95 protein-coding genes (2 of these 95 running past the window's edge) are annotated in these 115,343 nt (G+C 56.4%); 45 read left to right on the top strand and 50 right to left on the bottom strand.

Going from position 1 to position 115,343, the window contains the following annotated elements:
- The 3 genes from glsB to sad all read right to left on the bottom strand — a co-directional run.
- On the bottom strand, positions 1 to 686 hold the 5' portion of the coding sequence (gene glsB, locus ACQG19_RS12550) for a glutaminase B (protein WP_013096610.1). Its footprint begins 241 nt before the window's first position; 686 of the gene's 927 nt are visible here — the first part of the coding sequence; it begins with the start codon at positions 684 to 686; its stop codon lies off the left edge, out of view.
- 64 nt (positions 687 to 750) lie between these two features.
- Positions 751 to 2,340, bottom strand: coding sequence for a methyl-accepting chemotaxis protein (locus ACQG19_RS12545; RefSeq protein WP_048972133.1), 1,590 nt, complete (start codon positions 2,338 to 2,340; stop codon positions 751 to 753).
- 116 nt (positions 2,341 to 2,456) lie between these two features.
- The gene (gene sad / locus ACQG19_RS12540; protein WP_246931781.1) at positions 2,457 to 3,845 is read right to left on the bottom strand and encodes a succinate-semialdehyde dehydrogenase; all 1,389 of its coding nucleotides are present in this window, start codon (positions 3,843 to 3,845) and stop codon (positions 2,457 to 2,459) included.
- Between the two features lie 99 nt (positions 3,846 to 3,944).
- Between sad and ptrR the strand changes: the two genes are divergently transcribed.
- Positions 3,945 to 4,823 (top strand): putrescine utilization regulator PtrR, encoded by an 879-nt coding sequence (gene ptrR, locus ACQG19_RS12535; protein ID WP_246931782.1) that lies wholly within the window; start codon positions 3,945 to 3,947, stop codon positions 4,821 to 4,823.
- Here the strand turns inward: ptrR and ACQG19_RS12530 are convergent.
- From ACQG19_RS12530 to dtnK, 4 genes are all read right to left on the bottom strand, one after another.
- Complete coding sequence (locus ACQG19_RS12530) at positions 4,777 to 5,259, bottom strand: GNAT family N-acetyltransferase (RefSeq protein WP_013096614.1); 483 nt, start codon at positions 5,257 to 5,259, stop codon at positions 4,777 to 4,779. The two genes, ptrR and ACQG19_RS12530, sit on opposite strands and share 47 nt — an antisense overlap.
- Positions 5,260 to 5,342: 83 nt before the next feature.
- Positions 5,343 to 6,104 carry a DeoR/GlpR family DNA-binding transcription regulator gene (locus ACQG19_RS12525; RefSeq protein WP_029883777.1) on the bottom strand — a complete coding sequence of 254 codons (762 nt, stop codon included), beginning with the start codon at positions 6,102 to 6,104 and terminating at the stop codon, positions 5,343 to 5,345.
- Between the two features lies 1 nt (position 6,105).
- Positions 6,106 to 7,092, bottom strand: a complete 987-nt coding sequence (locus ACQG19_RS12520; RefSeq protein ID WP_246931784.1) for a D-threonate 4-phosphate dehydrogenase — start codon at positions 7,090 to 7,092, stop codon at positions 6,106 to 6,108.
- Positions 7,085 to 8,302, bottom strand: coding sequence for a D-threonate kinase (gene dtnK, locus ACQG19_RS12515; RefSeq protein WP_246931786.1), 1,218 nt, complete (start codon positions 8,300 to 8,302; stop codon positions 7,085 to 7,087). The genes ACQG19_RS12520 and dtnK overlap by 8 nt, the downstream gene beginning before the upstream one ends.
- A 173-nt stretch (positions 8,303 to 8,475) precedes the next feature.
- Here dtnK and ACQG19_RS12510 point away from each other — a divergent pair, with 173 nt between their 5' ends.
- The 6 genes from ACQG19_RS12510 to ACQG19_RS12485 all read left to right on the top strand — a co-directional run bounded on the left by ACQG19_RS12510 (position 8,476) and on the right by ACQG19_RS12485 (position 14,323).
- Complete coding sequence (locus ACQG19_RS12510) at positions 8,476 to 9,624, top strand: iron-containing alcohol dehydrogenase (RefSeq protein WP_246931788.1); 1,149 nt, start codon at positions 8,476 to 8,478, stop codon at positions 9,622 to 9,624.
- 14 nt (positions 9,625 to 9,638) lie between these two features.
- A complete protein-coding gene (locus ACQG19_RS12505; protein WP_426725917.1) occupies positions 9,639 to 10,523 on the top strand; it encodes a dihydrodipicolinate synthase family protein in 885 nt (294 codons plus the stop codon).
- 76 nt (positions 10,524 to 10,599) lie between these two features.
- Positions 10,600 to 12,012, top strand: a complete 1,413-nt coding sequence (locus ACQG19_RS12500) for a sodium:solute symporter family protein (protein ID WP_013096620.1) — start codon at positions 10,600 to 10,602, stop codon at positions 12,010 to 12,012.
- A 1-nt stretch (position 12,013) separates the two neighbouring features.
- Complete coding sequence (locus tag ACQG19_RS12495; RefSeq protein ID WP_038980672.1) at positions 12,014 to 13,177, top strand: sialidase family protein; 1,164 nt, start codon at positions 12,014 to 12,016, stop codon at positions 13,175 to 13,177.
- On the top strand, positions 13,174 to 13,644 hold the full coding sequence (locus ACQG19_RS12490) for a YhcH/YjgK/YiaL family protein (protein WP_020688620.1): 471 nt from the start codon (positions 13,174 to 13,176) through the stop codon (positions 13,642 to 13,644). The genes ACQG19_RS12495 and ACQG19_RS12490 overlap by 4 nt, the downstream gene beginning before the upstream one ends.
- 1 nt (position 13,645) lies before the next feature.
- Positions 13,646 to 14,323 carry an SDR family NAD(P)-dependent oxidoreductase gene (locus ACQG19_RS12485; protein ID WP_246931790.1) on the top strand — a complete coding sequence of 226 codons (678 nt, stop codon included), beginning with the start codon at positions 13,646 to 13,648 and terminating at the stop codon, positions 14,321 to 14,323.
- Here ACQG19_RS12485 and ACQG19_RS12480 read toward each other — a convergent pair.
- Positions 14,320 to 15,111, bottom strand: coding sequence for a PhzF family phenazine biosynthesis protein (locus ACQG19_RS12480; protein WP_045294029.1), 792 nt, complete (start codon positions 15,109 to 15,111; stop codon positions 14,320 to 14,322). The genes ACQG19_RS12485 and ACQG19_RS12480 overlap by 4 nt on opposite strands.
- Positions 15,112 to 15,138: 27 nt before the next feature.
- Positions 15,139 to 15,927 carry a PhzF family phenazine biosynthesis protein gene (locus tag ACQG19_RS12475; protein WP_246931792.1) on the bottom strand — a complete coding sequence of 263 codons (789 nt, stop codon included), beginning with the start codon at positions 15,925 to 15,927 and terminating at the stop codon, positions 15,139 to 15,141.
- Between the two features lie 175 nt (positions 15,928 to 16,102).
- Here ACQG19_RS12475 and ACQG19_RS12470 point away from each other — a divergent pair, with 175 nt between their 5' ends.
- Positions 16,103 to 17,299 (top strand): sugar transporter, encoded by a 1,197-nt coding sequence (locus tag ACQG19_RS12470; protein WP_029883786.1) that lies wholly within the window; start codon positions 16,103 to 16,105, stop codon positions 17,297 to 17,299.
- 83 nt (positions 17,300 to 17,382) lie between these two features.
- Here ACQG19_RS12470 and ACQG19_RS12465 read toward each other — a convergent pair whose 3' ends face one another.
- Positions 17,383 to 18,048, bottom strand: coding sequence for a MarC family NAAT transporter (locus ACQG19_RS12465; RefSeq protein ID WP_013096626.1), 666 nt, complete (start codon positions 18,046 to 18,048; stop codon positions 17,383 to 17,385).
- A gap of 256 nt (positions 18,049 to 18,304) precedes the next feature.
- On the opposite strand from ACQG19_RS12465, the gene marR reads away from it, so the two are divergent.
- Genes marR through marB form a run of 3 tightly spaced genes read left to right on the top strand, consistent with a single transcriptional unit; the run spans position 18,305 to position 19,391 of the window.
- Positions 18,305 to 18,739, top strand: coding sequence for a multiple antibiotic resistance transcriptional regulator MarR (gene marR / locus ACQG19_RS12460; protein WP_013096627.1), 435 nt, complete (start codon positions 18,305 to 18,307; stop codon positions 18,737 to 18,739).
- Between the two features lie 20 nt (positions 18,740 to 18,759).
- Positions 18,760 to 19,140 carry an MDR efflux pump AcrAB transcriptional activator MarA gene (gene marA / locus ACQG19_RS12455; RefSeq protein WP_008502237.1) on the top strand — a complete coding sequence of 127 codons (381 nt, stop codon included), beginning with the start codon at positions 18,760 to 18,762 and terminating at the stop codon, positions 19,138 to 19,140.
- A gap of 32 nt (positions 19,141 to 19,172) precedes the next feature.
- The gene (gene marB, locus ACQG19_RS12450; RefSeq protein ID WP_013096628.1) at positions 19,173 to 19,391 is read left to right on the top strand and encodes a multiple antibiotic resistance protein MarB; all 219 of its coding nucleotides are present in this window, start codon (positions 19,173 to 19,175) and stop codon (positions 19,389 to 19,391) included.
- A 37-nt stretch (positions 19,392 to 19,428) separates the two neighbouring features.
- Here the strand turns inward: marB and eamA are convergent, their stop codons facing one another.
- A complete protein-coding gene (eamA, locus tag ACQG19_RS12445) occupies positions 19,429 to 20,328 on the bottom strand; it encodes an O-acetylserine/cysteine exporter (RefSeq protein WP_013096629.1) in 900 nt (299 codons plus the stop codon).
- Between the two features lie 194 nt (positions 20,329 to 20,522).
- On the opposite strand from eamA, the gene ydeE reads away from it, so the two are divergent.
- Complete coding sequence (gene ydeE / locus ACQG19_RS12440; RefSeq protein ID WP_048972147.1) at positions 20,523 to 21,740, top strand: efflux MFS transporter YdeE; 1,218 nt, start codon at positions 20,523 to 20,525, stop codon at positions 21,738 to 21,740.
- Positions 21,741 to 21,786: 46 nt separating this feature from the next.
- Here ydeE and zinT read toward each other — a convergent pair whose 3' ends face one another.
- The 8 genes from zinT to ACQG19_RS12400 all read right to left on the bottom strand — a co-directional run bounded on the left by zinT (position 21,787) and on the right by ACQG19_RS12400 (position 29,801).
- Complete coding sequence (gene zinT / locus ACQG19_RS12435) at positions 21,787 to 22,425, bottom strand: metal-binding protein ZinT (RefSeq protein ID WP_246931794.1); 639 nt, start codon at positions 22,423 to 22,425, stop codon at positions 21,787 to 21,789.
- 53 nt (positions 22,426 to 22,478) lie between these two features.
- A complete protein-coding gene (gene urtE / locus ACQG19_RS12430; protein ID WP_020688612.1) occupies positions 22,479 to 23,177 on the bottom strand; it encodes an urea ABC transporter ATP-binding subunit UrtE in 699 nt (232 codons plus the stop codon).
- Positions 23,178 to 23,186: 9 nt separating this feature from the next.
- Positions 23,187 to 23,984: an urea ABC transporter ATP-binding protein UrtD gene (urtD, locus tag ACQG19_RS12425; protein ID WP_013096633.1), complete on the bottom strand. Its 798-nt coding sequence runs from the start codon at positions 23,982 to 23,984 to the stop codon at positions 23,187 to 23,189.
- On the bottom strand, positions 23,984 to 25,057 hold the full coding sequence (gene urtC / locus ACQG19_RS12420) for an urea ABC transporter permease subunit UrtC (protein ID WP_040020854.1): 1,074 nt from the start codon (positions 25,055 to 25,057) through the stop codon (positions 23,984 to 23,986). Before urtC ends, urtD begins: the two co-directional genes overlap by 1 nt.
- The gene (gene urtB, locus ACQG19_RS12415; RefSeq protein WP_013096635.1) at positions 25,057 to 26,631 is read right to left on the bottom strand and encodes an urea ABC transporter permease subunit UrtB; all 1,575 of its coding nucleotides are present in this window, start codon (positions 26,629 to 26,631) and stop codon (positions 25,057 to 25,059) included. The genes urtC and urtB overlap by 1 nt, the downstream gene beginning before the upstream one ends.
- Before the next feature lie 24 nt (positions 26,632 to 26,655).
- Entirely contained in the window at positions 26,656 to 27,927 is a 1,272-nt protein-coding gene (gene urtA / locus ACQG19_RS12410) for an urea ABC transporter substrate-binding protein (protein WP_013096636.1), read from the bottom strand.
- Between the two features lie 200 nt (positions 27,928 to 28,127).
- Positions 28,128 to 29,231 carry a cobalamin-independent methionine synthase II family protein gene (locus ACQG19_RS12405; RefSeq protein ID WP_013096637.1) on the bottom strand — a complete coding sequence of 368 codons (1,104 nt, stop codon included), beginning with the start codon at positions 29,229 to 29,231 and terminating at the stop codon, positions 28,128 to 28,130.
- A gap of 156 nt (positions 29,232 to 29,387) precedes the next feature.
- The gene (locus ACQG19_RS12400) at positions 29,388 to 29,801 is read right to left on the bottom strand and encodes a rhodanese-like domain-containing protein (RefSeq protein WP_246931797.1); all 414 of its coding nucleotides are present in this window, start codon (positions 29,799 to 29,801) and stop codon (positions 29,388 to 29,390) included.
- A gap of 73 nt (positions 29,802 to 29,874) precedes the next feature.
- Here ACQG19_RS12400 and ftrA point away from each other — a divergent pair, with 73 nt between their 5' ends.
- Positions 29,875 to 30,876 (top strand): transcriptional regulator FtrA, encoded by a 1,002-nt coding sequence (gene ftrA / locus ACQG19_RS12395; protein ID WP_047024898.1) that lies wholly within the window; start codon positions 29,875 to 29,877, stop codon positions 30,874 to 30,876.
- 158 nt (positions 30,877 to 31,034) lie between these two features.
- Here the strand turns inward: ftrA and ACQG19_RS12390 are convergent, their stop codons facing one another.
- Complete coding sequence (locus ACQG19_RS12390; RefSeq protein ID WP_023619540.1) at positions 31,035 to 31,397, bottom strand: hypothetical protein; 363 nt, start codon at positions 31,395 to 31,397, stop codon at positions 31,035 to 31,037.
- 250 nt (positions 31,398 to 31,647) lie between these two features.
- Between ACQG19_RS12390 and ACQG19_RS12385 the strand changes: the two genes are divergently transcribed.
- Entirely contained in the window at positions 31,648 to 31,878 is a 231-nt protein-coding gene (locus ACQG19_RS12385) for a DUF2554 family protein (protein WP_095907808.1), read from the top strand.
- Here ACQG19_RS12385 and ACQG19_RS12380 read toward each other — a convergent pair whose 3' ends face one another.
- Both ACQG19_RS12380 and ACQG19_RS12375 read right to left on the bottom strand, forming a co-directional pair.
- Positions 31,879 to 33,843 (bottom strand): peptidase U32 family protein, encoded by a 1,965-nt coding sequence (locus ACQG19_RS12380; protein ID WP_038419401.1) that lies wholly within the window; start codon positions 33,841 to 33,843, stop codon positions 31,879 to 31,881.
- A gap of 80 nt (positions 33,844 to 33,923) precedes the next feature.
- Positions 33,924 to 34,451, bottom strand: a complete 528-nt coding sequence (locus ACQG19_RS12375) for a helix-turn-helix domain-containing protein (protein WP_013096643.1) — start codon at positions 34,449 to 34,451, stop codon at positions 33,924 to 33,926.
- Here ACQG19_RS12375 and ACQG19_RS12370 point away from each other — a divergent pair.
- Positions 34,348 to 35,709 (top strand): benzoate/H(+) symporter BenE family transporter, encoded by a 1,362-nt coding sequence (locus tag ACQG19_RS12370; RefSeq protein WP_308937182.1) that lies wholly within the window; start codon positions 34,348 to 34,350, stop codon positions 35,707 to 35,709. The genes ACQG19_RS12375 and ACQG19_RS12370 overlap by 104 nt on opposite strands.
- Here the strand turns inward: ACQG19_RS12370 and ACQG19_RS12365 are convergent.
- Complete coding sequence (locus ACQG19_RS12365; RefSeq protein ID WP_013096645.1) at positions 35,689 to 36,561, bottom strand: helix-turn-helix domain-containing protein; 873 nt, start codon at positions 36,559 to 36,561, stop codon at positions 35,689 to 35,691. The genes ACQG19_RS12370 and ACQG19_RS12365 overlap by 21 nt on opposite strands.
- A 175-nt stretch (positions 36,562 to 36,736) precedes the next feature.
- On the opposite strand from ACQG19_RS12365, the gene ACQG19_RS12360 reads away from it, so the two are divergent.
- Entirely contained in the window at positions 36,737 to 37,633 is an 897-nt protein-coding gene (locus tag ACQG19_RS12360) for a DMT family transporter (RefSeq protein WP_246931799.1), read from the top strand.
- Positions 37,634 to 37,665: 32 nt separating this feature from the next.
- Here the strand turns inward: ACQG19_RS12360 and ACQG19_RS12355 are convergent, their stop codons facing one another.
- Entirely contained in the window at positions 37,666 to 38,340 is a 675-nt protein-coding gene (locus ACQG19_RS12355) for a DUF3313 domain-containing protein (RefSeq protein ID WP_129251665.1), read from the bottom strand.
- A gap of 134 nt (positions 38,341 to 38,474) precedes the next feature.
- Positions 38,475 to 40,070 (bottom strand): ABC transporter substrate-binding protein, encoded by a 1,596-nt coding sequence (locus ACQG19_RS12350; RefSeq protein WP_246931910.1) that lies wholly within the window; start codon positions 40,068 to 40,070, stop codon positions 38,475 to 38,477.
- Between the two features lie 110 nt (positions 40,071 to 40,180).
- Between ACQG19_RS12350 and pepT the strand changes: the two genes are divergently transcribed.
- Positions 40,181 to 41,410 (top strand): peptidase T, encoded by a 1,230-nt coding sequence (gene pepT / locus ACQG19_RS12345; RefSeq protein WP_062934437.1) that lies wholly within the window; start codon positions 40,181 to 40,183, stop codon positions 41,408 to 41,410.
- On the opposite strand, the gene tehB is transcribed toward pepT, so the two are convergent.
- Together tehB and tehA are read right to left on the bottom strand one after the other, a co-directional pair.
- Entirely contained in the window at positions 41,407 to 42,000 is a 594-nt protein-coding gene (gene tehB / locus ACQG19_RS12340; protein ID WP_013096650.1) for a tellurite resistance methyltransferase TehB, read from the bottom strand. The two genes, pepT and tehB, sit on opposite strands and share 4 nt — an antisense overlap.
- Positions 42,000 to 43,001: a dicarboxylate transporter/tellurite-resistance protein TehA gene (gene tehA / locus ACQG19_RS12335; protein ID WP_246931801.1), complete on the bottom strand. Its 1,002-nt coding sequence runs from the start codon at positions 42,999 to 43,001 to the stop codon at positions 42,000 to 42,002. Before tehA ends, tehB begins: the two co-directional genes overlap by 1 nt.
- Positions 43,002 to 43,123: 122 nt before the next feature.
- Here tehA and ydcK point away from each other — a divergent pair, with 122 nt between their 5' ends.
- On the top strand, positions 43,124 to 44,104 hold the full coding sequence (gene ydcK, locus ACQG19_RS12330; RefSeq protein ID WP_246931803.1) for a YdcK family protein: 981 nt from the start codon (positions 43,124 to 43,126) through the stop codon (positions 44,102 to 44,104).
- Positions 44,105 to 44,242: 138 nt separating this feature from the next.
- On the opposite strand, the gene ACQG19_RS12325 is transcribed toward ydcK, so the two are convergent.
- The 3 genes from ACQG19_RS12325 to ACQG19_RS12315 all read right to left on the bottom strand — a co-directional run bounded on the left by ACQG19_RS12325 (position 44,243) and on the right by ACQG19_RS12315 (position 48,095).
- The gene (locus tag ACQG19_RS12325) at positions 44,243 to 45,898 is read right to left on the bottom strand and encodes a glucan biosynthesis protein D (protein ID WP_013096654.1); all 1,656 of its coding nucleotides are present in this window, start codon (positions 45,896 to 45,898) and stop codon (positions 44,243 to 44,245) included.
- Positions 45,899 to 46,141: 243 nt separating this feature from the next.
- Positions 46,142 to 46,915 (bottom strand): ABC transporter substrate-binding protein, encoded by a 774-nt coding sequence (locus ACQG19_RS12320; protein WP_014831878.1) that lies wholly within the window; start codon positions 46,913 to 46,915, stop codon positions 46,142 to 46,144.
- Positions 46,916 to 46,925: 10 nt separating this feature from the next.
- Positions 46,926 to 48,095, bottom strand: a complete 1,170-nt coding sequence (locus ACQG19_RS12315; RefSeq protein ID WP_038419387.1) for a pyridoxal phosphate-dependent aminotransferase — start codon at positions 48,093 to 48,095, stop codon at positions 46,926 to 46,928.
- A gap of 113 nt (positions 48,096 to 48,208) precedes the next feature.
- Here ACQG19_RS12315 and ACQG19_RS12310 point away from each other — a divergent pair, with 113 nt between their 5' ends.
- Positions 48,209 to 49,051 carry a LysR family transcriptional regulator gene (locus ACQG19_RS12310; RefSeq protein WP_222168382.1) on the top strand — a complete coding sequence of 281 codons (843 nt, stop codon included), beginning with the start codon at positions 48,209 to 48,211 and terminating at the stop codon, positions 49,049 to 49,051.
- On the opposite strand, the gene ACQG19_RS12305 is transcribed toward ACQG19_RS12310, so the two are convergent.
- Both ACQG19_RS12305 and hglS read right to left on the bottom strand, forming a co-directional pair.
- Positions 49,038 to 50,543, bottom strand: coding sequence for a carboxylesterase/lipase family protein (locus ACQG19_RS12305; RefSeq protein ID WP_246931806.1), 1,506 nt, complete (start codon positions 50,541 to 50,543; stop codon positions 49,038 to 49,040). The two genes, ACQG19_RS12310 and ACQG19_RS12305, sit on opposite strands and share 14 nt — an antisense overlap.
- Positions 50,544 to 50,585: 42 nt before the next feature.
- Positions 50,586 to 51,929, bottom strand: coding sequence for a 2-oxoadipate dioxygenase/decarboxylase HglS (hglS, locus tag ACQG19_RS12300; RefSeq protein WP_020688588.1), 1,344 nt, complete (start codon positions 51,927 to 51,929; stop codon positions 50,586 to 50,588).
- A 528-nt stretch (positions 51,930 to 52,457) separates the two neighbouring features.
- Between hglS and ACQG19_RS12295 the strand changes: the two genes are divergently transcribed.
- From ACQG19_RS12295 to ACQG19_RS12260, 8 genes are all read left to right on the top strand, one after another.
- Positions 52,458 to 52,643, top strand: coding sequence for a general stress protein (locus ACQG19_RS12295; RefSeq protein WP_004150795.1), 186 nt, complete (start codon positions 52,458 to 52,460; stop codon positions 52,641 to 52,643).
- Positions 52,644 to 52,732: 89 nt separating this feature from the next.
- Positions 52,733 to 53,227, top strand: coding sequence for a ferritin-like domain-containing protein (locus ACQG19_RS12290; protein WP_014831873.1), 495 nt, complete (start codon positions 52,733 to 52,735; stop codon positions 53,225 to 53,227).
- A gap of 23 nt (positions 53,228 to 53,250) precedes the next feature.
- The gene (locus ACQG19_RS12285) at positions 53,251 to 53,454 is read left to right on the top strand and encodes a hypothetical protein (RefSeq protein WP_013096662.1); all 204 of its coding nucleotides are present in this window, start codon (positions 53,251 to 53,253) and stop codon (positions 53,452 to 53,454) included.
- 25 nt (positions 53,455 to 53,479) lie between these two features.
- On the top strand, positions 53,480 to 53,986 hold the full coding sequence (locus ACQG19_RS12280; protein WP_020688585.1) for a ferritin-like domain-containing protein: 507 nt from the start codon (positions 53,480 to 53,482) through the stop codon (positions 53,984 to 53,986).
- Between the two features lie 15 nt (positions 53,987 to 54,001).
- On the top strand, positions 54,002 to 54,874 hold the full coding sequence (locus ACQG19_RS12275) for a manganese catalase family protein (RefSeq protein ID WP_246931807.1): 873 nt from the start codon (positions 54,002 to 54,004) through the stop codon (positions 54,872 to 54,874).
- 67 nt (positions 54,875 to 54,941) lie between these two features.
- On the top strand, positions 54,942 to 56,345 hold the full coding sequence (locus ACQG19_RS12270; RefSeq protein WP_013096665.1) for a cytochrome ubiquinol oxidase subunit I: 1,404 nt from the start codon (positions 54,942 to 54,944) through the stop codon (positions 56,343 to 56,345).
- Positions 56,345 to 57,355 (top strand): cytochrome d ubiquinol oxidase subunit II, encoded by a 1,011-nt coding sequence (cydB, locus tag ACQG19_RS12265; RefSeq protein WP_013096666.1) that lies wholly within the window; start codon positions 56,345 to 56,347, stop codon positions 57,353 to 57,355. Before ACQG19_RS12270 ends, cydB begins: the two co-directional genes overlap by 1 nt.
- 8 nt (positions 57,356 to 57,363) lie before the next feature.
- Positions 57,364 to 58,989: an alpha-amylase family protein gene (locus tag ACQG19_RS12260; RefSeq protein ID WP_246931810.1), complete on the top strand. Its 1,626-nt coding sequence runs from the start codon at positions 57,364 to 57,366 to the stop codon at positions 58,987 to 58,989.
- Here ACQG19_RS12260 and ACQG19_RS12255 read toward each other — a convergent pair whose 3' ends face one another.
- Genes ACQG19_RS12255 through ACQG19_RS12240 form a run of 4 tightly spaced genes read right to left on the bottom strand, consistent with a single transcriptional unit; the run spans position 58,990 to position 61,471 of the window.
- Positions 58,990 to 59,976 carry an SDR family oxidoreductase gene (locus ACQG19_RS12255; protein ID WP_020688581.1) on the bottom strand — a complete coding sequence of 329 codons (987 nt, stop codon included), beginning with the start codon at positions 59,974 to 59,976 and terminating at the stop codon, positions 58,990 to 58,992.
- Between the two features lie 17 nt (positions 59,977 to 59,993).
- Positions 59,994 to 60,500 carry a 2-oxo-tetronate isomerase gene (locus ACQG19_RS12250; RefSeq protein WP_029883805.1) on the bottom strand — a complete coding sequence of 169 codons (507 nt, stop codon included), beginning with the start codon at positions 60,498 to 60,500 and terminating at the stop codon, positions 59,994 to 59,996.
- An 11-nt stretch (positions 60,501 to 60,511) separates the two neighbouring features.
- Complete coding sequence (locus ACQG19_RS12245; RefSeq protein ID WP_013096670.1) at positions 60,512 to 60,958, bottom strand: DUF421 domain-containing protein; 447 nt, start codon at positions 60,956 to 60,958, stop codon at positions 60,512 to 60,514.
- 9 nt (positions 60,959 to 60,967) lie between these two features.
- A complete protein-coding gene (locus ACQG19_RS12240) occupies positions 60,968 to 61,471 on the bottom strand; it encodes a hypothetical protein (protein WP_246931912.1) in 504 nt (167 codons plus the stop codon).
- Between the two features lie 138 nt (positions 61,472 to 61,609).
- On the opposite strand from ACQG19_RS12240, the gene ACQG19_RS12235 reads away from it, so the two are divergent.
- The 4 genes from ACQG19_RS12235 to ACQG19_RS12220 all read left to right on the top strand — a co-directional run bounded on the left by ACQG19_RS12235 (position 61,610) and on the right by ACQG19_RS12220 (position 66,686).
- Positions 61,610 to 61,999: a YdeI family stress tolerance OB fold protein gene (locus tag ACQG19_RS12235; RefSeq protein WP_246931812.1), complete on the top strand. Its 390-nt coding sequence runs from the start codon at positions 61,610 to 61,612 to the stop codon at positions 61,997 to 61,999.
- A gap of 62 nt (positions 62,000 to 62,061) precedes the next feature.
- The gene (locus ACQG19_RS12230) at positions 62,062 to 62,946 is read left to right on the top strand and encodes an SDR family oxidoreductase (protein ID WP_013096673.1); all 885 of its coding nucleotides are present in this window, start codon (positions 62,062 to 62,064) and stop codon (positions 62,944 to 62,946) included.
- A gap of 165 nt (positions 62,947 to 63,111) precedes the next feature.
- On the top strand, positions 63,112 to 64,035 hold the full coding sequence (locus ACQG19_RS12225) for a LysR substrate-binding domain-containing protein (RefSeq protein WP_014831860.1): 924 nt from the start codon (positions 63,112 to 63,114) through the stop codon (positions 64,033 to 64,035).
- A 266-nt stretch (positions 64,036 to 64,301) separates the two neighbouring features.
- Complete coding sequence (locus ACQG19_RS12220; RefSeq protein WP_246931814.1) at positions 64,302 to 66,686, top strand: glucose/quinate/shikimate family membrane-bound PQQ-dependent dehydrogenase; 2,385 nt, start codon at positions 64,302 to 64,304, stop codon at positions 66,684 to 66,686.
- Between the two features lie 81 nt (positions 66,687 to 66,767).
- Here ACQG19_RS12220 and ACQG19_RS12215 read toward each other — a convergent pair whose 3' ends face one another.
- The 3 genes from ACQG19_RS12215 to ACQG19_RS12205 form a co-directional block, all read right to left on the bottom strand.
- Complete coding sequence (locus ACQG19_RS12215; RefSeq protein WP_246931817.1) at positions 66,768 to 68,459, bottom strand: methyl-accepting chemotaxis protein; 1,692 nt, start codon at positions 68,457 to 68,459, stop codon at positions 66,768 to 66,770.
- A gap of 160 nt (positions 68,460 to 68,619) precedes the next feature.
- On the bottom strand, positions 68,620 to 69,738 hold the full coding sequence (locus ACQG19_RS12210; RefSeq protein WP_013096677.1) for an S-(hydroxymethyl)glutathione dehydrogenase/class III alcohol dehydrogenase: 1,119 nt from the start codon (positions 69,736 to 69,738) through the stop codon (positions 68,620 to 68,622).
- A gap of 31 nt (positions 69,739 to 69,769) precedes the next feature.
- The gene (locus ACQG19_RS12205) at positions 69,770 to 70,045 is read right to left on the bottom strand and encodes a metal/formaldehyde-sensitive transcriptional repressor (protein WP_013096678.1); all 276 of its coding nucleotides are present in this window, start codon (positions 70,043 to 70,045) and stop codon (positions 69,770 to 69,772) included.
- A gap of 560 nt (positions 70,046 to 70,605) precedes the next feature.
- On the opposite strand from ACQG19_RS12205, the gene iraM reads away from it, so the two are divergent.
- Entirely contained in the window at positions 70,606 to 70,989 is a 384-nt protein-coding gene (gene iraM, locus ACQG19_RS12200) for an anti-adapter protein IraM (RefSeq protein ID WP_306295019.1), read from the top strand.
- A gap of 246 nt (positions 70,990 to 71,235) precedes the next feature.
- Here the strand turns inward: iraM and ACQG19_RS12195 are convergent, their stop codons facing one another.
- From ACQG19_RS12195 to ACQG19_RS12185, 3 genes are all read right to left on the bottom strand, one after another.
- Positions 71,236 to 71,523, bottom strand: coding sequence for a DUF6966 domain-containing protein (locus tag ACQG19_RS12195; protein WP_040020820.1), 288 nt, complete (start codon positions 71,521 to 71,523; stop codon positions 71,236 to 71,238).
- Entirely contained in the window at positions 71,520 to 72,584 is a 1,065-nt protein-coding gene (locus ACQG19_RS12190; protein WP_246931820.1) for a hypothetical protein, read from the bottom strand. The genes ACQG19_RS12195 and ACQG19_RS12190 overlap by 4 nt, the downstream gene beginning before the upstream one ends.
- 112 nt (positions 72,585 to 72,696) lie before the next feature.
- Positions 72,697 to 73,626, bottom strand: a complete 930-nt coding sequence (locus tag ACQG19_RS12185; protein WP_040020819.1) for a LysR family transcriptional regulator — start codon at positions 73,624 to 73,626, stop codon at positions 72,697 to 72,699.
- 82 nt (positions 73,627 to 73,708) lie between these two features.
- On the opposite strand from ACQG19_RS12185, the gene ACQG19_RS12180 reads away from it, so the two are divergent.
- The 3 genes from ACQG19_RS12180 (at position 73,709) to ACQG19_RS12170 (ending at position 75,316) form a co-directional block, all read left to right on the top strand.
- A complete protein-coding gene (locus tag ACQG19_RS12180; protein ID WP_040020818.1) occupies positions 73,709 to 74,185 on the top strand; it encodes a GNAT family N-acetyltransferase in 477 nt (158 codons plus the stop codon).
- Between the two features lie 83 nt (positions 74,186 to 74,268).
- Entirely contained in the window at positions 74,269 to 74,937 is a 669-nt protein-coding gene (locus ACQG19_RS12175) for an epoxyqueuosine reductase QueH (RefSeq protein WP_047351769.1), read from the top strand.
- A gap of 106 nt (positions 74,938 to 75,043) precedes the next feature.
- On the top strand, positions 75,044 to 75,316 hold the full coding sequence (locus ACQG19_RS12170) for a DUF883 family protein (RefSeq protein WP_013096686.1): 273 nt from the start codon (positions 75,044 to 75,046) through the stop codon (positions 75,314 to 75,316).
- A gap of 27 nt (positions 75,317 to 75,343) precedes the next feature.
- On the opposite strand, the gene ACQG19_RS12165 is transcribed toward ACQG19_RS12170, so the two are convergent.
- Positions 75,344 to 76,807, bottom strand: a complete 1,464-nt coding sequence (locus ACQG19_RS12165; RefSeq protein ID WP_058651354.1) for an EAL domain-containing protein — start codon at positions 76,805 to 76,807, stop codon at positions 75,344 to 75,346.
- Between the two features lie 327 nt (positions 76,808 to 77,134).
- Between ACQG19_RS12165 and ACQG19_RS12160 the strand changes: the two genes are divergently transcribed.
- Positions 77,135 to 78,019 carry a hypothetical protein gene (locus ACQG19_RS12160; RefSeq protein WP_038980595.1) on the top strand — a complete coding sequence of 295 codons (885 nt, stop codon included), beginning with the start codon at positions 77,135 to 77,137 and terminating at the stop codon, positions 78,017 to 78,019.
- 40 nt (positions 78,020 to 78,059) lie between these two features.
- Here the strand turns inward: ACQG19_RS12160 and ACQG19_RS12155 are convergent, their stop codons facing one another.
- The 4 genes from ACQG19_RS12155 to ACQG19_RS12140 form a co-directional block, all read right to left on the bottom strand.
- Entirely contained in the window at positions 78,060 to 79,235 is a 1,176-nt protein-coding gene (locus ACQG19_RS12155; RefSeq protein WP_028027873.1) for an HlyD family type I secretion periplasmic adaptor subunit, read from the bottom strand.
- Positions 79,232 to 81,412, bottom strand: coding sequence for a type I secretion system permease/ATPase (locus tag ACQG19_RS12150; RefSeq protein ID WP_246931822.1), 2,181 nt, complete (start codon positions 81,410 to 81,412; stop codon positions 79,232 to 79,234). The genes ACQG19_RS12155 and ACQG19_RS12150 overlap by 4 nt, the downstream gene beginning before the upstream one ends.
- 71 nt (positions 81,413 to 81,483) lie before the next feature.
- Complete coding sequence (locus ACQG19_RS12145; RefSeq protein ID WP_246931824.1) at positions 81,484 to 99,489, bottom strand: Ig-like domain-containing protein; 18,006 nt, start codon at positions 99,487 to 99,489, stop codon at positions 81,484 to 81,486.
- Positions 99,490 to 99,611: 122 nt separating this feature from the next.
- Entirely contained in the window at positions 99,612 to 100,949 is a 1,338-nt protein-coding gene (locus ACQG19_RS12140; protein ID WP_013096692.1) for a TolC family outer membrane protein, read from the bottom strand.
- A 716-nt stretch (positions 100,950 to 101,665) separates the two neighbouring features.
- On the opposite strand from ACQG19_RS12140, the gene ACQG19_RS12135 reads away from it, so the two are divergent.
- Positions 101,666 to 102,409, top strand: a complete 744-nt coding sequence (locus ACQG19_RS12135; protein WP_246931826.1) for a DeoR/GlpR family DNA-binding transcription regulator — start codon at positions 101,666 to 101,668, stop codon at positions 102,407 to 102,409.
- Between the two features lie 13 nt (positions 102,410 to 102,422).
- Entirely contained in the window at positions 102,423 to 103,490 is a 1,068-nt protein-coding gene (locus tag ACQG19_RS12130; protein ID WP_029882470.1) for an oxidoreductase, read from the top strand.
- 68 nt (positions 103,491 to 103,558) lie between these two features.
- Here the strand turns inward: ACQG19_RS12130 and cybB are convergent, their stop codons facing one another.
- Positions 103,559 to 104,089 (bottom strand): cytochrome b561, encoded by a 531-nt coding sequence (gene cybB, locus ACQG19_RS12125; RefSeq protein WP_013096695.1) that lies wholly within the window; start codon positions 104,087 to 104,089, stop codon positions 103,559 to 103,561.
- A 189-nt stretch (positions 104,090 to 104,278) separates the two neighbouring features.
- On the opposite strand from cybB, the gene gap reads away from it, so the two are divergent.
- The 3 genes from gap to ACQG19_RS12110 all read left to right on the top strand — a co-directional run bounded on the left by gap (position 104,279) and on the right by ACQG19_RS12110 (position 107,115).
- Positions 104,279 to 105,280, top strand: coding sequence for a type I glyceraldehyde-3-phosphate dehydrogenase (gene gap, locus ACQG19_RS12120; protein WP_013096696.1), 1,002 nt, complete (start codon positions 104,279 to 104,281; stop codon positions 105,278 to 105,280).
- 250 nt (positions 105,281 to 105,530) lie between these two features.
- Positions 105,531 to 106,193, top strand: coding sequence for a DUF1120 domain-containing protein (locus ACQG19_RS12115; RefSeq protein WP_013096697.1), 663 nt, complete (start codon positions 105,531 to 105,533; stop codon positions 106,191 to 106,193).
- Positions 106,194 to 106,452: 259 nt separating this feature from the next.
- Positions 106,453 to 107,115 (top strand): DUF1120 domain-containing protein, encoded by a 663-nt coding sequence (locus tag ACQG19_RS12110; RefSeq protein WP_013096699.1) that lies wholly within the window; start codon positions 106,453 to 106,455, stop codon positions 107,113 to 107,115.
- Between the two features lie 67 nt (positions 107,116 to 107,182).
- Here ACQG19_RS12110 and ACQG19_RS12105 read toward each other — a convergent pair whose 3' ends face one another.
- Positions 107,183 to 107,977: a YdcF family protein gene (locus ACQG19_RS12105; protein ID WP_040023884.1), complete on the bottom strand. Its 795-nt coding sequence runs from the start codon at positions 107,975 to 107,977 to the stop codon at positions 107,183 to 107,185.
- A gap of 221 nt (positions 107,978 to 108,198) precedes the next feature.
- Here ACQG19_RS12105 and ACQG19_RS12100 point away from each other — a divergent pair, with 221 nt between their 5' ends.
- The 4 genes from ACQG19_RS12100 (at position 108,199) to ACQG19_RS12085 (ending at position 113,076) form a co-directional block, all read left to right on the top strand.
- On the top strand, positions 108,199 to 109,851 hold the full coding sequence (locus tag ACQG19_RS12100; RefSeq protein ID WP_129251650.1) for an MFS transporter: 1,653 nt from the start codon (positions 108,199 to 108,201) through the stop codon (positions 109,849 to 109,851).
- Between the two features lie 22 nt (positions 109,852 to 109,873).
- Positions 109,874 to 110,956, top strand: coding sequence for an HlyD family secretion protein (locus ACQG19_RS12095; protein ID WP_013096702.1), 1,083 nt, complete (start codon positions 109,874 to 109,876; stop codon positions 110,954 to 110,956).
- Positions 110,953 to 112,332 carry an efflux transporter outer membrane subunit gene (locus ACQG19_RS12090; RefSeq protein ID WP_246931829.1) on the top strand — a complete coding sequence of 460 codons (1,380 nt, stop codon included), beginning with the start codon at positions 110,953 to 110,955 and terminating at the stop codon, positions 112,330 to 112,332. Before ACQG19_RS12095 ends, ACQG19_RS12090 begins: the two co-directional genes overlap by 4 nt.
- 84 nt (positions 112,333 to 112,416) lie before the next feature.
- Positions 112,417 to 113,076, top strand: a complete 660-nt coding sequence (locus ACQG19_RS12085; RefSeq protein ID WP_246931832.1) for an O-methyltransferase — start codon at positions 112,417 to 112,419, stop codon at positions 113,074 to 113,076.
- A 64-nt stretch (positions 113,077 to 113,140) separates the two neighbouring features.
- Here the strand turns inward: ACQG19_RS12085 and hrpA are convergent, their stop codons facing one another.
- Positions 113,141 to 115,343 carry the 3' portion of an ATP-dependent RNA helicase HrpA gene (hrpA, locus tag ACQG19_RS12080; protein ID WP_246931835.1) on the bottom strand. It continues 1,700 nt past the right edge of the window, so 2,203 of the gene's 3,903 nt are visible here — the last part of the coding sequence; the start codon falls outside the window, past its right edge; it ends in the stop codon at positions 113,141 to 113,143.

Raw genomic sequence — 115,343 nt, 5'->3', positions numbered from 1 at the left:
ATAGGTGAGACCACCTCCTGATCGAGATGCGGTGCGTGCCCCTGGTGAGCAAGGAACAGGAAGGTCTGCGCCAGCTCCACGCAGCTCATTTTCAGCGCGCAGTAGTGGAAATAGTTTTGCAGTACGGTCGCCACATCATTATGGAAATTGCCGAACGATTTCATCAACCAGGCAATGGCGGCGTTACGCGCAGAGTGCTCGAACTCCGAACGGGCGACCACTGAATCATAAGCAATATCGTCAACGCCTGAGAGCTGGCGAACAATTTCAAGCATGCGCTGGCGTGGCGCGCTAAGACGGCTTTGCAGCATATCGCAGACCACCAGCGCCCCGGCGTTGATAAAGGGGTTACGCGGTTTACCCTGTTCAATCTCAAGCTGAAGCAGAGAGTTAAACGGCTGCCCGGAGGGATCTTTACCCACCCGTTGCCAGATCTCCTCTTCCTCGTACTGTCGCATGGCCGCAACCAGACTCAGCACTTTCGAAATAGACTGGATGGAAAAACGTTCCGTGGCGTCACCGGCCTGGTAACGCTGACCGTCTATCGTACAAATTGCAATTCCCAGCTTATTCCCGCTGACCGAGGCAAGGGCCGGAATATAGTCGGCAACCTTTCCTTTTCCAAGTAACGGACGAACCTGCGCCAGAATCTCGTCCAGCATCTCATTATGGATGACCGCAGCCACTCTCTTTGCTCCTTGCCCTCAGGCTAAAACGGGCTGCGAGTATAACAGACGCTTATGTGTTGCGTCAGGCACTGAGACGAAAACGCGAAACCGCCTGCAATAAAAGATCCGACTGTTTGTGCAGGCGCTCAGAGGCATCAGACGCGTCAGAGACAAGGCTGTCGGTCTGTCGCGACACCTGATTGAGCGCCTGAAGCTGGCGCGTCATCTGATGAATACTCTCCCCCTGACTCAGCGTGGCCGCGGAGATCTCATTCAGCAAACTGCTTAATGTTCCCACCAGCCCCGTCACCTGCTGCAGGTTATCTTCCAGACGGTTAACGGCCCGTGACCCATCTTCGATCCCCTGAAGGGAACGGTTGATAAGCTCCTGGATGGTCTGCGTCGAATGGCTGCTCTTCCTCGCCAGCAGCCCCACTTCACGAGCGACAACGGCGAAGCCGCGCCCCTGGTTTCCCGCGTGAGCCGCTTCAATTGCCGCATTCAGCGCCAGAATGTTGGTCTGAAAGGCGACGCTGTCGATCATGGCCACGATCCCCCGCATCTCGGAGGATCGGTCGACGATCGCCTGCATCGACGCATTGACGGTCGACATCATCTGATCCCCTCCCGCCGCGGCCTGGCGCGCCTCATCCGCCCGCGAGCTGGCAAGCTTCGCATAGCCCGTGTTGCCTTCTACGTGAGTTTCCAGAGTCGCGATATGCGCCGTCACGTCTTCCAGCTCTTTGGCCTGACGTGCCGACTGGTGATACAGCTTTTGATTGCCCTGCGCCAGTGCGCCAATGTTTTCCACCATGGCGGTGGTCGCATCGCTGACCTGGGTCACCAGCTGCTGTAGCCCGTTCTGCATGGTGGCAATACTGTCGCTGAGCTGGGCAATTTCACGGTTAAAACGCGTCACGCCAGGAGGGGTACCGGAGAGATCGCCCGCGGCCAGCCGGTTGATATGCGCAATCAAGCGCCGCAACGGGGTAATTACCCACCGGGACATCCCGAACCAGACGGCAACCGCAATAGCGAGCAACAGAACAGGCGCAAGCAGGAACAGCGTTTGCAGACCGGAGAGCTGCGCAATCAACGACTGACGCCCTTTAAGCGCCTGCTTCTCGCTTGCTTGCTGATAGCGGGCATAGTTGTCATTAAAGTCGGTCTGAAACGCCTGCGCCGGCACGGCAAAAAACGCATCGATGGTGTTGGTTTTCACCAGCCCTTCCGCCTGCTCTTTTATCGCGCCGTAAAAAAGCTGATAGCTGTTAACCAGGGCGTCATCTTTTGGCGGATTAAGCGCCAGCCAGGCATTCCACGCCTGCTGCGAAACGGCCAGCGCCTTTTGCGCGTCGTCCATCAGGCTGTGCCAGCTGCCCTCGGAGCCGGTCTCTTTATCCTGCATAAACCAGACGCCGGAGCGGTTAAGCAGATCGCTTGCGGCCAGCAGGGAAACGCGAGCCAGATCCAGCTTGCTCTGCTGCTGATACGCCAGCAGGTTTTGCTGCTCGTTGCGTTGCGCTTCCTTAAGGGAGGCATTGAGCAGGAACGACGAGGAGAGTTGCAGGGCGGAAAAGAGGCCGATAATACAAAAGATACCGGTCAGCAGGCCAAACTGGCGGGGGATAATGCGCTGCGCAATACGACGATAAATTTGCGTTAGGTTCATAATTTTCTTCAGTAACAAGACGTTAGACGCGTGCGAGTCTACGAAACGAAAATGACAGAACCATTGCAGAGAAATGACAGAGGCCCTCGTCGTCAGGGCCTCTGTAAGGATGGCGGTTACACTCTGTTCTTCCACACCGTCTGCACGTTACAAAACTCGTGCAAACCAAAGTGGGAAAGCTCACGGCCAAAACCACTTTTCTTCACGCCGCCAAAGGCCACGCGCGCGTCACTGGCGCTAAAGCCATTGATAAACACCCCGCCGCACTCCAGCTCGCGAGAGAATCTCCCGGCCAGCGTCTCGTCGGCGGTAAACACCGTGGCAGAGAGACCAAAGTCGCTGTCGTTGGCAAGCTGCAGGGCATGTTCCGCATCCTTCGCCACCGTAATCGCCGCAACCGGACCAAACAGCTCCTGACGGAAGGCGGTCATTGTCGGGGTGACATGGCTCAGCACGGTTGGCGCGTAATAGTTGCCCTCCCCGCTGATTTTCTCGCCGCCCAGCAGCAGCGTGGCCCCTTCCGCGAGCGTGGCCTGCACCTGCTGATGCAGTTCGTCACGCAGATCGAAACGCGCCATCGGGCCAATATCATTCTCTTCCCGATCCGGTGCTCCCATCTTCAGCGCCGTAACCGCCGCAACAAAACGCCGGGTAAAGTCATCGGCAATACCCTCTTCGATAATAAAGCGCTTTGCCGCCGCGCAAACCTGCCCGGTGTTCTGATAACGTCCCGTGACGGCCGCGCGAACGGCCAGATCCAGATCGGCATCATTCAGCACGATAAACGGATCGGAGCCGCCCAGCTCCAGAACGCATTTTTTCAGCGCCGCTCCCGCCTGAGCCCCTATCGCCGCACCTGCACGCACGCTACCGGTGACGGTTACAGCTGCGATACGACGATCGTTGATCGCCTGGCTCACGCCATCATTGGTGGCATTCACCCAGCCAAAGACGCCTTGCGCAATACCGGCGTCAGCAAAGATTTGCCCAATCAGCGCAGCAGAACCAAGGACGTTCGGTGCGTGTTTGAGCAGATAGCTGTTACCTGCCAGCAGGATCGGCACCGCACCGCGCAGTACCTGCCAGAGCGGGAAGTTCCACGGCATCACCGCAAGAATCGGCCCCAGCGGACGGTATTCAATGACCGCGTTTTTGTTTTCCACCAGCGTGGGCTCCGCACGCAGCATCGCCGGGCCATGTTCCGCATACCAGTCGCACAGACCCGCAGATTTGGCCACTTCCGCCCGCGCCTGCACAATCGGCTTGCCCATTTCCCGGGAGATCATTTGCGCCATCTCTTCCCCACGCTGGCGCAGTGCTGCCCCCAGGTCGCGCAGCTTTTGTGCCCGGTGAGAGACGCTTTCTCCTCGCCACTGGCGAAAACCGGCATCAGCCAGGGTGATTGCCTGTTCGACCTCTTCGGATGTGGCCCAGGGATAGGCGGCCAGCGTCTCGCCTGTCGCCGGGTTAACAGAGAGGGCATGCGTAGCAGATGAATAAGTCATGATGTTCTCCACGTAATATCGGTTGATTGATTGTGGCCCACTCTGCTATTTCTTAAAAATGAATAATACTAACCACCTTATTCACAAATCGAGAATGCTATGGATTTAACTCAGCTTGAAATGTTTAACGCCGTTGCCCTGACCGGCAGCATTACCCAGGCGGCGCAGAAGGTGCATCGCGTTCCGTCTAACCTCACCACCCGCATCCGCCAGCTTGAGGCCGATCTCGGCGTTGAGTTGTTTATCCGGGAGAGCCAGCGTTTGCGCTTATCTCCCGCCGGGCACAACTTTCTGCGCTACAGCAAGCAGATCCTAGCGCTGGTTGACGAGGCGCGCATGGTCGTCGCCGGTGATGAGCCGCAGGGGTTATTTGCCCTTGGCGCCCTGGAGAGCACCGCCGCCGTGCGGATCCCGGAAAGTCTGGCGGCGTTTAACCAGCGCTATCCACGCATTCAGTTCGCGCTCTCTACCGGCCCGTCCGGAACGATGATTGACGGCGTTCTGGAAGGCACCTTAAGCGCGGCGTTTGTCGACGGGCCACTTTCACACCCGGAGCTGGAAGGCATGCCGGTCTACCGGGAAGAGATGATGCTGGTCACCCCCGCCGGACATGCGGAGGTGACGCGCGCCGCGCAGGTAAGCGGCAGCGACGTCTACGCGTTTCGCGCGAACTGTTCGTATCGACGTCATCTGGAAAGCTGGTTTCACGCAGACCGCGCCACGCCCGGGCGGATCCATGAGATGGAGTCGTATCACGGTATGCTCGCCTGCGTGATTGCAGGGGCGGGTATTGCGTTAATGCCCCGCTCAATGCTGGAGAGCATGCCGGGGCATCATCAGGTAGAGGCGTGGGCGCTGGCGGAGAACTGGCGCTGGCTGACCACCTGGCTGGTGTGGCGTCGCGGGGCGATGACCCGCCAGCTCGAAGCGTTTATAGCGCTGCTAAACGAACGTCGACAACCAGAGCCTTCTCCATAAACAGGCTCAGCGGATCGTCGACATACGGCGCAAACGCCGGACGGCGTTCATATCCGCACTGTTCATACAGGCGAATGGCGGCGTGTTGCTTGATCCCTGTCTCCAGGCGCACGGTGTGGCAGTGACGACTCAGGGCTTCATCCTCAAGGGCAGCAAGCAGCTTCTCGCCCAGATGTTGCCCGCGATGGGTCGGATCGATATAGACCCGTTTCATCTCCCCGGTACCGTCGCCATTAAGCACCACGGCGCCACATCCCACGGCCTGCAGCTGCGGGTCGCGAATGATCATCAGGATAAGCGAGGCTTCAGGCAGCGCAGCCAGATCGAGCAGATGATTGCTTTCAGCGGGATAGAGTTCGCTCTGATAGCGGTCAAGCGCCGCGATCAGCTTGAGGATGTCCGGATGACGGGCAGATTCAGAGGTAATGGAATACATGGCAGGCTCCTTGCTTTTTTTTGTGAGGCCAGGCTTCAACATAGCGTCTGCCATCTGTTCGGACTTCATAGTTTTAACTTATGTCATGACGCCAGCGTCAGGCGGGTCTCAAGCTGTTCCAGCTGGGTCCGGGCCGCTTCATCCAGCCTGCTGTCGGTGACGATATCCGTCAGGGTGTTCAGGTGCGCCACATTAAACAGCGACCAGGCACCGTACTTAGAGCTGTCTGCCAGCAGCACCCGGCGTTTTGCATTGGCTATTAAATCCCGCTTCAGCGCGGCCTTCTCTTCCGTAGGCGACGTGATCCCGCGGGTAATATCCCAGCCATTACAGCTGACGAACGCCACATCAGGCCAGACATTCTGCAACAGCCGACGCCCGTGCTCACCAATACAGGACTGGCTCGAATCATCGATACGGCCGCCAATGATCGTCACTTCAATCTGTTTAAACTCAGAGAGAAACAGCGCAATGTGCAGATCGCTGGTGATGACGCGAAGCGGCAAATGCGTGAGCTGACGCGCGAGTTCAATCATTGTGGTACCGGCGTCCAGCACAATGGCATCCCCCGCTTTCACAAAGCTCGCGGCCGCGCTGGCGATGGCATGTTTTTCTGCCAGGCTGCGCTGCATTTTTTCGGACGTGGTCGGCTGGGAAGGAATAAACCGGTTAAGAGTAACGCCACCGTGGGTTCGGCTGATGACGCCCTCCTGGTCAAGCTTAATCAGGTCGCGGCGGATCGTCGCCGGCGAGGCATCGGTGATCGCCACCAGCTGATCCACCGTGACCAGGTTGTGCCCTTTGAGGTAATCCATTATCTGCTCTAACCGGTTATATCCCTTCATATTATTCCCGTGTAATTTGCATAGCCAACTGAATAGACACCGTCATGCTCTCCGACCTGGCTTTACCGGTCCATGCAATATCGAACGCGGTTCCGTGGTCTGCAGAGGTGCGGATAAACGGCAATCCGGCGGTGATATTCACCCCGTCGTAAAAGCCGAGCAATTTTAGCGGAATATGCCCCTGATCGTGATACATCGCAACGACCATGTCATACATTCCTTCGTGGCATTGCATAAATACCGTATCCGGCGGGCACGGCCCGGTGACGTTGACCCCCTGCGCTTTCATCGCTGCAACGGCCGGGCCAACGATCGTGATCTCTTCATCGCCAAACAGGCCATTTTCTCCCGCATGCGGGTTCACGCCCGCGACCGCAATACGAGGTGTGCTAAAGCCCACCCGCTTCAGGAAGGTATCCGCAATGCCGATGACGGTTTTTACCCGATCCTGATTGAGCGTATCAAGGAATTTACGCAGCGCAATATGGGTCGTGATATGAATGACCTTCAGCCGATCGGTGTACAGCACCATAGCGTAGTCTTTGCTGTGCGTCAGATGGGCCAGCAGCTCGGTATGCCCGGGGTAGTGATGTCCGGCCAGATGCAGCGCTTCTTTATTCAGTGGCGCCGTGGCAACCGCTTTTACGTCCCCCGCCATCGCCAGTTCCGTCGCGCGCTTCACGCAGCGATAGGCTAAATCCCCCGCCTGAGCCTGGACTACGCCGGGCTTCAGGGCATCAGGCTCGGCCAGCGGTTCGTCCAGCACGTTAATCACGTTGGGTGCGAAACGGGCCTCGCTGACCTGCCTGATGATGTGGATGTCAGCCTGCCCCACGATCCCATCATCCAGCACCCGCCTGAGCGTGCGGGCACAGCCCACCACGACAACCGGGGCTCCCGTTAATTCGCTCCCGGTGAGGGATTTGATAATGATCTCCGGGCCAATGCCCGCCGGGTCACCCATGGTTACAGCAATAATGTTAGTCACTCAGTCTCTCCTCGATAAAATGCAACACCTCAAGCAGCGTCTCTTCTTTTCCGAAGCCCCCTGCTTTGGTCATTACCGGCTGGTGCCAGGCACAACCCAGAAATTTGCCGTAAGGGACGCATCCTGCGACGCGCCCTGTAATTTCAAATCCTTGCGCATCAAGCGCACTGGCGACGGCCATTGCCACATCGCCGCCTGAGACATACAACGCATCCGGCGGACATGCCGTCAGCGCCTCTCGGGTAATCTCTCCCAGGAAGGCGCAGATCGTTTCACCCAGTTCGGTCCGGGTCATTTGATACTGCGCGCAAAGCCGTTCAACCTGATGTCGCGCCTCATGGTCCGGGCAGGTATGAACGATGCAGTGACGGCCCGCCTTCAGGGCCTGCATGATGCGCATGAGCGCGTTCGCCGTCTCCCCCTTCAGCACATCATTAACATCAATAAATACCGACGAAACCGCAGGCTCTGCAGCGGCCAGCGCAATCTGACGCTGAGCGATCTCACTCATTGATCCCACCACCGCCAGCAGTTGCTGACGCTTCACGGGGGCGAGATGGCGTGCCAGCGCATCACATAACCCGGCCGACCCGACCAGCAGCGGTGTCTGCGGGCAGGTCAGCGCGGCGGCAATAATGGCATCCAGATCCTCGTCACACTGGGCATCGACGATGAGCCACTCCGTTCCCTGCGCCAGTTCGGCTGCCAGCGTGTTTACCGTTACGGATTGACAACTCACGTCGGTAAACAGGTCAGCAATCGTGGCAGACGGGACGGGCGTTTTCGGATCGCTGGCGAATTCGGTTTCATCCACCGGAATGCCGTTCACCAGACACCTGCCGTGGCGTGTGATCCGCCCTGCCGCGGGATACGCTGGCGCCACAATCACCTGCCGTTTGCCGCTTACTGCCTTAAGGACGCCTGTTTCTGCCCCTACATTGCCGCGCAGCGTGGAATCAATCTTTTTGATGAGCCAGCGCGCAGCCGCAATATCCGCCCCCAGTACGGCCACTTTTTCGGCCGCATCTGCTGCCCGCAGCGCACGGGAATCGGTATTAATAACCAGTGCATCCACCGGCTGGGTAAAGGGGGTGTGGAATGCCACGCTGACCTTCTTACCGCTCAGCGCCAGGCTGACACCCGCATCGTTTGCCCCGGTAAAGTCATCTGCAACGACAACGACGTCTCTGAACAGGTTGTTTTCTTTCATTCCCACTCCGGGCTCGTATTTCCTGTTAATGATTATATTCAATCATGATTGATTATATGTGAGCAAGATCAAGTTAATCAGTTTGCGAATAAATTATAAATTTAGCCACACGATGACCATGAAGCGTCTTAATTGAGCGAATTTAATCATGGACCCAAAGACAGGAGAAAAGCGTGGTTACCCTCAACAGCACCATTATTAGCGGCGCAAATGCGCTCGCCGCCATCAGGCCATTACTCACCGATAACGCGCAGCTCTTGCTGGTTACGGACGGCAACATTGCGCGTCTGGAGGCGGCAAAACAGATCCGTTCAATTCTTGAAGAGGGCAACCGCCGCGTCACGGTGATTGACACGGTGCCGCCTGAACCCTCCCACCACGATGTCAGTCAGTTGCTCGCGGGGTTAAACAGCGGATCATTTGATGTCGTGGTCGGGATCGGCGGCGGCAGCGTACTGGATGTGGCGAAACTGCTCTCCGTGCTTTGTCACCCGCTGTCACCGGGGCTGGCCAGCCTGCTGGCAGGGGTAAAACCGGTGGCACGTATCTCCTCGCTTCTGATCCCCGCCACCGCCGGAACCGGGTCGGAGGCCACGCCGAACGCTATTCTGGCGATACCGGAGCAAAACACGAAGGTCGGTATTATCTCTCCGGTCCTGCTGCCCGATTACGTCGCCCTGCTGCCGGAACTGACCACCAGCATGCCCGCGCATATTGCCTCCTCCACCGGCATCGATGCCCTGTGCCATCTGATTGAGTGCTTCACCGCCACGGTCGCCAACCCGGTCAGCGATAACGCGGCGTTGACCGGGCTCGCTAAGCTGCTGAAGAACATCGAAACGGCCTGCGCTGAGCCGGGCAACCTGCTGGCAAAGCTGGAAATGCTGTGGGCCTCTTATTACGGCGGGGTCGCGATTGCGCATGCCGGCACACACCTGGTTCACGCCCTGTCTTATCCGCTTGGCGGGAAATATCCCCTGCCGCACGGCGTGGCCAACGCCATTCTTCTGGCGCCCTGCATGAGGGTGGTTCGTCCCCACTGCGTGACAAAATTTGCGCAGGTCTGGGATCTCGTGCCAGGCGCGGACAGCAGCCTGTCCGATGACGAAAAATCTCACGCGCTGGTGGAGTACTTTGCCGCGCTGGTTCGTCGGCTCAACCTGCCGGACAACCTTGAGTCCCTGGGCGTGCCGCGCGAAGACATCGCTTCACTGAGCGATGCCGCCCTGAACGTTAAACGGTTAATGAACAATGCCCCCTGTCAGGTGAATCACGACGAGGTGCAGGCGATTTACCGGACACTGTTTCCTGAACATGCATAGTCAAGGAGTAAGAAATGCGTAACAACATCAAGGGCGTGCTGACGGCCATCGTCACCCCCTTTGACGCGGAAGGCAAACTCAACCTTCCCGGCTTAACGCGGCAGGTCGCCCGGCAGCTGGACGCCGGAAACGGCATTTTTTGCGGCGGAACCAACGGTGAGTTCTTTGTCCTGAACGAAGCGGAAAAAATCGCGATCACCCGGACCTGCGTGGAAACCGTCGCCGGACGCGCGCCCGTCGTGGCGCATATTGGCGAAATCTCCACCCGCGACACCATCCGGCTGGGAAAACAGATCGCCGCGCTGGGTGTCGATGCGGTTTCCGTCATCACCCCTTACTTCGTACCGCTGAAACAGTCTGAGCTCATCGCACACTACACCGCCGTCGCTGACGCGCTAACCGTACCAGTCTTTCTGTACAACATTCCGGCGCGGACCGGCAACACCCTTGAGCCCGCCACGGTACGGGCGCTGGCCGAACACCCCAACATTTCAGGTATTAAAGACAGTGCCGGGAGCTATGAAAGCCTGCGCGGTTTCCTCAACGCGGTAAGCGACATTGACGGGTTCGACGTGCTGAACGGACCAGATTCACTGATCCATCAGGGCTTCGTCGAGGGATGTTCAGCCTGTATTTCCGGGCTGGCAAACGTGGCGCCAGCGGCGATCAACGCCATCTGGTCACGCTTTAACGCGGGTGATGTTGAAGGTTCCCGGCAGGCGCAGGAGCGCGTCATCCGACTGCGTACCGAGCTGTACAGCGTGGCGTTTTCCCCTGCCGCTGTTAAAAAGGCCCTGCAAATCATGGGCGAGGATGTCGGAGAGAGTCGCTATGCCGTGGCGTTTAGCGAGCAGCAGTGCCAACAGATTCGCCAGATAGTGACAACGTCACTTAGCTAAACGGCGTTGGTTTCGTCAATAAGAATACCGGGTACCTGAGGTGCCCAGGATTCACTCGCCCTGAAGAGAGGCAAAGATGAATAATTTTACCGCTGAAGATACCCTGATCATTGTGGGCATAGTCATTGCCTACATCCTGTTCACCACCTGGCTGACCTTCCGGATCCGCAGTAAAAACTCCGGGGACTTTATGGAAGGCTCCCGCGCGATGCCGGCGTTTATTGTCGGGATCCTGCTGATGTCCGAGTATATCGGCGCTAAATCCACCATCGGCACCGCGCAGGCGGCGTTCGAGGACGGGTTTGCTGCGTCATGGTCCGTCATCGGGGCCGCAATTGGTTTCCCGCTTTTTGGCCTGTTGCTGGTAAAACGCATATACAACACCGGGAAAATCACCATCTCGGGTGCGATTGCTGAAAAGTACGGTAACAGCACCAAAAACATTATCTCCCTCATCATGATCTACGCCCTGCTGCTGGTGAATGTGGGGAATTACGTCAGCGGCGCAGCAGCCATTTCTACCGTACTGAAAGTCAATCTGCCCGTTGCCGCCTTTATTACGGCTATCGTCAGCACCTTCTATTTCGCCTTTGGCGGCATGAAGGGCGTGGCGTGGGTTACCGTGCTGCACAGTGCGCTGAAATACTTCGGCATTCTGGCCATCATGGGTTTTGCGTTATCCAAAACCGGCGGTTTCACGCCGATGATCGAAAACATGCCGGACTTCTACTGGACCTGGGATGGCAACATCGGCGCGTCGACCATTTTCGCGTGGCTTATCGGCACCATTGGCTCCATCTTCTGCACCCAGTTTGTGATCCAGGCCATCTCCTCCACTAAAGATGTTAAATCGGCTAAACGCTCCACCTGGGTCGCGTTCTTCTTCTGCCTGCCGATCGCGCTGGCCATTGCGGTGATTGGCGTGGCGGCAAAATACCTGCATCCGGAGATCGACAGCCTGTATGCGATGCCGATTTTCCTGCAGGATATGAACCCGTGGCTGGCCGGTCTGGTCACCACCTCTCTGGTGGCGTCCATCTTCGTCAGCGTCAGTACCGTGGCGCTCGCCATTGCCTCCCTGGTGGTCAAAGATTTCTACGTGCCGATGCGCAACCCGACGCCCGAGCAGGAGTTTAAAGCTACCCGCTGGATCTCCCTGCTGATTGGTTTCCTGCCGCTGATTTTTGTTCTGCTGGTGCCTGAAGTGCTGAAGCTGTCGTTCTTTACCCGTGCCATTCGTCTGTCGATTTCCGTCGTGGCGGTCATCGCATTCTACGCCCCGTTCTTCCGCAGTACCCGCGGAGCCAATGCTGGGCTGATCGGCGCCTGCGTCGTGACCTCTGTCTGGTATCTGCTGGGCGATCCGTTTGGCATTAACAATATGTACATCGCCCTGCTGACCCCTGCGGTCATCATGGTCATCGACCGTCTCATTCCGGGAAAGGCACAGGGTAAAGCGCCAACCCCCGTTGAAAACAATGGAGTCTGATATGTCTGTAACCGTAACCCGCGACGGGATTATTCGCCCACAACAGGATACGCGCGTGAAGGCGGCCATGCTGCCTTCCGCCTGCCCACAAAACCACGCGGCAAATCTGCTGCCGCTGCCGGATGGTTCGCTGATGTGCGTCTGGTTTGGCGGTACCCAGGAGGGTATTGCGGATATCTCCGTGTGGGGTTCGCGCCTGTCACCGGGAAGCCAGCAGTGGAGTGAGGCAGAAAAACTGTCGGATGATGCCACGCGCTCCGAACAGAACCCGGTTCTGTTCCTGGCACCCGATAACGTGCTGTGGCTGCTGTGGACCGCGCAAATGTCCGGCAACCAGGACACCGCTATTGTGCGCTATCGCCAGTCCCGGGATCTGGGTAAAACCTGGGGGGACATCGCGACCCTGCTCGATAAACCCGGCACCTTTATTCGTCAGCCGATTGTCGTGCTGGAGAACGGGAACTGGCTGCTGCCGGTGTTTTACTGCCGCACCCGGCCGGGTGAGAAATGGGTCGGTAACGATGACATCAGCGCGGTGAAAATCTCCGAAGACGGAGGCAAAACCTGGCGTGATGTTGAGGTGCCGGACAGCCTGGGCTGCGTCCATATGAATATCACCCCGCTGCGCAATGGCACCCTGGTTGCCCTGTTCCGCAGCCGCTGGGCGGATAACATTTATTACAGCCAGTCAACGGACAACGGCGAAAGCTGGTCCGTGCCGGAACCCACGGTATTACCTAACAACAATTCCTCTATCCAGGTGACAACGCTTGCCAGTGGCGAGCTGGCGCTGGTGTTTAACCTCATGAGCGCCGCCGGGGCGCAGGAGCGTCGCACCTCGCTGTACGATGAAATTGACGATGGCGATGGCCGTAAAGAGCCGGTTGTGACCCACGGTCGAACCGCCTTCTGGGGTGCCCCGCGTGCGCCAATGACCGTCGCCATTTCGCCGGACGGAGGCAAAAGCTGGCCGTGGCAACGGCATCTGGACGAGGGAGATGGCTACTGCATGACTAACAACTCTCTGGAGAAACTGAACCGTGAGTTTTCCTATCCAAGCATTAAACAGAGTCCGGATGGCAGCCTGCATATCGCCTACACCTACTTTCGTCAGGCCATAAAATACGTGCGGGTGACGCCCGAGTGGGTCAAGGAGTCAGCATGATTATTGGACATCTCGACGCCCTGCCGCTGGCAGGGTTACCGCCGGTGTTGTATGCCCTGCTGTCCCGCCCGGACTGCACGCTGCAGGCGCTTAGCGAACGCGATGACGGCCGCTGGCAGCCGGACAATGCCCCCTGGTTTTGCCAGATTGGTCCGGCGCAGACGCAGCCGCGCGCGGAGCGGCATACGGAGTACCATCACCAGTGGGCGGATATTCAGGTTGTGCTGGCGGGAGAAGAACTCATCTATGCCGGCGCGCGCCCTGTTGGCAAGCCGGATGACGAAGAGCGTAAAGCGGACCTGTTCATTGCCAGCTCATCGGCACATAGCGTCGGGATCCGCCTTGGCGCGGGTGACTTTGCGGTCTTTTCTCCCGGAGAACCACACCAGGCGCTGTGCGCCAGCGGCGCGCCGATGACCGTGCGCAAAGCGGTGTTTAAAGTTCCTCGTTCAATGCTGGAGGTCTGACATGCGTCACGCCGTCGTGACCGGAGCCAGCTCCGGAATTGGTGAGGCCATCGTTAAGCGTTTACTGGCGGAAGGCTGGCAGGTCACCGGACTCAGCCGCCGCGCCGTGATGCCGGATACCCCTGGCTTTACTGGGTTACGCGTGGATATCACCGACCCTGAGGCGCTGAACAGCGCCCTGCACGCCATCGCGACACCGCAGGCGGTGATCCACGCCGCCGGGATGATGGCCGCCGCCCCACTGGGGCAACTGGAAAGCAGGGTTGGCGCGTCACTGTGGCAACTGCACGTTCAGGCCTGCGAAGCCCTGTTTAACCATTTCGCGCCCGCTATGGCCGCCGGTGGACGATTTGTGGCGATTGGCAGCAGAACCTCCCGCGGGGCGGCAGGTCGTTCGCAGTATGTTGCCACCAAGGCGGCGATGACAGGGATGGTCAGAAGCTGGGCGGCGGAACTGGCCCCGCGTGGGATCACCGCGAACGTGGTCGCGCCGGGCGCCACCCAAACGCCGATGCTTAGCGCACCGGGGCGAGAAAGTTCACCGCCTACCTGTCCGCCCATCGGCCGTCTTATCACGCCAGAAGAGGTCGCAGGACTGGTGAATTTCTTGCTCAGCGATGAAGTCGCCGCCATCACCGGCCAGGAGATGGTGATATGCGGCGGCGCCTCGCTCAGTTAGCGCAGGAAGATACGCCCTTTCAGATAGAGCGTCGCCTGGCCGCCAATCAGCACACGGTCGCCCTTCAGTTCGCAGCGCAGATCCCCGCCACGGTATGAAACCTGGCGGGCGTTCATCGACGTTTTGCCCAGCTTCTCGCTCCAGTACGGTATCAGCATGCTGTGCGTCGATCCGGTGACCGGATCTTCCGGTACCCCTTCGCCCGGGCAGAAGAAGCGGCTGACGAAGTCATACTCCTCTCCTGGTGCCGTCACGCAGACCATTTTCCCGAGCGGCGCCATCGCTGCAATATCCGGGGTTAAGGCCTCTACCTGTTGCTGGCTCTCCAGTACCACCATGAAATCCCGTCCGACGCGGACCTCTTTAGCCTGGTCTATCCCCAGCGCGCTGAACAGGCCCGGCGGGGGATTGTCGACCACCTCGGTCGACCACGCAGGGAAATTGAGCGTCAGCCAGTCGCCGCTGCGTTTCACCGTCAACTCACCCACGAAGCGCGTGGTGAAGGTGATTTCGGTATGCGGATAATCGAGGTATTCGAAAATCACGTGGGAGGCTGCCAGCGTCGCGTGGCCGCAGAGGTTGATTTCATGCAGCGTGGTAAACCAGCGCAGCTCGAACCCGGTGTCGGTGCGTACGAAAAACGCCGTCTCAGACTGGTTATGCTGTTGCGCCATTTTGAGCAGCGTCTCATCCGAAAGCCACTCCTCCAGCGGGCATACCGCCGCTGCATTGCCGCCAAACGCCCTGTCGCTGAAGGCATCCACCAGATAAAAATCAATTTCCTGCATTGTCTTTTCCTCTGTTGTTATAGGTATCTAGCGCAGAAAAACTGTGCCTTTCAAATAGCATGACGCCTGTCCGCTCATCAGCACGCGCGAGCCTTTTAGCTCGCACCGCACGTCGCCGCCCCGCGCGGAAACCTGACGGGCATACATCGTCGTTTTACCCATTTTTTCGCTCCAGTAAGGAATGAGCATGGTATGTGCAGAGCCGGTCACCGGATCTTCCCAGACGGCAACGCCGGGGGAGAAAAAGCGGCTGACGAAATCGTAATCCCCGTCGCCCCGCGCCGTAACGGCAACCTTATGTTCGCCAGGCGTCATGGCTGAAATTGTCGGTGCGAGTGCTTCAACCTGCTGGCGATCTTCCAGCACCACCACCCATGCGCGGCCTTTGCGGGCTTCAACGTAGCGGCGGATACCGAGCGCCGCGAGCATCTCCGGCGGGGGCGTCTCTTCATGCGTGGGACATGCCGGGAAATCCAGCGTCAGCCACTCCCCCTCCCGGCTCACCGTCAGGCGGCCAGAGGCCGTTTCGAAGTGGATCCGCGAGTCAGGATAGCCCAGCTCATTGAACAGAACGTACGCCGCAGCAAGCGTGGCGTGACCGCAAAGATTAACTTCGGTCAGCGTGGTAAACCAGCGTAGCTCAATGCCCCCTTTCGTACAGACGAAAAATGCGGTTTCCGACTGATTATGCTGTTGCGCCATTTTCAGTAACGTTTCGTCCGGCAGCCACGCCTTGAGCGGGCAAACGGCAGCCGGATTTCCGCCAAATGACACATTGCTAAACGCATCGACCAGATAAAAATCAATCTCCTGCACTGTCTTACCGCCTGTTTTTGTTGGAGTGTTCTTTTATATTCAATGAAAACCCTGCCTCCGGCTACCGCTTTCATAAGGTAAATATTGAGATCTGCATCACATAATGGTTGAGTTTTCGCCGTGCAAGGCTTTAAGATCGTCTCCTCTTCTTTTGCAACGAATCTCCGACATCCCTATGACAACGAACACAGTTTCCCGCAGGGTTGCGTGGCTACGCGTGGTCACGCTGGCTATTGCCGCGTTTATTTTCAACACCACAGAATTTGTTCCGGTTGGGCTGTTGTCTGACATCGCAGAGAGTTTCCAGATGGAAACGGCGCAGGTGGGCATTATGTTGACCATTTACGCCTGGGTGGTGGCGTTGATGTCGCTGCCGTTTATGCTGCTTACCAGCCAGATGGAGCGGCGTAAGCTACTGATCGGGCTGTTTGCGTTGTTTATCGCCAGCCACGTGCTGTCGTTCCTGGCGTGGAATTTTACGGTGCTGGTGTTAAGCCGCGTCGGGATCGCCTTTGCGCATGCCGTTTTCTGGTCGATTACCGCGTCGCTGGCTATCCGGCTGGCACCGGCGGGTAAACGCGCCCAGGCGCTGAGCCTGATTGCCACCGGGACCGCGCTGGCGATGGTGCTGGGCCTGCCGATTGGCCGTATCGTGGGCCAGTACTTCGGCTGGCGTACCACGTTCTTCGCCATTGGCATGGGAGCGCTGGTTACCCTGGTGTGTCTGGTAAAACTGCTGCCGAAGCTGCCAAGCGAACATTCCGGCTCACTGAAAAGCCTGCCGCTGTTGATGCGTCGCCCGGCGCTGCTGAGCATTTATCTGCTTACCGTTATTGTGGTCACCGCCCACTATACGGCTTACAGCTATATCGAGCCGTTCGTTCAGGTGGTGGCCGGCTTTAGCGGCAATTTTGCCACCCTTCTCCTGCTGCTCCTTGGCGGGGCGGGCATTATTGGCAGTATTCTTTTCGGCAAGCTTGGCAATCAGCACGCTTCAGCGCTGGTGAGCAGCGCCATCGGTTTGCTGCTGGCGTGTCTGCTGCTGCTGATGCCCGCCGCGGGCAGTGAAAGCCAGCTGGCGATCCTCAGCCTGTTCTGGGGTGTGGCGATCATGATTATCGGTCTCGGGATGCAGGTGAAAGTGCTGGCCCTCGCGCCGGATGCCACAGACGTGGCGATGTCGCTGTTCTCGGGCATTTTTAACCTGGGCATTGGCGCGGGTGCGCTGGTGGGCAATCAGGTGATTCTGCACGTGTCCATGTCGGCGATTGGCTATCTGGGGGCCATTCCGGCACTGGTGGCGCTTATCTGGTCGGTGCTGATCTTCCGTAAATGGCCGGTGGCGCTGGAGGAACAGGGGCAGCACGGGTGACGTCTGTTTGTGCCGGGTGGCGGCTACGCCTTACCCGGCCTACAAACCCGTAATAACGTCAGCCCCGCCACCCGGCAATGACCTCAGTGGTAAGTCTTAATAATCTCCAGCACGCCGTTAATAATAAACTGCACGCCCATACATACCAGCAAGAACCCCATCAGACGGGAAATCGCCTCGATACCGCCTTTGCCGACCCAGCGCATAATTGCCCCGGAACTGCGCAACGATGCCCACACAATAATGCCGATCAGTGCAAATATCAGCGGTGGCGCTACGGTCACGACCCAGTCCGGAAACGTAGTGCCGTCACGTACCGTTGAGGCAGAACTGATGATCATCGCAATGGTCCCTGGCCCTGCCGTGCTCGGCATGGCTAGCGGTACAAAGGCGATATTCGCACTCGGTTCGGTCTCCAGCTCTTCGGATTTGCTCTTCGCTTCAGGCGATTCATGCGCTTTTTGCGCCGGAAACAGCATGCGGAAACCGATAAAGGCCACAATCAGCCCCCCGGCGATACGCAGGCCAGGGATGGAGATCCCGAAGGTATTCATCACCAGCTGACCGGCGTAGTAAGCCACCATCATGATGGCGAACACATACACTGAGGCCATCATCGACTGATGATTGCGCTCTGCGCTGTTCATATTCCCTGCCAGCCCGAGGAAAAGCGCTACCGTCGTTAACGGGTTGGCCAACGGCAGTAATACCACCAGCCCAAGACCAATTGCTTTTATCAAATCCAACATAGTGCGTCGTTGTCCTTATCCATGTTTATCACCGCAATTATAGGGTGAAAGTGTGACATTGAGCTATTCACGCAACGTAACGATTATTTTCATAAAGGAACGATAACCCTGCGTTATCTGTATGATTTGAAAGACCTCAACAAAAGTTCATGAAACGTTTTAGCAATTCGTGGCATCCGCAGATCCATTCAGTTGACTTATACTTGCCTGAGCAATAATATCTGCCGTGATTAAACTACTTGCCAGGGCAACCATTGTGAAAAGCACCAGTGATATCTTCAACGACGTTGTTCCGCTGGGTCGTCTTATTCATCTGGTTAATCAGAAAAAAGACCGCCTGCTGAATGACTATCTGTCGCCGCTGGATATCACCGCAACGCAGTTTAAAGTGCTGTGCTCCATTCGCTGCCAGGTGTGTATCACCCCGGTTGAGTTAAAAAAGGTGCTCTCTGTCGATCTGGGCGCGCTGACCCGCATGCTGGATCGTCTCGTCTGTAAAGGATGGATAGAACGAAGCCCTAACCCGAATGACAAGCGCGGCGTCCTGGTGACACTCACCAGCGACGGTGCGGATATGTGTGAACAATGTCATCAATTAGTAGGACAAACACTGCATCAGGAACTAACAAAAAACTTAACGGCAGAAGAAGTGGCAACGCTTGAGCTTTTGCTTAAGAAAATACTGCCGTAAACAGAAAAAGAGGTATGACGATGTCCAGACGCAATACTGACGCTATCACTATTCATAGCATTTTGGACTGGATCGAAGATAACCTGGAATCGCCGCTCTCCCTTGAAAAAGTGTCTGAGCGTTCAGGTTACTCCAAATGGCACCTGCAACGGATGTTTAAAAAAGAGACCGGTCATTCATTAGGTCAATATATTCGCAGCCGCAAGCTGACGGAAATTGCCCAAAAACTGAAAGAAAGCAATGAACCGATCCTTTATCTGGCGGAGCGATACGGGTTTGAATCGCAACAGACCCTGACGCGTACGTTTAAGAACTACTTCGACGTGCCGCCTCATAAGTATCGTATCACCAGCGTGCCGGGTGAATCCCGATACCTTTATCCGCTAAAACATTGTAGTTAATCATCGCCTGTAAAGACGTAACCGAGGAAATCATGAACGTTACCGCCTCCGCCGCCCTCGCCTTGCTGGTGCTCTTTTCCAGCCAGACCTTCGCGGAGCAACCCCCTCGTGCAACGCAGCAAAATAATCATGACACGATGATTTTGCCGTCAGCACATAGCCAGTCCCCTTATGATTTCAACCACATGGGGTCTGGTAGCGACAAATCCGACGAATTAGGCGTGCCTTATTATAATCAGCACGGCTTCTGATTCGTTTTGCCCCGCCGATGCGGGGCTTTTTTCTGCCCTAATTCCGCACTCGCGCCGCCCGACGTACGCGTAAGCCAAACACGTTGATATACAGCCCGGCCATGATCAGCACCGCGCCGAGCAGCTGTAATGCACTCAGCTTTTCGTCCAGCAAAATCGCAGCGCTCGCCAGCCCGACAACCGGCACCAGCAGTGATAACGGCGCCACGCGCCAGGTTTCGTAGCGCCCCAGCAGAGAACCCCAGATCCCGTACCCGATAATGGTGGCGACAAACGCCAGGTAGACCAGTGAAAGAATAGTGGTGAGATCGATTTCAACCAGACTCGTCAGCATCACCGCCGGGCCATCAAAAATCAGCGAGGCCACCATAAACGGCACAATCGGGATCAGCGCGCTCCAGACCACCAGCGACATGACCTGCGGGCGTGTTTCATGCTGCATGATCAGCTTGTTGAAAATATTGCCGCAGGCCCAGCTCAGCCCCGCTGCCAGCGTCAGCATAAAGCCCAGCAACGCCACGTGCTGGCCGTTCAGGCTGGCCTCAATCAGCACCAGCACGCCAAACACGGCCAGAGTGATCCCCGCCAGCTGTTTGCCCTGTAAACGCTCGCCAAAAACAAACGCACCGAGAATGATGGTGAAGAACGCCTGCGCCTGCAGCACCAGCGAAGCAAGACCGGCAGGCATACCGAACTTAATGGCGCAGAACAGAAATGCAAACTGGCCAAAGCTGATGGTCAGGCCATAACCCAGCAGGAGCGTTAGCGGGATTTTCGGGCGGGCAACAAAAAACAGTGCCGGGAAGGCGACCAGCATAAAGCGCAAACCGGCCAACATCAGCGGGGGCATGTTATGCAACCCCACTTTGATGACCACAAAATTAAGTCCCCATACGATGACCACCAGCAGTGCCAGCAATCCGTCTTTACGCGTCATACCCTGCCCCTGATTTATTAATAATTTGTTAACACTTCAAGGTAACAGAAAAAAGTGCGTCGCGAGAAGATCATTAATTCTGGCAGGCAGTTGAAGCACTTACGGATAAATTGGGCGCTATACAAGCTTCTTATGTCGTGATACTCCTTTTAGGACACACTATAAAAAAGCATAAGCATTTGTCGGGCAGGAATATGAAACCATCTCTCAGGCGCTCAACCGCAGCGCTGCTGGCATCGTCATTGTTATTAACCATCGGTCGTGGCGCTACGCTGCCGTTTATGACTATTTATCTCACGCGCGTGTTTAACATGAGCGTCGAGAATATTGGTTATGCCCTGACCATCGCCTTGACCATCGGCGTGGTATTCAGCCTGGGGTTTGGCATTCTGGCCGATAAGTTCGATAAAAAGCGCTACATGCTGATCGCGATTGTGGCGTTTATCGCCGGTTTTGTGGCGATCCCGCTGGTCAATAACGTCACGCTGGTGGTGCTGTTCTTTTCGTTAATCAACTGTGCCTATTCTGTTTTCTCGACGGTGCTGAAAGCCTGGTTCTCCGACGTGCTGACCTCCAGTGAAAAAGCCCGCGTTTTTTCGCTGAACTACAGTTTTTTGAACATCGGCTGGACGATCGGGCCGCCTCTTGGCACGTTTCTGGTGATGTACAGCCTGCAGCTGCCGTTCTGGCTGGCCGCGTTCTGTGCCGCTCTGCCGCTGGGGTTTATCCACTTCTTTGTGCAAAAAAGCATTGCGTTAGATGCCGCGGAGCAGAAGACAACGTGGCAGCCGTCGGTTTTGCTGAAAGACCGCGCGCTGTTCTGGTATACGCTCTCTGGCCTGCTCGCGTCATACGTCGGCGGGTCGTTCGCGAGCTGTATTTCGCAGTATGTTCTGGCTGCACATGCAGACAGTGATTTCGCCGAAAAGGTGGTCGCCGTGGTTCTGCCCGTCAATGCCGCAGTGGTGGTGACGCTGCAGTACGCACTCGGACGCAAAATCTCTGCCAGTAATATTCGCCCGTTGATGACAGCCGCCACCCTGTTTTTTATCGTGGGGTTGGGTGGCTTTATGATCTCCGGAGAAAACCTGATTTACTGGGGCATCGCCGCCGCCATCTTTACGCTGGGTGAGATTATTTATGCACCGGGTGAATATATGCTGATCGACAACATCGCCCCGCCGGGTATGAAAGCAAGCTACTTCTCCGCTCAGGCGCTGGGCTGGCTCGGCGCGGCGGCCAACCCGATGATCACCGGCATCATCCTGACCCATTTGCCGCACTGGTCGCTGTTTATGATTATGATGGCGGCTATCGTCATTGCCTGGCTGATGATCCTGCGTGGAATGAGCGTGAAGCGTGAAGATTGCGTGTCGGGTAGCGCTGCGCTTACCCGACCTACAAAACCCTGATCGCAGGCCGGGTAAGGCGTAGCCGCCACCCGGCAACAGCAACAGCCTAGTGGTGCAACATCTCCTCCACCACCTGCTCTTTGTACATCTCGTTTGGATAATAGGTCGGCCAGTTATCCATCTCTTTCAGCAGTGCCTCGTGGGAGGTATTGCCCATAAAGATGTGGAAGTGGGATGAGGCTTTTGGCGCAATGGTGTGGTCGCTGAACTGAACAAACTTCGGTGCCTTGCTGCCCGCGTCCTTACACTCAAACAGATAGCGAACACCTTTTTTGCCTGACGCGTAGGTCAGAATTTTGTAGCCGCTGTAATCATACTGACAGCGGCTGACCTCTTTACCTTTGTGGAATTCCATGACGTTATTTTCGATGCCGATAGCCTCCACATCGGTGGCGTACCCCGTGCGGTAATAGGCTTTGATCTCGTCGAACGTTTTATTGTCCTTCTGCGCCTTCTTTTTGAAAACCGGATCCAGCGAGCCATCCAGCAGGAAGGGATAAACGGACTGCCAGGTGCCGTCCCAGTCGGACAGTTTCCGGTCCTTAACGTCTTTGTCCGCAAACACGCCGTTTGCCGCCTTTTGCTCCGCTTCGGTCATCTGGTGACCGTGTGAGTGGGCAAACAGCTGGCCGCTGACCAGCAGCGCCCCCAGAGTCATCGCAAATTTTCCAATATGTGCAGCCACAACAGTATCCTCACTCCGTTTTTATAAGAATGAGAATGTTATATTATAACATTTCAGATCGCAACCTGTCCGCGAACGCCCTCCTGCTCCATGTTTTCTCCCCGTCCTCGCTGGATAATGGTGCCGCGAGACATGAGCAGATAGCTGTCTGCCAGCGCTGCCGCAAAGTCATAAAACTGCTCCACAAGCAGGATCGCCATGTCCCCCCGGTCTGCAAGCTGGCGGATCACGTGGCCAATCTCTTTGATTACCGAGGGCTGAATGCCTTCGGTAGGTTCATCAAGGATCAGCAGCTGCGGACGGCTCGCCAGGGCGCGACCTATCGCCAGCTGCTGCTGTTGTCCGCCAGATAGATCGCCTCCGCGTCGATGCTTCATCTCTTTTAATACCGGGAAAAGCTGCCAGATTTCCTCCGGGACATGTTTTGCTTCCCGGGCTGAGAAGCGCGAGAGCCCCATGAGCAGATTCTCTTCCACGGTTAAGCGCGGGAAAATCTCACGTCCCTGCGGTACATACGCCACGCCAGACTGCACCCGCTGGTGCGGCTTGCTGTGGGTGATCTTTTTCCCCTGCCAGATAACCTCACCCGTTTTCGCCGGGATCAGCCCCATCAGACACTTCAGCAGCGTGGTTTTACCCACGCCATTGCGCCCCAGCAGGCAGGTCACTTCGCCGGTGATGGCCTCAAAGCTCACGCCGCGCAGAATATGACTTCCACCGTAATATTGATTCAGTTCGTTAACCTGTAACATCAAGGCTCCTTAGCGTCCCAGATAGACTTCAATCACCTGCTCGTTGGCCTGTACCTCGCGCAGCGAGCCTTCTGCCAGCACCTGTCCCTGATGCAGTACGGTCACGCGATCGGCAATGGTTTCAACAAACCCCATGTCATGCTCAACCACCATCAATGAGTGTTTGCCTGCCAGGGTCCGGAAAAGCTCGGCGGTGTACTCGGTCTCCGCGTCCGTCATCCCGGCGGCGGGTTCGTCCAGCAACAGCAGATGCGGATCCTGGACCAGCAGCATTCCGATCTCGAGGAACTGTTTTTGTCCGTGCGAAAGCAGTCCGGCGCGGCGGTCGCGTTCACCGGCGAGCCGCAGCAGGACCAGCATCTCATCAATACGATCGCGCTGTTCGCCGTTAAGTTTGGCCCGCAGGCTTGCCCAGACGGACTTGTCGGTTTTCATGGCGATCTCAAGGTTTTCCCATACCGTCAGCGCCTCAAATACCGTCGGTTTCTGAAACTTGCGGCCAATCCCCTGGCGCGCAATGGCGGCTGGCTCAAGCTGGGTCAGATCTACCGACTGGTCATAAACGGCTTTACCGCTTTTTGGCCGCGTTTTGCCGGTGATCACGTCCATCAGCGTGGTTTTTCCCGCGCCGTTTGGGCCAATCACGCAGCGCAACTCGCCCACGCCGATGTTCAGCGTGAGATCCGTCAGCGCCTGAAACCCATCGAAGTTAACGTTGATCTTATCCAGCTGCAGCACCGGGTCCGTCTGCTCGCGATAGCGATCCCCGGGCAACTGGCGAGTGAATAATCCTTCGGCTGGCTGCATTATTTCTCTCCCTTACGAAACAGGCCGTAGACGCCGCGCGGTAAAAACAGCGTAACCGCGATAAAAATCAGCCCGAGAAACAGCTGCCAGTATTCCGGCATTGCGACGGTGAAGAAACTCTTCGCGCCGTTCACCAGCGCCGCGCCAATGACCGGGCCAACCAGCGTGCCGCGGCCGCCCAGCGCCACCCAGATGGCGGCCTCAATGGAGTTGGTCGGCGACATTTCACCGGGGTTAATAATCCCGACCTGCGGCACATAGAGCGCTCCCGCCAGGCCACACAGCATGGCGGAAAGCGTCCATACCAGCAGCTTAAATCCCTTCGGATCGTAGCCGCAAAACGTCAGGCGGTTTTCAGCGTCGCGCACGGCAGTCAGAATACGGCCAAACTTGCTTCTGGCGAGGGCAATGCCGATGCCAAGCGTGAGGAGCAGCAACATGACGGTCGCCAGAAACAGCGCGATACGTGTCGTGGTCGCGGTGATGGAGAACCCCAGCAACGTGGTAAAACCGGTAAAACCGTTATTGCCACCAAACCCGGTTTCGTTGCGAAAGAACAGCAACATTCCCGCGTACGTCAGGGCCTGCGTCATGATCGAGAAATAAACCCCTTTGATTTTTGAGCGAAAGGCAAACCAGCCAAACACCAGCGCCAGCAGCCCCGGCACCATCACAATCAGTACCAGCGTCCAGGCAAAGTGCTGGGTTCCCCACCAGAACCACGGCAGTTCACTCCAGGAGAGAAACGACATAAATGCGGGCAGCCCATCGCCCGCGGCCTCGCGCATCAGGTACATCCCCATGGCGTATCCGCCCAGGGCGAAGAAGATCCCGTGGCCCAGCGAGAGCATACCGGCATATCCCCATACCAGATCGAGCGCCACCGCAACGATGGCGTAGCACAGGATTTTGCCGAGCAGCGTCAGCATCCAGGTCGACAGCGCCAGCGGATGGGTGGCGGGCAACATCGCAAAGAACGGCAATATAAGCAAACACGCCACCAGCAGGCTGCCTGCAATCTGCGTTGTGCGTGGCGCTTTTCGCGCCAGTTTTAAGGTAAGTGGCTGGCTCATCAGTCAGTGACCCTCCCTTTCAGCGCAAACAATCCCTGCGGACGTTTCTGAATAAACAGAATAATGGCCACCAGAATGACGATTTTGCCCAGCACGGCCCCCATCTGCGGCTCAAGAATTTTGTTGAAGATCCCAAGGCCAAACGCCGCCGCCACGCTCCCTGCCAATTGTCCAACGCCACCAAGAACCACCACCAGGAAGGAGTCGATAATGTAACCCTGGCCCAGTTCCGGCCCGACGTTGCCCAGCTGGGAGAGCGCCACGCCGCCTAAACCGGCGATGCCGGAGCCCAGACCAAACGCCAGCATATCGACACGTCCGGTCGGCACCCCGCAACAGGCCGCCATGCTGCGGTTTTGCGTTACCGCACGCACGTTCAGGCCGAGACGGGTTTTATTCAGGACCAGCCAGGTGAAGAACAGCACCATCAGCACAAAGCCCAATACCACAATGCGGTTCCACGGTAGCGTCAGGTTGGCAAACACCTGCACCCCGCCTGACAGCCAGGCCGGGTTTGCCACCTCCAGGTTTTGTGCGCCAAACGTCATGCGTACCAGCTGAATCAGCATCAGGCTGATACCCCAGGTGGCGAGTAATGTCTCCAGCGGACGACCGTAGAGATGGCGGATCACGGTGCGTTCAAGGATCATCCCGATGCCTGCGGTCAGGCAGAAGGCGACAGGCAGCGCGACGACCGGATACAGCGCCAGCCACTGAGGCGTGACGCTGGCCATGATCTGCTGAACCATCCACGTGGCGTACGCCCCCAGCATCAGCATCTCGCCGTGCGCCATGTTGATGACACCCAGCAGCCCATAGGTAATTGCCAGTCCCAGCGCCGCCAGCAGCAGGACCGAGCCCAGCGACAGCCCCATAAACGCCTGCCCGAGGAGATCGCCCCACATCAGACGGTGCTGAATTTGGCTCAGGCTCTCCCCGGCGGCGGCACGTACGCGGGCATCCGGTTCGGTTTGCGTCTGGGTATATGGCATGAGTCGGGATGGCACGTCCGGGTCGTCAGATTGCCCGAGCCGTTCAATAGCCTGAAGACGCACGTCAGCCTGTGGGCTGGCGAGCTGGAGATTAGCCAGCGCCAGCAGCAGCGACTGGCGCGCCACATCGTCCGTTTCACTGCTTACCCGCGTTTGCAGTAGGCCGATCATTTCCGGCTGCGCATCCCGCTGTAACTGGCGCGCGGCGGCACGCCGCTGCGTGACGTTGTCACTGATAAGCTGATGCGTAGCGTTGGCCGTGGCGGCCAGCACCCGCAGACGGTTGGTCAGGCGTACGGCTTTGGTTTGCCCTTCTGCAGCAGGGGAATCTCCCAGCGCCACCATCTCGCCATTGCGTCGCGCAAAGGCATGTTTCTGGCTGTCGGCAAACAGATTTTCGTTTTGCAGCGCCTGCAGTAACGGCAGTCTTGCGGCATCCGGCGCGAGAGCCCAGCGGGTCAGCATATCCGCCTGCTGGCTGCGGCTGGCGGCAACAAATTGATCGGCATCCGATGCCTGCGCCATCCCTGGCAGCAGTCCGGTAAGCCATACAATAGCGATCATCATGCGCATGGCGTTCATGACTTTTCTCCCTGCAGTAATGGCTTAGTTGCTGGCGGTCTTCATCGGCTGATCGGGCTTTTTATCATTCCCGGCGATGAACGGGCTCCACGGCTGGGCGCGTACCGGCTCTTCCGTCTGCCAGACCACGTTAAACTGGCCGTTACCTTCGATTTCACCGATCATGACCGGCTTATGCAGGTGATGGTTGGTGGCATCCATGGTGAGCGTAAAACCGGAGGGTGCCTTAAAGGACTGTCCGGCCATGGCCGCGCGCACTTTATCCACGTCGGTGGTGCCTGCTTTCTCTACCGCCTGTGCCCACATGTGGATCCCAACATAGGTGGCTTCCATCGGGTCGTTGGTGACTACGGTATCGGCGTTAGGCAGCTTATGGGCTTTGGCATAGGCTTTATAGTCCGCCACGAAGGCCTGGTTGGTCGGATTATCCACGGACTCGAAGTAGTTCCACGCGGCCAGGTTGCCGACCAGCGGTTTGGTGTCAATCCCGCGCAGCTCCTCTTCGCCAACGGAAAACGCCACTACCGGGACATCGGTTGCTTTCAGCCCCTGGTTAGCCAGTTCTTTGTAGAACGGGACGTTAGAATCGCCGTTGATGGTGGAGACCACCGCGGTTTTACCGCCTGCGGAGAATTTCTTGATGTTGGCGACGATGGTCTGGTAGTCACTGTGTCCGAACGGGGTGTAGACCTCTTCGATATCTTTGTCTTCCACGCCTTTGGAGTGCAGGAAGGCGCGCAGGATCTTGTTGGTGGTTCGCGGGTAGACGTAATCCGTGCCCAACAGGAAGAAGCGTTTAGCGCTACCGCCGTCTTCGCTCATCAGGTATTCCACCGCCGGAATGGCCTGCTGGTTTGGCGCCGCACCGGTATAGAAGACGTTCGGCGACATCTCTTCGCCTTCGTATTGCACCGGATAGAACAGCAGACCGTTCAGTTCCTCAAATACCGGCAGTACGGATTTACGTGACACCGAGGTCCAGCAGCCAAACACCACGGCCACTTTATCCTGGCTCAGCAGCTGACGCGCTTTTTCGGCAAACAGCGGCCAGTTAGAGGCCGGATCAACCACCACTGGCTCCAGTTTTTTACCCAGCACCCCGCCTTTGGCGTTGATCTCGTCAATCGTCATCAGGGCGACATCTTTCAGCGGCGTTTCTGAGATCGCCATCGTGCCGGAGAGCGAATGCATAATCCCCACTTTGATGGTATCGGCCGCCTGTGCGCCAAAACTCATCCCCATAGCAACGACTGACGCAGACAACGCGAAGGCTTTTAATAATGTACGACGATGCATATTTTCACTCCTGAAAAAGAACGCTGTGCGAAGACGTCCGTTACGGCATGGACGCGGAAAAATGTCTCAGCGAAACAGGAGCAAAAAGGATGCCAGGATGAATAACGTGCTATTGCAGGATGTGTAACGCGGGATGTAAAGAGAACGACTCAGAATGGTACAGCGCTGCACTTTTATAATGCAGCGCTGTGACGACGGAATTACCAGACTTCGCTGGCGATCTGCGTGACCAGACGCACTTTGTCCCACTGCTGGGCTTCACTCAGGGTGTTGCCCTCTTCGGTGGAGGCAAAACCGCACTGCGGGCTGAGGCAGATCTGCTCTTTTGCCACGTATCTGGCCGCCTCCTCCAGGCGCGCCTTCACCCCTTCAGGGTTTTCCAGCTCGCCATTTTTGGTGGTGATCAGCCCAAGTACCACCTGCTGCTTGCCCGGGCGGACAAAGCGCAGCGGTGCGAAATCACCGCTACGGTCATTGTCGTACTCCAGGAAGAAGGCATCGACGTTCACCGTGCCGAACAGCACCTGGGCCACCGGCTCATAGCCGCCTTCGGAAATCCAGGTGGAGCGGAAGTTACCGCGACAGACATGCAGACCGATGGTCAAATCGTCTGGTTTTCCTTCCAGCGCCTTGTTCAGCACGCGGGCATAGGTACGCGCCAGCTCATCGGCATCTTCCCCGCGCTCGCGGATCTGACGACGCTGGTCATCCGAACAGAGGTAGGCCCAGACGGTATCATCCAGTTGCAGATAGCGACAGCCTGCATCATAAAATGCCCGGATGGCGTCGCGCCAGGTGGTGGCCAGATCGTCAAAATAGTCATTCAGATCAGGATAGACCGTCGCATCGATGTCTTTGCGACCGCCACGGAAGTGCAGCACGCTCGGGCTGGGAATGGTCATTTTTGGCTGCGCGTTGCCGCTGATGCTTTTCAGATAGCGGAAGTCTTCCAGCATCGGATGATCGCCAAAGCCCAGCTTGCCGGTGACGCGCACGCCGTGCGCTTTGGTCTGCACGCCGTTGAACTGAATGCCCTGCTGTGAATCGTAACGCTCAACCCCCTGCAGACCATCGAAGAAATCGAAGTGCCACCAGGCGCGACGGAACTCACCGTCGGTGACCACGTGCAGGCCGCAGGCGCACTGCTGTTCGACCACCTGGCGGATCGCGTCATCTTCCACCGCGCGAAGTTGCCCGGCATCAATCTCACCGCGGGCAAACTGCTGGCGAGCCTGTTTGATGGCATCCGGGCGTAAAAAACTGCCGACTACATCGGCGCGGTATGGTGCGTGCTGTCGCTGCATGGAAATCTCCTCTGTCTGCCGGCGATAATTGCCAGCAGTGATAATTCATCTCTTGAAGCTTTAGACTTCTGGATGTCTAAATGTCCAAAAAAGATGACATACCTGCTGTATCCCGGCAAACGAGAAAATTTCACGACAGTTGAAATTTATTCATGTTCACAGCACGGCAGCGGTTTCGCTACTGGCGAACGCGTACTGTTCGTCCTCCCAGCCGGTGATGCCGCCAATCATGATTTTCACCGGCAGTCCGAGACGCGCCAGCTTCAGCGCGGCTCTGTCCGCACCGTTACAGTGCGGCCCCGCGCAGTACACCACGAACAGCGTATCGGTCGGCCACTGCGCCATGCGCGCCTCGGTGATCTGGCTCCAGGGCATATGTATCGCACCGGGCACATGACGACGGGCAAACTGCTCAGGTTTCCCGACAACATGCAGCAACACAAAGTCCTGCTCGTTATTCGTCAGCGCATGGTGCACATCGGCACAGTCTGTTTCGACGCTCAGGCGACGCAGAAAATGGGTAACGGCTTCCTGCGGCTCGGCAGCCGGAAATTCAGTAACATAACTCATGATCCTTCCTCATCTTTGGCGTTTGTGTTAACACTACTCTATCCAGAAATTGATCACGTGAATGCGTCCGCTTATGCCAGAAAACAGCAAAAAGATGACAAACTTAAGACAGGTTTCCCGCCCGCAGGTGGTGGTACTGGCCTATGACGGTTTGTGTACCTTTGAATTTGGCGTGGCGGTGGAAATCTTCGGTTTGCCACGTCCCGAGCTGGGCGACGAATGGTATCGTTTTGCGGTGGCGGGCATTGATGACGGTGAGCTTCGGGCAACCGGTGGGATCCGCATCCTGACCGACGGGGGGCTTGATCTGCTGGAGTCGGCAGACCTGATCGTTGTGCCGGGCTGGCGAGGGATGGATGCGCCTGTTCCCGCGGCGCTCTGCGAGGCCTTACGCCGGGCCAATGCGCGCGGTTGCCAGCTGCTTTCTATCTGTTCCGGGGTGTTTGTTCTGGCCGCGTCGGGTTTGCTGAACGGGCGTAAAGCCACCACCCACTGGCGCTATATTGAGGCGCTGAAAGCCCGTTATCCGGCGATCGGCGTGGTCGAGGATGTGTTGTATCAGGATGAAGGCGATATTCTGACCTCTGCAGGAAGCGCGGCAGGCATCGATCTCTGTTTGCACGTGGTGCGACGGGATTACGGTATGGAAACCGCCAACAGCGTCGCGCGCCGTCTGGTGATCCCTCCCCACCGGGATGGCTCCCAGCCGCAGCAGCTGAGTCGCCCGGTGGCACAGCTGCGGGAGAGCCAGCGTCTGGGACAGTTGTTCGACTTCCTGCACAACCACCTGAGCATTTCTCACAGCGTGGATTCGCTGGCGCGTCGCGTCGGCATGAGCCAGCGCACCTTTCTGCGCCGCTTTCAGGCTGCCACAGGCACCACGCCTGCGCGCTGGCTGCTTAATGAACGACTCCTGCGGGCAAAAGATTATCTGGAGAGCAGCCGTCTCAGCATCGACAGCATTGCTGAACAAACCGGATTTGGACAGGCAGCGACCCTGCGTCACCATTTCCGCCAGCAGTTCGCGCTTTCCCCTGCCCAGTACCGTAAACAGTTTGCCCGCCCGCCACGCTGATGGCCGGTTCGCAGGCAAAAAAAAACCGCCATAATCTGGCGGTAAATGCTTGCATGGATAGATTTGTATTTTCATGTCTACGTCCCGACACTCCATGCCGGGCAGCGGATCAATAACAACCTAACATGCCTGAACTCAACAAAAGCTAAACAGAGCCATTAACCCGCTTTGGTATTAATTTGCAGGTAGCGCATCAGGCCCTGTTCCGCGCTCTGTTTTGCATCATCGTTAATCGCTTCCAGATAGAATGGACGCGAGACGCCATACGGTGCTTTATCTGCTGAGAAAACAGCAAACTGGAATGTTTTACTTTTCGACGGATTGGTACACCCTAATTCCCAACGCTCGTCATCAATTTGCTTGCTATTACACGCCACGCGTCCGTAGTCGCTGGTTAAATAAGAACCGACCCGAGCTTCCGCTGACTGAATATAATCCGGTTCGCCACTCCAGTTAACGTTCATACCTACAACAGCCCCAACGGCAACCACCAGAAGCGCTATTGACATGACTTTTTTCATTGAATCAGATCCATTCCTTTGTCAGAGAAATCTTATTATATAAGATTAATCCTTAAACCTCTGCCATATTTTGATACCAAATTTTAGGGTATGACAAAGATAATTCTTTTTTAGGAAAAATCTCACTACGCGCAAAATATATCCTGTTCGCGCAACATGACATATTCTTTGCGCTAATTTGAAAATGCCAATAATAACCCTACGAAACTACGTTCATGCTAGCGTGGCATTTTTATTGAAGGGGAAGTCCATGTTCAAAAAGGGGTTAACGCTTATGATGCTGGTCTGCGCCCTGTTTTCCGGCCAACTGATGGCAGGACACAAAGGCCATGAATATTTGTGGGTTAAGAATGTCGATCATCAACTCCGGCACGAGGCAGACAGTGATGAATTACGCAGCGCAGCGGAGAAATCAGCGGAGGGTTTGCGCGAACATCACCTGTGGCAAAAATCGCGCAAACCGGGTACTCACTTTCGTTAATTAATTACCCTTACGTTTCGGCAGGGTTTTCATCAGTTCGTCGGGGCTCACGGAGGCAACAATACTGCCCGGTGGCGGCATTTTGAAAATATGGTTTTTCATTTTACCAATAACGTGCATTTCACACGGACGACAATCAAATTTGAGGGTCAGCACCTCGTCGCCATTCACCAGCTGCATTGGCGTAGCTTTCCAGCTCTTAATATTGCCTTTCGCCTGTTTCGGGCAAAGATTAAAGGCAAAACGCAGACAATGTTTGGTGATCATCACCGGCACATCACCCTTCTCTTCGTGCGCCTCATAGGCAGCATCAATTAACTGCACGCCGTGGCGATGATAAAACTCGCGCGCTTTATGGTTATACACGTTCGCCAGGAACGATAAATGAGACTCGGGGTAAACGGGCGCTGGCACGGTTTCCGCCTTACGGCTGCCGCGGGGATAATTCGCCAGTCGCGCGTCATCCAGCATCTCTGCCGTTTCCCGGCGGAACTGGTTCAGCAGACTATTTGGCACGAACAGCGCATCCGGCAGATTTACCGCAATGTTGCGCGCATAGTAAATGGTCTGTCCCAGCTTCGCCACGCCATCCTTCAGGCTGTTGAGGGCTTTTTCTGCATTGTTCGCCACCTCAAACAGACCGTCGAGAGTATGCGTGACGCTGATGCCGTCTTCACAGGTCATGGTCAGGATCAACTGCTCTTCCCAGCCACCTAACTCGATATCCACCGCAATGCGACGCTCGCTGGAGGTTTTCAGCAGCGCCTGCTGCCAGTTGTGGTCAAGGTTACGGTTCAGCGCGGCGTTAGGACGTGCTTTATAGAGATCGGCAGGCATCTCGTTTGGCCAGACGCGATAGCGGTTTTCACCAGTCTTTTCCACCGTATTAGCACGGAAGCCCACGACTTCACGTTTGATCATCACGTTCAGACCATCCCCGTTCGCCAGCGGTTCGGTTACCGACACGTCGAGATAATCTTTGGCGACCTTCAGCACTTCACCCACCGGTAAACCGATAAACTTCGGTGAATCAAACGCGCCAATATCGCCTTTACGGGCATTGACGAAGTAGTCCGTGCTGCCGCGGTGGAAGGTTTTATCCGTCGACGGAATAAAGAAATGCTCGGTGCGACCGGCAGACGCGCGCGCCAGGTCACCGCGATCTTCAATAATGGCGTCCAGCATCTGACGATAATGGGCGGTAATGTTCTTCACGTAGCTCATGTCTTTGTAGCGCCCTTCAATCTTGAAGGAACGCACACCGGCATCAATCAGCGCGCCCAGGTTGGCGGTTTGATCGTTGTCCTTCATGGACAGCAGGTGTTTTTCGAACGCGACCACGCGGCCCTGATCGTCTTTCAGGGTATACGGCAGACGGCATGCCTGAGAGCAGTCACCGCGGTTGGCGCTGCGGCCAGTCTGCGCGTGGGAGATATTGCACTGCCCGGAATACGCCACGCACAGCGCACCGTGGATAAAGAACTCAATGGTGGCATCCGTCGCCTGGTGAATATCGCGGATTTGATTCAGGTTCAGCTCGCGCGCCAGCACGATCTGGGAAAAGCCCGCATCGGAGAGAAACTTCGCCTTCTCGACGGTGCGAATATCGCACTGGGTACTGGCGTGCAGTTCAATTGGCGGAATATCCAGCTCCAGTACGCCCATGTCCTGAACAATCAGGGCATCCACGCCGGTCTGGTAGAGATCGGTGATCAGACGTTGCGCAGGCTCCAGTTCATCATCATGCAGAATGGTGTTCAGGGTCACGAACACTTTCGCCCCAAAACGGTGGGCGAACGGCACCAGCTCGGCAATATCGCTCAGGCTGTTGCTGGCGTTATGGCGGGCACCGAAGCCAGGACCGCCAATGTAGACGGCATCAGCCCCATGAAGGATCGCTTCACGGGCGATGGCGGCATCGCGGGCCGGGCTTAATAGTTCAAGATGATGGGATTGCAGGCGCATACTTCGTCGTTATCCGTTATGGTCAAAATGGCGGCTATTGTAGTCAGAAGTATGCATCAGCGAAACAGTTTTGCGAGCCTTTAGCGGGGATAATGAATCAGGGAGTGAAAATGCACCGGTCGGCTGCTGCTGTTGCGGTAGGCATGCGGTTTATCCCCGGCAAAACGCACGCCCTGATCGGGGTAAAGGGTTCGCCATTCGCCGTCAATTTTCATCTCCAGTTCACCGCTTATCACCACCACGTGTTCAATCACCCCCGCCTCGTGCGGCGTGGATTCACTCAGTGCACCGGGCGCCAGGATGATGGAGAAATGATCGAACTTCAGCGTCTCATCCCACGGGAACAGCGGCTTCACCACCATCGCCTGCTGCTGCGGGTCGAACACCGCCTGCCGGTCTGCCTCCGGCGTGATAAACGCCGAGAACGGGACGTTTAGCCCCGTGGCAATTTTCCACAGCGTCGACACCGTTGGGCTGGATTCATTACGCTCGATCTGTCCCAGCATGGCTTTTGACACCCCCGTCTCTTCTGCCAGCTTTGACAGGCTCCAGCCGCGCGCCTGGCGCTGCGTCTTGAGTGTTGTAGCAAGATGTTGTGTGATTTCCATGTTTCCTCCCGAGGGGGTAAGCATACCACTTGTACGCTATAACGCACAGTGCTACCTTATTGCGGACGTTATAACGCACAACGGAGATATTATGCGCCAGTCAGCCCCTCTTTTTCCCGCCATTCTTGCCGGATTTGTTGCCGTTCTGGTCGGTTATGCCAGCTCGGCCGCCATCATCTGGCAGGCTGCTGCTGCCGCAGGTGCCAGCGCACAGCAGATCGCCGGCTGGATGACCGCACTGGGGTTCGGCATGGGGATCAGCACGCTCGCCCTGTCATGGTGGTATAAAGCCCCGGTGCTCACCGCCTGGTCAACCCCCGGCGCGGCGCTGCTGGCTACCAGTCTGCACGGGATAACGCTTGCAGAAACCATCGGCATTTTCATTTTCGCCAATGGGCTGATCTTACTGTGCGGCCTGACCGGACTCTTCGCCCGCCTGATGAAACTCATTCCCCATTCGCTTGCCGCCGCGATGCTGGCAGGCGTATTGCTGCGCTTTGGCCTGCAGACGTTCAGTCACCTCGACGGCCATTTTCTGCTGTGCGGCAGCATGATTGCGGCATGGCTGGTCGCCAAAGCGCTGGCGCCACGCTACGCCATTGTGGCGACTCTGATAACAGGGAGCGTGGTGGCCTGGGCGGGCGGTGACGTTGTCACAAACCGACTCACCCTTTCCCTCGTCATGCCCCAGTTCATTGCACCTGCGTTTAACCTCACCAGCCTGGTCAGTATCGGCTTGCCCTTTTTCCTCGTGACCATGGCGTCGCAAAATGCGCCCGGTGTCGCCACGATGAAAGCGTCGGGCTATCCACTGGCGGTATCTCCACTGATGATCGCGACCGGCGGGCTGGCGCTGCTGCTTTCGCCCTTCGGCGTCTACTCCATCTGCATTGCAGCCATTACCGCAGCCATTTGCCAGAGCCCGGATGCGCATCCGGATGCCAGTAAACGCTGGCTGGCAGCGATGGCGGCAGGCGGTTTTTATCTGCTGGCGGGCGTATTCGGGGGATCCCTTACCGGGCTGATGGCGGCCCTGCCGCCGAGCTGGATCCAGACGCTGGCAGGCCTGGCGCTGCTGGGCACCATCAGCGGGAGTTTGTATCAGGCATTGCATAACGAAACGGAGCGTGACGCGGCGATTGTCACGTTTTTGATGACCGCCAGCGGCGTGACGCTGCTCGGGATTGGCTCTGCATTCTGGGGGCTGGTGCTGGGAGGCGTGTGCTTCGCCGTTTTATCACGCTTTCGCCGCGCGTAGCTGTGAAGGCGTCATCCCCATCACGCTGCGAAAGCGGTTGCTGAAGTGGCTGGCAGAGTTAAATCCACAGGCGAGTGCAATATCCGTCAGCGGCGTCGCCGTATGCTGCACCAGCGTTTTGGCTTTCTCCATGCGGCGCTGCATCACGTACTGGTGCGGTGCCAGCCCCGTCGACTGACGGAACATGCGGGCAAAATGGTACTCACTGAGCGCGGCCTGCGCCGCCAGTTCAGCCAGCGTGAGCGGTTGAGCAAGGTTCTCTTCGATAAAGGCCAGCACGTTGCGCAGTACAAACGGCGATAGCCCGCCGGTGACCACCGGCAGTTTCCACTGCACATTCGAATAGTTCTGCAGCAGATGGGTCAGCAGCAGCGTCGAGGCCGTGCTGAGCGTCAGCTGGTTGGCTTTTTGCTGCCAGTCACAGCCGAGCAAAAACTGACGATAGAGCGCAGTGATTTTTGCATCGCTGCCAAAGATTTTTTCATCCAGCGTCAACGACAGCGGGCGTTTGTCCCAGATTTTTTCACCCACATCGCGCAGATGGTCATCGGTGCAGTAGAGGTGGACAAACGACAGGTCATCGCGAATATCCCACGTCGATTCACTCTCTTTCGGCATCAGACAAAAACGATCCGGCCCGCCGCCGTTTTTCCAGCCGCCCGGCGTTTTTTGATAGCTCTCATAACCGTCCGCCACGTACAGGCTCAGGGTGTGATGATTGCTTTTTACGGTGATCGTGTCGCGCTTGTTGTACCACGCCGCCAGCTGGATACCGGAATTAAGCGCAACGGTTTCCCGCAGCACGGCGTTCTGTTGGCGTAGCGTTTCAAAGGTATCGTAAGCGTGTGACATAACCGTTAGCGCGTCTGTGAATCAGAATGTCAGTCTAAGAATTGTTGCTTCACGTTGCCAGACCCCGGAACAGAAAAAAGCGCAAGATTTTGCAAGTCCGCCGCAGGACGGTGAAAGCCTGTCAACGCCCTCGTCGCCATACTGTGGGTTTCCGTGGTTTGAGAAGAGAGACAACATGAACGCATTGTTATACGGACTGGTGGTGGTTATCTGGGGAACCACCTGGATTGCAATTTTCCTGCAGCAGGGTTCTGTGGCGGCCCCGGTGTCCATTTTCTGGCGTTTTGCGCTGGCCAGCGCCACGATGATTGTGGTGCTCCTGGCGCTTGGTCGCCTGCGTAAACTGGCGCTGCGGGATCATCTGTTCTGCGTGCTGCAAGGATGCTGCGTGTTTTGCTTCAACTTCTGGTGCTTTTACACAGCAGCGGCGCATATTAACACTGGCCTGGAGTCGGTGATATTTTCCATGGCGGTGCTCTATAACGCCATCAACAGTTTTATTTTCTTCGGACAGCGTCCACCCGCGCGTTTCTGGACAGCCGCCGCCCTGGGTCTGGTGGGGATCATCACCCTCTTCTGGGACGATCTGCTGGCCAGCGGCTGGAGCGTATCGCTGCTGACGGGCATTGGCCTTTCCGCACTCGGGACCTACGGCTTCTCGCTGGGCAACATGATCAGCATGCGGCATCAGCGCAGAGGGCTAGAGACGATGACCACCAATGCGTGGGCGATGCTCTACGGCACGCTGGTGATGGGCTGCATCGCGCTGTTCAGAGGCGACAGCTTCGCGCCGCAATGGACGATGAGCTACATGGGAGCGCTGGTCTATCTGGCCCTGTTTGGTTCGGTGATTGCCTTTGGCGCCTACTTCACCCTGGTCGGACGCATTGGTCCGGGCAAAGCGGCCTACAGTACCCTGCTCTTCCCGCTGGTGGCGCTGTCCATCTCCACGGTGTATGAAGGCTACGTCTGGCACATTAACGGCATTATCGGGTTACTGCTGATTCTGGGCGGGAATATGGTGATGTTTACCAGACCGGAAACCTGGTTCAGACACCTGCGTACGGCATAAAAAAACGGCCTGCGCTTGCAGGCCGTATATGATTATTTCGCTGTTTTATGCACATCAAACATGGTGGCGTCCGTCGCCATGTCATCAACAACCTGCTTCAGCGTCGCGAAGGTCATTGGTGAATTTTCGTTGTTCAGCTCTTTACCTTCACCTTTACGAACAACCTTGATTACCGGTTTGTTCGTCGCCGCATCAATCAACTCACCCTCGAAATAGAGATGGGTATCCATGGTGCGATGGCCGGTTGCCATCTGCGTACCTGCCACCACCAGCGCAACAGGCACCACTTCATAGAACTGCAAACCTTCTTTCTGCGAGCTCACCCCAGTGATCGCCCCGCGGAAAATCAGGCTGTGTTTGCCCGGCGTCGTCACAATTGGCTTGCGTTGGCCAATCGCGGTTTTCATTTTGTTATTGGTGTAATTTAACAGCTCATCAAGCGTACGTTGACCAATCTGGGTGGTCGGTTTAGGTGCCGGATAATAGGTAATCGGCGTCCAGATGATACTGTCGTAATTTGCTTCGTTATAAGAAGGATCGACCCAACGCAGGGTTGGTTTACCCGTTGCGGATGTCGTTTGCTGCAAGCCTGAGTAATCTTTCAAAAAGCCGGAGTATTGTTCAGGCGCGGCGACCTTGGATGAACACCCCGCCAGCGCCAACAGACCAGAAAGCACTGCAACTTTAAAAAAAGTGTGAGTACGCATGATGGTTTTCCATGTTATCTGCAAGTATGCATTTGAAGTTATAGCAAAAGTCAGGCGGGTTTGTTGTGACAAAAAATGATGCCGGGAGCACAATTTGCGAAAAGTCTGCCCGCCATGCGACGGGCAGTGAAAAATCATGGTTTGATATCAACCTGCCAGAAGATATGTTTGCCAAACGGGTCGATTTCGTACCCCGTGACTTCCTTACGAACCGGTTCAAAAATCGTGGAATGCGCGATCATCACCGCGGGCATCTGATCGTGCATCATCTGCTGAGCCTGCTTATAAAGCGCCACGCGTTTGTCATGATCGGTTATCGATTTTGCCTCGGCGATGATGTCATCAAACGGCTTGTAGCACCATTTGGCCGAGTTTGAACCGCCGTTCGCCGAGGTGCAGGTAAAGAGCGGACCAAAGAAGTTGTCCGGATCGCCGGTCGCCGTGGTCCAGCCCATCAGCGCGGCCTGATGTTCGCCGCCCTTCACTCGCTTCAGGTACTCGCCCCATTCGTAGGTAACGATTTTGGTCTGTACGCCCACCTTCGCCCAGTCCGCCTGAATCATCTCCGCCATGCGTTTCGCATTCGGGTTATAGGGGCGCTGCACCGGCATCGCCCATAAATCGATGCTGATACCGTTGGCAAAACCGGCCTCTTTTAACAGCGCTTTGGCTTTTTCGGGATCGTATTCGTAATCCTTCAGCTCGCTGTCGGCCCCCCATACCCCCGGCGGCAGCAGGTTCTTCGCCGCCGTGCCAGTGCCGTGGAACACGGCGTCAATAATGGCCGGTTTGTTGATGGCCATCGCCAGCGCCTGGCGCACTTTCACATTATCCAGCGGAGGCTTCTGGGTATTGAACGCCAGGAAGCCGGTATTCAGCCCCGCCTTGCTCATGAGATTGATATCCTTGTTCGCCTTCATCCGCGGCAGATCGGCCGGGTTCGGGAACGGCATCACCTGACATTCGTTTTTCTCGATTTTGGCAAAACGGACCGACGCATCCGGCGTAATGGTAAACACCAGCCGATCCAGCTTCGATTTCCCCTGCCAGTAGTCCGGGAAGGGGGTGAACAGGATGCGGGAGTCTTTCTGGTATTGCGCCAGTTTAAAGGGGCCGGTGCCGATGGGCTCCATGTCCACCTTCTCCGGCGTGCCCGCCTTGAGCATCGCGTCGGCATATTCCGCCGAAAGAATGGAGGCAAAATACCACGCCAGATCGGCGACAAATGGCGCTTCCGGGTGCGCCAGGGTAAAGCGCACGGTATGGTCATCCACTTTATCAATCGCGGTGATTAAACTGCCAAACTCCAGGCTTTCGAAGTTGGAATAGCTGCCGTTAGAGACGTTATGGTAAGGATGATTCGCATCCTTCTGGCGCATAAACGAGAAAATCACATCATCGGCATTAAAGTCGCGCGTTGGCGTAAAGGACTTATTGCTCTGGAATTTCACCCCTTTGCGCAGATGGAAGGTATAGACCTTGCCGTCATCGCTCACCTCCCAGCGCTCCGCGAGGCTCGGCACCAGCTCCGTGGTGCCGGGTTTGAAATCGACCAGCCGGTTATAGACCGGCACCGCGCTGGCGTCCACGCTGGTACCCGAGGTATATAACTGAGGATTAAAATTTTCCGGAGACCCTTCGGAGCAATACACCAGCGTTTTCGCAGCTACGGTGGAACTGACCGTAAGCGCAGCGAGTGCCAGGGTTAACGTTGTGAGTTTGCTTTTCATCATTTATTCCTGTCTTTTAATTCGACGGCTAATTAATTCTTTTGCCATTTCATAAATAACATTAAAGTGAGGGAGCAAACACCCGAAAAATAAATAAGGAAGAAAACACTATGGGCTCGCCGCTTTCCAGACAATTAACGCAACGCTTTTTCCGTTATCTCGCCATCACCAGCCAGAGCGATGCAAAAGTCAGCACTCTCCCTTCCACTCCGGGCCAGCATGAGATGGCGCGGGAACTGGCGAAAGAGCTGACACAGCTGGGCTTAGACGACATTGTCATCGATGAATTTGCCACGGTCACCGCGGTAAAAAAAGGCAATGTGCCCGGCGCGCCGCGGATTGGATTTATTACCCATATTGATACCGTTGACGTGGGATTATCACCGGATATTCATCCACAAATATTAACCTTTAATGGTGAAGACCTCTGTCTGAATAAAGAGAAAGAGATCTGGCTTCGCGTCAATGAGCACCCGGAAATTCTGGCCTATCCCGGCGAAGAGATTATTTTCAGCGATGGAACCAGCGTATTAGGCGCAGATAATAAAGCCGCCGTGACCGTGGTGATGACCCTGCTGGAAAACCTGACGTCGGCGCATCAGCATGGGGATATCGTGGTTGCGTTTGTGCCGGATGAGGAGATTGGCCTGAAGGGGGCAAAAGCGCTGGATCTGAAGCGCTTCGACGTTGATTTTGCCTGGACGATTGACTGCTGCGAGCTGGGCGAAATTGTCTATGAAAACTTTAACGCGGCGGCGGCAGAAATCCGTTTTACCGGCGTCACCGCGCACCCCATGTCAGCCAAAGGCGTGCTGGTGAACCCGCTGCTGATGGCGACGGATTTCATTAACCATTTTGACCGCCAGCAAACCCCGGAGTGCACCGAGGGGCGTGAGGGCTATATCTGGTTTAACGGCATTCAGGCCGGGCAAAACGAGGCCGTACTGAGAGCGAATATCCGCGACTTCGATCAGGCAAGCTTTGCCGCCCGTAAGCGGCAGATTGCCGACGTCGCGGCGCTGATTGCCGCCCGACACCCCACCGCAAAGGTGGAGTACCAGATTGAGGATACCTACAGCAATATCAGCAATGCGATTGGGGAAGATCGCCGGGCCATAGACCTGATGTTTGCGGCAATGGAATCCCTTGGGATCACCCCCAAACCCACCCCGATGCGCGGCGGAACAGACGGCGCGGCGCTTTCAGCCAAAGGGTTGTTAACCCCGAACTTCTTCACCGGCGCGCACAATTTCCACTCACGGTTTGAGTTTCTGCCGCTGTCGTCGTTCGAGGCCTCTTACCACACAGCCCTGCAACTCTGTCTGCTGGCCGCCCGTTAAGCGGGTTTACGTGCCAGCAGGGTCGCGAAGCGCAATTTGATGCGGTTGCCGTTCTCGTCGGTGCGATGCAGTTCGCCGGGATCTTCGTTGTACTTAAGCAGATCCCAGCCTTCGTAATAGTGGCTCAGTTCGCCGGTTTTGAATGCAAACGGGAAGCCGACGGTACAAGGGTAATCCGCGGTATCCATGGCGGCCACAATCAGGTTGTAACCGCCCGGTTTCGTGCAGCGCTGCATATTGGCGATCAAACCAGGGATGGTTTTCGCTTCAAGGAACATCAGCACCACGGTGGAGAGAATGAAATCGTATTCCCCGTCAAAGCTCAGGCTGTTCAGGTCTTTGATCGCCGTCTGCAGATTCGCTATGCCTTCCGCCGCTTTAATGCGTTCGATGTTATCGATGCTCATGGGGTTTTTATCCCACGCCGTCACATCGTAACCGTTAGCGGCCAGATAGAGGCTGTTGCGGCCATTGCCGCAGCCGAGATCGAGCGTTTTACCGGGCTTAACGATCTCTGCGCTGTACAGCACCTCTGAATGGGTACGGGTGAGTCCATATTTCTCGGTGAAGTAGTTTTCGTCGACAGCCATTATTGTTCCTCAGATTGCATAAGCCGTGCTTTCTCAGTGCGCACCAGAAGTTTGCCCTGTATCAGCAGGATGAATGTACGAACCAACAGCATCCCAATGATGAAGTTAGTGAAGATAAAGAGCGGCACGGCAATGGCGTGGAAAAAGCCTGACGCGCTGCTGTGCCCCAGATGCAGACCGGTGGTTGCCAGTGCCGACACGCCAAACGAGAAGCTCCAGAACGATGCGTTAAACGGCTGAGACATATACCACGGCAACAGACGCAACATAAACAGCAGTTGCAACAGGCCATAACCGAACAGCATTTTGGCAAAGGTATCGGCTTCCCCGCCGTTGACGCTAATCCAGGCGCTGCAGGCCACCAGCGCCGGGGCCAGTTGAATACCCAGCGACGTACGCAGTGCGGTGGGCAGTTCACCCGCGCTGCGAAGGCGCTGGAGAATAACCGGTTCCAGGCTGAGCCAGGAAAAGACACCTGCGCCGAGGAAGACTAACCCTGCATCGTTAAACCCCAGCGCACCACACGCCATCGCGCTGATAAAATTGTTTGCCACCGTAGGCAGATATAACCCCGGCGTTGTCGCCTCCTGAGGATGGTTACCGCGCCATAGCCCGGCGCTTTGCCAGGCGGCATAGGCAAGCTGCACCACCACGCCCACGGCAAATAACACCAGCGAAACCGGGCGGTACCAGGGGACAAACCCAATGGCAACCAGCATCGTGGTGGCCGGAAAAAGGCTGACAAAGCTGCTCATTACCGGGTGTCGCATTTCCGCCAGCACGCTATGCGGGAAACGCACCGCGCGCGTAATAAACGCCACCGTCAGTAAAAACCAACATACCACCGCAAGGGCAACCAACCCCTCACCCGGCCAGCGCGTAACCGGCCAGAGGGTGCTGGCGTATCGCCAGGCGAACCCCATGCCGATAATGCCAAGGACCATGCCAAAATAACCTGCGGGCAGGTTAAGTACCTGCCGGGTTTCGTCATTTTTATTCATTAATTTTAAATTTTAAAATGTATTTGAAATGCCATTTTAAGGTGTTTCCGCCTCGGATGCCAGCACAACGCAAAGCTGAAAGTTTGCTACGTTTAGTGAAGACGCTCACCAGGGATAACACGATGAAAAAGTATCGGCTCAGCGATGAAACCCGGCTCTGGCACTGGAAAAACGGCGAAACGCCCCACTCGGCTACGTTAAAGCAGATTATCGCCACGACAGATTTTAATGACGTCGCCGCCGGGACGAAAGGCGGCTGGATTGAGGATGAACGCACCTTGTCTCAGGAGGGGAACTGCTGGATCTACGACGAAAACAGCGTGGTCTTCGCCGGTGCGACCGTCTCCGGTAATGCCCGTCTGACCCTGCCGTGCGTCGTCAGCGACCATGCCCATATTAGCGGCAACAGCTGGCTGGACGGGGCAAACGTGAGCCATGGGGCGCGAATAAGTGACAACGTCACCATCCAGAACTCCACCGTACGGGGGGAATGCCATATTTTTGGTGATGCCCGGGTGCTGCATAACAGCATGATTATCGCCGCCAAAGGCTTAACCCCAGACCAGGAGCAGATCCTTAAAATCTACGACAACGCGACCGTCAGCCAGTCGCGCGTGGTGCATCAGGCGCAAATCTACGGCGAGGCCATCGTCAATTATGCGTTTATCGAGCACCGTGCCGAGGTGTTCGACAAGGCCATTCTTGAAGGGAACGATATCAATAACGTCTGGGTCTGCGACTGCGCAAAAGTGTACGGCAACGCGCGCCTGATTGCCGGATTCGACGACGATGCCATCCCTACCGTGCGCTACAGCTCTCAGGTGGCTGAGAATGCGGTGGTGGAAGGCAACTGCGTAATTAAGCACCACGTGCTGATTGGCGGTCAGGCGTGGCTACGCGGGGGGCCGATCATGATTGATGATAAGGTCGTGATTCAGGGACGGGCGCGGATAAGCGGCGACGTACTGATTGAGCACCACGTTGAAATCACCGACGATGCCGTCATTGAGGCTTTCGACGGCGACAGCATTCATCTGCGCGGCGAAAAAGTAGTTAACGGCGAGAGTCGAATCACCCGCACGCCTCTGCTGGGCGCGCTATAGGGGGAAGATACCGGGATAATTTCGGATTTTGCTGCGGTTATTGCCCCTCACCCCAGCCCTCACCCAAAGGGAGAGGGGGCCGTCTGTGCAGGCATTATTTGTGGGGATCCCTCTCCCAAAGGGAGAGGGAATCGATCGTTAACGCATTACCCGGTCGTCAACGTAATTACGTTTGTCCGGCGCTGGCGGGAAATACTGATACAGCCAGGTTTCACTGATGGCATCGCCCTGACAGCGCAGGAACAGGCGCATGTCCACCGGCTCCGTCGAATCGGACGTTGGGTACCAGTCAAACAGAATGCGGTATCCGTCAAACGGCTCAACGTAGAGGATTTCCACCTGCTTCGCTTCACCGCTGGAGAGCGTAATCACCGGCTCAATCCCCTTCGGCGCGGCCGCTTTCAGATCGCCGCCGACAAAGTCGATGGCGAAGCGGCGGGCCCACACTTTCGGGTAGTGTTCACCTGGCGCCCAGCCTTCCGGGAAGCCACCCATACCGGTACGCGTCGCGAAGACGTTGGCCAGCGGGGAACGTACCGGCGGCATGGCACTCCAGTACAGGCGATATTTGAAGTCCAGCTCATCGCCCGCTTTGACCGCTTTTTCCGGCTGCCAGAAGCAAACCACGTTATCCAGCGTTTCACCCGTGGTCGGGATCTCCATCAGGCCAACCGCACCTTTACCCCAGTCGTTACGCGGCTCCACCCACAGGCTTGGGCGTTTGTTATACCAGCCCATCACGTCCTGATAGTGGGAGAAATCCCGGTCAAGCTGCAGCAAACCAAACCCTTTCGGGTTTTTATCGACAAAGGCATTGAACTGCAATTTCTGCGGGTTGTTCAGCGGACGGCAGATCCACTCGCCGTTACCGCGCCACATGGCCAGACGGTCAGAGTCATGGATCTGCGGATGAATGGTGTCGCACATACGGCGCTCGTTATTGCCGCAGCTGAACATACTGGTCATCGGCGCGATACCGAGCTGTTTGATGTCTTTACGCGCATAGAGATGGTTTTCCACCTCCATGATCACCTGGCTCTTCTCGCAGTGGATCACGAACTTATAGGCACCGGTAATGCTTGGGCTGTCCAGCAGCGTATAGACGGTAAAGGTGGTGTCGCCCGGTTTGACGGTTTCAAACCAGAAGGCCGTGAAATCAGGAAACTCTTCCGGCGTGTCGGTAAAGGTGTCCACCGCCAGACCACGCGCCGACAGGCCGTACTGGTAAGTGTCATCCACCGCACGGAAATAGCTCGCGCCGAGGAAAGAGACAATATCGCGACGCGCCAGCTCAGGTGCTTTGAAGGCGCGGAAGCCAGCAAAACCGAGGTCGCTCTGCCCTTCCAGCTGTTTGGTATCTACCCCGGTATCCCCGTAGCTGAACAGCTCCGGGCGGAAGTGGATCTCACGCGCCTGGGAGGTCGACTGGTCCAGGGAGAACATCCGCACGCGGCGGCGGAAGCCCATCCCCATGTGGAAGAACTGCACGTCAAGCTGACGGCCTTCAATGTTGTTCCACAGGGACTGCTTTTCATCGTACCGGATGGCGTTATAGGCCTGCGGCGTCATGGTTGCCAGCGTTTCCGGCAGCGGACGCGGCGCACCACCCCACGGGGTTTTCGCCAGGTCATGGGCCATGGATTGCAGTACGGAGAAGTCAAAACGACGGCTCTGGCCATCGGCGATGTCAGAGTCAGCGGCATAGGCCGCTCTGGAGAACAGTGAAGCAAGGCCAGAAGTGCCGCTCAGGGCTGCCATTGCCAGCGAACCTTGTAAAAAACGTCTGCGATTCATGCCTGGAAAAACGTCCTTATGGTCGTGTGAATGTGTTTCGCGCTCGGCGAAATGACGGCAAGAAAGAACGCACAGCCTAAACAAAAATGGTTAAGAATCCAATTGTTGGCCGGTGATTATATGAGCAAAGTGAGAAATATTTTCTGTCGACCAGAACGGCCCGAAAGTGGTGTAAAGAAAGCCTGGAAAGTGTGAAGAAAAATGCCCCGGTGCGACATCGACAACCGGGGCGAAATGAGGTGGTTATTTTACGCTGACATCGATACCCGGGAAGTACTTATCAGCGAGTTTTGCGATCGTGCCGTCGGCACGAACTTTATCAATCGCGGCATCAAGCTGCTTTTTGGTGGCCTCATCCCCTTTGCGCAGCCCAAAGCCGATTCCACTGCCGAGGATGGTGTCGTCAGACACCGGTTTGCCGATAAAGCCAAACCCTTTCCCCTGCGGCTTGCTCAGGAACCCTGCCTGCCCGGCCGCGGACATCACCAGCGAGGCGTCGATGCGGCCATTCAGCAAATCGCCCCACGCCATATTCTGATCTTTATACGACACTACGGTGACACCCTGCTTTTCCCAGTGCTCTTTGGCATAGGTTTCCTGAATGGAACCCTGCAACACGCCAATGGTTTTGCCCTTCAGCCCTTCAGGTGTCGCCTCTACTGCGGTTCCGGCCTTGCCCACTAACTGCGAGGGGATGCGGTAGATAGGTTGGGTAAAATCAATACTTTTGCGCCGCTGTTCGGTGATGTTCATCGCCGAGTTGATGGCATCAAATTTCTTCGCCACCAGTCCCGGAATCAACGCATCAAAGGATGTTTCCACCCAGGTGCATTTCAGCGCTGCGGCTTTGCAAATGGCATTCCCCAATTCAACGTCAAACCCTTCCAGCTCGCCGGAGGCATTGCGGCTCTCAAACGGTGGGTATTCCGCTTCCAGCCCGTACCGCAGTTCGGTGGCCGCGAATGACGAAAACGTACACAGCAGTCCCATGCCGACAACTAACGCGCGTAATTTCATCTCAAACTCCTTAGCGTGGTTTAACCCGACACAGGGCCTGGGCACCTGCCCGTAACGTCGCCTCATCTTTGGCAAAAGAGAGACGAATCAATTTATTGTCCGTACCATCCGTATAGAAAGCGGACAGCGGAATGGTCGCGACACCGCACTCAACGATCAGCCGTTTCACCATCTCGCTGTCGGACTCGTCGCTGAATGGGCTGTAATCTGCCAGCAGGAAGAACGAGCCCGCGCTCGGCAGCAGTTTAAACGGCGACTCAGCCAGCAGAGTTTGCAGCAGATCGCGCTTGCGCTGATAAAACGTCGCCAGCGACAGCCAGGTTTGCGGATCGGTCATATGTTCGGCAAACGCATGCTGCATTGGCGTATCGGCAGAAAACATCAAAAATTGATGCACTTTACAAATCTCTTCCATCAGTGCCGCCGGTGCAACACAGTACCCCACGCGCCATCCGGTAACGTGATAGGTTTTTCCGAAGGAAGAGATAATGACGCTACGCTCCGCCAACTGAGGGTGTGTGGCCATACCGTGGTGCGGCTCATCGTCAAAAACGACGTGCTCGTACACTTCGTCAGACAAAATAATGATATCGGTATTGCGCGTCACGGCCACCAGCTGCTGCAGGTCATTCGCGGAGAACACCTGCCCGCTTGGATTATGTGGCGTGTTGATGATGATCATACGCGTTTTGGGGGTGATGGCCGCGCGGACCTCATCCCAGTTCACGGCAAAATCCGGCACCGTGAGTTTGATGGCGACCGGGGTGGCGCCCTGAAGGCGAACAATCGGCGCGTAGCTATCAAATGACGGTTCGAAGTAGATCACCTCATCGCCCGGATGCACCAGCCCGCTGATGGCGGAATAGAGCCCCTGGCTGGCACTGGCGGTAACCAGCACCTCGCGCCCCGGGTCATACGTGGTGCCGTAAAGGGTGGCAATTTTCTCCGCGATACGCTCTTTCAAAGGCTGCAGGCCGGTCATCGCGGCATACTGGTTATGCCCTGCCTCCATTGCGCGGGTTACGCCCGCAATCAGTTTCGGGTCGCAGGAAAAATTCGGTGCGCCCTGAGAAAGATTGATGGCGTTGTGCTGAGCAGAAAGCTGGCCGATTACGGTAAAAATGGTGGTACCCACATCCGGTAATTTGGAACGGGTTTGTACCGCGGTCTTCAGGGTCATCATTTATCCTTCTCATAGGGATTGCATAACTATTCAAACAACAACGCCGTTGCCGGGACAATCGAATTGTTGTCATAATAGCCATGAGAAAAATGCATAGCTGAGGTGTTTTTATGTCGCGCCGTTCGCTCCCGCTCAATGCCATCGACGCCTTCCTGGTGACCGCGCGTCACCTGAATCTCACCCATGCCGCCAGAGAGCTTTGTCTGACTCAGGGGGCCGTGAGCCGTAAAATCGCCGCTCTGGAAGCGTGGTTTGGCTTTCCGCTGTTTGAGCGCCACGCGCGCGGGTTGCGCCTCTCTTCCCAGGGCAGCGCCCTGCTGCCGGAGCTACAATCCGCTTTCGAACAGATGCTGAACGTGGCCGATCGGGCCCGCGCCCAGCATACGGTGATCCGGCTTAAAGCGCCCACCTGCGCCATGCGCTGGCTGGTGCCGCGCCTGCTGGAGGTAGAGCGCGAACAGCCCGATCTGCAAATCGCGTTGACCACCACCACCGATCATAACGTCAACTTTAAAACCGAATCCTACGACGCCGCCATCGTGTTTGGCACGCACATGAGCGCGGGCGATCTGCTGTTCGAAGAGGCGTTAACTCCGGTGCTCAGCCCGCTGCGGGCGGGGACCGGACTGGGTTCATTGACCTTTCTTCACCCGACACGGGATAAAACCGACTGGTCACTGTGGCTGGCGAAACAGGAGGAGCCGGGCGTTGTTATGCACAAAAATCAACACTTCGACACGATGGATCTCGCCATTACGGCGGCCATTCAGGGGCTGGGCGTCGCCATCGCCGATGAAACGCTGGTGGAAGAGGACATCCGCGCAGGAAGGCTGGTGCGGCCTTTTGCGACCAGTATCAAAACCGGTGCGAGCTACCGGCTGGTGCTGCGCGAAGCGCCAGGCACGGAAAACGGCCTGGCCGCGTTTCGCGCCTGTTTGCTTAATCGAGGTTAACGTGGTGCTTCATCACCCGTTTGAAGAGGCTCATGCGGGCGCGCATAAAGCGGTTTTCAAGCTTAAAACCTGCATGCTTATTCACACCAATGCGTAACAGGACGTCGCGCCCTTTACGGCAGGCTGGCCAGTGCGTCGGCCCAGGCAGGCTGTCACGATGCCCCGCATCGCGGGCAAAACTCACCCAGTAGTCGGCCACGTGGGCGGCGAACTGTACATCACGCGCGTTCACATACTGCCGTGAAGGTTCCACCTCTCCGAGCGTATCAAACACATACGGCACCTCGTTGCCGTGCCAGGCACCGTTGATATAGGTGGCGTGCTCCGCTTCGGCCACATAGTCAAACCAGTAGCGCCAGCACGGCGCGCCGACGCGCTGCTGGGCCTGCATCACCACATAGCCCATGGTGGTGAACGCCATATCCCGGCACACCTGCCTTCCCAGCTCTTCATCGCCTTTCACGCCTGGATAGAGCAGCTTGATCAGCCCCAGACCAAAGCGCCGCTCCCGGCGGAGCTTCTGAATTTGTCCGGCGAGATCGATGCCAAACACCGCCATTACGCTCGCCTCGTCGCTGTTGGAGCCAATCATGATGGGGACAGGCTGCTGACGGGCGGCGAAGAAGACGTCCAGCATCGGCTCCGGGAGAACACAATCTCCGGCAACAGGGGCCGGGGCGATATTCAGCGGTGCCGTTAACGGCCAGAACGACTCAGGTGGAATAGCACGCAACTGCTCCGCTGTCGCGTTCTCCAGCCCAAAATGCGCGGCCAGCGCTTCCCCTTTTCGCAGGGCCTGCTCGCGCGGGGTATCCGGCAAGGTATAGCCACTTTGCACAATCGCTTTATGAAATAACCCTTTCGCCAGCGGCGAGGCCAGCAGCGACAACACGCTGCGTGCGCCAGCTGATTCACCAAACAGCGTGACGTTTTCGGGATTGCCCCCAAAGGCGGCGATATTGTCCCGCACCCATTCGAGGGCGGCGATCTGATCCAGCAGGGCAAAATTATGCACCACGCGATCTTCTTCCCCCTCCAGCGCAGGATGGGCGAAAAAGCCGAGATGACCAAGACGGTAATTGAGGGTGACCACCACCACGCCGCGTTCCGCCAGCGCCCTGCCGTTATAGGGCGGTAACCCACCCGCGCCGAGCGTGAACCCACCACCGTGCAGCCAGACCATCACCGGCAGCGGCTCAACGCGGTCAACGGGTGACCACACGTTTAGATAAAGACAATCCTCTGAAAACTGTCCGGGATCCCCGCCGCCCAGCTCCTGGCAATATTCGCTGCTTTGCCAGCTTGAGGCGGAAAACGCCGTTGCCGTGCGAACCCCATCCCAGCGTTCGGGCGGTCGCGGTGAGCGCCAGCGCCAGTTGCCAACGGGCGGTGCGGCGTAGGGAATGCCGTACCACGCCTGAACAGTATTATCCGTAAAACCAGCCAGTGCGCCGTAGCGCGTTTCAACCACAGGGGCGGAGGGATATTGCATAACTACCTTCTTTTTCCATCACACCCCTGAAGAGTAACGATTTCAGAGCAAACCGCAACGCTGTTTGCTGCGGGTTTCCGCCTCCTCGTACAGTGCGAACTCGTCATAGACCGGGCAGCCCAGCGCCGCTTCGAAGGCATCCCGGCTGGCGTTACCGTGGCTGCGCGCCTGGGTTTCATTCCCGAGATTGGACTGGAAAATCCCTGCGGCGCTGACCGGCAGGAAATCTTCGTAGGTGATCGGCTGGGCAACCACCCACCCGCGTTCAATTAACGGCTGCGGATCGTCGCCCGGACGAAACGCATGACGATGCGCTTCACCCGCTGGCGTCAGGCGATAGCGGAAATACGCCAGCTCCTGTCGGCGCATCATCAGCTCGCTGTCCGGGAAGGCGCTGAACACTTCACGCAGATGAAGCTGATGGGTCAGGTTGTCTTTACCGGTGCCGGACTCGGCGAGCAAACTGTCATAAAGCTCGCGACCTTTCGGCGTCAACGCCACCCCGCGCTGTTCAATTTCACCAAAGCGCGCGGTATGGGTGCCTTTATGTTCCCCGGCAAACAGCACCGGCTCTTCCAGCGCCTTGAAGCTGGTCTGACGCAATAACACCGGCACCTCGCGGCGCGGCGGCCCTTCAATCAGAATTTTGGGTTCAATGCCGTACTTCGGCATCAGCTCCTGCACCCGGTCAATATCCAGCGTGCGTGGCGTAAGGTGGTTGATGTGGCATCCCGGGAAACAGACCACATCCGCAATCAGGCGATGCTCATTATGCAGCGCCAGATAGGTCTCCTGATCGACCGTCGCATGACGGTGCCAGCGGAAGGTTTCTAACGCTTCCTGAACAAACTCCCGCGCCTGCGCCTCGGTGAACGCCCCTTCTTTTTCATGCAGTTCGATGAGCGCCAGGCAGCGCGGCGTAAAGATGTTGCGGTGAGAGAGGATCTCCGCCGCCCGCTCGCGCAGGGCAACGTTCTCAATCAACTCAAGGCGCAGCAGTGAGGTAAAGATACGAAACGGGTTACGGCACAGCGCCGCATCATCCACCGGGCGAAATGCCGTCGAGTGAACCGGAACGCCCGCCTGAGAGAGATCATAGTAGCTGACCGGGTACATGCCCATGATGGCAAACATACGACGCAGGGTAGAAAGCTCTTTTGCGGTGCCCACGCGGATAGCCCCGTGACGCTCCACATTCAGGCGCGCCAGCTCATCTGCATTCGCCAGTTGTTCATGTAAGAGTGGATTGTTTTCCAGAACCGCCAGGTTTACGTCCGCGACCAGCTCAAGCAAGGTGCCGTACTGCGGAACTTCCTGCTGGTACATCGCCGACATAGCCTGCGAAAAATGTTCCCGAATATCATCAGCCGTGATGGTGTTCGCCATGGTGTCATGCCTCCAGTGAATATTACCTGGAGTGTAGAGAAACCCGTTCCTTCCGGGGGGAAGAATTTACGATTTGTGATCTTACGACGACAGTGGTCAAACCGTGTGCTGCCCGAACCTGTCGCGGCCGTACCAGGCCCCCTTCCTTTCCCCCCGGCCCGTCGTCCAGGAGTTTCCTTATAATTAATGATTATTCTGTTTTCTAGCTATAAAGGAGTAATTTTGGAGGCCATCCAGGCTAAAAATTGAACGAAATTGTGGCGCTACAATTTTTATCCTCACCTTTCAGGTTTTTAGCGGCAACTTAGGATTAATCCGAGCATTTTTTTACAAGTCCTTCCCACTCATCCATATTTTTTCGCCAAACGAAGCGTAAACCCACCAATATTTTTAAATAACGCAACCGTGAATGGCGAAACGCATTTGACGCATGCCGCACAGCGTCTAAAGTTATTACTCGAACGACGAGTGATACGGAATATTTCTGTATCGTACTGACATAACCAATATATGACTATGAGGTTTAATATGGCAGAGCATCGTGGTGGTTCCGGTAATTTCGCTGAAGACCGTGAAAAAGCATCAGAAGCTGGACGTAAAGGCGGCCAGCACAGCGGCGGTAATTTCAAAAACGATCCGCAACGCGCATCTGAAGCAGGTAAGAAAGGGGGTCAGAATAGTCACGGCGGAGGCCGTAAATCTGATAACTCCTGATTTTATTAAGCTGTCTCAGTAATACCAGAGAGCATGCTGCGGGCCGAAAGGCTCGCAGTTCCCTTAACGTTTTAACCGGAGCAAAATATATGAATATGAAAAGTATCGAGGATGTTTTTATTCATCTACTGTCCGATACCTACAGCGCGGAAAAACAGCTCACCCGAGCCCTGAGCAAACTTGCCCGTGCCGCCTCCAGTGAAAAGCTCAGCGCGGCTTTCACCGCCCACCTTGAGGAGACGCAGGGTCAGATTGAGCGTATCGATCAGATTATCGAACAGGAAGACGGTATTAAGCTTAAGCGAATGAAATGTGTGGCAATGGAAGGCTTAATTGAAGAGGCCAATGAGGTCATCGAAAGCACAGAAAAAAATGAAGTCCGTGATGCAGCATTAATTGCCGCTGCGCAAAAAGTGGAACATTACGAAATTGCCAGTTACGGTACCCTTGCCACATTAGCAGAACAACTTGGCTATAAAAAAGCCGTTAAACTTCTTGCCGAAACACTGGAAGAAGAAAAAGAAACCGATCTTAAACTCACCGACCTGGCCGTAGGAAATATTAACCAAAAAGCGCAAAAATGACGCTATAACACAGGTTAAATATAATGAGCATCAGTCCCAGGACAATTAAACGGTGCCATTTAACGGCAGCTATAATATGGTTCATCCTTGCTATTCCTTCCGTAATATGGTGGAAGAATAGCGTACTATGGGTCATTATCATCAGTATTTACGCCAATATTGTCGGCCATTTATCTGGCTACAGTGCCGCACGTGCCGATCAGGCTGCTGAAAGTGAGACCAAATAAGCGAACCTATAATGAGGAACGAAATATGAATCACGTAGAACACTACCATGACTGGCTACGCGATGCCCATGCAATGGAAAAGCAAGCCGAATCAATGCTGGAATCGATGGCCAGCCGTATTGAAAATTATCCTGATGTTCGCGCCCGTATTGAGCAGCACATTAATGAGACAAAACGGCAAATCACATTGCTGGAGGAAATCCTCGATCGTAATGATATTTCTCGTTCGGTTTTAAAAGACTCGATGAGCAAAATGGCTGCGCTCGGCCAGTCCATCGGCGGCATGTTCCCGTCCGATGAGATTGTTAAAGGCTCCATCAGCGGCTATGTTTTCGAACAGTTCGAAATTGCCTGCTACACCTCCCTGCTGGCCGCGGCCAAAAAAGCGGGCGACACCGCCTCTGTACCCGCCATTGAAACCATTCTCGCCGAAGAGCGCGAGATGGCCGACTGGCTAATTCGTCACATTCCGCAAACGACGGAACAGTTCCTGCTGCGTTCTGATGCATCAGGTGTCGAAGCGAAAAAATAAACCACAGGAGAGTGTATGTTTCGACACGTCAAACAGCTGCAATACACGGTTCGCGTTGCTGAACCGAATCCCGGCCTCGCCAATCTTATGCTGGAACAATTTGGCGGGCCGCAGGGTGAACTGGCGGCCGCCTGCCGCTACTTCACCCAGGGCCTGAGTGATGACGATCCTGGCCGTAAAGATATGCTGATGGATATCGCGACCGAAGAGTTGAGCCACCTCGAAATCATCGGGACGCTGGTCGGCATGCTGAATAAAGGGGCCAAAGGCGCGCTGGCGGAAGGGGTAGAGAACGAAGCCGAGCTGTACCGGTCCATGACCGAAAACGGCAACGACAGCCATATCACCTCCCTGCTCTACGGCGGCGGTACCCCGCTCACTAACTCCGCGGGTGTGCCCTGGACGGCGGCCTATGTTGATACCATTGGTGAACCCACGGCGGATCTGCGCTCGAACGTGGCCGCAGAGGCGCGGGCAAAAATCATCTATGAGCGTCTGATCAACGTGACAGACGATCCCGGGGTGAAAGATGCACTGGCGTTTCTGATGACGCGAGAGGCGGCGCACCAGCTCTCCTTCGAGAAGGCGCTTCAGTCTATTCGCAATAATTTCCCGCCGGGGAAATTGCCGCCAATCGAGGAATTCACCAACAAGTACTACAATATGTCTGAAGGTGGCGAGGTCCGCGGAAGCTGGAACAGCGATAAGCATTTCGACTACGTTGAGGCCCCCCAACCTGCGGTTGACGGTGGAGACGGGAGTGCAAGCGTGACGCTTTCGACCGAACAGGCTACGCTCGTCAAGGCGATGTCTGCTCGCACAAAATCCGATCCGAACGCCGACCCGTTAACAGGTGCCGAGCTAGGCGCCGGTAAGAAAAAACCGTAACCGGTTTTGCCAGGCAGCTCCCGCTGCCTGGTAATTCTCGTGCCCCATCGTTCCAGAGGTACGGACCATGTTCGAACTCGACGCGTTTCATCTGGCGAGAATTCAGTTCGCTTTTACCGTCTCGTTTCATATTCTCTTCCCGGCGATCACCATCGGGCTTGCCAGCTATCTGGTGGTGCTCGAAGGGATGTGGCTGCGTACCAAAAACGACGTCTGGCGCTCCCTGTACCATTTCTGGCTCAAAATATTTGCCGTCAACTTTGGTATGGGCGTTGTGTCCGGGCTGGTCATGGCCTATCAGTTCGGCACCAACTGGAGCGGGTTCTCTCAGTTTGCAGGCAGCATTACCGGGCCATTGCTGACCTACGAGGTATTAACCGCTTTCTTCCTTGAGGCCGGTTTCCTCGGCGTAATGCTGTTCGGCTGGAACAAGGTTGGACCGGGACTGCACTTCTTCGCAACCTGCATGGTGGCGCTGGGTACGCTAATGTCCACCTTCTGGATCCTCGCCTCTAACAGCTGGATGCACACTCCGCAGGGCTTCACCATTGAGAACGGTCAGGTGATCCCTGAAGACTGGCTGGCCGTCATCTTCAACCCCTCTTTCCCGTACCGGCTGATCCATATGTCCATTGCCGCGTTCCTGTGCAGCGCGCTGTTTGTGGGCGCGTCGGGAGCCTGGCACCTGCTGCGCGGCAACGACACGCCCGCCATTCGCAAAATGTTCTCGATGGCTATGTGGATGGCCCTGCTGGTCGCCCCCATTCAGGCCGTAGTCGGGGATATGCATGGCCTGAACACGCTTGAACATCAGCCTGCCAAAATCGCCGCCATCGAGGGGCACTGGGAAAATCCGCCAGGGGAAGCCACCCCGCTGCTGCTGTTTGGTCTGCCGGATATGGAAGAGGAGCGCACCAAATACGGGCTTGAGATCCCGGCCCTCGGCAGCCTGATCCTCACCCACAGTCTGGATAAACAGGTCCCCGCGCTGAAAGATTTCCCGAAAGAAGATCGCCCGAACTCCACCATCGTCTTCTGGTCGTTCCGCATCATGGTTGGCATGGGGCTGTTGATGATCGCCCTCGGCGTCCTGAGCCTGTGGCTACGCTATCGCCACCGGCTGTATCACTCGCGCCCGTTCCACTGGTTTGCCCTCTGTATGGGGCCAGCCGGTCTGCTGGCGCTGCTCGCTGGCTGGGTGACCACCGAAGTGGGTCGCCAGCCGTGGGTGGTCTACGGTTATCTGCGCACCATCGACGCGGTCTCTCTGCATAGCACGCTGCAGATGAGCATCAGCCTGCTGGCCTTCATCGTCGTTTATTGCTCGGTGTTTGGCGTGGGCTATGTCTACCTTGTGCGTCTGATTAAGAAAGGACCACAGCCGGTGGACACGCTAACCTCGAACACCTCGGGCACTCCCGCCCGTCCGCTGTCTGCCGCTGAGTCTGTTCCGGAAGAGGAGAGAATCTGATGGGCGTCGATATCTCGGTTATCTGGTTTGCCATCATCGTCTTCGCCACCCTGATGTACATCATCATGGATGGCTTTGATTTGGGGATCGGTCTGCTGTTTAACTTCGTGGGCGATGCTAAAGAGCGCGACGTGATGGTGAACAGCGTGGCCCCCGTCTGGGACGGCAACGAAACCTGGCTGGTGCTGGGCGGCGCAGGGCTGTTTGGCGCCTTTCCGCTGGCCTATGCGGTGATCATCGATGCGCTCACCATTCCGCTTACCGCCATGCTGATCGGTCTTATCTTTCGCGGTGTCGCCTTTGAGTTCCGCTTCAAAGCGACGCCCTCTCACCGCCAGTTCTGGGACTATGCCTTTGCGGGAGGCTCGCTACTCGCCACCTTCAGCCAGGGCGTGGTGGTCGGCGCGGTGATCAACGGTTTTGAAGTAGAAGGCCGACGCTACGTGGGGTCTGCCCTCGACTGGCTGACCCCCTTCAACCTGTTCTGCGGTATCGGGCTAGTGGTGGCCTATACGCTGCTGGGCACCACGTGGCTTATCATGAAAAGCGAAGGTGCACTGCAAAACCGCATGCGCGAGTTGACCCGCCACGTGCTGCTGGCGCTGATTGTCGTCATCGCGGTGGTGAGCATCTGGACGCCACTCGGCTGGCAGTACGTGGCCGAGCGCTGGTTTACCCTGCCTAACTTCTTCTGGTTCCTGCCGGTGCCTCTGCTGGTAGGCGTATTTAGCCTGTGGATCTGGCGCTTGACCCGCAACCCGGCCAGCCACGCGCGTCCGTTCCTGTTGACGCTTGGGCTTATCTTCCTCGGTTTTAGCGGACTGGGCATCAGCCTGTGGCCGAACATTATTCCGCCGGGCATTAGCCTGTGGGATGCCGCGGCCCCGCCCGCCAGCCAGCTCTTTATGCTGGTGGGGACGTTACTGATTATTCCGGTGATCCTGGTGTACACCGCCTGGAGTTACTACGTCTTTCGGGGAAAAGTTTCTGATACAGAAGGTTACCACTGAGGTGCAGGATGGCAGGATGGCATACACGGGCCATTATTTATCAAATTGATACGGCACTGTTTTACGATTTAAACGGCGATGGCTGCGGAGACATCGCCGGAATAACGGCCAAATTGCGTTATATACGCCGCATGGGGGCGACAGTAATCTGGATCACTCCGTTTTACCTTACCCCTTTTCTGGACGAAGGGTATGACGTCAGCGACCACCTGCAGGTCGATCCCCGGTTCGGCAAACTGGCGGATATTATCGCTTTTATTGAGCAGGCACGTGAGCTGGGGATGCAGGTCATTATCGAGCTGTTGATCCAGCATACGTCGGACGCCCACCCCTGGTTTCAGGAGGCCCGGCGCAACCCGAAATCCCCCTTTCGCGACTATTACCTGTGGTCAGATAATAACGATGACGATACGCCCCCGATGTTCCCCGGCGTGGAAAAGAGCATCTGGACATGGGATGACGAGGCGGGTCAATACTACCGGCATATGTTTTATCGCCACGAGCCTGATCTCAACCTCACCTCACCAGCGGTAATTAAAGAGATAGAGAACATTATCCTCTTCTGGCTTAAGCTCGGCGTATCGGGATTCCGTCTGGACGCCGCGTCGCATCTCACCACCCAGGCCGGAAGCGGTGACGAGAAAAAGGGGCTGTGGATCCTGGAGCACTTGCGCCGCCTGATTACCCAACATAACCCGCAGGCGATTCTGCTCGGTGAAGTTGACGTAGAAGTGGAAGCCTACAAAGACTATTTCGGCAATAACGACCGCCTTCATCTGGTGCTTAACTTCTGGCTTAACAAATATTTCTACGTGAGCCTGGCCAGGAAAAGCGCCCGCCCGCTGCGCAATGCGGTGAAGAAAATGATCGTCCCGCCAGACTCCTGCTGCTTTGCCAACTGGTTGCGTAACCACGACGAGCTGGATCTGGAGGGGATCGGTAAAAAGGACAAACAGTTCGTCCTCGACACGTTCGCCCCGGATGAAGAGATGAACGTGTACCAGCGTGGGATCCGCCGTCGCCTGGCGCCGATGCTGAATGGCGACCAGAAGCGGCTGGCGCTCTGCCACGCCGTGCTGTTCTCCCTGCCCGGGGTGCCCGTTATGCGCTACGGGGATGAAATCGGCATGGGTGATGATCTGGATTTAGAAGAGCGTTACGCCGTGCGTACGCCCATGCAGTGGGCGCCCTCTCAGGGCGGTGGCTTCTCTGATGCAGACCCGCAGAGCTTTATCGCGCCCATCATTGACCATGGGCCCTATCGTTATCAGAAAATTAACGTGGCGGATTCGCTGTTGCACCGCAACTCGCTGCTGCACCGGATTATAGATATCGCCAACACGCGGTCTGAATTCCCGGAGATTGCCGTGGCGCCGTTTCATCTTATCGCCATCGATAATGATGCAGTGCTGGGAATTTACTACGAGGCTGAAGATCGCAGCATTCTTACCTTTGTTAATTTCAGCGATAAACCGGTGACCTTCACCGCCAGAGGGATCCGCCACGCCACCTGGACCGCCTGTCTGGCAGACAAACGCTACGAGGATGCGCTGGTCTGCGGCAAAACCGTTGAGCTGGATATAGGCGGCTACGGCTATCGCTGGTTCTGGACAAACCGTAGCGCGCTGCGCTGACTACTTTTTGCGGCCGCGCATCAGGCGTGTGAGCACAATCCCTGCGACGGCCAGGGAGCCCAGCAGCACTTTCCCGGGCGCGCCAGAGGAGACGGCGCTGGCGCGCGTTTTCGCCTCAGCAGAGAAATGGCCGTGGATTTTGTGCAGGTCGTTGACCGGCTGGTCGAGGTAATCCCGCCGGTCTTCTGCGTTCAGGGTGTCGGTCATCTGCCCTTCCCAGGCCTTTTTCACCATCAGACGGTCAAGAAAGCCGGGGAAGAGGAACTGGCCGACAATCGACTGGATGGTACTGCTGCCCACCCACAGCTCGCGCACCGGTTTTTGCGCCACCCTGAAAATGGCACTCGCGGCCACTTCCGGCTCAAACACTGGCGGAACCGGGCGCATCGCCCAGGCAAACTTATTCCGTGCCCATTCAAACTGCGGCGTATTTAGCCCCGGCATCTGGACCATGGCGAGCTGCACCCGGCTGTTCTCATGCATCAGCTCGGTACGCACCGCATCGGTAAAGCCCCGGATCGCGGCTTTGGCGCCGCAGTAGGCGGACTGCAAAGGAATGGAGCGGTAGGCCAGCGCGGAGCCAACCTGAATAATTACGCCCCGATCGCGCGGCACCATCAGTTCCAGCGCGGCACGGGTACCGTTCACGTAGCCAAGGTAGGTGACTTCTGTGACGCGGCGAAATTCATCCGGCGTCATGGTCCGAAACGGCGCCAGCACCGCCCCCATGGCATTATTGACCCACACATCTATCGCCCCAAGGCGATACTCAATTTCGTTGGCGGCATCCACCACCGCCTGACTGTCGGCCACATCCGCCTGCACGGCCAACGCATTGACGCCAAAACGGCGTAGCTCTTCCTGGGTCGAGTGAAGGCTTGTCTCCTCGCGCGCAATAATGCCCACATCGTAGCCCGCTTTTGCAAAGTGCAGCGCCGTGGCTTTCCCCACGCCAGCCGTCCCGCCAGTAATGACCATCACTGCCATAAAACCTCCGCGTTATTTCAGCCCGATAATTTCGTCACTAATTCAGCCAGCGAGTAATGCACCGCTTTTTCCACCACGTCCTGACAGTCGCCGGAAAAGAGCACCCTGCTCGTTTCCGTCTTTCCGCCGATATTCCAGGCGAAGCACACGGTCCCCGCCGCCGTGCCGTCATCTCCCCCTTCCGGCCCGGCATACCCGCTGATGGCAATACTGACATCGGCCTGGGCAATGTCGCGTATGCTGGCCGCCATCTCGGTGACGGTCTGTTCACTGACGGCGGTAAACCGCGCGAGGGTTTCCGGGCTTACGCCCAGGATCCTCTCCTTCGCGCTATCGCTGAAGACGACCAGCCCCACATCATAAAAATCGGCAGTGTTCTCTTCCGCGCAGAGCGCCACGGAAAGCTTTCCGCCGGTGCAGGATTCTGCGGTTGTTAAGCGAAGCCCGGCATCGATTAACCTGCTCGCCAGTTTTTTGGTCAGTTCAGCCACGGTAATGGTGTTGTCGTGGTATAGATTGCTCATCATCAGGCCTCTCATTTTTTCTCAGGAATAATGGAAATATGGCCATTGCGTTCCAGAATGGCATATTTGATTTCGCTTAACTTTGTAATACCATTATTCTGCCGGGCTGAAACCAGAATATCATCACATGAAACATCGACCTTTTTGAGTTTATCTGCTAAGGGTACGCCGTTCTCAACCAGAATTACCGGCGTGCCATCCAGAATATTCTCCACCGGCGAAAAATACTTTTTCATCAGTCCAAAAATAATATCCACAACCACCAGCGTGGTGATGGTTATCATTGCGCCCGTGACAGAAAAATCCTCCCCCAGCAGGGCCTGCTGGGTTGCTTCGCTGATAATTAACAGGAGAATAAGGTCAAAGCTGGTCATCTGCAGCAACGCACGTCGTCCGGCCACTTTGAAGACCACCACCAGAAACAGGTAAATTGCCAACGCCCTAAAAACCATATCCATGGCAGCCTCCTAAGGGTAAATAAATTGCCAGAAAGGAATATCCGGCAGGTTGTTTACACGAATGACGTTGTGCCATTTACCGCCTCTGGTCGGGGTAATGAACAGCCAGACCGCAAAATGTGGCGATTTTTCAAGATGATTATAGACAAAATAGAGCGTGTTCCCGCGGCTGTACATGCTGTCTGGCTGCGGCCAGACGCTGCCCGGCTCGTAGGCGTCGCTGCTCTCGCTGGTCATGCTCACAGTGTATTTGCCCTCGTTGTTGACCGGAAAGGTCAGCTGAAGTCGCGACTCCGTTTGCCGACGCGCAAAGCGCTCATAGTTGAGGGTCAGGTTTTTTGCAGAATTGGTTTTCTCCGTGTCACTCACTATCCCACTTGAAAACAGACCGGCAATCGCTGCGATGATAATACTCAGTAACACAATAAATCCGACCTGGCGAAATGCATATTCAAACCTTAGCAAGCGATAACTCTCATTTATCCCGGGTAACTTTTCATTTTTATCATTCATGGCAGCCATCACCGTTTCGCTTATTTACCAAACGTTCTGTTTTGTATGGCGAATGTTTTTAAGACTTATCACATTTGCCACATAAAGGAATAGCAACAATACTTAATAAGTCAAGACACCTTAAATGAAGGATATCAGATGAAATTATCACTTATTTCCGCTTTTTTAATATTTATGGTGCCAACCGCATGGGCTGATAATAACGGCGGGTTACAAAAGGGTGAAGCGCCGCCCCCTCCGCATGCGCTGGATAGCGGTTATCGCGGCACGGATGATGCCCGTATTATGACCATCGACCAGGCGAAACAAATGCATGATGGCGCGACCATTTCACTGCGCGGCAACCTTATTGACGGTAGCGGCGATAAGTATGTATTTCAGGATAAATCCGGAAAAATCGACATTATTATCCCAAAAGCAGTTTTTGACGGCAGAACAGTCAAACCAGACCAGATGATCAGCATTAACGGTTCGCTTGATAAAAAGTCATCGCCTTCCGTGGTGCGTGTCGATCATCTGCAGAAATAACTCAGCGAAGCGTTAACGCTGTATTTTCATCCTAACTCACCTATTGGCTTAAGGAGTCAGCTATGAGTGATACTCAACAACGTACGAACGCTTATCCGCAACCCCCTTTCCCGGAACAGCCGCAGACGCCACCAGGACTGGCTTCTGAGATGCAACCTGTTCCCGATCACGGGGAAACGAGCTATAAAGGCCACGGCCGTCTGGCGGGCAAAAAAGCGCTGATTACCGGCGGTGACTCCGGTATCGGCCGCGCGGTGGCCATTGCCTACGCCCGTGAAGGCGCCGATGTCGCCATTAACTATCTGCCTGAAGAAGAGAAGGACGCCGCAGAGGTTATCGACCTGATCAAGGCCGAAGGGCGCAACGCCGTCGCGCTGCCGGGGGATGTCCGGGATGAAACCTTCTGCCAAAACCTGGTGGAAGAAGCGGTGGCTAAACTTGGCGGGCTGGACATTCTGGTGAACAACGCCGGTCGCCAGCAGTATCGGGAATCGCTGGAAGAACTCACTACCGAAGATTTCGATGCCACGTTTAAAACCAACGTTTATGCCCCGTTCTGGATCACCAAAGCGGCGCTTCGCCATCTGAAAGCCCCTGCGGCAATTATTAACACCTCCTCAGTGCAGGCGGTAAAACCCAGCCCTGTCCTGCTGGACTATGCCCAGACCAAAGCCTGTCTGGCGGTGTTTACCAAATCCCTTGCCAAACAGCTTGGGCCGAAGGGCATTCGCGTTAATGCCGTGGCTCCCGGGCCTTACTGGACGGTGCTGCAATCCAGCGGCGGCCAGCCGATGGAGAAAGTGAAGCAGTTTGGGGGTGACACACCGCTGGGCCGTCCGGGCCAGCCGGTGGAGATTGCACCTTTATACGTCACTCTGGCGTCAGATGAGTGTTCCTTTACGACCGGCCAGGTATGGTGTTCCGACGGCGGTGATGGCGTGATTTAACGTTTCCCTCCCCGAATGTGCAATAAATGAACAAGGACGTTCAGCCCCCCGCCAAAAACATGTTGTAACTCAAACAGATCAAATGTTAAAAATATTTTGCTATCAAGTTATCAAAATTAAACAACTTAGCTTGTCACCCGCATCGCTCTGTTTTTAACATCGCCTATGGAAAAAAATGGTCTGTTCAGTCAGCGCATACGCTTGCGCCATTTGCATACATTTGTGGCCGTCGCTCAACAGGGAACGCTGGGGCGTGCGGCTGAAACCCTTAACCTGAGCCAGCCTGCTCTCTCAAAAACGCTTAACGAGCTGGAACAACTGACCGGTGCCCGTCTGTTCGATCGCGGCCGTCTGGGCGCACAACTGACCCTGGTCGGGGAGCAGTTTCTGACCCATGCAGTCAAAGTGCTTGATGCGCTCAATACCGCCGGACAGGCGCTAAACCGTAAAGAAGAGCAGACGCACGAGATTGTCCGTGTGGGTGCCCTGCCCACGGCGGCGCTGGGCATTCTACCGCCGGTGATCGGTCAGTTTCACAAACAGCAAAAACATACGACCCTGCAGGTCGCCACCATGAATAACACCATGCTGCTTGCGGGGCTGAAATCCGGCGAGCTGGATCTGGGTATCGGACGGATGTCAGATCCCGAACTGATGGTGGGACTGAATTATGAACTGCTGTTCCTGGAATCCCTGAAGCTGGTGGTACGCCCCAACCATCCTCTGTTGCAGGATACGGTTACCCTAAGCAGGGTGATGGAGTGGCCGGTGGTCGTGTCACCAAAAGGTACGGTTCCACGGCAAAATGCCGAAACGTTACTGCAGATGCAGGGCTGTACGCTGCCGACAGGCTGTATTGAAACCCTGTCCGCTTCCCTGTCACGCCAGCTTACCGTGGATTATGACTACGTCTGGTTCGTCCCCTCCGGCGCGGTCAAAGATGATTTACGCCAGGGCACGCTCACCGCACTGCCGGTGACCTCGCCCGGCGCCGGCGAACCGATTGGCATTCTAACCCGCGTTGATACGCCGCTCTCCTCAGGTGCACAGACGCTGCTGAGCGCGATACGTAAATCGATGCCTGCCTGATTCCTTCCCCTTGCCCTAACCCTCTCCCCCCCGGGGCGAGGGTCATTCCTGCGTTCTAATCATTTAATGCGAAATCATTTATTAACAATTGCGCAAAACAATTTAACAGTTTTATCATAGCGACGAATTCACCAAATGGTTCGTAAATGTTTTATAAACCCCGAATTCAAGCGTATTAATCATTATTCCCACTGCATTTATTACCCACCTGGTACACTTCCGGCACGTTATCGTGCTGAGCAGCGGGGGATCTTAAGGAGAAAGAGATGGCATTTGGCAGCGCGCCACGTGGGATACCCCGTATCCTGCAGTGGCTCCTTGCCGGACTGATGGCGATCGTCGGTCTGGCCGTTGGCGGGTTGGGTTTTAAACTCGTCACCGTAGGCGGAAGTGGATACTTCCTGATCATAGGCGTGGTAATGGTGATTGCCGCGATCCTGATTTTCATCAACCGCAACAGCGGGATTGTGTTGTATGGCATCGCGTTTATCGCGTCGCTGTTCTGGGCGGTAAGCGATGCCGGCTGGGATTTCTGGCCGCTCTTCTCACGCCTCTTCACCTTTGCGGTGCTGGCATTCCTGTGTGCCCTCGTCTGGCCGTTCCTGCGTGCGGCAAACCGTGCGACTCCGGTGAAAAAAGGCCCGGCTTTTAGCGTGGCGGCGCTGATCGCCGTGGCAATGCTGGTCAGCCTGGGCTGGATGTTTAAACCCCAAACGCTGGTGGCGGCGAATGAGCCGGTGCCGGTGAAACCGGTCGCGGCTGGCGAACAGCAGAAGAACTGGGAACACTGGGGTAACACCACCCACGGGGATCGTTTTGCGGCCCTTGACCAGATTAACAAGCAGAACGTTAACGAGCTGAAAGTCGCGTGGGTTGCCCATACCGGGGATATCCCTCAGAGCAACGGCTCCGGTGCGGAAGACCAGAACACGCCGCTGCAGATTGGCGACACGCTCTACGTCTGTACGCCGTACAGCAAAGTGCTGGCGCTGGATGTAGATTCCGGGAAAGAGAAGTGGCGTTACGACGCCAAAGCCACGGCCCCGAACTGGCAGCGCTGCCGTGGGCTGGGCTATTTTGAAGATTCACAAAACGTGACAACGTCACAGACAGATGCGCAGCCCGCCGCCTGTCCGCGCCGTCTGTTCCTGCCCACCACCGATGCCCGCCTGATTGCCATCAACGCCGATAACGGTAAAGCCTGCGAAGACTTTGGTGACAAAGGTACCGTGGATCTGAGCGTGGGTATGGGTGAGATAAAACCGGGCTACTATCAGCAAACCTCCACGCCGCTGGTAGCAGGAAACGTGGTGGTGGTCGGCGGACGCGTGGCGGATAACTTCTCCACCGGCGAACCGCCGGGCGTGGTGCGCGCCTATGACGTACATACCGGTAAACTGGCCTGGGCGTGGGATCCGGGTAATCCGGACCTGACCGGCCTGCCGCCGGAAGGCCAGACCTACACGCGCGGTACACCGAACGTCTGGTCTGCAATGTCCTATGACGCAAAACTGAACCTGATTTACCTGCCAACCGGTAACGCCACGCCAGATTTCTGGGCCGGAGAACGCACCGCGCTGGATGATAAATACAGCTCCTCCATCGTTGCCGTTGACGCCACCACCGGCCAGGTCCGCTGGCATTTCCAGACCACCCATCACGACCTGTGGGACTTCGATCTGCCTTCTCAACCGCTGCTGTACGATCTGCCAGACGGTAAAGGCGGAACCACGCCGGTACTGGTGCAGACCAGTAAACAGGGCATGATCTTTATGCTCAACCGCGAAACCGGCAAACCGGTGGCGAAAGTGGAAGAACGGCCGGTCCCGGCGGGTAACGTGCAGGGCGAACGCTACTCCCCGACACAGCCGTATTCCGTCGGTATGCCGATGATTGGCAACCAGACCCTGACCGAGTCCGATATGTGGGGCGCGACGCCTGTCGACCTGCTGTTGTGCCGCATTCAGTTTAAAGAGATGCGCCATCAGGGGGTCTTTACCCCGCCGGGTCTCGATCGTTCCCTGCAGTTCCCTGGCTCACTGGGCGGGATGAACTGGGGCAGCGTCTCAGTCGATCCGAACAACGGGCTGATGTTCGTCAACGATATGCGCCTGGGTCTGGCCAACTACATGGTACCGCGTGCCAGCGTGGCGAAAGACGCCAGCGGGATTGAGATGGGTATTGTGCCCATGGACGGCACGCCGTTCGGCGCCATGCGCGAGCGTTTCCTGTCACCGCTGGGTATTCCGTGCCAGAAACCGCCGTTTGGCACGATGTCCGCGGTTGACCTGAAATCCGGCAAGCTGGTGTGGCAGGTGCCGGTGGGCACCGTGGAAGATACCGGCCCGCTGGGTATTCGCATGCATATGCCGATCCCTATCGGGATGCCAACCCTTGGCGCGTCGCTCTCCACCCAGTCTGGCCTGCTGTTCTTTGCCGGCACTCAGGATTTCTACCTGCGCGCGTTCGATACCGCCACCGGAAAAGAGATCTGGAAAGACCGTCTGCCGGTCGGCAGCCAGTCCGGGCCGATGACCTACGTTTCACCGAAAACTGGTAAACAGTACATCGTCATTAACGCTGGCGGCGCCCGCCAGTCACCGGATCGCGGTGATTACGTTATCGCGTATGCGTTACCCGATAAAAAGTAAGCGATGAAAAAAGGGACCGAAAGGTCCCTTTTTATTTGTAGGTCGGGTAAGGCGAAGCCGCCACCCGACACAACACGCCACTCAGAACGTCTCCCAGTTATCCCCGGAAACCGCTGCCGCCGGACGCAGCGGCGCATTCTTCGCCACTGGCGCAGACGTTGCCGCCCGGCCTTGCTTCGCGCCGCTCAGTCGAAACGCACCCACCGCCTCGGTCAGACGAGCGCCCTGTTCTTCCAGCGACGCCGCCGCGGCGGAAGCCTCTTCCACCAGCGAGGCGTTCTGCTGGGTCACTTTATCCATCTCAGAAATCGCCTGGCTCACCTGCTCAATACCACGGCTCTGTTCATCAGACGCGGCAGCGATCTCCAGCATAATGTCCGTGACGCGTTTAACCGCTTCGACGATTTCATTCATGGTATTACCGGCGGCGACGACCTCACCCGAGCCCTGGTCAATCAGCGAAACGGATTCGTTGATCAGGCTTTCGATCTCTTTGGCGGCATTCGCACTGCGGCTTGCCAGAATACGAACTTCGCTTGCCACCACGGCAAACCCGCGCCCCTGCTCACCCGCACGCGCCGCTTCTACCGCCGCGTTAAGCGCCAGAATATTGGTCTGGAAGGCGATACTGTTAATCACGGCAGTAATTTCGGAAATCTTCTTCGAACTGGTGGAGATATTGCCCATGGTTTTAACCACCCCGGAGACCATCTGGCCGCCACGGCTGGCTTTACCGGAGGCATCTTCCGCCAGCTTGCTGGCATGGTGCGCGTTATCGGCGTTCTGTTTCACCGTCGCGGTGAGCTGCTCCATGCTGGCTGCCGTCTGCTCAATGGCTGCCGCCTGTTGCTCGGTACGGGAAGAGAGGTCGGTGTTGCCTGCGGAGATTTCGCTGGTGCCACGATAGATCTCTTCCGCCCCCTGACGCACGGTACCGACAGTGTTCTCCAGCGAGTGCTGCATGGTTTGCAGGTCGCGTGTCAGGCGGCCAATTTCGCTGCGTCCGGCCACATCGTCCGGCATGGTGAGGTCGCCTTTGGCGATATTTTCAATGCGTTTCGCGGCGCGCTGCAACGGGGTGATCACCGTGCGACGCAGCACGACAAAGGTCATGGCCGTCAGCACCAGCGCCAGGGCAAACGCGCCCACCATAAACATCAGGCCCAGTTGGGTGCGGCTGTGTGCCTTAACCGTCAGGGCGTTCGCGCGCTCGGTGCGGATCTTTATCGCCTTCAGCAGCACGGCGTTGTAGGCGTCATCCAGCGGGCGGGCGCTTTCGTTTTCATGGTTAATGATGGCTTCAAACATGCCGTTTTTTGCAAACTTAAGCATCGGCTGCAGGCCTGCGATATAGGCGTCATAGCGTGTTTTCAGATCGGCATCCAGCGCTTCATCCTCAGGCGTACGAACCGCGCGATTGATGTAGGCATTAAACCCTTCCTGAGACTGTTTGATCCGTTTTTCCGCCTCAGCGATGTTTTGCTTCATCGCATCCATTTCCGCGATACGGCTCGCCGCCCCGGCGTGGATCATATTGATACGCGCGGTTCGCAGATGGTTTGAGCTATTCGACAGCCCCATACGCACCTGAATTTCAGACGTGACATCCTGCTGATCGGTGTCGGCCTGTAAAAGGAAATACCCCGCCAGACCTGCGCTCAAGGCAAATAGCAGAATAATGCCACCGAGAATGGAGGAAAACAGCGGAACCAGCCTGATGTGATGCAAGAAGCCCAGCTTGCGCTGCGCTGGCATCGAAGTAGTGTTGTCCATGACCGTCGACTCTCTTGTAGGTAAGATGCGTAAAAACACGCCTGTTAAATAGTCATCGGCACGGCTGAGATTTAGATTACGGCTAAAAACGCCGCACTGGTCACACTTTAGAGAAGATTATTAAAGAAACGCCAGCGGCGAAAAACCGCTGGCGTAAGAGTTACTTGTCGCCGAAATGAATAACGGTACGAATGGATTTACCTTCATGCATCAGATCGAACGCCTCGTTGATCTGCTCCAGCGGTAAACGGTGGGTAATGAACGGATCGAGCTGGATTTTCCCGGCCATTGCATCTTCAACCATCCCCGGCAGCTGCGTGCGCCCTTTCACGCCGCCGAACGCTGAGCCACGCCATACGCGCCCGGTTACCAGCTGGAACGGACGGGTTTTGATCTCCTGGCCCGCACCGGCCACGCCGATGATAATGCTCTCGCCCCAGCCTTTGTGGCAGCATTCAAGCGCAGAACGCATCACGTTCACGTTGCCGATACATTCGAAGCTAAAGTCCACGCCGCCGTCGGTCATCTCAACAATGACCTCCTGAATCGGTTTTTCGTGATCTTTCGGGTTCACGAAATCGGTCGCGCCCATTTCACCCGCCAGATTGAATTTCTCCGGGTTGGTATCCACCGCGATGATCCGCCCGGCCTTCGCCTGGACCGCGCCCTGAATCACCGCCAGACCAATCCCGCCAAGACCGAACACCGCCACGGTGTCGCCCTCTTTCACTTTCGCCGTATTGTGTACTGCACCAATCCCGGTGGTGACGCCGCAGCCCAGCAAACAGACTTTATCCAGCGGCGCCTGCGGGTTCACCTTCGCCAGTGAGATCTCCGCGCAAACGGTGTATTCACTGAAGGTGCTGGTGCCCATGTAGTGGTAAACCGGCTCGCCGTTGTAGGAGAAACGGGTGGTACCGTCCGGCATCAGCCCCTTGCCCTGGGTGGCGCGAACCGCCTGGCAGAGGTTGGTCTTACCGGATTTACAGAACTTACACTCGCCGCATTCTGCGGTGTAGAGCGGGATTACGTGGTCGCCCGGCTTCAGGCTGGTCACGCCTTCGCCCACTTCCACCACCACACCACCCCCTTCATGGCCGAGCACCGCCGGGAAAACGCCTTCCGGATCGTCGCCCGACAGCGTAAAGGCATCGGTATGGCACACCCCGGTATGGGTAATTTTGATCAGCACTTCGCCCTTCTTCGGCGGTGCAACGTCGATTTCAACGATTTTGAGCGGCTGGCCAGGGCCAAATGCGACGGCTGCGCGAGATTTCATAGTGTCTTCCCTTATTGTGTGGTGTGTGGGTTTATTTTAGATAAGCGCGCAGCAAATGGCCGACTTCTGCCATGCGCACGGCTCGCTGATCCGGCGTGGTTTCCCCCGTTACCAGCTCATCTTTGAGGTGAATTTCGACCATTTCGCCCATCAGGCCATTGGCAGCACCGCGCACGGCGGCAATTTGCTGCAGGATGGCCAGACAGGGGTCGCCCGACTCCAGCGCGCGTTCAAGGGCATCAACCTGGCCCCGAATGCGACGAACGCGAGTGAGGATACGTTTTTTATCTTCGGGTGAGTGCGGCATACGGCCTCCTGATACTATAGGGGGGTATGGTACCCCTTAAAGCAACATTATGTAAACAACAGCTTTCATAGGGTTATCAGGCTCTTGAATCGCATTATCATACATAAGTAATTCTGAATAATTTCTCTTTGAAATGCTGGCCTCTACATTCGAATTGAGCCATTTTCTATGGCTAAGCCAAAAAAAAGCGTCACCAGTACCCTTTATTCGCTGGAATCGATAAGCAGCATTGATAATAATTCAAAAAACCTTCTAAACCTTAAACCTGGTAACAGGTTGAAATGAAATGGTTTCCGCCATGATTAAATTTTCCTTAATAATAAAGGCTTCTACGGAATCTTATTTTTTTGCGTTCAGAACCTGTAAACGGTCAAAATCAAACCACTCCTCTTTGATGTAAGATATATAATTCAAAATAATTATCGAAACCATATTGCGCAAGCCATTGTTATATATAGAGAAAAATCACAACACTTTAAAATAACGATCAATATCAATGAGTTACAACATTGATTGATGTCTAATCACGTGCTAAACCTAAATCCAGGTAAAAATATCTTATGGAGAAGAGTATGATGTCGTGGCGAGTATTAAGTTCTGTCATTTGCCCTAACACAGGAATCGTTTATTCGCACATTGTTGGTTTGAAATTATTAAGATTAATAATTTGGTACGAGAGTGACATCTATCTTTTGCCCGGAGACAGAATACATACAACAAAAAATGGAATTTTTGTAAATGGGGTGTTCAACCAAATATCCCTTTATAACGTCTCGCCATACAATGAGAACCTGTGGGACGAAATAAAAAACAAAATGGCCTGTCCTTTTAATAAAAACCTGGATTCTGAAGACTGCTCATACGCTGAGCATTGCAATGCGCGCAAATGCCCGCACGGATTTGAGACAACCCCTTTGATAATAAGAGTGCCCCGCGATAGCTAATCATTTAATAAGTTAGCTTTTCGATCCGCTCCCTGTTACAGGGACCGCATGCTTAACATATATTTTATTGAGATACCGAACTGAACCCCTATCAGTTACGGCCCCCGCGCGCGCCTGCCTGATGACTTGCGGCAGGCGAGGCCATATCTCAGATAACATACGTTATTAATCATTTGGTTTGGTATTATTTATACTTTTTATTCAAACTGGTGGCAGAGGTCTTCTACCACATCTTTTAACTGGATTTTAAATGTTACGCGCGGAGATCTCTGCTTTCGTTAAGCTGTATAGCTCATCTTGTAACCTATTAAGCGCGTTGTTCTCTTCTCGCAGCATTTTGCCGTTATTTTGCAGTATTAAGTCGTTAAAGGACCCTGCCCCTGCGAAAATAGACCTGATACCTAACAAGGCCTGCTCATAATCAGAGCCCAGCTGTTCGCGAAAATAGAGGAGTTTCTTTGACCAAACACTTTCATTACATGAAACAAGCAACTCAATGATTTTATTGAGTAAAACCTGAATATCCGATTTCATTTCAACCCCCCAAAATTAACTGTTTCCACGCCTGGAATTTCCCAAGGCGCAGGGATGAAAACCTGCTCAGTACCACCAGGGAAAATATCAGACTGGTAGCCTACCTCTCCGACATACACCTTCGAGCCTGCAGGAATTTTTATCTCATAAAAACTATCTATCACGGATTCAGAACCGTCTGGCCATTTTGGCAACACCGCCTTATCGACACGTGTTTGCAGTACCCCTAAAGGTCGTTCATAGCTGAAAAATCGCCCCAACTCAGTGCCGCTTTGACCCCCTCTAAAAAAAGTGGTGTCATGGGACAATGTTATTTCCTTATAAGCTCCGCCTGAAAATGTTTCAGCAAAGCGTTCGCTCAATGGTCCTGGCTTTATCATCGAATATTCCCCCTCGACTTTTCCCAGAACATGGAGATTGCTAAGCTCACTCGCTGCCCCCAGTCTACCAAGCCCAAGACCCGCAGCAACCGAAGTCGCAGCAATAATCATCCCTTTATTGTCCATAACCTGATTATAACCCGCTGGCGCATCGCCACCGAGCTGCTGGGCGGTCTGGTGGAATCCCTCGATGTTGCCATTATAAATCCCACCCGCGGCCAGCAATCGACCTGCAGTTTTGCTGTTGATGGTCTTTGCTGCCTGGGCATGTTGCGTCGGTGCCGCCGTACGAACGTGATAACCAGGGCGTTTCAGCTGCCGGGAAATGAGGTAACTGAGCCGGGTTTGAAGGAACAAAGGCAGGTTATTGCGAAGGTCACCGGATGTTGTCAGCACGCCCGAAATGGCATGCCCGGTTACGTCTTTTCTCAGCAGAACGAGCTTTCCGGATTTGATGTCGTTAAGCGTGTCACGGTAAGCCATCCAGGGTTGCTGCCAGTGGAACGGTTGATAACGGCTGACAAACCGCGTGTAGCCCTGCGGTAAATTCCACTCCTGTATGATGCGGTTTGGGAGTGCTGTATCTGCCAGGTCTGCTGCCGCCTTGTCCGGGTGCATAATGTGAGGAATGTCCTCAAGGTAGATGTCGTCCAGTGACATGGCCTGGCTGTGATGAAGCATGGTATCCCTGTAGCGCTGCCGTTAAGTGCCCCATTATTGCTCATTCCCGACACCTGTCAAACATCCCCTATTTAATCTGCAACCGCAGAAACAGACACGCCCTTTCCTGCGCTTACCCAGCCTTCATTTCTATTGCTAATCTTTGCAACTCTTCTTTCAGCCAGCGGGTTGCGCCCCGCTGACCGCTGCGTTTATGGGAGTAAATTTTCACGTCAAATTTTTGAATGGCGAACGGTAAGGTAAAAATGTTGATATTCTCTGCCGCCTTCAGCTTTTCGGCTGCATACCGGGGAATGGCCATCAGCAGATCGCTTTGCGCAACGATAAACGGTGCGCTGAGCATTGACGGGGTTTTGATTGCAATGTGCCGGGTATAGCCCAACTCCTCCAGCCGTAAATCCAGCACGCCCTGCTTCTCATTCCAGGGGGTGACAACCAGATGGCGGGCCGCGAGATAATCCTCCAGCGTCAGACGTGTCCGGCTTGCGTTGCTGATGACCACATACTCATCTTCAAACCAGCTTATCTCCTCCAGTTCAGGATGGCGGATCTCCTCCGCCGTGCTGAAACCGAGCGCCAGATCCACTTCGCCCGCCAGCAGCTCCGTCAGCGCCGGGCTGTGTGGCAGATAGCGCAGTTCAAAACGCAAACCCGGCGCGGCATCCTGCAACGTGTGCATCAGGGCCGGGAAAATACAAAGCGCGGTAAAATCTGTAATCGCAATGTGCAGGCTCTCGCTACTTTTGGCCGCTTCAAACTCCGGCTGCGGTGTAAGCTCATGATTAAGAAACGACAAAGCAGATGCAATGGACGGCGCGAGCTGTGTGGCATACACGCTGGGTGACATGCGATGCCCTTCCCGGAAAAATAGCGGATCATTCAGCGTCGTTCGCAAACGTGACAGCGCATGGCTCAGTGCCGATGTGCTCATCGCTAACTCATCGGCGGCCAGGCGAACCGAACGGTGACGGTAAATGGCGTCGAAAACGGGCAGCAGGTTTAAATCAAGACGTCTCAGGGCCGGATGCATAATATTCATCATTTGTTGATTTCATTGCACTTAATTCTTCGGACAATACTCCGTATGCTTAGCGCCATCAATCGCAAAACATGCAGGAACAACCATGAGCATTACTATTCGTCAGGCCCGCCCCGAGGATGCGGCGGCCATTTACGCCATGATTTATGAGCTGGCGGTCTATGAAAAAGCGCCGGAAGAAGTGATCACCACGCCGGACGAGATCCGCGAAACCCTCTTTGGCGCAGACAGTAAAACCGAAGCGCTGATTGCGGAGTATGAAGGTAAGATCGCTGGCTATGCCGTATTCTTCACCAGCTATTCAACCTGGCTTGGCCGCAACGGTATCTATATGGAAGACCTGTATGTATCCCCGGATCATCGCGGTAAAGGCGCGGGAAGAGCCTTGCTGAAACATATCGCGCAGCTCGCCGTAAAACGCCAGTGTGGTCGTCTGGAATGGAGCGTACTGGACTGGAACCAGCCGGCAATCGACTTCTACCTGAGCATTGGCGCGCTCCCGCAGTCCGAGTGGGTGCGCTATCGCCTGGATGGAGAAGCGCTGCTGAAATTTGCCGGGTAAACGGCGCGCGCTGTGCAGAGATCCCGGCTGTGCGGGATCTATGCTACAATTCCATAAATTTCATTAACATATTGTTGAATACCATGAGCACAGTCCCCTTCATTCGTCCTCAGCTTACCCTGCCAAACGGCGCTGACAAACTGCTGCTGCACTCCTGCTGCGCGCCCTGCTCCGGCGAGGTAATGGAGGCCATTCAGGCCTCGGGCATTGATTACACCATCTTCTTCTATAACCCCAATATCCACCCGCAAAAGGAGTATCTCATCCGTAAGGAAGAGAATATTCGTTTTGCGGAAAAACACGGCGTGCCCTTTGTTGATGCGGATTACGATACGGACAACTGGTTTGAACGCGCAAAAGGGATGGAATGGGAGCCTGAGCGTGGGATCCGCTGCACCATGTGTTTCGATATGCGTTTCGAACGCACGGCGTTATACGCGGCGGAAAATGGCTTCAGTGTGATCAGCAGCTCCCTTGGCATCTCGCGCTGGAAGAATATGCAGCAGATTAACGACTGCGGTCAGCGCGCAGCAGCCCACTATCCGGGCATGGTCTACTGGGATTATAACTGGCGCAAACAAGGCGGATCGTCGCGGATGATTGAGATCAGCAAGCGCGAACAGTTCTATCAGCAGGAGTACTGCGGATGCGTATATTCTCTGCGTGACAGCAATCTTCACCGCAAGTCTCAGGGGCGTCCTCTCATCAAAATTGGCAAACTGTTTTACGGCAAAGACGAGTCTGACGAGTAAGGCGGCGCGAAGGGAGACATATCCTAAAACGCGCCAGAATCCGCATTACGGCTCTCAGATGTTGAAATAGCGGCTATCCTTTAATTATCCACAAAAGGAGGTAACAATGTCTGATTTCGACGCTGATAAAAATGCACAGTATGCTGGTGATAAAGCCAAAAATAAACTCGACGAACTGACGGGCTCTGCTCAGCAGCAGTTTGGTGAATTCGTTGACTCCCCTAAACATCAGGTGAAAGGGGCAGCACGAAAATATGCTGCGCAGGCCAGTGATGCCGTTTCTGATGTCACTGAGGCAGTCAGAAATAACCCGTTAACCGGCCTGATTGCGGCTGGTGCAGTGGGTATTGTTCTGGGCCTGTTACTCGGCCGTAAATAATCTCAGGCCCCACGGGGCCTTATTTTATTAGCTAAACAATCTTACCATGCGATCTAACTCCTCCTCTTTCACGGCGCGGGAAAGATAATATCCCTGGAAACTTTTTACGCCTAACGCCACCAGCTTTTCAAATTTCTCTTCGCTATCCACCCCCTCTGCAATACATTCGCTGCCGGTCATGTCACTGTAAATCTGAATCGCTTTGATAAGTTTGTAATCATTGTCATTAGCGACAAACTTTCCGACAATATCCCGGTCAAGCTTTAAACCATCAAAATGAACCTGCCTCACCGGAAACATGGTTTGATGGCTGGAGAAGCAATCATCCAGGAATAACCGACACCCCGTACTGCGCAGGCGACGCATGGTTTCTGGGATGGTTTTATCTTTGGTCACATCAATATCTTCAGCAAATTCAAAGACCAGGTTCCCGGCCCACTGGGGTTTGAGCAGCATCTTGATGGCTTTTTTGGCCATCTCGGGCAAGGCATTTCCGGCCGCGAGTTCCGGCGGTATATTCACCGAGAAATAATATTTCCCGTTATACTTGTTGATGCCGGAAACAGCGGCATGAAGCACCAGCGCCGTGATATTTAACCATAGCTCACGATTTTTCACCCCGGTAAGAAAATGGGCAGGCTTGATAATTTTACCGTTCTTGTTCCAGCGTAATAAAATCTCAAACCCAACACCTTTTTTATTTTCATCGGTGATGATTTGATACGCAGGAAATATCTCCCTTTTAAGCAGCGCATTAAAGACATCCACCTCAGTACTGGACAGTGATTCTATTTTTCCCTGCCGTTCCCCACTCCCTGACGCAGAAAAACCCTGAGAATTTTTATACCACAACTGGATTAATTGCAGTTTTCTTAAACCGGCCTTGCGATGTGTATATACCGTTTTATTTGTCAGCCCAAATTTTTTGCACTGTTTATTTACCGACATGCCCCGGTAGAAATTTAATAAGACATCAAGTTCTCTGTTTGTGAGCCCTTTTTGACGGTCTTTAAAGCTACAGTCCGCATGATGATCCTGCAATGAGCGAGATCTGTCCCTGCATGCGTCATTTTTTTTCTGAACACGCGCAATAATATCGCCGCTGTTGGCGATGCGGATCAGAGATAATTTTTGATTGTTATTCAATAAACTACGCAAGGTCCCGTACAGCCAACTGTCAGGTATATTGCCATACAGAGTGACCGGGCGGATGACGGGAAGTGTGTTAAGAAGATCGGCAAGGTGCCTGAGGCTCTGCAAAAGATCCACGATCTCTTCCCCGAGAAAGACCGTAATTTTAGCGTCCTGATTTTTGATAATAGTGTAGACATCTTCCCGATTTGCGACGTCATCCTCAAAACGCACCTGTGACGCCAACCCTCCCTGCTCTTTCAGTAACAGACGGTACCCCTGGAACGTAAAACTGCAGGCTGAAATAACAAATTCCTGTGCATGACAATCATGATTATTGTGAGAATTGTTTTGAATCATAATGCGCTCCTGGGTACAAAAACACCGTTGCCCTGGTCAATAATGACCAGCACATCGAGACTAAAAACATGCGGAAATGTCACAAGCCTGAATATAACCTGCGTAACAGGTTAATTTTATCTTACCACCGTAGGTTAATAAACCGTTATCAACGTCTCGCCCTGCAACATCTTTGCGTTAATCACCGCCTGGATCCATATGCTGTGCAAATATAACAATCTTTGCAAATAACGACGGAAAATGTTTTCCCTGCAAGGTATAATGAAAATTCCGAAAAAGAAGTCTGGACACTTCATTACGTCGGCTTGCTCAAAAAGAGAAAATGCTATGGATAATCATATCTCATCCAGGGCCTTGCTACATCGAAGGGATGTTATTAAGAACAACCCGCGGTTTAGCGAGGCAATAATAGAACACTACAAAATCAATGACAGCATCTATAAAAAACAACCCTTGTTCTACAAAACAATGCTCCAGGAATCACGGTTCAATATTATTCTTGCCATGTGTTGTTTTATATTCGGCAATCAGGCCGAATCTGTTTCAGAGATAAAAGCATTATGTTCGCGATACAAAATCGCCAGTCCCAACAGCGTTATTGCTATCATCACCTTACTGAGAACTACCGGGCGGATTAAGACCTGGCGCTGTATGGAGGATCGCCGAAAGACGCGCATCGCCCCCACGCAAAAAGGACTGGATGAACTAAAACGTTACATGAGCGGCGCATTTATACCCGTCAGTATTCTTTACCCGACATTTAACATCGACCTTAACCTGTTAGATAACGATATTCTGAGAAATAACTTTTTCCGCCGGGCGGCTGAGTATCTGTTTCGCGGATTAACCTTCAAAGCCGTGTTACCGGAAGTGGGGTTATTTATTGATAAAGATGGAGGGCGAATGATTATGCTGTATTTATATTTGCAGGCTATTAAAAACAAAACTGCACATGGCGCGATAATTGATTATTCGCCCGGCACGCTGGCGAAAGCGTTTTTTGTCTCACGTATCCACGTGGCGCGCATAATTAAATCCGCGCAAGAGGCAGGTTATCTTAAAGACAGAGGGGATGGCCGAATGACCATTTATCCTGCATTTATGCAGCTCGTCGAAAATTATGCCGGGTTATATTTTGCCTATGTCACGCATTACATCAACGTGGTTCCGAAGGAGCGACGCCAGGGTGGGGATGTAATCTCCCCGGTATAATCCTGGGGCGTTCGGTTTCCCGAGCGCCCTTTTCTGTTCGTCAGCGTTCCCGCAACGCCTCTTTCGCCTTATTCAGCGGTTTCAGCAGATAATCCAGAATGGATTTACTGCCCGTTTTAATATCCACCGTCGCAATCATCCCCGGAAACACCGGAAATTCCTTGCCCTGTTTATTGGTCAGGTGGTTACTGTCAGTACGGATATAGACGCGGTAGTAGTACACGTCTCTTTTGACCTCATCCTGAAGGGTATCGGGTGAAATCATGGTCACCTCACCCGTCAGTCCACCATAAATCGAGTAGTCATAGGCGGTGATTTTCACCAGCGCTTTTTGTCCGGGGTGGATAAACGCCACATCACGCGGTGAAATTTTCGCTTCAACCACCATCTGATCGTCAAGAGGCACCAGGCTCATCAGTTTCCCATTGGGGGGGATAACGCCGCCGACGGTGGTGACGTCGATGTCCTTCACAATCCCGCGCACCGGCGCGTTGAAGGTCAAACGGGTCAGGGAATCCTCGCGCCCTTTCATGACCGAGCGCTGGGCTTCGATCTCCGCATTCGCTTTCGCCAGCTCTTCACGGGCGCGCACGTAATACTGGTTTTTCATTTCGGTGATTTTGTTCTCAAGCTCGTTTTTTTGCCGCTCCAGACGTAACACCTCCACCTTGCTCGCCGCCCCCTGAGTGACCAGCGGACGGGTTAACGACAGCTCGCGCTGGACCAGTTCAGCCCCCTGACGCAAACCGGCCAGCCCTTTTTCCAGGCTTTCGCGACGGGACTGGAAGAGCGCCGTTTCCTGTTTGACCAGTTCAACGTCGTCATCCAGCTCTTCCGGAAACGTCAGTTCCGTGTCGTTGACTTCCGCTTTCAGGCGTGCAGCCGTGGCCAACGCGGCATTCAGACGAGACTCACTTTCCAGCACGCTGGATTCTGTTTTGGTGCGGTCAAGCTGAGCCAGCCGCTGCCCACGTTCAACGATGTCACCTTCGCGCACCAGCAGGCTATGGATAATGCCCCCCTCAAGCGACTGAATGACCTGCTCGTGAGAAGACGGGATCACTTTGCCGTTGCCGGTGGTGACTTCATCAAGCTGGAACAGACTCGCCCAGGCGATAAACGCCGCAAGCAGCGCGAACAGCGACCAGGCCACCCACGTTGAGCGCGGCAGGCGCGGCTCTTTCAGGCGGCTGTTATAGCGGGATAGATCATTCATGCCATTCCCTCCTCGGCCACGGCCGCCGGTTTCATGGTCACGGTACGCTGCGCTCCCTTTTGCGGCGCCATACCGTGCTGACGCAGGATCGCGTCGCGCGGGCCATCCATCACCACCTTGCCGTTTTCCAGCACGATGATGCGGTCAACCAGATCCAGAATCGGCAGCCGGTGTGTTGCCACCACCAGCGTCCGGCGCTTGCCCAGCCATTGCTGTAAGTGCTGAATGAACTGCTTTTCGCTCATCTCATCCAGCCAGGCGGTAGGCTCGTCCAGCAGAAGAATATTGGGCGACGTGATCAGGGCGCGCGCCAGCAACAGCGCCTGTCGCTGGCCGCCGGATAACCCGGCCCCCCCTTCATTGATGAGGTAGTTCAGCCCCATTTTCTGCTTACGCACGAACTCCAGCGCACCGCTGTTAACCAGCGCCTGATGGATCTCCTCGTCGGTGGCAAGCGGGTTACCCATCAGGATATTGTCGCGCACAGAGCCAAAGAACAGCCGCGCCTGCTGGCTGAGCAGCTGCATATCCCGGCGCACATCGGCGGTGTCGAGATGATTTAAGGCAATGTCATCCAGCAGAATGCTTCCCTGCTGCGGTTCCTGCATCCCGGCCAGAAGCTGCAGCAAGGTACTTTTGCCGGAGCCGTTGCGCCCCAGCACCGCCACCCTTTCGCCGGCGCGGATCTGCAATTTGCTGATGTGCAGCACGGTCAGTTTTTCCTCGTCGTCGTACCAGAATCCCACGTCGTCGAGGGTATAGTTCCCGCGCAGATGGGCTTTATGCACCTTTTTACCCTGCTGAGGATCGTCAATCGGGCGCTGCATCAGGTCGTCCAGACCCTTTCTCGCCACCTTCGCCGACTGCCAGCGGGACAGCACGCCCGAAATCTGTGAGAGCGGCGCGATGGTGCGCGAGGCCAGAATCGAGGTCCCCACCAGCGCACCGGTCGTCATGTCGCCGCTGATGACCAGATAGCACCCCACCAGCAACACTACCGCGTAAACAATCGACTGTACCTCCTGGGTCCAGGTCAGGAGCAATCCGGTCAGCCAGCGCTGTTTCATTCCGACGGTGGCCGCCACATCGTTGGTGTTGTTCCACTGATTCTGAAAACGCTGTTCGGCGCGCATCAGCTTGATGTCCTCAATGCCCTGTACCGCCTCCACCAGGGTGGCGTTACGAATGGCGGATTCGCGCATCCCTTCGCTGGAGAGTTTTCCCAGCGGGCGCTGTACCAGCAGGCCCGGGATCAGCAGCAGCGGCACGGCAAGCAGAACCACCAGCACCAGCGGACCGCCAATCATCCACAGAATGAACACAAACAGCAGGAAGAACGGCAGATCGGAAATCGCCGCAATGGTGGTGGAGGTAATCAGCTCGCGCACCGACTCCAGCTCGCGGATCTGGGCGATAAACGACCCGGTCGATTTAGAGCGGGCGCCGTTTTTGATCCGCAGCGCGTGAGCAAACACCCGCTCGGAGATCCGCAGATCCGCCCGCTTACCCACCACATCCGAAATATGCACGCGCAGCATACGCATAATGAATTCGAACACGATGGCGAGCATGACGCCGCCAAACAGCACCCACAGCGTGGCTTCAGACTGCGAGGGCACCACCCTGTCGTACACCTGCATGGAGAAGACCATGCCGGAGAGCGCCAGCACGTTCGCGACCAGCGCCACCAGCATGATGTCGCTGTAGCGTCGCCAGTCTTTCAGCGCCAGCTGCCAGAACCAGTTTTTCTCATAGGGTTTGATGTAATCATCCACGCGGGCATCCGGCGTGGATTCGAGCGGGCGCAACACCAGCAGTGTTTTCAGCCGTGCGCCGAGCGCTTCCCGCGTTAATGTTGTCTCCAGCCCGCCATCGCCGCTGAACTGCAGGCTGACGTTGCCGTCGTTGTCCATGCGGTTAATAACCGCGATCTGTCCGCCAGTGAACTCCGCCAGCAGCGGTAAACGCCACGGGTCGAGGGAGACGGCGTCTGCTTCCACCTTACGCATCCCAAGCCCAAGCTGGCGCGCCATCTCCTCCAGCACCAGCTGGCGCGGGGACTGGCTTTCATGGTTAATCGTGACCCGAACATGCTCCGCCGAAAAATCCAGCCGATAGTGCTTCGCGATGGTGAGCATGCCCTGCAACCAGGGTTCGTACTGTGGATGTGTCTTCATAATCTCCGGGTTAACGCAAGTCGTCTAAATAAACGCAAAAGGCCGCGGGGATCGCTCCCCGCGGCAGGGTTTTACGCAATTAACAGTTGATGATTGGCCAGCAGCGTCGCCAGATCCGTCTGGACGCCGTTCAGGGTCACCAGCGTGGTAGGCGAGAACTGACCGCCCGTACCGTCGAGGTCAACCTGGATTTCGGTATTGCTGCCGTTTTGCACCACGCGGATGTAATCGGTGATGTTCCCCGCGCTGCTGTCCAGCGTTGCCACCCCGTTCACATAGCTCGCCGAACCCGTGCCGGTATAACCGCTGTCGGAGAGCAGATCGCGCAGGTCGATACGGTCCGTATCCGCCGTGCCTTCCCAGGTGCCGACGGTAAAGCCGTTCACCACATCGTGACCGTTACCACCCGTGGCATCCGACGCGTTGATGAGCTTATAGAGCAACGTGTCGTGGCCGCCGCTGCCGATATTGAAGGTGTCGTTTCCGCCCCGGCCCTCGAACTGGTTATCACCGCTGTTGCCGGTAATGACATCGTCGAAGTCCGAGCCGTTGATCCCTTCAATGTTCAACAACCGCGTGGTGCCAAACCCGGTGTCCTGCGCCGTGGAGAGACGTAAATCAACGGTAATGCCGGACGTCGCGTTACGGTAATCCACCACGTCCATCCCACCGGTGTTGCTCCAGGTGTCATAGTCGGAATGGGTATTCCAGCCGCCGGAACCGTTATAGGTATAGGTGCCGTCCTCTGCGATAAAGGTGTCGTTATACCCGGTGCCGGTAATCGTTCCGCTGTGGCCGCCGGTGGCCGCTTCGGCAGTGAGCACGTAGCCCTCCTTACCGTTGCCCGCCTCCAGGCCGCTCCAGGTGACATTATCCGACACGCCGTTAGTGATCTTGACGATCTCGGCCGAGTAGGTCTCATTCGGATCCAGCCCGTAGAAACTCACCAGCGCAGAGGTATCGTTCGAGCCGATACCGGACTGGGCGTTGATGATCTGCGAGGCCACCAGCACACCCGCGGCGTTATACAGATTGACCGTGTTGCCGTAGTAAGCGTTGATACCCTCACTGTCGACAATGTGCAGGTGCATCGCGGTGCCGTCGGCAATGGTTTTGCTGTTTTGCACCAGCACCACCTTGCCGTTTTGCTGCGACACCAGCAGATCCTGTGCGCCGTCCCAGTTGTAATCCACCGCAGCCACGCCGGTGACGTTGGCAAGCCCAGACGCCAGCTGGCTCGAGGTCCAGGTGGAACCGTAACCGTTGTTGGTGAACAGGGTTGCGGTTTGTGACGCGCCGTAGGTGCTGAGCTTGATGATGTCCATCTGCCCGTCACCGTTCCAGTCCACCGCCACCGACAGATACCCCGCCGTGGCGTTAGAAGCTTCTACCGCGCTCTTGGTCGTGGACAGCTGTCCTGCACCGTTGTTGTAGTAGATCACCCCGCCGGTGTTGTTGTAGCTGCTGCCCAGGTACAGATCCATGTAGCCATCGCCGTTGAAGTCCGCCCACGTCATGGAGGCTGCCGTGGTGGTATTCGAGGCGTTCGCGACAAACACGTTGGTCAGGTTCTGGCCGATGGAGAGCGTGCCGTTGCCGTTGTTGTTCATCACGGTTAACGAGTACGCGCCGCTGCGGTTGGTGTGCTGCACAATGTCTACGGTGCCGTCGTTGTTCAGGTCGACGCCGGAGATTTCACGCATGGTGGTGAATTGTCCCCAGAAGCCTGCCCCGCCGTTGGTACCGTCTGGTGTCAGCACGCCATTGTTATTAATCAGATAGGTTATGGAGTCCGCACCCGCATCGCCGTATGCCAGATCCAGATAACCATCCCCGTTTTTGTCGTACGCCACCACGCCGCCGTACCAGATGGTGGTTCCCATCGCCAGCTGGCTGGCGTTATAGGTACTGCCATCGTAGGTCCACATCACCTGCGTAGAGCCCGCGTAGGTGTTCTCCGTCGCAAAGATATCCTGTGTGCCGTTACGGTCAAAGTCGGCGGCGGTCTGGCTGACCACGTAGTAGGAACGCGTGTTGGTCAGCGCATTACCCGCATAAGTGGAGCTATCGCTGCTGGAGTAAGACTGGCCGTTAGCAATGATATTCCACAGGCCGCTGCTGTTCGTGCCGACGGTCATGGTCGAGTTATTCAGGTTACCCGCCGTGGTCGCCCAGTCGGTATTCACGGTGGTGGTATCAATCACCAGGCTGCCGTTGGCAATACCGGTGGTATTACCGTTGCCCGCACTGCTCTTCACCTGAGCGGTGACGTTATAGCTCGCCACGCCCAGCGCATCGCTGTCCGGGATCTGCAGATACCAGGTGTTGTGATCCGGGTCGACCACGACCGCACCGCCGGTCTGGGAGGTGTAGGTTTTCCCGTTCACCGTCACCACCAGATATTCACCGTTCACCAGGTCTGCGGATACCGTACCGCTGACAATCGGCGTGGTATCGGAGGTGGTCTGGGCGGTAATTGCCGCCGTGGTGGTCGGCACGCTGGTATCGACATTCAGCACAAACCCGTCCGATTCCGTGTAGTTACCGGCTTTATCGGTGACGCGCACAATGTAGGTGTGGTTGCCATCGCTCAGGCCGTTGTCCTGGAAGGACCAGCTGGCGCTGCCGTTCATGGTTACCTGACCAAGCAGAATGCCGTCGCGATAGAGCTGCACAATTTCGCCGTCGTCCGGGGCGCGGTTCAGCGTGCCGTTGATCAGCGGTGAGGTATCATCCGTCGCCACCGACGTACCGTAAGTGCCCTGACGCTCGCCTTCACCGTCGGTGTAGCTCACCACGGTACCGATGGTGGTTGGCGGCGTAGTATCGACCGTCACCACCTGCGACGCGGTGGAGCCAACGTTACCCGCCTGGTCGATAATCCGCACCTGGTAGGTGTAGTTCCCGTCATCCAGATCGCGGGTATCGGTGTAGCTCCAGCGCTGGTTGGTGACCGTGGTGTCAACCCACGTATTTCCGCCGTCGAGGCTGATCTGCACACGCTCGTCGTCTGCCAGCGCGCTACCGAGCGAACCGTTAATGGTCAGCGTGGTGTCCATGGTGATGAAATCACTGCCGGACTGTCCGGTATCGTCGCTGATGCTGTCGATAGTGACGCCGTACTGCGGCGCCTGCGTATCCACCGTTACCACCTGCGACGTGGTAGCCCCGACGTTCCCCGCCTGGTCGACAACACGTACCTGGTAACTGTAGCTATCGTCGGTCAGCGTGCGCGTGTCGTTATAGCTCCACTGCGTGCCGCTCACGGTGGCGTAGACCCAGGTGGTGCCGCCATCCATGCTCACCTGAACGTACTCACCCGCTCCCAGTTCAGCACCGAGCGTGCCGTGCAGGGTGTAGGATGTCGAGCTGGTCAGGAAGTCGTTATTGTCGAAGCCGGTATCCACGGTGATGTTATCCACGCTCACCGTAATCGCCGCATCCGGGGCCACCGTGTCAACGGTGACCTGCTGATGGGCGCTGGCACCCACGTTACCTGCGGCATCCACCACGCGAACGTAGTAGTCGTAGGTCTGGTTAGCCAGCGTGCGGCCATCCACGTAGTACCAGTTGTTGCCAGTGACAATCACGTTCTGCCAGGTCACGCCGCCGTCAATACTGATCTGGGCATATTCCCCGTCGGCCAGCGTCGCGCCGAGCGAGCCGTGCAGCGTCAGCGAGGTATCGCTGGTGATAAAGTCGCTGTTGCTCAGGCCAGTGTCATCGCTGATGCTGTCGATGGCGATCGTTTTGCTGGCGTCCGGCACAACGGTATCGATGGTCACTACCTGGCTTACGGTAGCGCTGATATTCCCCGCATCATCAATGACGCGCAGCTGGTAGTTGTAATCCCCGTCGGCCAGCGTACGGCCATCCACATAGGTCCAGCTCAAACCGCTGACGCTAACATCGGTCCAGTTCTGGCCGCCGTCGAGGCTGATCTGGACGTGGTCACCGCTGCCCAGCGCCGCGCCCAGCGTCCCTTTCAGGCTGATCTGCGTATCGCTGGTAATAAAGTCGCTGTCGGACAGACCGGTATCCTGGGAGATGGAGTCAACCGTAATGCTCGTTGCCACAGGCGCGGTCAGATCAATCACTACGTCCTGGCTGTCCGTTGCCCCCACGTTGCCCGCGTTATCGATCACCCGCACCTGGTACTGGTACGTATCGTCCGTCAGAGTGCGGCTATCGGTGTAGCGCCAGGTCGTGCCGGTGACGCTCAGATCACTCCACGTGGCCCCGCCGTCCAGGCTGATCTGCGCCTTCTCGTTGTTGCCGAGCTGCGCGGTCAGGGAACCGTTGAGGATAATCTGGCTGTCGTTGGTGATGAAATCACTCGCGCTCAGACCGGTGTCGTTTTGCAGGGAATCAATGCTGATCCCCATCGACGGCGCAGTCAGATCCACGGTAACGGTGTGGTTGTCGCTGGCGCTGTTACCGATGGTGTTGCTCACCTGCGCGTTAATGACATACGCGCCGCCGTCTGCCAGCGCGGAAACATCTGCGCTGCCGAGCGTATAGCTCCAGCTGCCGTCATTCTGCACGGTCGTCGTATAGGACTTGCCGTTCAGGGTCACCGTCACCGTCTGGCCCGCTGGCGCGTCGGTAGTACCGCTGATCACCAGCGGCGTACCGTGTTCGGCGGCGCTGACGATGTCGTCCTGGGCAAAGGTGTTAATAACGATCGTCGGTACATCGCCGTTCAGCGTCACGTCGTGCGTGGCGCTGCCCGGGTTGCCCGCCTTATCGCTCACCGAGGCGGTAATGGTGTAATCCCCGTCGCTCAGGCCAAGGAAATCTCGGCCCGGTACGAAGACCGACCACGTACCGTCTGCCGCGACGGTTGCCTGATAGCTGTGGCCGTTAAAGGAGACGGTCACTGTCTGGCCCTGTTCCGCCGTGGTGGTGCCGCGGATGGTCTGGCCGGCCAGCTGCTCGGCGTTGTTGACAATATCGTCATCGGCCACGGTGCTGATGGTGACGGTCGGCGCAACGGTGTCCACCGTTAAGGTGTGCGTGGTCTGGCCGTTATTACCGGCGTTGTCATTGACCGACGCGGTCACCGTCAGCGAGCCCTGGCCGAGTGCAGCCAGGTCAGTAGCCGGAACATCCAGCGTCCAGGTGCCGTCATTCGCCACGGTGGCAGTGTAGGTTTTGCCGCCCAGGGTCACGGTGACGGTCTGGCCCGCCTCTGCACTGGAGGAGCCGTGCACGGTCAGCGGCTGCTGCGCTTCCGCTGCGTTCAGCACGTCATCGCCCGACAGCGTTGCAATGCTCACCACTGGCGCAGTGGTGTCCACGCTGATGCTGTGCGTTGCCGAAGCGCTGTTGCCCGCGCTGTCCTGCGCCGAAACCGCTACCTGATAGTTCGCGCCATCGGCCAGCGCACCCACATCGGCTGCCGGTACGGTGGTGCTCCAGCTGCCGTCGCTCTGAATGGTGGCCGTATAGCTCTTGCCGTTCAGGGTCACGGTCACCACCGTGCCGCTGGCAAACTGGGCACTGGAGCCGTTAATCACCAGAGACGTAGCGGCTTCTGCTGCGTTGATTACGTCATCGCCGCTGAGGGTATTAACCGTCAGCGCCACGGAGGCAGTATTGACCACCACGTCGTGGGTCTGGGTGCTGCTGTTGCCCGCGCTGTCGGTGATGGTTGCGCTGAGGGTCACGGTGCCGTCATTGAGCGCAGAAATCACGCTCGCCGGTACGCCCACGCTCCAGTTACCGCTGGCATCAACGGTGGTGGTGTACTGGTTTGAACCCAAGGTGATGACGACCTTATCGCCTACGTTCGCGCCGGTGGACGTGCCGCTGACGATCTGCGCCTGCGCATGTTCCACGCTGTTGATGACATCATCGCCCGCCACCACGTTAAAGCTGACGGTCGGCGGTGTGGTATCCAGCGTAATCGCTTTGTTCGCGCTGCCCGGGTTACCCGCCGTATCGCTGACGCTCACCTGCACCGTATAGCCATTATCAGCCAGTGCGGACAGATCGGCGGAAGGTACGCTGACGCTCCAGGTGCCGCCCGGTTGTACCTGGGCGGTATAGCTGTTGCCGCCCAGCGTCACGGTAACCGTCTGCCCGGCTTCTGCCGTGGTCGTGCCGGAGACAGTCACACCAGCGGATGCTTCGCTGCCGTTAATAACGTTATCGCCAGCAACCGTATCAATGGTGACGCCTGGCGCGGTGGCATCTACGCTGTACTCACGCCCTGCGGACGCGCTGTTGCCGTGCGCGTTGGTGACGCTCACCTGCACGCTGGCATCGCCGTCTTTCAGGCCCGCGAGATCCGCGGACGGTACGGTGGCGGTCCAGTTGCCGTCTGCATCGACGGTGGCGGTATAAGACTTGCCGCCAAAGGTGACGGTAACGGTCTGGTTTTCTTCCACGTTGCTGGTGCTACCGGAGAGCACCAGATCCGCACCTTTCTCCGCCGCGTTAATCACGTCGTCGGTGGCGATGGTGTCAATGCTGATGGCGACCGCGGTCAGATCGACCGTGACGTCATGGCTGATGGTCACCGGGTTGCCTGCTGCGCTCTGGCCTGCAACGGTGACGGTGACCGTACCAGCAGCCAGCGCCCCGACGTCTGCAGCCGGGATCGCCGCGCTCCAGGTACCATCTGCCAGCACGGAAGCCGCATAAGTTTTGCCATTCAGGGTCACGGTGAGCGTTGTGCCCGCCGCCAGCCCGTCGCTGGAGCCGGTGACGATCAGGTTCTGACCATGCTCGATGCTATTGATCACATCGTCGCCCGCCACGGTGTCCACACGCAGACCCGGCAGGTTGGCGTCGATGGTGATATCGCGTTCGCCCGTACCGGTGTTGCCATGGCCGTTAGTGACGGTCGCTGATACCGTTAAATCGCCGTTGCCCAGCGCGGTCAGGACCGACTCCGGCACGCTCACGGACCAGCTCAGATCGCTCTGCACCGTCGCGGTGTAGCTGTTGCCGCCAATCGTCACGGTTACGGTGTTGCCCGCTTCGGCATTCGCCACGCTGCCGCTGATGGTCTGGCCTGCCGCCACTTCCGCCGCGTTAATCACGTTGTCGCCCGCCACGGTATTAATGGTGACGGTCGGCAGTGCGGTGTCGACCAGCAGGTTCGCACTGTTGCTCACGCTGTTGCCCACGCCGTTGGTGGCGGTCGCGTTCAGGGTGTAGTTCGCCTGACCCAGACCCGCCAGATCGGCAGCCGGAACCGTCAGGCTCCAGGTACCGTCTGCCGCCGTGGTGGCCGTGTAGTTTTTACCGTTCAGGGTCACGGTCACCACGGTGCCTTCTGCCAGGTTGGCGCTGGTGCCGCTGACGTTCAGATCCTGGCCTTTCTCCACCGCGTTCAGGACGTTGTCATCGCTGATAGTGTTGAAATTAACCGAAGGCAGACCGGTATCCACGGTCACACTATGGGTGCCGGTGCCGGTATTGCCCGCCGCGTCAGTGACTGACGCAGTCACGGTCACGCTGCCGTCGCTGAGGCCGGAAATGACGCTTGCCGGGACCCCCACGCTCCAGTTACCCGCCGCGTCCAGCACGGTGGTGTAGCTCTGGCCGCCAATCGTCACGGTGACCTTATCGCCCGCCGCCGCGCCGGTGGCTATGCCGCTGATGATTTGCGCCTGAGCGTGTTCTGCGATGTTAATGACGTCATCGCCCGCGATGGTGCTGATGGTCACCTGAGGCACGGTCATGTCCACCGTCAGATTATGATCAACCGACGCCGGGTTACCCGCCTTGTCGCTGACCGATGCGGTAACGGTCACGCTGCCGTCGCTGAGCGCCGCCAGATCCGCTGCCGGGACGTTCAGCGTCCAGTGACCGTCTGAACCGACCGTTGCGGTGTAGTCCTTGCCGTTCAGGCTCACGGTCACCGTCTGGCCCGCTTCCGCGGTACTGGTGCCGGAGACGGTCAGGTCGGCCTGTGCTTCTGCCGCATTAAGAATGTCGTCCGTCGCCAGGGTGTTGATGGTCACGGATGGCGCGGTGGCATCCACGCTGTACTCGCGGCCCGCCGACGCGCTGTTGCCGTTGACGTTGGTGACGCTCACCTGCACGCTGGCGTCGCCGTCTTTCAGGCCCGCGAGATCCGCGGACGGCACGGTGGCGGTCCAGTTGCCATCGGCATCGACCTGCGCAGTATAGATTTTACCGCCCATGCTCAGGGTGACGGTCTGCCCGGCTTCCACGTTGGTGGTGGCGCCAGAGAGCACCAGATCCAGGCCCTTCTCCGCCGCGTTAATCACGTCGTCGGAGGCAATGGCATTGATGCTGATGGCCACCGTTGCCAGATCCACGGTGACATCATGGCTGATGGTAATTGGGTTACCCGCCGTGCTGTCGCCGGTGACGCTGATCTTCACGGTGCCTTCCGGCCAGGTGCTCACGTCCGCCGCCGGGACCGCCGCGCTCCAGGTGCCGTCCGCCAGCACCGTTGCGGAATAGTCTTTCCCGTTGATGGTCACGGTCAGTGCGGTGCCTGGGGTCAGCCCGTCGCTGGAGCCGGTGATAATCAGATTCTGGTTGTGCTCAATGGTGTTGATCACATCATCGCCCGCCACGGTGTCCACACGCAGGCCCGGCAGGTTGGCGTCGATGGTGATGTCACGTTCGCCCGTACCGGTGTTGCCGTGGCCGTTGGTGACGGTCGCGCTCACGCTCAGACTGCCGTTGCCGAGCGCGGTCAGAACGTCGGACGGCACGCTTACGGACCAGCTCAGATCGCTCTGCACCGTCGCGGTGTAGCTGTTGCCGCCAATCGTCACGGTTACGGTGTTGCCCGCTTCGGCATTCGCCACGCTGCCGCTGATGGTCTGGCCTGCCGCCACTTCCGCCGCGTTAATCACGTTGTCGCCCGCCACGGTGTTGATGGTGACGGTTGGCAGCGCAGTGTCGACCAGCAGGTTCGCCGTATTGCTTACGCTGTTGCCCACGCCGTTGGTGGCGGTCGCATTCAGGGTGTAATTCGCCTGACCCAGACCGGCCAGATCGGCGGCCGGAACCGTCAGGCTCCAGGTACCGTCTGCCGCCGTGGTGGCCGTGTAGTTTTTACCGTTCAGGGTCACGGTCACCACGGTGCCTTCTGCCAGGTTGGCGCTGGTGCCGCTGACGTTCAGATCCTGGCCTTTCTCCACCGCGTTCAGGATGTTGTCATCGCTGATAGTGTTGAAATTAACCGAAGGCAGACCGGTATCGACGGTCACACTATGGGTGCCGGTGCCGGTATTGCCCGCCGCGTCAGTGACTGACGCAGTCACGGTCACGCTGCCGTCGCTGAGGCCGGAAATGACGCTGGCCGGTACCCCCACGCTCCAGTTGCCCGCCGCGTCCAGCACGGTGGTGTAGCTCTGGCCGCCAATCGTCACGGTGACCTTATCGCCCGCCGCCGCGCCGGTGGCTATGCCGCTGATGATTTGCGCCTGAGCGTGTTCTGCGATGTTAATGACGTCATCGCCCGCGATGGTGCTGATGGTCACCTGAGGCACGGTCATGTCCACCGTCAGATTGTGATCAACCGACGCCGGGTTACCCGCCTTGTCGCTGACCGATGCGGTGACGGTCACGCTGCCGTCGCTGAGCGTCGCCAGATCCGCTGCCGGGACGTTCAGCGTCCAGTTACCGTCTGAACCGACCGTTGCGGTGTAGTCCTTGCCGTTCAGGCTCACGGTCACCGTCTGGCCCGCTTCCGCGGTGCTGGTACCGGAGACGGTCAGGTCGGCCTGTGCTTCTGCCGCATTAAGAATGTCGTCCGTCGCCAGGGTGTTGATGGTCACGGATGGCGCGGTGGCATCCACGCTGTACTCGCGGCCTGCGGACGCGCTGTTGCCATTGACGTTGGTGACGCTCACCTGCACGCTGGCATTGCCGTCTTTCAGACCGGCAAGATCCGCCGCTGGCACGGTGGCGGTCCATTTACCGTCTGTCCCCACGGTGGCAGTGTAGCTCTTGCCGCCGAATGTAATCGTGACGGTCTGGTTCGCTTCCACGTTCGAGGTGTTGCCGGAGAGCACCAGATCCGCGCCCTTCTCGGCCGCATTAATCACGTCGTCGGTGGCAATGGCGTCAATGCTGATGGCGACGCTTGCCAGATCCACCGTGACATCGTGGCTGATGGAGACCGGGTTACCCGCGCTGCTCTGACCTTCAACGGTCACGGTGACCGTGCCTGCAGCCAGTGCCCCGACGTCCGCCGCCGGAACCGCTGCGCTCCAGGAGCCGTCGGCCAGCACCGTCGCCGGGTAGGTTTTGCCGTTCACGGTGACGGTTAATCCCGTACCCGGCGTCAGACCGTCGCTGGAGCCGGTGATAATCAGGTTCTGTCCGTGCTCGATGGTGTTGATCACATCATCGCCCGCCACGGTGTCCACACGCAGGCCCGGCAGATTGGCGTCGATAGCAATATCGCGCTCAGCGGAGCCGCTGTTGCCCACATTGTTGGTCACGCTGGCGCTCACCGTCAGTTCGCCGTTGCCCAGCGCCGTCAGATCGGATTCCGGTACGTTGACAGACCAGGTGAGATCGCTCTGCACCGTGGTCGTGTAAGTGTTGCCGCCCAACGTCACGGTCACGGTATTGCCCGCTTCGGCATTCACCACAGTACCGCTGATGGTCTGCCCGGTTGCCAGCTCCGCCGCGTTAATGACGTCGTCACCCGCGACGGTATTGATGATCACCCCCGGCAGAACGGATTCCACGTTCACAGTGTGCGAGGTACTGGCGCTGTTGCCAACGCTGTCCGTGGCTGACGCGGTGACGCTGTAAAGCGCTTCACCCAGTTGCCCCACCTCGCTCGCCGGAACGGTGGTGCTCCAGAGACCGTTATCATCCACCGTCGCGCTATACGCTTTGCCGTTGAGCATCACGGTAACAACCGCACCTGCCGTCAGGCCGGTGGCCGTACCGGTAATGGTCAGATCCTGCGTTTTCTCGGTGCTGTTGATCACATCATCACCGGACACGGTATCGATGGTCAGCACCGGGGCGGTCAGGTTCACCTCCACGTCATGGGTCGCGCTATTGCTGTTACCGGCTTTATCAGTCAACGCGGCGGTGATGGTGTAATCGCCCGCGGTCAGCGCACTGACGTCCGCCGCAGGTACCCCCACGCTCCAGTTGCCTGAGGCATCCACGGTGGCGGTATACGATTTGTTGTTAATGGTGACGGTAACCACATCGCCCGCTTCGGCGCCGGTCACGGAACCGGTCACCATCAGGGCCTGCGCATGCTCGGCACTGTTGATCACGTCGTCGTCGGACACGGTGTTAATGGTCAACTGCGGAACCGTGATATCCACCAGCACGTCGCGATCCGCAGAGGCCGGGTTGCCCGCTTTATCGGAGACAGCGGCACTGATGGTGTAGTTGCCGTCCACCATGCTGCCCAGGTCCGCAGACGGCACGGTGACGCTCCAGCTGCCGTTGGCCTGTACGGTGGTGGTGTAACCCACGCCGTTCAGGGTCACGGTAACGGTCTGGCCCGCTTCGGCGTTGGTCACGCCGTTGATGTCCAGATCCTGCTGCGCTTCAAGCGCGTTGATGATGTTGTTATCGCTGACAATCTCAATAGAAACCGTCGGCGCGGTAGCATCCACGCTGTATTCGCGGCCTGCCGACGCGCTGTTGCCATTGACGTTGGTGACGCTCACCTGCACGCTGGCGTCGCCATCTTTCAGGCTACCCAAATCAGCCGATGGCACGGTGGCCGTCCAGTTGCCGCTGGCATCTACGGTGGCGGTGTAAGACTTACCGCCGAAGGTGATGTAAACCGTCTGGTTTTCCTCCACGTTAGTGGTGGAGCCGGACAGCACCAGATCCGCCCCTTTTTCTGCCGCATTGATCACGTCATCGGTGGCAATGGCGTCAATGCTGATAGCCACGGTCGCCAGATCCACGGTCACGTCATGGCTGATAGTCACCGGGTTACCGGCGCTGCTCTGGCCGTCAACGGTCACGGTGACCGTGCCCGCATTCAGCGCGCTGACGTCTGCGGCAGGGATCGCTGCCGTCCAGGTGCCGTCTGCCAGCACCGTGGCCGCGTAGGTTTTACCGTTGACGGTGACCGTCAGCGCCGAGCCAGCGCTCAGCCCCTCGCTGGTACCGGTGATAATCAGGTTCTGCCCGTGCTCGATGCTGTTAATCACATCGTCGCCCGCCACGGTGTCCACACGCAGGCCCGGCAGGTTGGCATCAATGGTGATGTCACGCTCGCCATAACCGGTGTTGCCGTGGCCGTTGGTGACGCTGGCCGTCACGGTCAGGTCCCCGTTGCCGATGGCGGTTAACACGTCAGACGGCACATTCACCGACCAGCTTAAATCGTCCTGAACGGTTGTCGTATAGTTGTTGCCGCCAATGGAAAGCGTGACAGTGTCACCGCTCGCGGCACCGCTCACTTTCCCGCTCAGCGTCTGGCCAGACGCCACTTCCGCGGCGTTGATGATGTCGTCGGTGGCAACCGCATTAATGGTGACAACCGGCAGCGCGCTGTCCACCAGCACGTTATGGCTTGCGCTCGCGCTGTTGCCTGCCGTATCGGTCACGCTCGCCGTCACGGTGTAGCTGGCTTCACCCAGCGTCGAGACGTTGGCTGCCGGAACGGTCACGCTCCAGTTGCCGCTGGCGTCGGTGGTGGCGGTATAACTGATACCGTTCAGGGTTACGGTGATGGTGGTGCCGTCCGGCTGATTGCTGGTGCCGGAGAGCAGCAGATCGTCGCCCTTTTCGATCGCGTTAATCACGTCATCGCCCGCAAGGGTGTTGATGGCGATAACCGGTGCGGTCAGGGAGACCGTAACGTCATGCGTGGCGGTGGTGCTGTTGCCCGCTTTATCGGTGAGGGTTGCCGAGAGGGTCTGATCGCCGCTTACCAGCGCGCCGACGTCCGTGGCCGGAATGCCGGTGCTCCAGTTCCCGGAGGCGTCCAGCATGGCGGTGTAGTCTTTGCCGTTGAGGGTGACGGTAATCACGTCTCCCGCCTGGGCACCCGTGACCTTACCGGAGACGATCAGCGCCTGGCCGTGTTCGGCGATATTCAGGATGTCATCACCCGCCACAACGTCAAACACGATCTGCGGCACGGTGGTATCCACCAGCACGGCCGCATCGGTGCTCGCCGGGTTGCCGGCTTTATCAGAAACGGATGCCGTGACCGTGGCATTACCGTCGGCGATGCCCGCCAGATCGGCCGCCGGGACGTCGAGCGTCCAGCTGCCGTCTGCCTGCACCTGCGCGGTATAGGTGTTGCCATTGAAGGCCACGGTCACCGTCTGGCCCGCTTCGGCGGTGGAGGTACCGCTGAGGGTCAGATCTTGCGCCGCCTCTGCCGCATTCAGGATGTTGTCACCGCTGATGGTATTGAGGGTGACCGTCGGCGCGGTGGTATCCACGCTGTACTCGCGCCCCGCCGATGCGCTGTTGCCGTTAACGTTGGTCACGCTCACCTGCACGCTGGCATCGCCGTCCTTCAGGCTGCTCAGATCCGCTGCCGGAACGGTGGTGGTCCAGTCGCCGTTGGCGTCTACCGTCGCCGTATACGTTTTCCCGCCCAGGGTAACGATCACGGTCTGTCCCGCCTCAACGTTGGCCGAGGTGCCGCTGAGCACCAGGTCTTCGCCTTTTTCCGCCGCGTTCAGCACGTTGTCAGCGGTCACGCTGTTAATGCTAATGGCGACCGGGCTGAGATCCACATCAACGACGGTGCCAATCGTGACCGGGTTGCCGGAGGTGTCCTGCGCGCTGGCGCTGATGGTCAGTGAACCGTCAGCCCATTGGGAGACGTCTGCCGCAGGCACGGCCGCCTGCCAGGTGCCGTCCGCCAGTACCGAGGCGGAATAATCCTTGCCGTTAATGGTGACGGTAACGGTGCTGCCTGCCGCCAGATCGGTGCTGGTGCCTGACACAATCAGGTTCTGACCGTGCTCGATGATATTGATGACGTCATCGCCTGCGACCGTATCAATACGCAGGCCCGGCAGCTGGGCGTCGATGGTGAAGTCCAGCGAGGAAGAGCCGGTGTTGCCGTGCACGTTGGTGACGCTGGCTGATACGGTCAGTTCGCCGTTGCCAAGCGCGGTTAACTGGCTCTGGGTTAACGGCAGGCTCCAGGTGAGATCGTCCTGAACTGTTGTGGTGTAGGTCTGGCCGCCGAGCATAATGGTGACAGTGTCACCTGAAGCAGCATTCGTAACCTTACCGGTCAACGTCTGCCCCGTGGCCACTTCCGCCGCGTTAACGATGTTATCGCCCGCCAGCACGTTGATGGTCACAACCGGCAGTGAGCTGTCCACCAGCACATCGTGCGTGGTTGAGGCGCTATTGCCCACGCTGTCGGTGACGCTGGCAGTCACGGTGTAATGTGCCTCGCCCAGCGCGCTGACCGCAGAGGCAGGTACGGTGACGCTCCAGCTGCCACTGGCGTCGGTGGTCGCGGTGTAGGTGATGCCGTTAAGGCTAACGGCAATCGTCGTCCCTTCCGGCTGGTTGCTGGTCCCGGAAAGCAGCAGATCCTCGCCTTTCTCAGCCGCATTGATCACATCATCCGCCGCCAGGGTATTGATAGCGATTTCCGGCGTCACGGTGTTGACCACTACGTCCACTGCGCTACTGCCGGTATTACCGGAGCGATCGGTCACCGAGACGTTAACGGTCCAGGTCCCGTCTGTCAGACCCTGTACAACGGAGGCTGGCAGGCCGAGGCTCCAGTTCCCCGCCGCATCCACCACGGTGGTGTACTCCACGTTATTCAGGGTGATGGTCACCAGGTCACCCGCTGCCGCACCGGTGACCGACCCGCTCAGGATCTGCGCCTGTGAATGCGCGTGCTGGTTAACGGTATTGGTGTCGGTGACAAAATCGTTAATGGTTACCTGCGGGACGGTCGCATCCACCAGCCCAACGCGGTCTGCGCTGCTGCTGTTGCCTGCCACGTCACTCACGGTCGCCATTACCGTGACGGTGCCGTCGGTCAGAGCACCGAGATCCGCAGCCGGTACGTTCACCGTCCAGGTCCCGTCACTCTGGACGGTGGTCTGATAGTGCTTGCCGTTCAGCGTAACGGTAACCGTCTGTCCCGCCTCAGCATTGCTGCTGCCGCTTAAGATCAGATCCTGCTGCGCTTCGGCCGCATTAATGATGTTGTCATCGGTCAGGTTATCGATCGTAATGGACGGCGGTAAGGTATCCACGGTCACCACGCGCGACGCGTCGGCGCTGTTGCCGCTGACGTTCGTCACGCTGACGCTGACCTGCGCGCGTCCGTCAATCAGCGTCTCCATGGCGCTGGCCGGCACGGTCAGGCTCCAGGAGCCATCCTGCTGCACCTGCGCGGTAAAGGTCTGGTCGGCGAATTTCACCACCACGGTCTGCCCGGCCTCTACGCCCTGCGTCTGGCCCGACAGCACAAGATCGGCGCCTTTTTCAGCCGCATTCAGCTTGTCATCGCTGCTGACGGTATCGATGGTCACCGCCACGGCGTTCAGATCCAGCTCGATGGGGTGCTCAGCTGAAACGGTATTTCCCCAGGCATCTGTCGCGCTGACGTGAACGGTGATATCTCCGGCCGTCCAGCCCTGCAGATCGGACGCCGGGACGCCGATTTGCCAGCTGCCGTTGGCGTTGACCACGGCGGCATACTCGACGCCGTTGATGGTGACGGTGACGTGCGTGCCCGCTGCCAGGTGGGTACTGGAGCCGGTCACGGTCAGATCCTGCTGCTGCTCGATGGCGTTGATCACATCATCGCCAGAAATGGTATTCACCCGCAGGCCAGGAAGCTCGGCGTTGATGTTGATATCACGCTCGCCGCTGCCGGTGTTGCCGTGGGCGTTGGTGACAGAAGCGGTAAAGGTTAACGATCCGTCGCCAAAGGCCTTCAGATCGGCTGACGAAATGGTCACGCTCCAGGTCAGATCGCTGCCTACTGTAGCGGTGTAGCTCTTACCGCCCACCGAAACAGAGACCGTGTCGCCCGCCGCCGCGCCGGTGACGCGCCCGCTCAGGGTTTGATCCACCGCCACTTCAGCATTGTTGACCAGGTTGTCACCGGCGAAGGTATTGATAATCACCTGCGGCAGCACGGTATCCACCAGCAGCGTCGCTTCGGCGGAGCCGCTGTTACCGGCGGCATCGGTGCCGCTCACGCTGACGGTGTACAGGGTGTTCGCCAGGTTCAGAACGTCAGACACCGGCACCTGAACTGACCAGATGCCGTTATTAACGGTGGCCTGATAGCTCACGTTATTCAGCGTGACGTTTACCACGCTGCCGTCTGGCAGGTTGCTGGTGCCGCTCAGGCTCAGCGGCTGCATCGCCTCCTGCGCGTTCAGCACGTTATCCTGGCTGATGGCATTCAAGGTGAATTCCGGTGGGTTACCGCTCAGGGTAATGCCGTGGGTGGCGTTACCGGTATTGCCCGCCGCATCGGTCACCGAAACCGCAATGCTGTGGTTACCTTCCCCCAGCGCGCCAATGACTGACGCCGGTACGCCTACGCTCCAGCTGCCGTTCGCCTGCACCACGCCGGTAAAGCTCTGGCCGCCAACGGTCACGGTGACCACATCGCCTGCTGCGGCTCCGGTCGCCTGGCCGGAAATAATCTGCGCCTGGCCCTGCTCTCTGGTGTTGAGAATATCGTCGCCCGCGACGGTATTGATGGTCACGACCGGGGCGACAGTATCCACGGTGAAATGCGCCTGGGTGGATGACCCGTTCCCGGCTTTATCGCTGACGTTCACCGTCAGGGTGTGTTCGCCATTCGCCAGCGACTGCACCTCGCTGGCTGGCAGCGTGACGGACCAGGTACCGTCGCTGCCCACCGTGGCGGTATGGTTTTTACCGTTCACTGTCACCGTGACAATCTGACCGGCTTCCGCCGTGGTTTTCCCACTCAGCGTCAGCGGCTGATGGTGTTCAGCAGCATTGATAATATTGTCCTGCGCGACAGTAGCGACCGCGATGGTCGGTGCCGCAGTATCCACGCCAATCGTCTGACTGCCGTTCACGGTATTGCCCGCCGCGTCCTTGCCGCTGACGTTCACCGTCCAGGTGCCGTCGCCCAGCGCCTGCGCATCCGCCGCGGGCACCTTCACGCTCCATGCGCCGTTTGCACCCACCTCAGCCGTATAGGATTTGCCGTTCAGCGTAACGGTCAGCTCTGTTCCCTGCGCCAGGTTCTTGCTGGCACCAGAAAGCGTAAAGCCTGCGGACTGCTCGCTGGCGTTGATGACGTTATCCCCCGCCGTGGTTGCCAGCGTCACGCTCGCCACGGCAGTATCAACGGTCACGGTGATGCTGCCTGCGGAGGTCGTTTTACTGCCGTCGATCTGCACGACTGACCAGGTATGTTCCCCGTCTGTCTGGGTCGGCAGTTTTACCGTCCAGGTGCCGTCTTTACTGACCATCGCGCTGGCAAGCGTATTGCCGCTGCTGTCTTTGATCTGAATGGTCGCGCCCGGTTGCCCGGTACCGCTAAAGGTTGGCGTGTTATCGTCGGTGATCGCATTTGCACTCAGCACGCCCTGCTTGTCGCCCGCAAGATCGGTGAGCATGAAGGTTGGCGTTGCGCTCTCAACTTCTTTCGTATTATCAATAACTTTTGTTTTTGTTTCGCCGTCACCACCGTGAGCCAGCAGTGCCCCAATAGCACCGCCGCCTAACGCCGCCCCCGCAATCCAGCCCCATGGCGCATCACTCAATATGCTCTCCTGGGTCAGGAAAGGTTCAATGCTGCTAATCGGTGTGGCTTGCGCGGTTAATTCAGTAACGGCTGCGCCTGACGCTTCCCCGGCATCGGCAAAAGAGATATGTGTTAATTCCTGATTATCGTTAAATACCAGTTCAGACTGGTTATGGGTTTCAGGATCTTCAACGAAATAGTTATTGCAGCGAATAACACTGCCATCTTTCATATAAATGAGAAGGTCTTTCCCCTGGCGGACGTAACGCACCACGTCCTGTGCAGAACCCTGGATTTCAATCACGCTCGGAGAGGAAATGGAGACCGACAGATTTCCTTCGCCGGTTAATTTCGTTTTCTCCGCTGTCTTGCGAATGATGACATCTACAACTTTTACGTTACTCATATTTCTCTCCTTGCAGGTGCTCGGATTCCTGTGGATATGTCCACCAGATGGATGTAGCTATCCCTGGGAAATTTCACCCATTATTTTCAGATTTATTTCGCGCAGAAAGGCGCGGCTTTTTTTCAACTCAAATCGGGTAATTTTGCGGCAGCGTTTTTTTCTACTCCAATAAGCGTCATGAGATTATCAACAGCGGAGGCGTAATTAATTGCCGCGCTCCAGCCATCATATTCAGCCATTATTTTGGCAGACGTGGCCTGCCAGACATCCTGTTCTACGCTGAGCAAATCATTAATGCTCCGCTTGCTCAGGGTGTATTCGTTTTTGTAGACCGCGCGGGCACGTAACGCGTTTTCAAGCTGTAAGCTTCCGGCGGCCATTCTTCCACGCGCGCCGGTCCAGTCTGCCTGCGCGACGGAGGCTTTTTGCAGCACATCAAACCGCGCCTGATCGACCTGAGAGGAGGCCATCGCCCTGGTGCCTTCAGCCTGACGAACGCGTGCCGAAACGGCGCCGCCCTGATACAGCGGTGCATCGATATTGAGCTGGATCTGGTCATCCCAGTAAGCGCGGTTATCCGACTCATAGCGCGTGCGGCCTCCTTTCAGGCTTAACGTTGGCCAGTGCTGAGATTTTGCGGTTTCCACCCCATACTGGGCTGAACGCTCCATATTCTGCGCGGCCATTACCGCCGGTATCAGCGAGTAATCGATCTGGTTGACGGCATTCTGCTCTACGGCAAGCTTCTCAGGGACCGGTGAATAGGCTTCAGCCTGCATGCCCGTCAACACCGCGAGCCTTGCGCGGGCGCTGTTGAGCGCGGCGTTGTACTGCTCAACCGTCGCCTGCATACCGGCGATCCGCGTGCGGGTCTGCAGCTCATCGGAGGTTGAGCTTACGCCTGCATCCGCGCGCAGTTTCGCCAGCTGCTCCACATTTTTGAGGGCCTGCACATTCTCTTTAGCCGCCTGCAACAGATCGCTATAACGTCTGACCTCCACGTAGCTCAGCGCGGTTTTTTCCGCCACGGCGGTGAGCGTCTCCATCAGCTGATAACGATAGCTATCGCGTCGCGCTGAAGACTGGCTGATGCTGTTATTCGTCTTGCCAAAGTCATAAATGAGCTGCGTAAGGCTTAATCCCCATGCCGCTGAATTTCTCAGTGAACCGCTGGAATCGGTGGTTTGGCTATGGCCCGTACTGCCGTTCAGCGATATTTGCGGCATCCATCCGCTACGTGCTTCATCTATTTGCGCCTGACCAATCCCCAATTGTGCCGCCTGCTGGCTGACCGACGGATCGCGATCGATGGCAAAAAGAATACTTTCTTTTAATGTTGTCGTCGGCACCGTGGCAAAACCCAACGCGCCGCTATTGGCATAGGTCGTATTAATGCATGCAGAAATTAACACCAGCACTGCGGATAATCGAACCCACTTATAATTTCGCTCTCTCATCATTTATATCTCCCTGAGTCTGCGAATGGTTTAACCCTTTACCCAAAAAGAGGTATAGATAATCAGAAAAATATTATTAATCCCCCGTACTGAATTTCGGGTAATAGCTCCCCATACCCATTTCCATTGGAGATGAGAGCCGACCTTAGCCTAATATGAATTAAGAATTTACTTACTTCTTAACTGATTCGCAGCATAACAAAATGTGGTATAGGCAACTACACCCACAATGTTAATGTGGTGTTACAATTAAGAAAAATCATGGGGTTTCTGGACAAACTCTTAAAAATGGCCTTTCAAATGAAACTAATAAAGTCATTGTTATTTAAGTGAAATTTAAAAATACCCGGATGTACATTTTTGCGTTAATTTCCACGCGCGTCAGACACAAAGATTTTCAAAGAAATGTCAACTTAAGTAGCTTCGCCCTATTTATTGGCATAAAAAACCTAGAGAATGCATTTTTTAGGGATTTTATTGGTTTAAATAGTTTTTTAATAGAACAACAAACCAGCAAAGCGAAGCTAACTGGTTACATAATCCAAACAACCGGATAAAACATCGTCATAACATATTGATTACCCTTAGAAACCGTTCACTTATATTTAATCAATAACAGCTCAATTATCACGCAACTGAACTAATGTGTGGTTGTCCTTTTCTCTGCGACAAAATGCTGTATTATGCGAACTATTGCGACATTTTGCAGGATTGCTGCCATGCACAAAACCGCGCGTCAAAAATTTGTGCTCGACATCATCAGCGAGCAGGGACAGGCCAGCATCACTGAGCTGGCAGAAAAGCTGCAGGTCTCTGCGGATACCATTCGCCGCGATCTCACGGACCTCGAAAAACAGGGGCTGGCGCAGAAGAACCACGGAGGCGCTATCGCGCTCAATCTGTCGGCCATGAATCGCCAGGGCAGAAATACGCTCCTGCCGGCGACCAAGCAGCGGCTGGGAAAACAGGTGGCACAGCAGGTTCCGCCGGGTTCTACGCTGTTTCTGGATGCGGGCAGTACGGTCATGGCGGTGGCCTCTTTTCTTCAGGGGCCGCTGACGGTGATCACCACCTCGCTGGATATCGCCCACGCTTTTAGCGACCGGGAAGATATCGAGCTGATCCTGCTCGGCGGGAAATGGGATCATAAGCAACGCCTGTTTGCTGGCGGTGCCACCCTCTCCCTGCTTTCACGGTATCGGGCGGATATCGCCATCCTTGGCGCCTGCGCCCTTCATTCATCACTCGGTCTGAGTGCTGGGACGGAAGCTGATGCAGAAGTCAAACGGGCGATGCTTGCCGCCAGCCAGACGCACTGGATCGTCGCAGACCATCTGAAAGTCAACCGCTGTGAGCCGTACCTGGTGTGCGGGTTAGACGAAATTCATCAACTGTATTTAGATCGTCCCTGGCCTGAGCTTGGGGACCAGAGCACCGTGCCCGTCACGGTTTGCGCTCATTAACGTGGAGAAGGTCATGAGTAAAATGAAGACAATCAACATTGCGCTGATCGGGTATGGTTTTGTCGGTAAAACCTTCCATGCCCCGCTCATCCAGTCTGTGGACGGGCTTACGCTGGCGGTGGTTTCCTCCCGTGATGAGGAGAAGGTTAAGCGCGATCTGCCGGATGTGCAGGTGGTTGCTACCCCGGAAGAGGCCATTACACACCCGGATATTGACCTGGTGGTGATCGCCTCCCCTAACGCCACCCATGCTCCGCTGGCCACGCTGGCCCTGAACGCAGGAAAACACGTGGTGGTGGATAAACCCTTCACGCTCGATATGCAGGAAGCGCGCGATCTTATTGCCCTGGCGGATGAAAAGCAGCTTCTGCTCTCCGTGTTCCACAACCGCCGCTGGGACAGTGATTTCCTGGGCATTAAGGACGTTATCACACAGGGCACCCTCGGGAAGGTGAAACTGTTTGAGTCGCACATTGACCGCTTCCGCCCGGAAGTGCGCGTGCGCTGGAGAGAACAAAACGTACCGGGAAGCGGGCTGTGGTTTGACCTGGGGCCGCATCTGATCGACCAGACGCTACAGCTCTTTGGTCTGCCTCACTCGGTGCAGGGGAATATCGCGACGCTGCGCGACGGCGCAGAAGTGAACGACTGGGCGCATGTGGTCTTAAACTACCCTGATCATAAGGTTATTTTGCACGCCAGCATGCTGGTCGCCGGGGGTACCGCGCGCTTTACCGTCCATGGGGATAAGGGCAGCGTAGTGAAGGCCCGTATCGATCAGCAGGAAGCCCAGCTGCTGACTGGCATCGTTCCGGGAAGTGAAACCTGGGGTGAGGACAGCGACAGTATGGTGTTCTTTGGGGCTGACGGCGCGCCGCAGACCATTACCACGCCGAAAGGCGATCAGCGCCAGTATTACATTAATGTGCGCGATGCTCTGCTCGGGAAGATTGCCAATCCGGTTCATCCTGTCGAGGCGTTAGCGGTGATGGCGGTACTGGAAGCGGCGGTGAAATCGTCAGAGACCGGGTCAACCCAGGGGCTGGCGTTAACGGCTGAAGAGCGTGCTCTGCTGCAATAAAAAACGGGTTTTGTAGGCCGGGTAAGCGCAGCGCCACCCGGCGAGAAAGGCGGCAAAAGTGTTGAGGGCTATTGCCGCTTTTTCGGCATCATGCGCAGCAGCGTATTATCTTTCCAGAAATAGTGATGCATCAGCGCCGCCGCTGCGTGCAGGCCAATGACAAAATAGCCAAGGTTCGCCAGCGTCTCGTGCCACTCTTTTAGCCCATCAGCCAGATCAAAGTTAGATTCCGCCGCGTGCGGCATGGCGATGCCAAAGGCAAACCAGTCGTTTCCACGGTTATACATCATCACCAGGCCAATCAGCGGCAAAGCAATAAACAGCAGATAAATCACCAGATGCCCCAGATGCGAAAGGCCCGTGATCATCGCTTTCGGTTTCGGCTCAATCGGCGGCGCGCGGAACTTCAGGCGCACCAGCAGACGTGTCACCATCAAAACCAGGATAGCGATCCCGCAGGAGACGTGGATCATATTGATCAGCGGTCGGTCGGTACGCGGAAAGAAGCCTCTGAACTCCATGGCGCAGTAGGCGACGATAACTAACAGAAACACCAGCCAGTGAATGCCGATTTGCAGGCCTGTATATTTAGTGCGCATGTGATTTTCCGATAAAAAACAGTTACCGCGCCAACATAACGACCTTTCCTTAAAAATTCATTAACTTTTCTGTATGGATTTTCAAATACTTCCCGGGGCATGAAGCATCTTCAATTGCTGCCCCGCCCCTCATGGTCTAAGCCTGGATAAGTTCAAACTGTCGCATCGACACGTTTACAGGAGAAAACCATGAGTAAAATTGGCATTAACGGATTTGGACGCATTGGACGCCTGGTACTTCGTCGCCTTCTTGAAACCCAGGACAGCAACACCGTCGTCGCCATCAACGACCTCACCTCTCCCAAGGTACTGGCCTATCTGCTCCGGCATGATTCTAACTACGGCGGCTTCCCATGGAGCGTGGATTTCACCGAAGACGCGCTGATTGTGGACGGTAAAACCATCGCGGTGTACGCCGAGAAAGAGGCCAGACATATCCCGTGGAAAGCCGCTGGGGTGGATATCGTCGTGGAATGCACCGGTTTTTATACGTCGGAAGAAAAATCCAGAGCGCATCTGGATGCTGGCGCCAAAAAGGTCCTGATCTCCGCGCCAGCGGGTGAGATGAAAACCATTGTGTTTAACGTTAACGATGACACCATTGACGCCAGTGATACCATTATCTCTGTCGCCTCCTGCACCACCAACTGCCTCGCCCCGCTGGCAAAAGCCCTGCACGATGCTTTTGAGATTAAAGTGGGCACCATGACCACCATTCACGCCTACACCGGTACCCAGGCGCTGGTGGATGGTCCGCGCGGGAAAGATCTGCGCGCCTCACGCGCGGCGGCGGAGAACATCATTCCCCACACCACGGGTGCTGCCAAAGCGATTGGCCTGGTGATCCCGGCCCTCAGCGGCAAACTGAAAGGTCATGCCCAGCGCGTACCGGTGAAAACCGGCTCGGTAACGGAACTGGTCGCCATTCTGGGCAAAAAGGTCACCGTTGAAGAGGTGAATGCCGCACTGAAAAAAGCGACACAGGGGAATAAATCCTTTGGCTATACCGATGAAGAGATTGTGTCGTCAGATGTCATTGGCTCGCACTTTGGCTCGGTGTTTGACGCCACGCAAACCGAAGTGACCGAGGCGGGCGAACTGCAACTGGTGAAAGCCGTCGCCTGGTATGACAACGAGTATGGCTTTGTGACGCAGCTGGTGCGCACGCTTGATAAATACGCCGCACTTTAATAACGCTGACGGGTGGTCATACCATCCGTCGCTCTCCCTTACCGCATGGCTTACTCTTCATCATCTGTTTTCCAGAATAAAATTATTCACGAAATTTTTGAATCACACGTTAATTATCATTAGAACTTCTAAAATGAAGTTTTAAATATGCTTGCTTTAATTTCATAAACACTCCCAATAATATAAATCACAAGACAGGCAAGCGGTCTGTCAAAACAAATACCCCCTATGAAATTGTTAAGGAACAACAATGAAAAAAGTTATTTTGGCTTCATTAATTGCACTGGCCAGCGCATCAGCTTTCGCAGAACCTACCGCTGTATTAAAAGTACACGGAACGTTGACCAATGCGGCGTGTACGCCTTCTATCGGCAACGGCGGGGTCATTGATTACGGCTATATTCGCCTCGGAGAACTTTCTGCACTGGAAAATAATAATTTGGGACAAAAACAGGTACCTGTCACCATTACCTGTTCTTCGCCAACCAAAGTGGGCTTTACCATTCTTGATAACCGTAGCGACAGCAACGCGCGACTGCCGGTTGATATCGGTAAAAACTTAAACCAGTCGGTGAAATATTATACTTACGGCGTGGGTACCACGTCCGAAGGCGTAAATATTGGTGACTACGGCATGTGGATGACGGATGTCACGGCAGATGGCAAAGTCGTAGACCCGATTGTCAACAACCACGACTGGAATCCTGATATCTGGAAAAAAAGCGGTATTCCGCGTAGTGATGCGTTCCAGACCGTCGCCTTTGCTGATACAGGGACCACCGCACCGTTGGCTATCACCACAGCTAACTTTAACTTTGTTACTAATCTGACGATTCGTGACACTACTGCGCTGGCGATTACCGACGATACTCCTCTCGACGGTCAGGCGACGATGACCCTGGTATATCTCTAATCATATAATTTGCTTATACCGGTTCAGCGTAACCCTGAACCGGTACTTTTCCCCGTTATATTCACACAACAAATAAAAAGCCTTCTTTTATTTGTCGCTTTCGCATATCTTTAGTTTTTCTACAAAATAAATTCAACTTTAATAAATATACCAAAAACTCAATACTCAATATTATTTCCGCCAGGTGAATGGGAACGCCATCGCTGCGTTCACTTATCATTCCCGCATGTCTTATATTCATGAAAAGGAAAAATCAAGGATGAAAAAAATCATTCTGGCTACAGCCATCGCGTTGAGCACCACATCAGCTTTTGCAGCCGGAACTGCTGTTATTAAGGTTAAAGGTACATTAACCAACGCAGCATGTACTGCTGAGCTGGGTAACGGCGGTGTTATCGATTACGGCTTTATTCGTCTCGGTGAGTTATCCGAAAACTCACATAATCAACTCGGTCAGAAACAGATACCTGTGACCATAAATTGCTCTGCGCCAACCAAAATAGGTTTCACTATCACCGATAATCGCAGCGACAGCAACGCACAACTTCCTGTTGATATTGGTAAGAATAAGAATATTACAAATAAATATTATACTTATGGCGTTGGTTTCACGAACGACGGGAAAAAGATCGGTAACTACGGCATGTGGATGACCGGTACCACCGCAGACGGTAAAACTGTAGACCCTATTGGGCATAACCACGACTGGTCCGCAACAAGCTGGAAATATTCCGGTATTCCACGCAGCGATACTTTCCAGACCATCGCCTTTGCTGAAACCGGCACCACCACCCCATTGGCTATCACCACGGCTAACTTTAATTTCGTGACCAACCTGGTGATTTGGGATACCTCCACCCTGGCCATTACCGACGATACCCCACTGGACGGCCAGAACACCATGACGCTGGTTTATCTGTAATTTTTCGCGCTTTGTTCAATACCGGGTCAGCGGCAAACGTTGGCCCGGTATTTTTTTGCGTCCACATTCACAACAGGGATCGGCTTACCAGCGCATCGGTCAAAATGACATCGTTGCGTAAGATATTCCATGCCGCCGCAATCTCATCAGGTATCTCCACGTGGGCAATAAAATCGCGTCCTGCCGGACCGTAACCGTTAACATCGTCGCGAAGGCGCGGCAGTTCCCCCAACACCAGCGACAAATAGCGTTCCACCGGCCATAGCCCTTCTCCGGAATCGCTGAACTCCAGCCCATCGTCGCCGTTTTGCAGGACGGGCGTAAAGCCCGCGTGGCTCACCCATTCCGGCGATACGGGTTCGTCCCGACACACGCGGGCGAACGTTGCCATGGTACGGCGCTGCATGGTTGGATCCTGCACCACCAGCACCCTTTCAGGGGCAAATTGATGGTGCTTCATTAATTCGCGGCTAAAGCGGGCGTTCTCCCCGCAGTTCGTCGATTGATCTTCCACCCACACCCGGTCGGCCGGGATCTGCCAGAATTGACGGGCGATATCCGCCAGGATAGCCGCCTCTGCCCGGCCCGTGGTGGGAATGGTGTGATAGCGCGGATGTTTCGCAATTGCGGCATAGAGAAAAGTGGTGGAGTGTCCGATGCCTCCGCTAATGATCATGGGCACCCCCTGCTCCGCCGCCAGACGACAGGCAGCTTCGATGGTTGGAATGACGGCATTACCTGCCAGAATCACCATATCCACGGACTGACCCGGTTGCAGGTCATCCTGCGCCAGCCACTGCCCAACCGTGTTTACGGCACTGAGCGTGCTGCCGGGCAAACAGGGAAAAATTGTCGGTATCATCGTAACCTCCTTACAGCATTTGGATTAGCGTACCGCACTTGTCGCGTCAAAACAGGCGTTGATTCCTAAAGTGCCAGAGATAAGGCCGCTCTTTTTCCTAAAACCTTCAGTTCAACATTTGATTAACATGCGTAAATCATATTCACTTGTATTATGTTTTATGGCAGACGTAGAATCGCCAGCCTGTTAATTCTTCCATTTTATCAAAGGTAAACGACGTTATGCGCCTGCCCGAACGCGACCCTTATGCTCCTCGCGAGTGGCAGCCACACGAGAAACCCGCCCTGCTGGGTTCCCCCTCCACGCCGGAGCACAGCACGCCAAAGCGGATTGCCTATGGCGTTGTCGGTCTGCTGGTTTGCCTGACGGGCGCCCTGGGGAATGCGGTGGTCACCGCCAACCTGCAAAATTTGCAGGGCACTTTCGGCGCCTGGTCAACCGAGATCGCCTGGCTACCGGCGGTCTATGTAATGACCAATATCTCCATTAACCTGCTGCTGGTGAAATTCCGCCAGCAGTACGGTCTGCGCGCCTTCACCGAAGGTTTTCTGGTGCTGTATGTGCTGGTCACTTTTTTCCACCTGTTTGTCAACGATCTTAGCTCGGCGCTGATGGTGCGCGCCGCGCACGGGATGGTGGCCGCCGCGCTCAGCTCGCTGGGGATTTATTACCAGATCCAGGCCTGGCCGGCGAAACACCGCCTGAAGGCGTTGACCATTGGCATCACCGGCTCGTCACTGGCCATTCCGCTGGCGCGACTCTTTTCAACCGAGCTGTTGCAGCTTGATGAGTGGCGCGGGCTCTATTTCTTCGAGCTGGGGCTGGCCCTCATCTCGCTGGCGTGCGTGATTGCGCTGAAACTGCCGCCGGGCGATCGGCGTAAGGTCTTTGAGAAAAAAGACTTTATCACCTTCTTTTTACTGGCACCGGGTATGGCGCTGCTGTGCGCGGTGCTGTCGCTGGGCCGTCTGGACTGGTGGTTTGAAGCGCCGTGGATCGGCTGGTCGCTGGCGCTCTCGCTGGTGCTGATTGTTTCCGCCATCGTGTTCGAACATAACCGCAGTAACCCGCTGCTGAACACCCGCTGGCTGTCGAGCGGCAGTATTGTGCGCCTTGGGTTGATTATGCTGCTGATCCGCATCGTGCTGGCCGAGCAAAACACCGGCGTCATCGGCTGGCTGCAGTACGTGGGGTTACAGAACGAGCAGATGACGCACCTGGCGTGGTCCATATTTGCCGGGATCGTCTGCGGGATCGTCACCAGCTGTCTGACCATTAAGCCGACCAAACTGGCATGGCCGATTATCACCTCCCTGGTGCTGATGATTGTCGCCTCGCTGCTGGACAGCCAGTCCAACAACCTGACGCGCCCGGATCAACTGATGCTCAGCCAGTTCCTGCTGGGCTTTGGCAGTGCCTTCTTCCTCTCCCCCGCGATGCTGGCCGCCATTGGCGGCGTCATCGCCGACCCGCGTAATCTGGTGAGCTTCTCGGTAATGTTCGGCATGAGCCAGAACCTCGGCGGCCTGCTGGGCTCGGCTATTCTCGGTACCTTCCAGACCTGGCGCGAAAAGTATCACTCCAGCCTGCTGGCGGACCAGCTCACCACGCTCAATCCGCTGGTTAACGAGCGGATTCAGCTTTATACCCAGATGTACAAAAGCCTGATTGGCGACAGCGCCCTGTTGGGCACGCAGGCGATCACCCAGTTGCAGACGGTGACCGCGCTTGAGGCAAACATTCTGGCTTACAACGACACCTATTTACTGACCGCGAGTATTGCCGCGGCCACGCTGGTCTGGATTTTATGGCGCTTGCTGCGCCTGCGCATCACTGCCCGTATGGCGCTTAAGAACGCCACCGGCAACAAATAATTGAAATATTTCTGGAGAGTTTATGAGTCAGCAGGATGCCGCCAAAGAGCAGGCCAACACCCGCAAAAATGTGCGCATTGTTTCCGTTTTCACCGCCGCTGCCATCGGTATTGTCGGCGTGCTGGTGATCCTTTACGCGTGGCAGCTCCCGCCGTTCACCCGCCACGCGCAGTTTACCGATAACGCTTACGTGCGCGGCCAGACCACGTTCATCAGCCCGCAGGTAAATGGCTATATCACCGAAGTGAAGGTACAGGATTTCGCGCAGGTTAAAAAAGGCGAGCTTCTGCTGCAGATCGATGACCGGATCTATCGCCAGCGGGTACATCAGGCCGAGGCGCAGCTGGCGATGAAAATTGCCGCCCTGAATAACAACCTCCAGCAGCGTAAAAGCGCGGAAGCCGTCATCGCAAAAAATGACGCCGCGCTGAAAAATGCCCGCGCCCAGAGTCTGAAAACCCAGGCGGATTTAAAGCGGGTGAAAGACCTGACGGCTGACGGATCGCTCTCCATCCGCGAACGCGACGCGGCGCTGGCCAGCGCGGCCCAGGGCAGCGCCGATATTGAGCAGGCCAAAGCGACGCTTGAGATGTCGCGCCAGGATCTGCAGACGGTGATTGTGAATCGCGGTGCGCTGGAGGCGGATGTGGAAAACGCCAAAGCGGCGCTGGAGCTGGCGCAAATCGACCTGCAAAACACCCGCATTGTGGCGCCGCGTGACGGCCAGCTGGGGCAGATCGCGGTGCGTCTGGGCGCGTATGTGACGGCCGGGACGCATCTCACCACCCTGGTGCCGCCGCAGCACTGGGTGATCGCCAATATTAAAGAGACCCAGCTCGCGGAGCTGCGCGTGGGCCAGCCGGTGAAATTTACCGTCGATGCGCTCAATAACAAAGCCTATCAGGGCCGCGTGGAGAGCATCTCCCCGGCGACCGGCGTCGAATTCAGCGCCATCACGCCGGATAACGCCACCGGGAACTTTGTCAAAATCGCCCAGCGTATTCCGGTGCGTATCGAAGTGCTGGGTAAACCTGAAGAGTCAGCACTGCTACGTCCTGGCATGTCGGTACAGGTGACCATTGATACGCGGGAGGCGAAGCAATGACCCTTCGCCCGCTAGCCAGCCTGCTGGTTGCCGTTCTGCTTGCCGGATGCCAGTCGGTGGATGTAAAACCTGCCCAACCGTCACTGCATATTCCTGCCCAGTGGCGGGCGGCATCCGGCCCTGCCAGCGCGCCAGAACAACTCTGGTGGCGAAATTTTCACGACAACAATCTCAACCGCTACGTGGATCAGGCGCTGAAAAATAACAGCGACGTGCTGATCGCCCGCGAACGGATCAATGAGTATCAGGCAAGAGTCTATGCCGCTGACGGCAGCCTGTTTCCGTCGCTGGATGCGGGCGTAACCGGCACCCGCGCCCGGATGCAATCGGCCGCCACGGGGTTACCGGTATACAGTACGCTGTACAAAGGCAGCCTCACCGCCAGCTATGATGTGGATATCTGGGGCGTCAACCGCAGCACGGCCAATGCCGCGCAGGCCTCGCTGGAGGCGCAAAAAGCCGCCGCCGCTGCCGCAGATTTAACTGTCGCCTCGTCGGTGGCCTCCGGGTATGTCACTCTGCTCTCGCTTGACGAACAGCTTCGCGTCACCGAGTCCACGCTGAAATCACGCGAAGAGGCATTTAATCTTGCTAAACGGCAGTTTGAAACGGGCTACAGTTCGCGCCTGGAGCTGATGCAGTCTGACTCTGAGCTGCGGGCCACCCGGGCGCAGGTGCCGCTGCTGCAGCATCAGATCGCGCAGCAAGAGAATGCCCTGAGTCTGCTGCTGGGCAGTAACCCGGGCGAGGTGGCGCGCAGTGAAAGCTTCAGCATGCTTACCCCGCTCAGGCTGCCTTCACAGCTGCCGTCATCGTTGCTTAACCGACGACCTGACATCGTTCAGGCGGAGCGTCAGCTCATTGCGGCCGATGCCAGCCTTGCCGCCTCGCGCGCCAGCCTGCTGCCGTCGATCAACCTGACAGCGACCGGATCGATTCAGGATCACACCCTTTCCGGACTGCTGGACAACCCGTTACAGCTCTGGAGCGCAGGCGGCAGTATTCTCGCCCCGGTGCTGAACCGCCAGGCATTGAATGCGCAGGTGGATATCTCCCAGTCGCAGCGTAATCAGGCGCTGTACGCCTATGAGAAAACCGTGCGCAACGCGTTTGCCGAAGTGAACAACAGCCTTGACGCCATCACGCGTTATCAGGAACAACTTAGCGAACTGCTGGCCCAGCAGGAGGTAGCCCAGGAGACGCTGCGCATTGCGCAGAACCGCTATCGCAACGGCTATTCATCTTATCTGGATGTGCTCGACGCACAGCGTACACTTTACTCGGTGCAAACCAACGTGGTGCAGGTGAAAAATAACCTGCTGCTGGCGCAGATTGATTTGTATAAAGCGCTGGGCGGCGGTTGGGTCAATGTCTGAAGGCGCTTAACGGGCCTGGATTTCGTCACACAGGCCGGGTAAGGCGCAGCCGCCACCCGGCGATTCCCCCTCAGGAGACAATTTATGCAACAACAGTGGTCTGCAGTTGATAATTTCATGATTTCGTCGCTTATTCCTGAAGATGAGGTACTGAGCAAGGTACTGGAAAACAACCAGCGCGCCGGACTCCCCGAACACGATGTTGCGGCCAATCAGGGGCAGCTGCTGGCACTGTTCGTGCGCATGACGCAGGCGCGGCGCGTTCTGGAGATCGGAACGCTGGGTGCTTACAGTTCAATCTGGATGGCGCGCGCCCTGCCGCCGGACGGAAAGCTGATTACGCTTGAGGCCGATTCCACGCATGCCCGCGTGGCGCGGCAGAATATTCAACTTGCCGGTCTCAACCAACGCATTGAACTCATCGAAGGCCCGGCGCTGACTTCTCTGGAAAATTTTGGCGACGTTCCGCCGTTCGACCTGATCTTTATTGATGCTGATAAGCCAAACAATCCCGGCTACCTCGAATGGGCGCTGCACTACTCCCGCCCCGGCACGGTGATTATCGGCGATAACGTGGTGCGCGATGGCGAAGTGATTAACGGCCAAAGCGACGACCCGCGCGTGCAGGGTGTTCGCCGGTTTATCGAGATGATGGGGGACAATCCGCGCTTAACCACCACCGCGCTGCAAACGGTCGGGGTTAAGGGGTGGGATGGGTTTACGCTGGCTATTGTGAACGGGTGAAAATTGTACGGCCTGATGCCCTCACCCCGGCCCTCTCCCACCGGGAGAGGGAGAAAACAGGGTGTTAAGCCGAAATCTGCTCCATCGCCTGCAAAATACGTTTATCCGAAATCGGATACGGCGTACCGAGCTGCTGGGCAAAGAAGCTGACGCGTAACTCTTCGATCATCCAGCGGATCGCCTGAACGTCTTCATCGTCACGACGTGCCGGTGGCAGTTTGTTCAACCACTGCTGCCACGCCTGCTGCACGTTTTCAACTTTCAGCATCTGGGCACGGTCACGATGCGGATCGATGGCCATTTTCTCCAGCCGTTTTTCAATCGCCTGCAGGTAACGCAGCGTGTCGCCGAGACGGTTGAAGCCATTGCCGGTGACAAAGCCCCGGTACACCAGGCCCGCCATCTGCGCTTTGACATCCGACAGCCCCAGCGCCATGGTCATATCCACGCGCCCTTTCAGGCGTTTGTTGATATTGAACACGGTGGTGAGGATCTGCTCGACCTGTTTGGCAATATCCACCACGGTGTCGTTCAGCTCCGCGCGTACCTTTTCATGAAGCTGAGCAAAGCCCTCTTCTGACCAGACCGGACCGCCCGCCTCGTGGATCAGCTTGTCCACGCCGCATGAGATGCAGTCGTCGATCAGATCCAGCACTTTGCCGTACGGGTTAAAGTACAGCCCCAGCTTGGCTTTGTTCGGCAGCTTCTCGTGCAGATACTTGATCGGCGACGGGATGTTGAGCAGCAGCAGGCGGCGCAGCCCGCGCCACATCATCTGCTGCTGTTCCTGCGGGTTATCAAACAGCTTGATCGCCACGCTGTCGCGCTCATCCACCAGCGCAGGCCAGGCCTTCACTTTGTAGTTGCCGCGTTTTTGCTCGTAGCTTTCCGGGAGCTGACCAAAACTCCAGATGTGCAGCCCGCTCTGCTCAATCCCATCATCCGCCACCGCGGACAAGGTCTCCTGCACTTTGCCTTTCAGCGCCTCTTTCAGCGCGATGAGCGAACGGCCTTCCTGCAGCTTCTTGTTTTTATCGTCCACCACGCGGAAGGTGATTTTCAGGTGATCGGGCACCTGATCCCAGTTCCAGTCTTCGCGGTCGATCGTGGTGCCGGTCATGCGGCGGAACTCACGCTCCAGCGCATCCAGCAGCGGCATCTCCAGCGGCGTGACGCGGCCTAAAAACGCTTCGGCGTAGTTAGGGGCCGGAACAAAGTTACGCCGCACCGGTTTCGGCAGCGATTTGATCAGCGCAATCACCAGTTCGCGGCGCAGGCCGGGAATTTGCCACTCAAATCCACTCTCATCCACCTGGTTTAGCAGTGGCAGCGGGATATGAACGGTGACACCATCCGCGTCCGTTCCCGGCTCAAACTGATAGGTCAGCCGCAGCTTAAGGTTGCCCTGATGCCAGAAGTTCGGGTAGTCGAGCTTACTGACCGACTCCGCTCCTTCTTTAATCAGCATGCTCTTTTCAAAGTTGAGCAGGTCCGGCGTCTCTTTGCTGGCCTTCTTCCACCAGCTGTCAAAGTGGCGGGCGGAAATGACATCGTGGCTGATGCGCTGGTCGTAAAATTCGAACAGCGTCTCGTCATCCACCAGAATGTCGCGACGACGGGATTTGTGCTCCAGCTCTTCCACTTCAGCACGCAGCTTGAGGTTTTCACGGAAGAAGGCGTGACGCGTCTGCCAGTCGCCCTCCACCAGCGCGTGGCGGATAAACAGCTCGCGGCACAGCGCCGGGTCAATCTGGCTGTAGTTGACCTTACGCGCGGCCACCACCGGCAGGCCGTAGACGGTCACTTTTTCGGTTGCCATCACCGCCCCCTGCGCGCGCTCCCAGTGCGGTTCACTGTATGAGCGTTTCAGCAGGTGTTGCGCCACCGGCTCTACCCATTCCGGATCGATACGCGCGGCAATACGCCCCCACAGACGGCTGGTTTCCACCAGTTCAGCAACCATGGTCCACTTGGGTGGTTTCTTGAACAACCCGGAGCCGGGGAAGATGGAGAAACGGGCGTTGCGCGCACCGGTATACTCCTGCTTTTCGGCATCCTTCATGCCGATATGGGACAGCAGTCCGGTCAGCAATGCGATGTGAATCTCTCGGTACTCCGCCGGTTCACTGTTCACCGGAATACCGAGCTCTTTCACCACCTGGCGCAGTTGGGTGTAGATATCCTGCCACTCGCGCACGCGCAGGTAGTTGAGGAAATCCACACGGCACTGACGGCGGAACTGGTTAGATGACAGCGCTTTCTGCTGC

The sequence above is a fragment of the Enterobacter cloacae complex sp. 277I4 genome (genome assembly GCF_050031465.1).
GTDB classification, from domain to species: domain Bacteria; phylum Pseudomonadota; class Gammaproteobacteria; order Enterobacterales; family Enterobacteriaceae; genus Enterobacter; species Enterobacter cloacae.
The sequence above is the reverse complement of the archived record's forward strand: the minus strand, read 5'-3'. Positions and strand labels throughout refer to the sequence as shown.

Excerpts from the sequence above, each read along its gene's own strand:
- ACQG19_RS12545 (WP_048972133.1), bottom strand. The coding sequence starts at position 2,340 with ATGAACCTAACGCAAATTTATCGTCGTATTGCGCAGCGCATTATCCCC.
- sad (WP_246931781.1), bottom strand. The coding sequence starts at position 3,845 with ATGACTTATTCATCTGCTACGCATGCCCTCTCTGTTAACCCGGCGACA.
- ptrR (WP_246931782.1), top strand. The coding sequence starts at position 3,945 with ATGGATTTAACTCAGCTTGAAATGTTTAACGCCGTTGCCCTGACCGGC.
- ACQG19_RS12530 (WP_013096614.1), bottom strand. The coding sequence starts at position 5,259 with ATGTATTCCATTACCTCTGAATCTGCCCGTCATCCGGACATCCTCAAG.
- ACQG19_RS12525 (WP_029883777.1), bottom strand. The coding sequence starts at position 6,104 with ATGAAGGGATATAACCGGTTAGAGCAGATAATGGATTACCTCAAAGGG.
- dtnK (WP_246931786.1), bottom strand. The coding sequence starts at position 8,302 with ATGAAAGAAAACAACCTGTTCAGAGACGTCGTTGTCGTTGCAGATGAC.
- ACQG19_RS12505 (WP_426725917.1), top strand. The coding sequence starts at position 9,639 with ATGCGTAACAACATCAAGGGCGTGCTGACGGCCATCGTCACCCCCTTT.
- ACQG19_RS12500 (WP_013096620.1), top strand. The coding sequence starts at position 10,600 with ATGAATAATTTTACCGCTGAAGATACCCTGATCATTGTGGGCATAGTC.
- ACQG19_RS12495 (WP_038980672.1), top strand. The coding sequence starts at position 12,014 with ATGTCTGTAACCGTAACCCGCGACGGGATTATTCGCCCACAACAGGAT.
- ACQG19_RS12490 (WP_020688620.1), top strand. The coding sequence starts at position 13,174 with ATGATTATTGGACATCTCGACGCCCTGCCGCTGGCAGGGTTACCGCCG.
- ACQG19_RS12485 (WP_246931790.1), top strand. The coding sequence starts at position 13,646 with ATGCGTCACGCCGTCGTGACCGGAGCCAGCTCCGGAATTGGTGAGGCC.
- ACQG19_RS12480 (WP_045294029.1), bottom strand. The coding sequence starts at position 15,111 with ATGCAGGAAATTGATTTTTATCTGGTGGATGCCTTCAGCGACAGGGCG.
- ACQG19_RS12470 (WP_029883786.1), top strand. The coding sequence starts at position 16,103 with ATGACAACGAACACAGTTTCCCGCAGGGTTGCGTGGCTACGCGTGGTC.
- ACQG19_RS12465 (WP_013096626.1), bottom strand. The coding sequence starts at position 18,048 with ATGTTGGATTTGATAAAAGCAATTGGTCTTGGGCTGGTGGTATTACTG.
- marA (WP_008502237.1), top strand. The coding sequence starts at position 18,760 with ATGTCCAGACGCAATACTGACGCTATCACTATTCATAGCATTTTGGAC.
- marB (WP_013096628.1), top strand. The coding sequence starts at position 19,173 with ATGAACGTTACCGCCTCCGCCGCCCTCGCCTTGCTGGTGCTCTTTTCC.
- eamA (WP_013096629.1), bottom strand. The coding sequence starts at position 20,328 with ATGACGCGTAAAGACGGATTGCTGGCACTGCTGGTGGTCATCGTATGG.
- ydeE (WP_048972147.1), top strand. The coding sequence starts at position 20,523 with ATGAAACCATCTCTCAGGCGCTCAACCGCAGCGCTGCTGGCATCGTCA.
- urtE (WP_020688612.1), bottom strand. The coding sequence starts at position 23,177 with ATGTTACAGGTTAACGAACTGAATCAATATTACGGTGGAAGTCATATT.
- urtD (WP_013096633.1), bottom strand. The coding sequence starts at position 23,984 with ATGCAGCCAGCCGAAGGATTATTCACTCGCCAGTTGCCCGGGGATCGC.
- urtC (WP_040020854.1), bottom strand. The coding sequence starts at position 25,057 with ATGAGCCAGCCACTTACCTTAAAACTGGCGCGAAAAGCGCCACGCACA.
- urtB (WP_013096635.1), bottom strand. The coding sequence starts at position 26,631 with ATGAACGCCATGCGCATGATGATCGCTATTGTATGGCTTACCGGACTG.
- urtA (WP_013096636.1), bottom strand. The coding sequence starts at position 27,927 with ATGCATCGTCGTACATTATTAAAAGCCTTCGCGTTGTCTGCGTCAGTC.
- ACQG19_RS12405 (WP_013096637.1), bottom strand. The coding sequence starts at position 29,231 with ATGCAGCGACAGCACGCACCATACCGCGCCGATGTAGTCGGCAGTTTT.
- ACQG19_RS12400 (WP_246931797.1), bottom strand. The coding sequence starts at position 29,801 with ATGAGTTATGTTACTGAATTTCCGGCTGCCGAGCCGCAGGAAGCCGTT.
- ftrA (WP_047024898.1), top strand. The coding sequence starts at position 29,875 with ATGCCAGAAAACAGCAAAAAGATGACAAACTTAAGACAGGTTTCCCGC.
- ACQG19_RS12390 (WP_023619540.1), bottom strand. The coding sequence starts at position 31,397 with ATGAAAAAAGTCATGTCAATAGCGCTTCTGGTGGTTGCCGTTGGGGCT.
- ACQG19_RS12385 (WP_095907808.1), top strand. The coding sequence starts at position 31,648 with ATGTTCAAAAAGGGGTTAACGCTTATGATGCTGGTCTGCGCCCTGTTT.
- ACQG19_RS12380 (WP_038419401.1), bottom strand. The coding sequence starts at position 33,843 with ATGCGCCTGCAATCCCATCATCTTGAACTATTAAGCCCGGCCCGCGAT.
- ACQG19_RS12370 (WP_308937182.1), top strand. The coding sequence starts at position 34,348 with ATGGCTTTTGACACCCCCGTCTCTTCTGCCAGCTTTGACAGGCTCCAG.
- ACQG19_RS12375 (WP_013096643.1), bottom strand. The coding sequence starts at position 34,451 with ATGGAAATCACACAACATCTTGCTACAACACTCAAGACGCAGCGCCAG.
- ACQG19_RS12365 (WP_013096645.1), bottom strand. The coding sequence starts at position 36,561 with ATGTCACACGCTTACGATACCTTTGAAACGCTACGCCAACAGAACGCC.
- ACQG19_RS12360 (WP_246931799.1), top strand. The coding sequence starts at position 36,737 with ATGAACGCATTGTTATACGGACTGGTGGTGGTTATCTGGGGAACCACC.
- ACQG19_RS12355 (WP_129251665.1), bottom strand. The coding sequence starts at position 38,340 with ATGCGTACTCACACTTTTTTTAAAGTTGCAGTGCTTTCTGGTCTGTTG.
- ACQG19_RS12350 (WP_246931910.1), bottom strand. The coding sequence starts at position 40,070 with ATGAAAAGCAAACTCACAACGTTAACCCTGGCACTCGCTGCGCTTACG.
- pepT (WP_062934437.1), top strand. The coding sequence starts at position 40,181 with ATGGGCTCGCCGCTTTCCAGACAATTAACGCAACGCTTTTTCCGTTAT.
- tehB (WP_013096650.1), bottom strand. The coding sequence starts at position 42,000 with ATGGCTGTCGACGAAAACTACTTCACCGAGAAATATGGACTCACCCGT.
- tehA (WP_246931801.1), bottom strand. The coding sequence starts at position 43,001 with ATGAATAAAAATGACGAAACCCGGCAGGTACTTAACCTGCCCGCAGGT.
- ydcK (WP_246931803.1), top strand. The coding sequence starts at position 43,124 with ATGAAAAAGTATCGGCTCAGCGATGAAACCCGGCTCTGGCACTGGAAA.
- ACQG19_RS12325 (WP_013096654.1), bottom strand. The coding sequence starts at position 45,898 with ATGAATCGCAGACGTTTTTTACAAGGTTCGCTGGCAATGGCAGCCCTG.
- ACQG19_RS12320 (WP_014831878.1), bottom strand. The coding sequence starts at position 46,915 with ATGAAATTACGCGCGTTAGTTGTCGGCATGGGACTGCTGTGTACGTTT.
- ACQG19_RS12315 (WP_038419387.1), bottom strand. The coding sequence starts at position 48,095 with ATGACCCTGAAGACCGCGGTACAAACCCGTTCCAAATTACCGGATGTG.
- ACQG19_RS12310 (WP_222168382.1), top strand. The coding sequence starts at position 48,209 with ATGTCGCGCCGTTCGCTCCCGCTCAATGCCATCGACGCCTTCCTGGTG.
- ACQG19_RS12305 (WP_246931806.1), bottom strand. The coding sequence starts at position 50,543 with ATGCAATATCCCTCCGCCCCTGTGGTTGAAACGCGCTACGGCGCACTG.
- hglS (WP_020688588.1), bottom strand. The coding sequence starts at position 51,929 with ATGGCGAACACCATCACGGCTGATGATATTCGGGAACATTTTTCGCAG.
- ACQG19_RS12295 (WP_004150795.1), top strand. The coding sequence starts at position 52,458 with ATGGCAGAGCATCGTGGTGGTTCCGGTAATTTCGCTGAAGACCGTGAA.
- ACQG19_RS12290 (WP_014831873.1), top strand. The coding sequence starts at position 52,733 with ATGAATATGAAAAGTATCGAGGATGTTTTTATTCATCTACTGTCCGAT.
- ACQG19_RS12285 (WP_013096662.1), top strand. The coding sequence starts at position 53,251 with ATGAGCATCAGTCCCAGGACAATTAAACGGTGCCATTTAACGGCAGCT.
- ACQG19_RS12280 (WP_020688585.1), top strand. The coding sequence starts at position 53,480 with ATGAATCACGTAGAACACTACCATGACTGGCTACGCGATGCCCATGCA.
- ACQG19_RS12275 (WP_246931807.1), top strand. The coding sequence starts at position 54,002 with ATGTTTCGACACGTCAAACAGCTGCAATACACGGTTCGCGTTGCTGAA.
- ACQG19_RS12270 (WP_013096665.1), top strand. The coding sequence starts at position 54,942 with ATGTTCGAACTCGACGCGTTTCATCTGGCGAGAATTCAGTTCGCTTTT.
- cydB (WP_013096666.1), top strand. The coding sequence starts at position 56,345 with ATGGGCGTCGATATCTCGGTTATCTGGTTTGCCATCATCGTCTTCGCC.
- ACQG19_RS12260 (WP_246931810.1), top strand. The coding sequence starts at position 57,364 with ATGGCAGGATGGCATACACGGGCCATTATTTATCAAATTGATACGGCA.
- ACQG19_RS12255 (WP_020688581.1), bottom strand. The coding sequence starts at position 59,976 with ATGGCAGTGATGGTCATTACTGGCGGGACGGCTGGCGTGGGGAAAGCC.
- ACQG19_RS12250 (WP_029883805.1), bottom strand. The coding sequence starts at position 60,500 with ATGAGCAATCTATACCACGACAACACCATTACCGTGGCTGAACTGACC.
- ACQG19_RS12245 (WP_013096670.1), bottom strand. The coding sequence starts at position 60,958 with ATGGATATGGTTTTTAGGGCGTTGGCAATTTACCTGTTTCTGGTGGTG.
- ACQG19_RS12240 (WP_246931912.1), bottom strand. The coding sequence starts at position 61,471 with ATGAATGATAAAAATGAAAAGTTACCCGGGATAAATGAGAGTTATCGC.
- ACQG19_RS12235 (WP_246931812.1), top strand. The coding sequence starts at position 61,610 with ATGAAATTATCACTTATTTCCGCTTTTTTAATATTTATGGTGCCAACC.
- ACQG19_RS12230 (WP_013096673.1), top strand. The coding sequence starts at position 62,062 with ATGAGTGATACTCAACAACGTACGAACGCTTATCCGCAACCCCCTTTC.
- ACQG19_RS12225 (WP_014831860.1), top strand. The coding sequence starts at position 63,112 with ATGGAAAAAAATGGTCTGTTCAGTCAGCGCATACGCTTGCGCCATTTG.
- ACQG19_RS12220 (WP_246931814.1), top strand. The coding sequence starts at position 64,302 with ATGGCATTTGGCAGCGCGCCACGTGGGATACCCCGTATCCTGCAGTGG.
- ACQG19_RS12215 (WP_246931817.1), bottom strand. The coding sequence starts at position 68,459 with ATGGACAACACTACTTCGATGCCAGCGCAGCGCAAGCTGGGCTTCTTG.
- ACQG19_RS12210 (WP_013096677.1), bottom strand. The coding sequence starts at position 69,738 with ATGAAATCTCGCGCAGCCGTCGCATTTGGCCCTGGCCAGCCGCTCAAA.
- ACQG19_RS12205 (WP_013096678.1), bottom strand. The coding sequence starts at position 70,045 with ATGCCGCACTCACCCGAAGATAAAAAACGTATCCTCACTCGCGTTCGT.
- iraM (WP_306295019.1), top strand. The coding sequence starts at position 70,606 with ATGGAGAAGAGTATGATGTCGTGGCGAGTATTAAGTTCTGTCATTTGC.
- ACQG19_RS12195 (WP_040020820.1), bottom strand. The coding sequence starts at position 71,523 with ATGAAATCGGATATTCAGGTTTTACTCAATAAAATCATTGAGTTGCTT.
- ACQG19_RS12190 (WP_246931820.1), bottom strand. The coding sequence starts at position 72,584 with ATGCTTCATCACAGCCAGGCCATGTCACTGGACGACATCTACCTTGAG.
- ACQG19_RS12185 (WP_040020819.1), bottom strand. The coding sequence starts at position 73,626 with ATGATGAATATTATGCATCCGGCCCTGAGACGTCTTGATTTAAACCTG.
- ACQG19_RS12180 (WP_040020818.1), top strand. The coding sequence starts at position 73,709 with ATGAGCATTACTATTCGTCAGGCCCGCCCCGAGGATGCGGCGGCCATT.
- ACQG19_RS12175 (WP_047351769.1), top strand. The coding sequence starts at position 74,269 with ATGAGCACAGTCCCCTTCATTCGTCCTCAGCTTACCCTGCCAAACGGC.
- ACQG19_RS12170 (WP_013096686.1), top strand. The coding sequence starts at position 75,044 with ATGTCTGATTTCGACGCTGATAAAAATGCACAGTATGCTGGTGATAAA.
- ACQG19_RS12165 (WP_058651354.1), bottom strand. The coding sequence starts at position 76,807 with ATGATTCAAAACAATTCTCACAATAATCATGATTGTCATGCACAGGAA.
- ACQG19_RS12160 (WP_038980595.1), top strand. The coding sequence starts at position 77,135 with ATGGATAATCATATCTCATCCAGGGCCTTGCTACATCGAAGGGATGTT.
- ACQG19_RS12155 (WP_028027873.1), bottom strand. The coding sequence starts at position 79,235 with ATGAATGATCTATCCCGCTATAACAGCCGCCTGAAAGAGCCGCGCCTG.
- ACQG19_RS12150 (WP_246931822.1), bottom strand. The coding sequence starts at position 81,412 with ATGAAGACACATCCACAGTACGAACCCTGGTTGCAGGGCATGCTCACC.
- ACQG19_RS12145 (WP_246931824.1), bottom strand. The coding sequence starts at position 99,489 with ATGAGTAACGTAAAAGTTGTAGATGTCATCATTCGCAAGACAGCGGAG.
- ACQG19_RS12140 (WP_013096692.1), bottom strand. The coding sequence starts at position 100,949 with ATGATGAGAGAGCGAAATTATAAGTGGGTTCGATTATCCGCAGTGCTG.
- ACQG19_RS12135 (WP_246931826.1), top strand. The coding sequence starts at position 101,666 with ATGCACAAAACCGCGCGTCAAAAATTTGTGCTCGACATCATCAGCGAG.
- ACQG19_RS12130 (WP_029882470.1), top strand. The coding sequence starts at position 102,423 with ATGAGTAAAATGAAGACAATCAACATTGCGCTGATCGGGTATGGTTTT.
- cybB (WP_013096695.1), bottom strand. The coding sequence starts at position 104,089 with ATGCGCACTAAATATACAGGCCTGCAAATCGGCATTCACTGGCTGGTG.
- gap (WP_013096696.1), top strand. The coding sequence starts at position 104,279 with ATGAGTAAAATTGGCATTAACGGATTTGGACGCATTGGACGCCTGGTA.
- ACQG19_RS12115 (WP_013096697.1), top strand. The coding sequence starts at position 105,531 with ATGAAAAAAGTTATTTTGGCTTCATTAATTGCACTGGCCAGCGCATCA.
- ACQG19_RS12110 (WP_013096699.1), top strand. The coding sequence starts at position 106,453 with ATGAAAAAAATCATTCTGGCTACAGCCATCGCGTTGAGCACCACATCA.
- ACQG19_RS12105 (WP_040023884.1), bottom strand. The coding sequence starts at position 107,977 with ATGATACCGACAATTTTTCCCTGTTTGCCCGGCAGCACGCTCAGTGCC.
- ACQG19_RS12100 (WP_129251650.1), top strand. The coding sequence starts at position 108,199 with ATGCGCCTGCCCGAACGCGACCCTTATGCTCCTCGCGAGTGGCAGCCA.
- ACQG19_RS12095 (WP_013096702.1), top strand. The coding sequence starts at position 109,874 with ATGAGTCAGCAGGATGCCGCCAAAGAGCAGGCCAACACCCGCAAAAAT.
- ACQG19_RS12090 (WP_246931829.1), top strand. The coding sequence starts at position 110,953 with ATGACCCTTCGCCCGCTAGCCAGCCTGCTGGTTGCCGTTCTGCTTGCC.
- ACQG19_RS12085 (WP_246931832.1), top strand. The coding sequence starts at position 112,417 with ATGCAACAACAGTGGTCTGCAGTTGATAATTTCATGATTTCGTCGCTT.